We start from the raw sequence: 86,941 nt of genomic DNA, 5'->3' as shown, positions 1-86,941 counted from the left end.
ATCCCCGTTAATGCTGAAGTAATACTTTTCGTCACGGAATGGACTTGATAAAATACGCCATCACCTTCTTGGTAAGGAGCAAAATAGGTGCTAAGTACAAGGAAACCATTACGCACGATAAGTAAGGAGTGAATTTAAGGAACCGATCTCGTTTCGGGAACCGTTTTTTTAACTGGTAACAAGTAAGCGAAAGAGACGAATGAAAGCAAGGCAACAAGAATAATGCCTATGGCAATCCAAAGTTTTTTAACACTAGTTAAACCCTTTAAAATCATATACCCCCCTTTAATTCCATTTTTAGGATAACTATAGCATTATTAGTTTCCCTTCAACAAAAATGCCCGTCAACGTAATGGAGGCTGCCGATCGTGCTGGCAGCCTCGTCCTGGTGTTATTGTGTTAACGTTCTCCTATAGTTTAAAGAATCAATAGAATTGTTATATACATGATTAGCTTCCAAATGAATAAATCTAAGAAATGCTAATAGGTCAGTCAATCTTTGAATTTGTGATTTATAATAACGATTGGTTTGAAGTCGCTTTATAGCTATTGCTTCATGAATAAGTCTGTTCCACTTTTCTGGTAATTCAGTAATGCCATAGTTTCCAGATCCAATTTTGCTTGTTATATCATGCTCTTTTAATGTATACAGTTGTCGCAACATACCGAGAGTACACCACTCAACTGCTTTATCAAGTTGCTCAACATTGATGTCTTGTTCCGATAAATTATCAAACGACAATTTTTTCTCTAATCTATTTATCCAATTAACCCAATAGCTATTTAGGTTACTAATTACATATTCGAGCAGAGAAGCAATTTCTAAATCGTAATTGAACGTTAAGTCGGTGCCATAAATCTTAATACCGTGTTTTTTTAATATCCACCAAGTAATCGGATTTATATCTGCTCCCAAGCCATTTGTATTTATTTGTTTATCATAGTAAGTCAATAAGGAACTAATTTCATTTTGCTTATTCTCTAGGTCATCGAAGAGTATGTAAGCCCCCATAATTCCAGTGTTTGGGATCACAACCTCAACCTCTTCATGTGCCGCCACGATTGCTTGGATATCAGACTAAGTAAGTGGATTTCGAACAATTGCTAAGAAGTCGATATCACTGGAACCCTCAATATAGTCTTTTAACGCAACCGAGCCGTAAAGATAAACTGATTCAATGTTCGAAATGCGAGCGTTTAAAGAACTACACAACAGATACATTGTTTTTTCAACTAAAGAAGGTAACATGGTGATCTCCTCCGATCCAATCTCCATTCTTAAGTCTAATTATAAATGTTGTAAACATTCCTATATAGAGAAAAAACTTTCTTGTCTTTATCCAGTTTTATTAATGATATTCTGTTGAACATTACTGTCAGTTACTTCAACGAAACCAGGGAGCAGCTGCCGCATGGCGATCTGCTCCCTGGTTATTGCGATATCGTTCCTCGTTCGTAAATTTGTAATCAAATTCCTGATCAAAGTATAAGAAACTCTACTTCATTTTCTTTTGACTAATTTTCCATAGCATGATGAATTTTGGATCCGATCCCCTGGTTTCTAAAGACTGGACGAATATAATCATTGGTAACATAGCCGTAATAAGCATCTGGGGATTTCCCTGGTCGTGGAACTTTATCTTTGAATGCGCAAAGAATATTCTGCATAAGCGTAATTTCAGAGCGTTTTAAATTATCGGTCTATGAACGATAATTATTGGAATACCAACTAATACAAATGAGAATACCTCTATCCAAACGGAATTTGAAAACCAACATAAAAATAAGCTAACAAGAGTTGCGGGGTACATAACATAGACCATAATAAACACTGGTGCGAATTTATGACCTTGATCATCGTAAATTAAAGCAGAAGCCACATTGACTCTTTTCATCCAAGCAACTCCTGTTCGAATTATGTTCATTTTCAGATTATATGTCATTCCGCTCTAATTCATGGATAATTCTTTTTGCATCTACGCTTTCCGGATCCAATCCCAGACTCAATTCCATGCAGGCAAGGCATTCCTCGTCTTTCATCAACCGATAATAACAGATGCCCATATTATAATATAAGGGTCCATCTTTTTGCAGACTATTCTGGTAAAATTCTATCGCCTCTTCATAAAAATCCATTTGATATAGCAGAGTTCCTATCAGAAAGGCTAAATCTTCTTGGTCCCCAATATCGTAGTACCAATCCCATACCTGTTCAGTGAGTGTAAACAACGTATGTTTGTCGGCATCTCGAAGTTCGGATGACAATTTTAATAATCTGGGTAAGCATTGGACGTAGAGTCGTGGATCATTGCAGCTAAGACGCAAAAATGACAAGATTTCGTGAAAATCCATATGATCTAGGTGTCGAAAAAAAGCTTTTTTTAATTGGAAATAGTCATCCGGACTAAATCTGTCGACATATCTCGCATATGCTTGCCGAGTCTCCCCAAATGCATCGGCATTTGGTACCATAAGCAAACAAACTGTATTCAAATGGCTCTGTTTATGCGTGGGGAAATGGGCTTTCCCTTGCTGTAGCTCGTAGAGATAACCCATTGCATGATAATTAACGTTCAATGAAAAACTGCCATGAGTGACCAATTTGGGTGTATCCAGTCCGTCCAGCTCTTGCAAATTGCAGGGTCCTTTATCTGCTGATAGCAACATAAACCCTACTTGAGAAAATCGACGAATACGTTCAAGAACGTCGAACCCAACAAAGGGAACTAGAACATGGGAAGTCGCGATTTGTTTTTGATACTCTTCTAATAGTTGATCTTTATAATGATTTCCTGTATCAATAGTTTCTACTCTCAAGTATCCGTACTTTAACTGCAGATTCGTCAAAGATTCTGTTATCGAATCTGTATTCTCCGGTTCTGGTTGTTCCAGCGAAACTTGGCATTCAAAAGCTTGTCCATTCCGAAAGAAAAACAAATCCTGAGGTATGCTATCAAAAAAATAATTGGCAATTACAATAATGGGTTGAGTTAGGCTGGACGTTGTAATCAACTTTTTGGAATGAATAAGGTACAGTTCATTGTCTTGCTCAACATCGAATCTAGCAAAATCGAGTGTTTCATTTTGCACAAATGTTGCAAACCGAGGGTGTGAAGCGTAGAAATCAACATTTTTTTGAGGCAAATCGGTCCATATATAACGAATAGGTGGCAAGGATTCCGTTGTCAGCATATAGAGGGATTCCAACGATTTAAGCATGAAATAGGCGCAGCGTCCGGTCCCGCCACCCACCTCCAGCAAATATATGGGCTCCTTTACATCGTTACCATCTCGGGCCCAATCCTTCAAAAACCCGAATACCATCTCCACATAAGCGTTCGCCAATAACGAATTATTCGTAATATAATACGGAACCTCACTATCTCTCCATGCCTCTATGCCTTGTTCTTCGAAATACCGGCGCTGAAGATCCCAAATCGGGGATTTAGAAAAACTCATATAATTGTTCATTTGTCATCCTGCCGATCAAGCAATTTTAGAAAAAAAGGGGAAAGAAATAAGATGTAGAATATGTATAATAATCTTTATTTAGGAGGTGCGATCTTGTTTCACACTCACGATCCAAAAGGGCGAGAGAATTCAAAGCACTCCCCTTCAGGCAATTCTACCGTGAAGACACCTCAGGCCGATTTATCCCCTTCCTTTATTATGCAACTACAGAATACGATTGGCAATAGAGGAACAATGCAGTATCTGCAATCTTTTGATTCGCTGCCGTCAAAACCGATACAAGCAAAGACTAGAGAAAAGCCAGTTATTCTAAATAGACAGTCTGACAATCAAGCGGTACAACGAGTAGTCATGAACGCATCCAATAAGCCGTATTCGAGAATCGAAACTTCCAGTATCTATAAACTGTACAAAAGGGATACAGACGAAGCTAGATTGATTGATCTGATGACAAAACACGAAGATCTCGACAATTTTTATACCGTAAAAGGAACAGAACTTATCCCACTCTCTAAACCTGTAGAGCCCTCCGCGGATCAGGCAGATGGGGGTGGAGCTTCAAAAGGGGGTAGAACCTCTTATAAAAGAGCTGTCAAAAAAGGGGAATCTCCATCCATCTCTGGAGGCAGGGTACCGCGCAGTGGCAAACCAAAACCAAGAACTGACGTCATGGTGCCTGGTCGAGATCCTCTTCCAGATTTCGTCGCCAAGTACAAAAGAAAAGGAATTCCCAAAAGAGTTGATACGGGTCTTCGTAAAAGAGAAGGTGGAGACACTTCCCGTTCCGATCATTCGGCCACGTTCGGGGGTATCGAACACCTGGAAGCGAAAGTTAACATGAGCAGTTTAGGTTTAAGCCGGAACCATATTATCGCCGATAGTAACATAGCCAGAATTTTTGGGTCAGCAATTGAAACGGCAACTACGCCAGAAGCCCTGGAAAGTTTTAATCGTTTTATTACTTCAACGGCTGGACCTGATCATAAAGAGTCAAAAGAGGCAAAAGCGTCTTTTGACTCCGCCTTAGAATTGAAAGCCAAAAATAAGCGATCCCATGCGATTGCTGCGCTTACCAGAGCCATTGATAAAGTCTCGGTCGGCGCTGGAAATATACGAGCCGACGAAGCCAAAACGAATACAGCAATCCTCCATGGCGCCGATTATCCTTTGTCAGAAGGAAGAATGACGGAGTCGGCAGAAAAGGCCTTTCATAGCACTCATGACCTTGCCCGAAATAAGGTCATTACTCATAAGGAAGCATTTGCGATGACCAGCCCAGCCATGCATGTGACCAAAGACGATAAAGGAATATTACATGGCAATTACCTTTCTTCATCGACATCAAGCAGTCGCTCCGCAACTGGAAGACGCTGGGGAGATACTCAAGATCCGGATACACTACGGGTCCCTCGGAGTAAACCACCTGTTCGGGCTTCAAGATCCGAACCACGGGAGCTTCCAAGTTCAAGGGAGCGAAGACCCGACCTGCCTGAGATAGACACGCCATATAAGGCAAAAGTTAAGAAAAAACGAAAAGGAAAAGGGAAAGTAAAAGGAAAAGGGAAAGGAGGATTTGGCGGGAGAAAAAAGAGAAAAAAGGAGTAATTAAAGATGAATTTTCGAGCTGTTGGGTAATTTCAAACAGATAGAGATACGGGATGCAGAGTGGATGCTTTACAAGTAGGCGCGCAAGGATTTTTTTCATTATCCCTGTGCTTCGATCTTGGCATGGTCAATATAGCCATTATGAAAACACGGATGGAGCGTGAGTTTAAGCACTCATTTATGATCGGATTTGGAGCGTTCTTTGGGGATTTGTTCTATCTTTCCCTCGCTCTGATCGGGGTCAGTCTTTTTGTTGTACCTCGCCTTCAGAACACTGCGAGATACGTGGAAGCCCAAGCCCATGGAGGCTGGACAAGTTTATGGCTCAGTTTAACGATACTATCGGCGAAAAATGCGAAAGGAACTGCTGCTGCGCGGTGATCTGCTTGTTCCGTTCAACTATCGTACCTGTTAGTTGCTCACGCCATATTGAAATGCATGTCGACTTGGGGGTATTTACAGCGGACAACCTTATAGTGGTAAAATATAGATATGAAATATTGGGGGTGAAGTTATGTATGGCTGAGTACAAAGATAACAGGAAGTTAAACTTTCTATTACGGCACCTAGAATATCATAACACCTACAAAAAAACGTTTAATAATGAGGAAGAAAAAGGGAAGAAACTCCTCCATTTTATAGTTGATTGTCCCGGCCGCGTCGCGGGGAATCCCCTTCCGCCGCTCAGGGTGCGAGTATCTTCCTCGGGAGGGCGATGTCGATGAGGGATGCTGCGGAGGGTCAGCAGAAGCACGGGCAGCAAGAACATATCGAGACGCTGCCGCTGTTCTCCACCACGGATAAGAACGGACGAATGACTATGCTCCTGCCGGGACGTCGCGTCGGACGCGCTGCTCCGCTGATACCGTGGCTGATTACAGCCGCTGTACTGTGGGCGCTGACAGGCTCCGTGCCGTTCGGCGCACTGCTCGGCATGGCGCCGACACCGGCGATCAACATGCTCCTCGGTCATCCGGTCACAGTGGGCGTCGCCGTTTTGCTGCTGTTCGTCGCGATCGGTACGACCGGTGCAGTGTACTCGCGATCGATTGAGCAGTTCGGACAGACCAGGGTAGCGGGCCTGTTCGCGACGCTATCGGTAACAGGAGGGCTCGCAGCAGTCGCGGGAGTCCTCCTGCTCTGGACGCTGACAAGCAACCCATCGCGCCCCTTTGACCTCGAGGCCATAGCGACATCGCCGACGATCCCGCTTGAGCTCGGCGCCGTCGTCGGAGCTAGCTTCGCCCTCTGGGCCGCCATCACGCTCCTGCGGTTGCCCGGCTCTATCGCCCACGCCCGGCGGCGTCAGGCGGACATCGAGCGACTCCGCGTAGAGGGTTCGTCATACACCGGGACGTTGACCGCCGTGAATTTTACTAACAGTTGGCTCTTTAATTTGCCGATTTTCACGGTTGAGGTAAATTATATCGTTGACGGTGCTCCACGTGTCGTACCAGCACACATGCGCACCAGCGACGACCGCGTTCCCGTCGTCGGGTCGCGAATGATCGTGCTGACCGACGATCGCGGAACCACCCACGTGGAGCTGAACCTGGCGAGTGGAGCGGCATTCGAGCCGGACGTGGGTAAGTACGCCCCGTCGGACGGTTGATTTTACGGCCCTGATGCAACATGGTTATAAGGAGTTCAAGGCAACACGGAGCTAAAGCTTCGCTTCACCATTTTAAACGCAGGACAAATTGGGCGATCGCTCGGTATTCCTATGCGCAGCAAGTAGCAAGAGAGGCATTGGAAGATCAGTTAACGTTTATGAATTAAAAAATCATCAGCTTCTTAAAAATAAGTTTTAGACTGGGTCCAATAAAGCAGCGACAGAACAAGACTTGATACATAAAGTCTTAGACTGCCGCTGTTGTTGTTCAATTATCGTTTCCCGTTAGTTTAGTCAAGGATGCTACGAAAAAACTATTACTGAACATGTATTTCCGGTTTGATGTCATTTTGACTTAAAAATTTCATTAAATCATTACTCAGCTGCACAATCTCATTGTTAGCATTATTCGCATAATCCGGCAACATCATATCCCTAACCATTTTAGTTCGTAGCCATGTCATAAAGAAAAGATCCAAAAATAAGTTTGGAAATTTAAGCACCATTTTAAGCATTGGTGGATCAATTGAAACGCCAGCTTTTTGTATTGCCCTTAGATACGCTTTTAAAGTGACTGTTATTTTGCGTGCCGTCTTTCTGGCTGTTTTTTTGTCAATTATCTTATTCTCAGAATGCAAAAAGCTCAGCATGGCAATGTCTGATACGGAATGTGTGATTAGATACGCTTGCATATCCTTTTTAATAACGTAGGGAAGCTTTGCTGTTTTAAATAATTTTGCGAGGTTTTCTATGCGTTCTGTCACTACACCATTAATTTCTCCAAATGCAGTTGCCGCTATAATCTTTGGTAGAAATCGAGCATGCAATACTCCATCTTTAATCTGTCCGCCGAAGCCGGGAAAAGCTGGTAAAAGTCTATCCCCTACGATATCCAGCCACGAAGAAAATCCAATTGGATTGTTAGTCATCGTAACTATATTTTTGCTTTGATTATCTTTTAGCGCTAACAACGCTGATTCGGACCGATCATAACGAACGGTAACGAAAATAAAATCGTATACATCGTCATTTTCGAGCGTATCAATGACATTCACTTGTATCGATCTAACTGCACCTTTTTCTTTATATTGCAGGCCATTTTCTCTTAATGATTTAAATCTATTAGAACGTGCAAACAGGGTAACGTCAAACCCTGCTTCAATGAGCTTAATTGCGTACATGCTCCCGATGACACCTGCACCAAAAAATAAAAATCTATCTTGTTTTGCTGACATTAAAACCACCCCTACTTATTAACATTTCCTTTTGATTATCAGACAACATGTTGTATGATGTGATTATAAATCTTTATTATTCCTTGATCAACCATCAGTTTTTTATTATTTGTCGGATGATATTCTTATTCGCTAGTAGGAGGGAAACATGAAAAAGCAACCCCAAATAACGGAGAAAACAAGACAAAAGTTTGTAGAAGTTTTTTGTGAGTTATATAGCCAAAAGCCGATTGAGAAAATTTCGGTTCAGGAAATTGCGAATAAGTCAGGATATAACCGCAGCACCTTTTATCAATACTTTACTGACATTTACGAATTGTTAGACTCTGTTGAAAATGACTTATTGAATGAATTAAAAAAAGAATTGGCGAATAAAGAGCTATTGATGCATACGGTTCAAGATACGCTCTATTGTCTGGACAAAAGAGAACATCTCCTGGTTCTTAATGCCCTTTTGGGTGATTATGGAAGTACCCGTTTTTTAAAACGCTTAAAAAAAGAAATCACTTTGGATCAATTAGAATTAAACGTTCCGCAAAACCATTCCTTAACGCCATACTTAATTGAGTTTTACCTGACAACTTCCCTTTCTTTATTTCGTCTTTGGCTCCAGCGTCAAAAGGATTTATCGTCAGAAGAATTTTTCAAGTTAGTGGAGAACCTATATTCAAGAGGGATTACTCCCTATTTTAAAGAATGAGTCTGTCATTCAAACCAAATCCATATGTTGTATAACAATAAAAAAGCGCGCATAAGCTTGTTTACACAATATACTCCAAAAAGACTGACCTAACCTACTGTAGTAAATCAGTTTTTATATTAGTTTAATTGGGTATTCGGATTTTGTGATGGAATTTCAACCTTTACCTTTAAAATGCAAAATCGGATTTTATGGTAGAATCTCCTGCTCTTCATATGTAAAATTGAAATATTGCAGCAGATCGAACGGGAAGACGGCGGGATGCCCCTACATGAGGTGGTTGTTAAGAGGCTCGAACCGTTAACTGTCGTATCGTTTAGAGAAACAACAAGCAGGGCAAGTATTCCTGGATTGTTCGAAGAGTTCGACGATTATTTAAAATGGAGTGGTGTACCTAATTCGGTACCCCATATGGTGGTGTGGCACAATTGTCTGGAATGCGAAAGTAGCATTGATTTGGAAATTGCCTGCCCCATACCTCGTAAATTTTAAAAAAAGAGGATAGCTCAGATATAAATTCATCAGGCTACCCTCTAGACGTTTTAATAAATTAAGAACAACTCATTTGCGGTTCCATACATTGTTTACTGGTTCCAGACTTTTTTATCATCTGACAAAAATCACAAAGCAATACTTTATTACTCACACTTGTGAGTAACGGCTATAATTGAGACTAAAAAGAGCTAAAATCCCAGAGTATTTTAACGTCTATTTGAGATAAATATCATTAATAACTGAGATAATTCGTTATAATTATGATATTAATTGAGATAATTTGTAATGTACCTGGAAATAAAAGTGATAAAAATGAGATTTCCTATCTGGGAACTTTCCCTTTTTCCATAAAATAGTTCTAAATAATGAACGTATAATAATAACGCGGAGTTTCCCGGTAATTAAACTGATATAATGCAATTTCTGGCCACATTCGCGGTAATGCTTCGACCAATCTCAAGAGAAGTCTCCGCTGAACACACCTGGAATTCTTGAATCCTCCTCTTTATCAAGAACAACTATCGCTTTACATGAGGGACAATAAGCTCCCTCTGGGAGACCAACGAAGACTGAGTCTACAGGTAACCACTCCGAACTTCGGATACCTGTCGGGGTATATTCGAGACTTCGCTACTCCCCTCTTTGAATCGGGTTATTTGTACAGCCTTAAGCATATGATTACAATCGGAGCATTTTAGAAATGCCATCCTAACGCCTCCCAGTAAGTGGATATCTACTAAATCTAAAAGAGACGACTATAGGAAGCCGTCTCTTAGGATTATCGCCATGCTCTAAGCCCCAACAACCTCAGCGTTCGCGTTAATAGCATCAATAACTCCAATAATACTGCGAGCATCATCCATATTGCTGCTGAATAGCTCCGCCATACTACCGACTGAACGGAATGGCTCTTCCTGCAGAACCGATTTCTCGATTAATCCATTACGCACTACAAAATCAATGATCAGCTTTACAAACCGCACCTGGTTCACGTTCAAGCGATTTTCCTGTAGAAATACCATAAAAGCCTCATTGGCCGCCCCAATATCTAGTCCCACAATAGTACGGACGAGCTTCGAAACAGGCATGTTCTTATATTCCCGCTCATAATCGGCCTTTGTACCAAGTTCCTGCCATAGAATCTGCTCAAGCGTCTTCAAGTCTTGCTTCGTAATCGGCTTGTTATTACGAAGCTTGTAGATAGCCATTTGGTCCTTATTCACTTGCAAATACTGACTCACCTTCTTGCGGTAATTTTGCAGGTCATTACTTCCATACAGTCCGCCGCCCTCTTCTATTCCCTTCCATTCATCCTTGAAGTTGGTGAAGTATATTTTCTGCACGTCCCGCTCCAGAAACTTGATCAGCTCTCGGAGTGCTTCACGTACCCTCTCCATCTCGAAGATATCCGCTTCTTCCCAGAACTCCACGGTCATTGCCTTCTCAATCACATCCCGCTTCGCAACTACCTGCGGAATGCTCCCCAGCTTCCACAGCTTCTCTGCCGTCTCCATTACTTTACGGATCGGCTTTATCGCCTGATCGCCCTGCAGCCTAGCCAGCTCTACTAACAGCATCACGTAATCGAAGCGTTTGGCCAATTCATCATTACTGAGCGACACGACCAGAGGCGCCAGATGCTCACGCAAATCACCAACATCTGTATCCGTTAACGACAACCATGATGTAGCCTTTTGAAACTTATGTACATACTCAATATGCTGTCTAATCCGAAAATGTTCCTCATTCAGCACCGCTACTTGCTCTTTCAACGCATCAGCCATTTCCGACCGATGCGCAGCATAAGCTGCCTCCTGATACCGCATATGCTGCAGTTCACGCACGGTTTGCACCCGTACATTAAACAATTGCTCTGATAATGTGTATACGGCATGGCCTTCCGTTCCTTTTGGATTTGCCCGAAAATACTCAAAATTCCTGCACAAATCAAATATTAGGAATTCTTTTTTATCCTCACCAATACCATGGAGGTCTGAACACAAACGTGTACCGCGACCAATCATCTGCCAGAACTTCGATTTTGAACGCACTTTTTTGAATAACACCAAGTTTAAGACCTCTGGAATATCCACACCTGTGTCCAACATATCTACCGATACAGCTATTTGCGGAAGCTTGCTCCACTGAGAGAAATCGTCAATAAGAGATTGAACATATTTCGTTTTAATATCAACCACTCTGGCAAAGTGTCCTTTCAATGCCGGATACAGCACATCAAATCGCTCTACTATTGCTTCAGCATGACGATGATTTTTGGCAAATACGATGGTTTTACCAAGCTTGTCCCCACCTTCAACTTTGAGCCCTCTATCCATAATGAGCTGCAAGGCACGATCGATCGTATCACTGTTAAATAACCACTCGTTTATAGCAGAGCTATCTATATCATGCGGCTCTTCCTCTTCATCCTCCAGCAAAATATCCTCATAGTGTTCCTGCTCTTCCTTAGAAAGCTCGTCGTAGCGGATACCGTCGTCGAGCAGCTTCGTCGTTGTTTCCAACGTGCGGTAGTCCACCAAGTGACCTTCCTTAACCGCTTGTTCCAGTTCATAGGCATAGGTCGGCACACCATTTTCCAAATGAAAAACATCATACGTATTCTTATCTACTTCATCCTTAGGTGTCGCGGTCAATCCCATCAATATGGCGTCAAAATAATCAAATATCGCCTGATACTTCTTATAAATGCTGCGATGCGACTCATCGATAATAATTAAATCAAAATGACCAACCGTGAACAGCTTTTTGCCGTCCTTCCGCTTGGCTTCATCAATGGTATTCATCATCGTTGGATAGGTTGAGAATAAGATTCGCGCTGTCTCCGGGTTGTCCTTGCTATCTAGTAAATTGCATAATGTCATCTCGGGTAAGTGCTGACTGAAGCTGTTCTTGGCTTGTCTCACAAGTGTCGTACGATCGGCGAGGAAAAGAACATTTTTCACCCAATTGTGTCGGCTTAGCACATCTACCAATGCACTGGCCGTTCTTGTCTTACCGCTGCCCGTTGCCATGACGAGCAATGAATTCCGCTGCCCCTTATGCAGCGCATCACACACAGCCAGCACCGCTTCATGCTGATACGTCCGATTAACAATCGTATTATTTATCAGTACCTCTTGCAGTTGCTTACGTATCGAGCGGCGGTTCATAAGCAGTTGCAGCTCGTCCTGACTAGCAAAACCCGAAACAATTCGACTGGGATACTGCTGATCGTCCCAAATATGTGTTTGAAACCCATTTGTATAATAAATGACGGGTCGCTGTCCATAGCGCTGCTCCAGGCAATCCGCATACAGCTTCGCCTGCTGTTTGCCTATATTCCCATCCACACTAGTACGCTTCGCTTCCACAAGTCCAAGGGGCTTGCCATTCTCTCCGAACAGTACATAATCTACATAGCCAGTTCCTTGCTGATTAGGCATACCCTGCACTTTGAACTCTTCTTGTACATTGTTACGAAATGTCCAACCCGCCAGCTTCAAATCCAGATCAATATAACGCTTACGAGTCTCGTATTCGTTAATCTCATCCATTTCGAAATCATACTCTTGAGTATTCTCGACCCGGCGTTGGGTCAATTGCTTGCGCAGTTCTTCATTCTCCTTCATCATATCTGTCAGCTTACGATCCTTCGATCCCAAGCGGTCATACAGATCTTGAAGTTCCTGCGGCCGTACCTGCTCCTGTTCGCTGTTCGCCTCCATCAGAAGCTGCTCATCGAAGCTGCGAGCCACATAGTCACTCGCATAACAATAGTCAATCCAGCTAATAAATTGATACAAGTTACGGAGAGACAATACAGACTCTCCCCGATTGATGGTAGCATTCGAATGTACAGCCACATTGCCAAGTTTGGTCACATACTTGAGCAGCGGCAGCATTTCCTGATCAATGACACTTAGAAATGTCGCATCATGAATCAAGCTCGATAAATTATCCTGATACGGTGCTTCTAAATCGCTATCATAAGTAAAGAGCCACTTTACTGCCAATTCCAGTGCTCGCCGGCTTAGAATCGCACATGTCGCTGGACTCACCACCAACGCTTTCTCCGCCTCTATACATGCACTTGCAAAGCTACTATATGTCGCATTCTCATTTAAAAACCCGAAATTCGTAAGCTCCCGCAGCTCTCCCATTTAAACCGTCACAACCTCCCTGACTGTTAATTCACCTTTAAAAGCCTTTTGCAGCAGCGCATTGAAGTTGGATTCTAGTTGTTGGAGTTGAATTTGCATTTGTTTCTTCTTGAAATCAATCGTCTTAATTATCATTTCAAAGTGATCTTGCAAATCAATAGGAGGAAGAAATACTAAAAACCCTTTGAGTTGCGTCATATTGATAGTTGCAATACCAGTCGTTTGCTTAGCCATCTTCAAAAAATATTTTTTTCCATAATCACTACCTGCACATGAGCTAAAAAAATACGGGTTAAGAATTTTGTCGTTTACACGTACTTTAAAGATATGATTCTGGTGAATACAGTTTTCAATTTTCGAAGTCCAAACAGCTCCTCTTCCAAGCTTATCAGGATCTCCACCTTCCGTTAACAAAACATCCCCATAACATAATTTATATCTTTCTGCGTCACTCAGAGAAACTAATATTTCCTTTATCTCCGATAAATCCACATAACCAGCTTGTACATTTGCAACTCGCATATAGGGTACTGAGATGAGCTCATTATTACTATATTTCTTCCCTTTAGTTACCCCTGAAGCTATCACTGCAACTTCAGAAAGCTGCGAAATATTCCACTTCTTTTCATTTTTATTCAAATCCCCAAACATATCTAAAAACACAGCTTGGACTAATTCATCGAGCTTTGCTATTGCTTTTTTTCGTTTATCGATTAAGGCTTGGGCTTTGTCTAAAATGGTTGCAATTTGTTTTTGTTGTTCAAATGGTGGCAAATAAACCTCAATCTCACTAATATCTGAAGTTCTAATACTCGGGTAAGATTCATCTACAATTAATTTACTCACATTAAACCACTTTAAAAATTTCTGTACATAATCAATAACCGCTAACTTCTCATTTATTTCAATTGTAGCTAAGTGATTAACTATGTATGAATCAGTTACGCATTGATACACTCTATTTTTCAAACAACTCATTCCACTTTTAGCAAGTAAGATTGTCCCTGTTTTAACCAACCTTAGTTTATTTATATTTGCAATTTCCTCGCTAATTTTAGGAATTCGATTTATATCAATACCAGATATTAAATCATCAAGATGACTAACTCTAATAAATGGATGACCTGAATCCCCAAAATACTCATCTTTTGGCGCTGACGTTCCAGCTGAAATCTTAGCAATTTCTCCTAACTTCAACTTTTCTAACCTCACCCCAACAACGCCTCCAGTTCTGCGAGACCTTCTACAATCTCGTCCTCTAGCTGCTTGATAGAGGCTAAAATAACCTTCGGGTCCTCGTAACGAACCTCCTTGCACTCCGTTTCTCTGTATCGATTAATACTAAGATCGTAAGCATTATTACGAATTTCATCCGCCGGAACGAAAAAGGACTTCTCAGTCCGCAGACGACCCGACTCAGCATTCAAATCACTGTAACGCGCGACTATATCTGAAATATCGTTCGCCTCAACTGGATTACGCTTATCATCAAGCGAATAACCATCAGCTTTCATGTCATAGAACCACACGTTATCCGTACCGCCTGCCCCTGTCTTGGTGAAAATAATAATCGCCGTTGATACGCCAGCATATGGCTTGAATACCCCGCTTGGCATCGAAATAATCGCTTCCAGCTTATGATTATCCACAATCTCCTTGCGAATGTACTTATGTGCGGTACTGCTTCCGAATAGAACACCGTCAGGTACAATAGACGCACAACGCCCTCCCACCTTAAGCATTCGTAGGAACAGCGACAGAAATAATAGCTCCGTCTTTTTCGTTCGAGTCACACGCAGCAAATCAGCTGCAATTGCATCCGTGTCCAATGATCCTTTAAAAGGCGGATTGGCTAAAACTAATGTATATTTTTCTTTGTCGGTGTTGTTTTCGTTCAATGAATCGCGGTACTCGATATTCGGATTGTCTACTCCATGCAACAGCATATTCATCGCACCAATACGCAGCATCGTCCGATCCATGTCAAACCCATAGAACATCCCATTGTTAAAATGATCCCTCAATCCTTGGACAAGGAATAAATCCGCATGGTTCTGACGTAAATATCCGCTTGCTGATACCAGAAAACCCGCCGAACCTGCAGCCGGATCAACGATAATGTCCTCAGGCGTTGGCTTCATCAATGCCACCATCATATCGATAATATGCCGCGGCGTGCGGAACTGACCGTTCGTGCCGGCAGTAGCCACCTTGGACAGTAAATACTCGTACAAATCGCCCTTCGTATCGCGATCATTCATATCTATTGTGGCAATGCCCTCCACAATGCGAACAAGCATGCTCGCCGTCGGAATCATGAAGATCGCATCACCCATATATTTCGCGTAGGCCGAATCCTTGTCACCATGAAGACTTTTGATAAATGGAAACACTTCACCAGACACAACATTATACATCTGTTGAGGATCTTGGCTCCTGAATCGCTCCCATCGCAAATGCTGTTTGTCAATCGGAAAGGTCCGAACGAATGGTACTGACAACAACTGAGATTCATTTTCCTTACGTGTCTCGGCATCATCCAGCCCTTTTATAAAAAGCAAATATGTAAACTGCTCGATCACGCTCAGCGGGTTCGTAATGCCTCCGGTCCAAAACGTTTCCCATAGACGATCCACTTTATTTTTCAATTCACCTGTAATCATTGCTTAGCTCCTTTGATCTACTTACTATATAAATAACGTTCGACAGTATGCGACCTTTTTCCTGCCTAGGCCATTGTTTACTTCATTTACAAGCTTACATATTCATTCCTATGAAGGAAATATAATCCTGCTTCCTTGATCAACGAATGACCGCTGCAGTTCATCCGTTTATGCCATGACCTGCGGCCAGTAGAAATCTACAAACAGCCCCTGCTGTGTACCCTCGTAGACATCTCTGCGTCCAATCCGCCGCTCTCCGGTCATCCGACTGTAGCAGCTGCAGCTTTAATTAACGTTCCTGCACGATTCGAGCCGCTATACCGGACTGCCGCAAGCGGAATAAGGCCCAGATCTTCTATCATGAGCATCAGGGCAGACACTGCCGGCAAAATCATGATCTTCTCCCGATACGAAGATAGCCGCTGAAGAGCAATGAAAACCGGCATAGCCGTTACGGACACCTCTGCCGGATTCGGAAGATAGGTATAGTTGAATTGGAAGCCTTCCATTTTATAATGGAATAGTGCATTGTCACTGATGCCGAATAACTCATCTATTGACGAAATGCTTCTCAATTATAACCATAACTCACAACACTTTTGCTGAACGCTGACGTTACAATCCCCTCTGCCTCATAGCCTCAAAAAGCACAACCGTCGCTGCCATTGCTGCATTCAGCGACTCTGCTTTTCCTTGCATCGGTATCCGTATATGCTCTGTTGCAAGACGTGATACCTCGGGCGATACCCCCTGTCCCTCATTGCCAATGACGAACCAGACCGGACGACGGAAGTCGAACTCATAACAGCTTGCTGTAGCTTGAAGGCTGGTAGTCACAATAGCAACGCCTTGCGAAGCGGCTGAAGGCAGCCACTCTACCAAGTCTCCCGAGGCAATCGGTAGATGGAACAGCGATCCCATCGTGGAACGAACGGTTTTCGGATTGTACAAATCAACAGTGCCCTTGCCCAGTAAAATACCGGTAGCACCTACAGCGTCCGCGCTGCGAATAATCGTGCCGAGATTACCAGGGTCCTGCACACCATCGATGACGACGACAAGGCTGGGAGCTGAAGCCGCGGAGGTTTCTTTACTAGAGGTTGAATGTTTTCTATCAATCTCATAGGGCTGAAGCAAATCCTGCGGCTTCCAGCTCAGCTTGGGCAGCACGGCAAATACCGCCTGCGGCGTTAAAGCATCCGTACATTTATTTAATACCGCCTCACTAACGGCGATACATTCAATGTCAGCACTCTCTGCTGACTGAAGCATTCCCGGAGGCAGAGACTGCTGCCGCTCCTCTGCGTAGACGAGCACCTCGATCTTGACACCGGAAGCCAATGCTTCCTGCACGAGATGCACGCCTTCGATCATATATTGCTGCTGCTGGTCCCGCCCTTTTTTGTCCAGCAGCTGTGCCCACGCTTTGACACGCGGATTGTGTACAGATGTAATCAACGCTTCACTACTCCTCTTCATCCTGCTATTCCGCAAACGTTTTTTCAAAATTTTGTAAATCTTCATTGTTCCCAACAACAATTAATATATCCTCAGAATCGATCAGTTCTTCAGCGTTAGGAGCGATATTCATCTTGACACCTGTCTTGATTCCGATGACGTTGCAGCCATATTTGGCACGGATATCCAGCTGTCGCAGGTTTTTGCCAACCATATCCCGAGAGGCTCTGATTTCAACAATACTATGGTCTTCGGACAGCTCGATATATTCAATAATGTTCTTGGAAATCAAATGATGCGCTACCCGTTGGCCCATGTCCCGCTCTGGATAAATAACTTTATCAGCACCGACTTTTTTCAGCACCTTGCCATGAAGCTCATTCTGAGCCTTGACAATAACCTTGGGTACTCCGATTTCTTTTACGATAATGGTCGTGAGAATGCTTGCTTGAATATCGTCACCGATAGCGACAACCACAACGTCAAAATTACGCAGCCCCAATGCTCGGAGCGCTTCTTCATCTGTCGAATCCGCCTGTACAACATGGGTAACTACCGAAGATATTTCCTGGATCCGATGTTCATTGCTATCAATAGCTAATACTTCAAAGTCCAATCCTGACAAGGTTTTGGCAACGCTGGTACCGAAACGACCCAAGCCAATAACGGCAAATTGCTTTTTCACGGACAACTACCACCCTTCTATCCAATCACGGTTTGACTTTTCAGCTGAACGTATTTCCATTGTGCTTTATTATACCATAAAATGATTTCTCCATAACCAAGCATGAACCACAGCAATTTGGCACATATTATATCAAGTAAATTCAGTGAGCAAAGTGAGGAAACTTCTATGAACATTACCCTTAGAGAAGCCATTATTCAACGCGTGACGGATAAAAATGATGACGAGCTGACGGGTATTATCGAGGACTCTGTCGGTGGGGCTGAGCAGGTGCTACCCGGTTTGGGTGTATTGTTCGAAATCATTTGGCAGCACAGCGAAAAAAGTGCTCAATCGCAAATGGTCACGGCTTTGAAGGAGCATTTGGCTTAACATTCGTGGAACGAATGGATCCTGTGTAGACTCAGCGCTTGGTCCCACAGATTGCTTAAGCAAATAGTAAAAAGCCACTGTCTGGATCCGAATGCTGCGATTGCAAGCGGCTCGGTCCACCGTGGCTTTTTTCTTTAACAAATGATGAAAGCTTAATCCAATATGCCTCTAACCAATCCGCTTGGCAATGGCAAAGGTTTATCGCAAGTGCTTTGCATCACATAATGTTTACCCTGCTCGGACGCATCATGGAAACCATGCATCGCTTCCAGAACGTGATACGCAAGTTCTCCATTGGCGCGGTTCAATCTGCCGTTGCGAATGGCAAAAGCCATATCCAACACGCCCAGGCCACGGCTGTTATCCGCATAACCGTGAATTAGCGGTACTTCACTAAATTCCTTCGCATCGTGACGACGTACCAATACAGGCCCACCGAATGTGTTCGGATCTGGTACGCTCAGCGTGCCTTCACTTCCGTAAATTTCAATGCGCGGCACTTGCGAACCGCCAAAGGAATCGAAGCTTGTAATAATCGTTCCAATAGCACCGCTGTGGAAATCGAGCACGCCTGCAACATGTGTAGGTGTCTCCACTTTGATTTTTTGCCCAAATTTGGGTGCGCTGGTGATCGTCCGCTCTGGATAAGAGATTTTGGCTGAGCCCGTCACCCTTTGAATTGGGCCAAGCAAAGCAATGAGAGCAGTCAAATAATAAGGACCCATATCGAACATAGGGCCGCCACCTGGCGCATAATAGAACTCAGGGTCCGGATGCCAATGCTCATGACCGCGACCGATCATAAATGCGCTGGCAGCAATTGGAGTTCCGATCCAACCATCGTTAATTAGCTTGATGCAAGTTTGGATACCGCCACCCAAGAAAGTATCCGGTGCGCTGCCCACCAATCGATCGTTCTTCTTCGCAGCAGCCAAAATCCGTTGACCCTCTTCGCGGGTTACCGCTAGCGGTTTTTCCACATACACGTGTTTACCTGCTTCGAGCGCCTGTATACATACGTCAGCATGAGCTGCCGGAATCGTTAAATTAATGACCAGATCAATGTCTGGATCCGCCAATAGATCGGCAACTGAGCAAGCCTTGGCAATACCAAACTCCTCTGCACTCGCTTCTGCTCTTGCTACGTTCAAATCAGCGCACGCTGTAACTTCTAAAGCCGAAAATGTTTGGCAATTTTTAAAATAAATAGCACTGATTTTGCCGCAGCCGATTATACCTACACGTACCTTTTCCATTTCAATGCTTCCTCTCTGCTTGCCAATTTTAATAAGTTTCACTTTTACTAAATAGTACGTGTTCAAAAAGTCGGCTTTTCAGCACCGAGTAGTTAAAGTTTTCTCTGAAAACTCGCTTCGTAAGCTGTAAAGAAGGAGGAGCGGAGTTTAGGCTATACCTAAATGAGCACCGCACTTCGAGCCTGAATGCAAGATTCGATGCCGAGTCAGCAACGTGTATAACTTCGTGATCAAAAGATGGCTTTTTGAACAACCTCTAATACATATGAATGCTGGTTTAAACCTGACTATCACCCATACCTGAGTAAGCTGCAGTGGCAGATGCCTTGTTACTTGCTTGAGTCTTGCCTTCTGCCGCCCATAGGAAGCCACGACGCATGAGCAGTTTAACCTGCGGGATGTCAATGATGTTGGCTTGATGTCCGAGCGAGTTGTAGTACACGCGTCCGACTCCCCAACGTTTGGTCCAGACCACAGGCATATCGACTGCCTTGTTCAAGGAATGAGGGCCTTCGGCAATAGGAAATCTTGTAGTCGCCAATACCTCTACAGCCGGATCTACATGCAGGTAATACTGCTCGCTGGATACTGTAAAATCTTCAATGCCCTCTACGAGCGGGCTTGTGCTGCCTTTAATATTAACTACGTATTCCACTCCATCATTGCCCGGATGAGCTACCCAGTTGCCGCCCGTCATGAACTGCCAGTCCACATTATTACGGAAGGAATCGCACATACCACCATGGCAGCCAGCTAGTCCAACTCCGCTTTGTACGGCTTCCGATACATTTTTGGCGTACTGCTTATCAATCTCACCCATCGTCCATACAGGTACAATCAGGTCAAGCCCTAGTAGCTTCTCGGCATCGGCAAAAGCTTCCAGTGTATCGGACACCTCAACTTCAAAGCCTTCTTCCTCCAAAACAACACGAAAAATTTCAGATACTTCCTTAGGCTGATGACCTTGCCAACCGCCTTGAACGATCAATGCTTTTTTCATTCTGCACGCTCCCTTTAATTAGTAAGATTGGATGATTGTAAGCTGACTTCTAGACTTCGTCAATTCGCACCCAACGGCGCTCCGCAATGGAACGATCTACCGCTTCCAGTACCTCCTGACACTTCACACCATCAACAAAATTAGGCACAGGCTGACGGTCTTCCTCCAATGCCTGCATCAGCTCGACAACCTCATGAATGAAGGTGTGCTCATATCCAATGGTATGACCGGCTGGCCACCAAGCGTCCATATAGGCATGAGAAGGATCAGTTGCCAACACGCGGCGGAAGCCCTGAACATCCTCAGCATCGTCTGTAAAATAAACCTGCAGCTCATTCATCCGCTCAAAATCGAATTTTACACTGCCCTTGCTGCCGTTAATCTCGAACGAATTCGTGCAGCGATGTCCGGGTGCAAACCGTGTTGCTTCGAAGCTGCCGAGCGCGCCATTGGCAAAACGGCTCATAAACAATGTCGCATCATCGACCGTAACCGGACCCTTTGGCGCATCCTTACTTCCCTTCGCACTCAAGCCTGTCATCGATGTAGGCTCGGGACGTTCTTTAATGAACGTTTCGCTCATCCCGATCACCTCGGTCATGCCGCCGATCAAATAATGCGCCAAATCAATCAGATGTGCGCCCAAATCTCCATGTGAACCAGAGCCGGCAATTTCCTTCTGTAGTCTCCACACCAGCGGGAAATCCGGGTCGACAATCCAATCCTGCAGGAACCAGGCACGGAAATGGTAAATCTCACCCAAACGGCCTTCATCAATCAGCTTCTTGGCCAGCATCACAGCAGGTGCAAAACGATAATTGAAGCCCACCATATGCTTCACGCCTGCATCCTCTGCAGCTTTGAGCATTTCTCTGGAATCCGGCAGTGTCAGCGCCAGCGGCTTCTCGCAGAACAAATGCTTGCCAGCCTTTGCCGCTGCCAAAGCAATTTCCATATGCGCATTACTTGGGGCATTAATATCGATCACATCAATATCTTTGTTATTCAACAAATCCCGCCAATCCGTCACATAACCGTCCCAACCGAATTGTTCAGCTGCCTGAGCGACACCCTCTTCATCACGACCACAGATCAGCTTCATAACCGGCTTGGCAATCTTCGGAAAAAACATATGTAAATCACGGTAAGCATGGCTATGTGCCTTGCCCATAAATTTATAACCGACCATCCCAATATTAATTTGCTTCATACTAGAATCCGCCTCCTTCAAAGTTTCACACTGGATTTTCATCTGTAATGTGGTGTACAACACTCGCTGCTCTGCGTATCAACTATCTGAATACCATGCAGCTTAACTAAAATTTCTGCTGCATGATTGTCGAACGACAAGCTCGGTATCCAGCTTGACCTGAAAGCTACCTTGCTCACCGTTCACCTGAGCCAGCAGACGCTCGGCTGCGAGACTTCCCATATCATAAAAGGGAACAGCTACGCTTGTGAGCGGCGGGTCTGTCACTCGGGCCGCATCAGAGTCATCGTAACCGACAATCGCGACATCCCTACCGGCTTCCCAGCCAAGCTCACGCAAGCCCTGCATAAGACCTATCGCCATTCGATCGTTTGCCGCAAATATCGCATCAATCTCGTGCCTGCGTTCATATAATGCTGCCGCCATCCTGTATCCACTGGTACGGCTGTAATTGCCTTCGTAATACAAATTACGAAGCGCCTCGGCATCCTTACCTGCTTCGCCCATTGCCTTCCTGTAGCCTTCATATCGATCTGCACTATTGGAAAACTGCGAGGAGCCATTCAAAAAGGCGATTTGCTTATAGCCCTTATCCATCAAATGCTTCACTGCACGATAGCTGCCACCGATATGATCCGCGTCTACTTCATTGAAGCTTTCACCGGCAAAATGCTGATTGACCAGACAGAAGTGATGCCCCTCGGACTCCAGCGTCTTCAGCTGTTCCCTTTCCTGCGGGGTATCACTAGCCCCCAGAATAATGCAGGCATCCACCTTTTGCGAACGGAATCGTTCAATGTAATCGCTCTCTTCGTCCAACGAACGAAAGGTAAGCAGTAGATCATAACCCTTATCTTTCACCTTGGCGCCAATACCGCTTAACACTTCGGAAAAATAATACGTTGAGAACAAATGAACCTTCGGCAAATAGGGAAGTACAACGCCCAAATTTCCGCTTTTGCGGCGGGCAAAGCTCTGAGCTATCGCGTTGGGGTGATAGTTAAGTGTTTTGGCAGCTTCCTGAACCCGCAGCTTCGTCTGTGCTTTCATGGGCCCTACACCATTAAAAACACGGGAAACTGTAGCCTCGGATACACCTGCCAGCTCAGCAACTTCCTTCCTGGTTACAATAGGACGATCCCTCCTTCAGGTTTATGAGACAAATTGACTTTTCAAGCAAATGCTTTGAGATACAGTGAATAAGTGCCGCTACGCGACCGAAGTATTCCTCCGATTGCTGTTGTTTCCAGAATTATTCTATAAAAAATATAGCGGTAAAATTCCGGAAACAAAGGCACCGCTCCGCTATCTCCAGAACACCACGGTCGCTCCGCTCATATATTCACCAAACTCTTGAGTTTGTACAACAAACAAACTAACTAACTAGCATATTAACTGACAAACCCATTAACTTCATTAGCCTTCGGCTTACAAGCTTCTCGCGAACTTGATAAAAAGCAACTCGCAAGCATTTTTATAGCTTTATTTCACATAATGTACACGCGTACATTTTCTCACGGGACGCTTCCCATGTCAATACATAATCTAGATAACTTAGCCTCATCCCATTTCGCACTGCACAGCAATACCTATTCAGCAATCTTCCGAACCATCAAGATATTGCTATTCAGGGATCGAGCGACTATGCTTGAAATAACGAATTGCCAAGCCCGGAGGGGATTTTCTATGAAACTGCTCGTAGCTGAGGACGATACATCCGTATGCGAAATGCTGCAGCTTTTTTTTCAAAAAGAACATTATGATACCACCTTCGTCCATGATGGATGGGTCGCCGAGCAGCGTCTGCTTGAGGAAAGCTGGGATTTCGTCATTCTGGACTGGATGCTTCCTGGCAAAGATGGAATCAGCCTCTGCAAACAGCTTCGCACCATAACGCAAACACCGATTATATTACTTACCGCGCGGGATCAGGAGCAGGATCGGATTCTCGGATTGGAAAGCGGCGCAGATGATTATGTCGTCAAGCCCTTCAGCCCGATGGAGCTGATTGCCAGAATCAAAGCGGTCCATCGTCGTTATCATATCAGTACGGCCTCATCCAATTTACAATCAGAGCCTACGCATCATCTATACGATTCTTTGAACATCTTGAAGCACAAGAAGATTCGGATCGAATTGGATACCCGAACCGTTATTATACGTGGAGCTGTGCTGACAAATTTGACTCCCAAGGAATTTGAGCTGCTGTGCCTGTTTGTTCGCCACCCGAAAAAGGTATTTACCCGCGATATGCTTATCGAGAGCATCTGGGGCTACGACTACATAGGTGAGGAACGAACCGTAGACGTCCATATCAAAAGGCTGCGCAACAAAATATCAACTCCTGAGAACCCACTCGTGGTCACCGTATGGGGCATAGGCTACAAGCTGGAGGAATGACAATGGGGAAGAAACGTTTGCATTATCGCTTTACTTTTTTTCAACGCCAATTTATAAGTCATATGCTCGTATCCATTCTGATTCTTGCTCTGACAGGAGCAGGCTTTGTTTATTATTTGAAACAGCAATCATATGTACATGTAACGGAGGAGCTAAGCAGCGCAGGCAAAGTTATTGTCCGAATGCTAACCCGTGAAGAGGAAGAACCGACCGGACCACTCCTGGCTTATCGAGGTTTGCTATCCGAGCGTAAAATATCTTTTATTATTTTAGATAAAACCGGAGAGATTGTGTACCGCGATCCCAAAATGTCGGCCGCTCTGCGCAATAAAGCATTTTTGGATGGCCTTCGTGCCCGCATCATGTCCATCAAAGACAATCAAAGCTTCATCGTTGAGCGCAGCCCCGAGCAGCCGCTTGTCGTCTTAACCAAACCCATTCATCCGAAAAGCAAAACAAACGATATGTACCTGTTCATTTTTTCCCCTGCAGTTGGTTTCAAGGACACCTCATTGTCCCTGGATCGGAATGTAGGATATGCAGCAGCATTTATTTTTGTGATAGCAGCCCTTATAAGCATTTATATATCCCGTAGGATGAGTCAAAGCCTTCAACCACTGCGCCATGCCACACGCAAGATCGCCGCCGGGAATTATGCCGCCCGTATGCCGATCATTCGCTCCGATGAGCTGGGTGACTTGGCGCTCGACTTCAACGCGATGGCAGTACAGCTGGAGGTATCCTCTCAAAAACTCGAGCAATACGAATTACGCCGCCACTCCTTTATGACCGATGTATCCCACGAACTGCGAACACCACTAACCTCCATACGGGGTATTATTGAAGGTTTGAAAAACAATCTCGTCACAGAACCTGAGGATAAGCACAAATACTACGCCATTATCGAAAAAGAAACATTTCGTCTTATTCGTCTGATCAATGAGCTGCTGGATATGGAAAAGATCGAAAATGGCTTGATCACCCTGGTTAAGAAAAATAGTTCACTGCGTGAAATTATGGAGACAGTTGTGGAAACCTTGGAAGTGCTGATCGAAGCCAAAAAGCTGCAAATTGTCATTGAATGCGACTCTGACCTGATCGTCTATTGCGATTACGATCGGCTCACCCAAATTCTGATCAATTTGATCAAAAACAGTATTCAATTTACCGAATACGGTACGATCCGGCTCAAAGCGACAGAAACCGAAGCCTCCACCCTGATCGATATTACCGATACCGGACGGGGGATGACTAGCGCGGAGCTTGCTCTTATCTGGGACCGCTTCTATAAGGCAGACCCATCCCGCGCCAAGAGCAGCAGTGAAACGGGACTCGGTCTGTCCATAGTCAAGCAGCTCGTGGAAGCTCATGGGGGCACGATTGAAGCGAGCAGTACACCAGGGATCGGTTCTAGCTTTGTGATTACGCTTCCCAAGGTGGAATCCTAAATTCTCTCTTGCTATTCTATGGAAAAGAACGTATAATTTCGACTGATAATAATTATCATTATCGTATTTTTGCTCATACATAAGAGGATCCGTACGCTGGAGGTGTCGAAAGCAACACAGCAATCCTATGAGAAAATTCCAAGCCACTTCGAGTATGAAGCTCTTTTCCTTTAGCCTTATTTTTATCATTTCATTGTTCGTTTTAGTAGCGGCGATGTTTCTGGCCATCTCCTACGGAGCCAAAGAAATGACACTTGGTACCGTATGGACAGCCGTGATCGATTATAATCCCAAATTGACCGCACACCAGATCATTCATGAGCTGCGGCTTCCTCGGGTAATAGGAGCAGCGGTTATGGGCGCGGCTTTTGCCGTCGCTGGAGCTTTAATGCAGGGTGTCATACGTAATCCGCTGGCAGATGCGGGGATACTCGGAATCAACTCGGGTGCGACCTTTGCCGTGGCCCTTAGCTTCGCGTTTTTCCCTAACTTGCCTTATTCGGCTTTAATCGTGGTTTCTTTTAGCGGAGCCGTGCTCAGTACGCTAATTATTTTTATGCTGGGCAGATCAGCTCCAGGCGGCCTAACCCCTTTAAGACTCACCCTCGCAGGAGCAGTGGTAGCCGCACTGCTGCATTCACTAAGCTCAGGGATTGCGATTTATTACAATTTGGCTCAGGATTTGGCATTTTGGTACGCCGGAGGTGTTGCCGGGGTCAAATGGGTACAATTGCAGTTGTTAGTTCCAGTTATTCTGATTACTATCGTATGGGCCTTCATGATGGGGCGTTCGGTCTCGCTGGTATCGTTGGGTGATGATGTAGCCATTAATCTTGGGGTAAACACGAAGCGGATTCGACTGCTTGGCATGACCGCATCAGTGATTCTTGCCGGGGTATCGGTTTCAGCTGTAGGTGCGATTGGATTTGTCGGGTTGGTTATCCCACACATCGCACGCAAGCTGGTCGGTGTCGATTACCGATTCATTATCCCCCTCTCTGCTTTGTTGGGTGCCGTACTGCTGGTTGTCGCCGACATGGGCGCCCGAATGGTCAACCCACCCCGAGAGCTTGCGCTTGGCATCATGGTCGCTTTGGTCGGCGTTCCTTTCTTTCTTTATCTGGCTCGTAAAGAAAGGAGGAGCTTATAGATGCAACAGCAAGTATCCAACAGGAACAAAAAAACGATCCAGGTCGGGATCATCCTGCTCATTATCGGCTTGTGCGCCATCCTGATCAGCCTGAACACAGGAACGATCCGGCTCGCTCCCCTTCAAGTCATTCAAACCTTTCTGGGCCATGGCAGTCCCGATGACAAGCTGGTTTTGTTCGAGTATCGCCTGCCGCGGATTTTGATCACGATGCTGGCTGGTATCGGATTAGGTGTTTCCGGTGCTATTTTACAAGGATTGTCCCGCAATCCACTTGCTGATCCCGGTATTCTCGGGCTTCATGCTGGAGCTGCCTTTGGCCTTATTGCCTTCGTCAGTTTTTTTCATTCGATGAAGGACGCCTCTGCTCTGTTGATTCCTTTATTCACTTTAACAGGTGGTGTTTTGTCAGCCTTTCTGATTGTGCTGCTCGCTTATGACCGCCAAAGAGGTCTGCTGCCTATTCGTCTCATATTAATAGGAATTGCAGTAGCTGCGGGCTTCAGTGCGATCACTTTGTTTTTATCGCTACGACTGGACGAAACGACCTATGCATTCACCGCAAGGTGGCTGGTTGGTAACGTCTGGGGACGGGATTGGATTCACGTCTACGCCCTGCTTCCATGGATTCTCATATTTGTTCCTTACAGCTTCCTCCAGACCCAAGCACTAAATGCGTTTTCGCTTGGAGATGAAGTAGCCACAGGTATTGGAACAGCCGTACGTAAGCAGCGATTACTACTGTTGGCAACTGCCGTCGCTTTATCCAGCGCCAGTGTAGCGATGGCCGGAGGAATCGGTTTTATCGGCTTGGTTGCTCCTCATCTTGCACGTCGTTTGGTCGGACCGATGCACCAACACTTTTTACCGATAGCAGGTCTTATAGGGCTCGTCATTCTGGTCGTTGCAGATACGATAGGACGCTCCTTATTTCAGCCGAATGCGATTCCTGCAGGAGTTGTAGTCGCCGCAATCGGTGCTCCGTATTTCTTATATTTACTTACCAGATCCAAATAAAACTCAATCTTAAGGAGACCTTATGAAAAAGACACTCATGATCCTGTTAAGCGCCGTATCGATGATTACCGTTTCCGCATGCGCTCAACCGACCCCTCAGACAGCAGCACCACAGCCAGCACCCGCTGCTGCCCCTGCAGCAGCTAACGACAAGACAGCAGCCAAAGCACCAAGGATCGCTTCGGTTTCCATCCATTTAACGAATGATTTGCTCGCGCTCGGTATTACTCCGGTCGGATCTGTAATCGGTGGCGATTTAAAAGCGTTCCTGCCTCACGTAGCCGACCGTTTGAAAGATACGAAGCCTCTCGGTGTAGTTACAGAGCCGGATATGGAAGCCATTTTGTCATTGAAGCCTGATGTCATTTACCTGGATAAGCAATATGCTGGCAAAGATATTTCCAAATACGAAAAAATCGCTCCGAGCGTAGTATTCGATCTTGATGAAGGCACATGGCGGGATCACCTGAAAAAAATCGGTAAGCTAGTCGATCGTGATAAGGAAGCCGAAACGTTCATTAAAGACTACGAAGCCCAGAAAGAACGTGTAAAAGGACTGATCAATACGAAGCTTGGCAAGGACGCTACCGTAATGGCCGTTCGTGTAACTGCCAAGGAGCTGCGCGTATTCGGAACGAGACGCCCTATGGGTCCTCTCTTGTATGAAGACCTTGGCCTTAAGCCAGCCAAAGGCGTCGAGAAAGTAAGCAAGGACAAAGCGTTTGACGTGATTTCTCAAGAGGTATTACCGGACTATGATGCGGATGCAATCTTCGTGATCGTGAACAGAGAAGATGGAGCCGAGAAATTATACAAACAAATTGAAAGCAATCCAATCTGGCAAGGTCTCAAGGCTGTAAAATCCCAACACGTCTATCTGATTCCTGATCAACCGTGGTTGGATTACTCCGCGCTTGGTACCAAAATGGCACTTGATGATGCCGAGAAGAAGTTTGCCAAGTAACCCGGATTCAATTGTATTCACAGAGCCATGTGGTCAGCAGACTGCATGACTCTTCTGCTCAGTACAAGCTCTTTAAGCTCATGCTCAGTTCCCATTCAGCGAACATTCAGTTTTTAATTGTATACTACTGGAAAGCAGCAGCTCTCCACCAGTAAGCTTGACCCTTGACACTCTGCCGTGTTGCAGTGCTGTTATTTTTTTAAGTAACTACACTACTTTATGTAGTTCTATAATGCAATGATGTCCGTTATGCCACTTCAGGCTGCCGGCTCATATGTAAAAGGAGGCTTCCCCATGAATATAAGAAAAACTGTACTTGCGTTAGGTGTAGCGGCTGTACTAATAGGTGGCGGTTATGCCGCTTATGACTACTATGCCGGAAATCACATTACCATCCAACAGGTTATTCCTGCAGCCGCAACTTCTTCTGCATCCGTCCCCACCAACAGCATGACAGCTGCTGTACCAGCCAAGCTGGACGGGTTATGGACCATCCAGCCGGCTTCTAAAGTGTATCTCTCTGTAACGACCTCCAAGGAAACCGTGAATATTGAAGGCGCCTCTGTCAAGGGAACATGGGTCATCAATACTGCTGAGCCGAACCTCATGAAAGCAGAAGGCATCGTCGATACGACCGTGCTGCAATCAGGTAATCCGCAAAGAGACAACCATGTCAAAGGAAATGATAGCTTAAACACAGCTAAATTTCCGGAAGCCAAGTTCACCGTGAAATCCTTTGATAACTTCCCTAAGGAGTGGAAGGAAGGCAGCAAAGTCTCATTCACCATGACCGGAACTCTTACAATCAAAGACATCGCGAAGGACGTAACCTTTACCAGTGAAGCCTTATACAGCCAAGGTGCTTTGAATGTGGAGGGCAGTACAGTCGTAACCTTTGCCGATTATGGTATGAAAAACCCGCATACGGTTCTATTAGAGGCCCAAAATAATGTGACGGTTCAGCTCAGACTTGTATTGAAGCTATAGTCGTTTCCCATACGCTCTTGCATATCTGCGAATTTTCCCGAAGATGGACTTATCCTTCAAACGTCTGAATATATAAGGATCGGGAGAAGTATTCACCTCGAGCACCCACGGGTGCAGCTTATCATCCAATGCCACGTCCAGGCCGATTTCCTTCAGTCCGCGATAGGTCGTGTGAAGCTGACGTGCTGTAGATAGTCCAAGCTTTCGTAAGCGGTGAATATATTTTTTCTTCGCAGTGCCGGATACATAGGCGGAAAGCAGAGTCCCTATCGGTTTAAGCGTACCTCCATTATGAACATTCGTAACGATTTTCTTCGGGTGAGCTACACGGCCGATGACACCGGTGGCTTCCCAGTTCCTGTTTGGTGTTTGTTGAACCATAACCCGAATATCGAAACGCCGATTCCGGTATTTGGTTAAATGGATGCCCTTCTGTACGAGATATAGTCGTTTTCTTGTGCGTTTTCGGATCGAATTGTAAAGATTATCAAAGTCGGAAAATGATTTTTTCACCACTCCATTCTGATACTTGTAACGCTTCCCATCCGTGACAGAGCTCTTTTCCACACGCATAACACCGTTGCCGTAAGTGCCACTATCCGGTTTGATATAGACCATCCCATATTGATTTAACAGGTCGTGCAGAGAGGTACGCGTCATTTTTCTCGTCACGGGCACATAAGTACGCAGCTTGGCATTACGCAGCATCACGCTTGTTTTTCTCCATTTACTTACAATATGCCTACTATAGTTTACTTTGCGCATTCGGCTCCACCTTTCTTCAAGCTTCCTTCAGCAGTAACAAACATGAAGTGAATATCTCCCACTTTCAACCTATTGTATGCACATACGGCGCTACTTGAAAGGGCGCTTTAAATTTCTCTGATCCTTTCCTCAAGCCACCGCAACGCAAATAAGCAGCCCCTGTGGGACTGCTTATTCTTGCTATTTAAATTTCTATGGAGCTGCCATGCTAGCTTATAAGCCAACGTCATGAAGTCAAATGCGATTCAGGCGCCACCAGCTCCCTCTGCTTACGGAGCAGGTAAGTAAAATAACGGATATAGAACGAAATCAACACAAAGAATATGCCTACGGTCAGCGGATCCTTCGTATAGCTTTCCAGTGTCGGCGCTGCAGCTGCCCCGGTCATTCCCGAGTCACTCTTCAAGTAGTACATGGCCAGCAGTCGATACACAATCCGCCCCAGCAGCAGCACAATTAAAGTTACCTCAACCCACAGATGGGTGCGATAGTACCAAGCATCGTCTCTTTTTTCAAACTGAATATGCTTGATAGCGTAGTAACTAAGGATCAACCCGACAGCCAAGCCTACCGCGTCGGCAATAAAATGAATAGGATGCAGCAGACCTGCATACAGAAACACGCAGCCTAACACACCGAAAATCGTCGTACGAAATATAAGCCGTTTACGGTTCAGCTTCTGAAAACCGATCGTCCGTTTCAACCTACGGTAAATTCCAAAGGCAATCAATGCCATTATAAGCAATGTAGGCCCCAAATGCTCCATGTGGATCATCCCTCCTAACCGTTGTATAGGGTAGATATCGAAGCCTTAGCACATCGAGATCAAGGAGCATTCTCCAAAAATTGCGCAGTCGGATTTTTGTCCATTGCCGAACGCATCGCGTATTCACTCTCAAACAGCACGACGAAATTATTTTTCTTATCCTTCACAAGCTGTGAATTAATCCGGAACTTGGCAGGATCGACATCCTTATCTACAATCCAACGTGCGAACTGGAAGTTCATCCGCTGCAGCTGTACCTCAACCCCATACTCTGCCTTCATCCGGTACTCCAATACCTCAAATTGCAGTTGGCCGACTACACCGAGAATCATATCGTCAAAGCCGATCGTACGGAATACTTGAATAGTGCCTTCCTCTGTCAACTGATCGATACCCTTTTGAAACTGCTTATGTTTGAGTGCATTTTTGACAGTCACCTTGGAAAATAACTCAGGTGAGAAGGTCGGCAGCTCATCAAACTCGTAGTTGCCGCCTTGACACAATGTATCGCCAATTCGAAAAATACCCGGGTCAAACAGCCCGATAATATCGCCGGGATACGCCTCCTCGACAATATCGCGGTCCTGTGCCAGAAACTGCTGCGGTTGAGCCAGCTTGATGTCCTTGCCTGGACGAACGTGTTTCACGGACATCCCACGCTCAAATTTACCGGAGCAAATACGCAGAAAAGCAATCCGGTCCCGATGCGCAGGGTTCATATTCGCCTGAATTTTAAACACATAGCCGGAGAATTGCTCGCTAAGCGGATCAATATCCCCTTGAGTACTTCTACGTGGTGTTGGAATAGGTGCCAGCTCCAGAAAATTTTCCAGAAAGGTTTGTACACCAAAATTATTGATCGCACTGCCGAAGAACACTGGGGTCAATTCGCCACTTTGCACTTTTTCATAGTCGAACGGATCGCCTGCTACATCCAGCAGCTCCAGATCCTGAATCAGCTGATCGTAGAAAAACTCGCCTGCAATTTCTTTGACCAGTGGGTCCTCATAGCCGCTTACTTTGCGCACTTCAATCATTTTATGATCGTCGCCCTGAAACAGCTCGACCTGCGTCTGCTGGCGATCATAGACACCACGGAACTGCTTGCCCGAGCCTATAGGCCAGTTCATAGGGTAGGATCTGATCCCAAGCACCTGCTCCAGCTCCTCCAGCAGCTCAAAAGGGTTTTGTCCCTCGCGGTCCATTTTATTAATGAATGTAAAGATCGGGATTCCCCGTTTACGACACACTTGAAACAGCTTCTTCGTTTGCAGCTCGACCCCTTTGGCAGAATCGATCAGCATCACGGCACTGTCAGCCGCGGTTAATGTCCGGTACGTGTCTTCAGAGAAATCCTGGTGACCCGGTGTATCCAGAATATTGACGCGATGTCCGTCATAATCGAACTGCATAACGCTCGATGTAACAGAAATCCCTCTTTGCTTCTCAATTTCCATCCAGTCCGAGGTGGCGTGCTTGCTTGCCTTGCGGCCTTTGACCGTACCGGCCAAGCGAATCGCTCCTCCAAACAGCAGCAGCTTCTCCGTTAATGTCGTTTTACCCGCATCCGGGTGAGAAATAATCGCAAAGGTGCGGCGTTTCTCAACTTCTTCTTGCATCTTCTGTGGCATGTTCATACTCATGGGTTGTATTGTTCCTTCCTTCATATCACTAAATATTTGTTTACTTAGTCAGCTTTAAATTCCAATCCGCTTCTTTGAGCCAGGTACGATTACTGAACTCACGTCCTCGAACCGTCACATGATCCTTATATACCTGCACATAAAGCCCTTGGGATTTATTCTTACCTTCATTCTGAAAATTGCGGTTTAATACACGACCCACTGAGGAATTGTGAAAAAAGTGGAAAGTCTCCTTCACATAATGCTCGGTGCCGTTCTGAAAATCCTGATGACGATGGCCGCAGAACACAAACACATTCGGATACGGCTTTAAAATTTCGCGAAATAGCTTGGCACGGATTAACGTATGGCTGCCGCCATCAGAGCCGATAGGCGGTAATGGCTGATGGACCATGACAAATACCGGCTTGCCATCTTTGTGCTTGGCCAGCTCCGTCTTCAACCAGTCCAGCTGCTCATCGGAATACCAGGCACCCTCACCAACCTCAGGCTTCTCTTGAACATAAGCTTCCTGTGATAGCATCAGGATCGTTAAACCGTTGATCTCAACGGCATGGTAAGGCTTCTGCAAGCCAAAAAATTTCTGAAACCGCTCGCGTGCCTGCCAGTCTGTTTTGCCATTGGGCACCGTATCTTTATTGAAGGCACCCTTCTTGTCAATCCAAATATCGTAATAATCGTGATTCCCCATATTAGCATTAAGCGGAGGCAGCTTGTAAGCAGATATTACCTTTTGCAGCTCCCTATAGCCATCCGGATCGCCAAAATCTGTCAAGTCTCCCGTCAGCAGCACGGTCTCCACAGGTGACTCGAACTGTTTGATATCATCAAACGCTTCCTTCAAATGTTTAATCGTATCCGGATCGTAGACAGATACGTGAAGATCGCTTAATATCATGAACGACAGCAGCGGTTCTTTATCATTAATCGGCGCTGGCTTCGACTCTGGTGTCTCGGGCTTCGGTGCAGCCAGGGGCTGCTCAGCAGCATGCTTAACGACGCTCTGTGAATTAACGGAGCGCTGAAGCAAATAAATAAGGCCCGTTGTTGCTGCACCAATCATCACAAAAAGCCCGAGCATCCAACGTATAAAAGCCCGACGCGACATATTTATTAACCTCCTGATGGTCTCCAAAATGATGTCTTTATATTATATCTTGAATAACAGGTATCTGTACACTTTTTGAGGGTATGTAAGCAAAAAAAGGCCCGTACCCGATAAAGTACGGACCCTTCTGCAGAAGCGAATGATTCAACCTGTGCTGAGCTTATTTTCTTAAAGCTGTTTCCCAAGCCACTTCGCCTTCATCTTGTCCATTTACTGGCCACCACTTGAAGCCGTCTTCTGAGAGCAGCTGCTGAGCTTGATCCGGGCCCCACGTTCCAGCTGGATACAGCATCAAATTGTCCGTACGCTCCGCCCATGCAGAAGCAATTTTATCGACATACTTCCAGGCCAATGCTACCTCGTCCCAACGGGTGAAATAAGTGGAATCGCCGCGTGCAGCATCGTACAGCAGACGCTCGTAAGCTTCCGGTGTATTCAAGCCTACCTGGCAGCTTTGGCAAAAATCCATCGATATCGGCAGAATGGAGCCTTCCGAGCCCGGTTGTTTGGCATTCATTTTGAAATAGATGCCTTCCATCGGATTGACTCGGAATACGAGCAGGTTAGGTTCAAGCTTATGTTTCTTAGACAAATACACATTATTAGGAACATTTTTGAATTCAACCACGACCTCAGTCGTTTTGACTGGCAGCCTTTTGCCTGTACGAATATAGAACGGTACGCCTGCCCAACGGAAGTTATCAACAAATACTCTTGCCGCGAAGAAGGTTTCCGTCGTCGATTCAGGATTAACCGAATCCTCCTGACGATAGCCGGATACTTGAGAACCCTTCATGGTACCTGCTGAATATTGACCACGGACTGTATTGGAGCGTACCTCTGATGCGGTTTGGAAGCCGCGAAGTGAGCGGAATACCTTTACCTTCTCATCACGGATATCTTCCGGAGACAGCCGGCTAGGCGGTTCCATCGCTATCATAGCCAGCGTCTGCAGCATATGGTTCTGCCCCATGTCACGCAGTGCCCCGGAGTGATCATAATAACCGCCGCGGCTTTCAACACCAACCGTCTCACTTAGCGTAATTTGAATGTTAGCAATATATTTATTGTTCCATAGCGGCTCGAAGAATGCGTTGGCAAACCGCACCACATTAATGTTTTGCACCATTTCCTTGCCGAGGTAATGATCGATCCGATAGACGTCCTTCTCTTCAAACACTTCACGGATCTGGCCATTAAGCTTTTCAGCAGATGGCAGGTCATAACCGAATGGCTTCTCGATAACAAGACGTGCCCAACCGGATGTTTCCAGTAATCCGCCTTCCTTCAAATTGTACGATACGTTGCCAAACAGCTCAGGGGAAAGCGCCAGAAAGAAGAGCCTGTTGCCGCCTATGTCAAACTTGGCATCCAGTCGGTTAGTCATAACGTTCAGTTCTTTAAAAGCCTCGACATTATTCGTATCCAGCGACATATACTCAAAATGCTCGGCAAAGGATTCCCACTGTTCGTCCTTCGTCACATTATAGCGTGCAAATTCCTTGATCGATTCATGTACATCTTCACGGAATTGCTCATTCGTCCGCGGTCTGCGTGCCAAACCGATTACGGCAAAGCGGTCGCCAAGCTTACGTTCACGGTAAAGGCTGTATATCGCAGGATATAGCTTGCGGCGTGCCAAATCTCCAGTTGCTCCAAAAAGCAAAATTACCGTATCGGTCATTTTATCATCATTCTCTCTTATGTATTTTTCGTTGCTATTATTTCATGTCATTCATCTCAACTTACTAAGCATAACCAAATATAACGCAGGATTCAACATCCCAGCTATAACAAATTTTTATAAGCTTCTACATAAAATATGTAAGGGGACATCATAGCTCACCAAAAAGACCCCGCCACGTGATGCGAAGCCTTGGAAAGGCTTGTAAATGTAATGTGCATATGATTTATTTTGTTGTCCAACGGTCATTTTCATTCGTCATCTTGTCGAAAACTTTTCCTGCTACTAGTACCCCATTGACCATTGTCTCTCCTGGGCTTGAGGTACGTGTAATGATTTTCTGAGCATATAACAGCGGATACTTGCATCATAATGAATCGACTCGTAGCCTTTGGCTGTATAAAAACGCTGCGCCTGTGTATTCGTATCATCCACCCACAGGTAAATTTCCTGCTGCCCCTTCTGCTGCCCATATCGTTCTGCATGTTTGAGCAAGGCCGACCCAATCCCGTGCCCTTGGATCGTTCTATCGACAGCCAGCATATCGACATACATCACATTCTTGTCCTGTCGGATAGCAATAAATCCGCACACCTTACGTCCCCCACGGATATAAACGTAGGTTGCACAGCCGCGTAATCGCTTCCGAAGTGCCTTTAGGTCCAATTTTACATCCGGTTGGGTTATTCTGGCATACGGCAGCAGTAAGCTCTTAACCAGCCCCAGGATCGCTTTGTCATGCAGGGGTAGATGTTTGCAGATCAATGACCATCGCCTCCATAGATAATTGTACTTTATCTTATGAAGTGCGCTGATCGTCTGCTATTATTTCAAGTACTTTTTGCCGACAAAGCCCAAAAACAATACGCTGATAACAACTACAATGATAATGACGGCGATCTGAATCCAGTCCATAGCTTGTACCCCTTAATCAAATTTACAATATCCTGTTTCAACTGATGTATCTGGAGTTTATTAAATGATAATAAGTTAAATTAGATTACTCTTGAAGTTAATTTTATATCATAATTGATCTTTCATCCAGCTGTCAATAATAATTTGCGAAAACTCGTCAATATTGTATAATTATACATATAACATCCATGATCGTGAGGTGTGTGAGCAATGATTTCCAAAATTTCCGAAGTCAATCGTATATATCGAACAAATGACATATGGCGTGAGGAAGATCATGCGTGGCAGGAGGGCGGCTGGCAGTATCGTCCCTTGGTCTCATCGAAAGCCAGTGCGGAGGTTGTGTTTCAACGGTATGCCTTTGGACAGCATGCTCGTGCAACCGCAATGGCGGTAGCTGGCTTATTGACCTCAGCAGAGCAGTTGAAGCAAGCCGGGGAAGCCATGCTGGGTTCAGATTCGTCCTTGGATCATCGAACGGTTGCGGTTAGTCATCCCTCTGTTTTAACCGCCGTAGTTCAAAAGGGTGCCCAAATCGGCTCGTACATCATTCAATCCGATCAAATTGCGAAAGCACAGTTGAATGACGGAATCGTTCTACAGCGTACTTCGCCAACGCTCATGACAGCGGGCTCTAATCAGATGAAGCTTGTCACTGAAAATCAAACTACCTCTTTCTCCATATACATTTTATCCACAGATACGAATCAGCAAGCGCTCCAAAAAATTCGCAGCGCTATCAACAGCACCAAATCAGATCTCCAAGCTTCCATTGCCTGGGACGATCTTAAAAATACCGTACAATTGAAAATCAACAGCCTTCACACAGGAGCAGCACATGCTTTTTCGATTATGGATATATATGGGAATGCATCGGCGATCAGCGGAATTGCTAACGTAACGCAGCAGGCGGAAGATGCTGTCTACCGCATTAACAGCGATACTCCAGTGGTGTCAGCCTCCAATCAGATTGTATGGGATCAGGGCAATGTCTCCATTACGTTATTGGCTGCATCGGAAGAACCTGTACAAATCAACATATATCCGGATTTGATAGGAATTAAACGACAGGTTCAAGCTCTCGTTGACCGATACAATTCTCTTCATTTATTGCTTACCCAATCAAGTGGATTGCTCACGAGTGAAGCTTCCGAATCGGTAATGGGCAAGCTGACATCGCTGCCACTTGAGATGATCGGAATCCAGCTGAACGCAGATGGTTCACTGAAAGTGGACTTGTCCGTATTGGAGCAGCAGGCTATATCCAGATTTGATCTGCTGGAATTCAGTTTACGAGGCTTCGGCGGGCTTGCTGCAGCACTGAATGTAGCAGCCAAGACATTACTCGACCCGCCTTCGTTTGAATTGCTGGATCAAGGACAAGCTTTATTTCAATCCTTCAATAATTATCAGTTGAATCAGCGGGATGGAACTCCTGTTAATACTTATCTTCCATTACCCCTGTCCGGTATCTTAATGAATGATTATATCTAGTCTTAAGATATATGGCATTCTGGATGCATACAAAGAAGGCTCGACACCACGATGAATGTGGTGTTAAGCCTTCTTTGTGGTTTTCCGCACACGCTAAACCATATCAGAATCAATTACGTCTTGGGAAGGACGTTACCTATCGCTTTTTTCCGGCATTCCAACGAATAGTTCAACGCCGCATGTTTGACTTCAGCCAGTCGGGCGGCATCCTCCATATAAAACCATTCTTCATGTGTATATAATTTCAATAAAATATGCTTGGCGGCATGGATAGCCTGCTTCTCATCCCGCAGCATAAACCATGTAATTTGATAGCAGCTGCACTCATAGGCACGCAGTATCGTTACCTTTTCATGAGCTGTCAACGGAATTACCGTGTCGAGTATGGAAGGTCTGGAACTAGCGGCCATTGGCTCTGCCTCCTTCATTTATGGTAAAAGACCAACCTGAGACGGGTGGTTCTGGATACTTTCTGTCTATCACCTTGCGTATTAAGGTCAGCTTTTCCGGAATCCGCTGAAGCGCAGGAATTCGAAACGCATAGTCCTTACCAGGAAACTCATTCCCTAATGTCACAACGCCATCAAAAGCTGATGAGCCTCCGCGGTAATGAACCGGATACTCGATACCGTCTGCATCCTTGACCACCCACTCATCGCCAGTAAAATTGTTTTTGAATATGCCTTGAACCCGTAATACCGCTTCTTTTCTGTTCTCCCTTGGATCAGGTGCATCATCCATTTCAAAGCCTGTCAAGCGCAGCTCGTCCCCCTCATGATGGAAAATTGCAGGATGCGCAAACAAATCATCAGGAACAAAGTCTAGTCTTTCCTCCGTTATTTCCGGGAGTATGTAACCGTCCCATACGAACCGTACATAGCTTTCTGCGGGTAAATATTTGAACGAATAAGACCAATGCATGATATGAGCTGTGGGATCCTTTATTTTGGATGCGGTCAATAAACTGTCCTTATGCGGAAATTTCGTGCTCATCACACTGTGAATCTCTTCCCCGCTCTCGTCTTCAAAATGGAACATCAGCTGCTCTCTTTCCCTCAGTCTTGCTGGTGAACGCTCTGCGGCAGCCGCCGATAGCTCGGTATCCAGATCAAGCCTGACCCCGCTTGGAGTTCGTACCAGCCGTTTCATACGAATAGTCATACCGTTCTCCGTTGTATACGATTGGTTCAAAGGCTGTACCGTAGTCAAAGCCTTAGCCTGCTTCAGGTTCACATTAAACGCAAAGCTCCATTTTCCCTGAATATAAGGGATTCGTTGTATGTCACTACCCAACCTGGAAATGGTTGCCTGGATCATCAATTCATCAGCTTGTATTTCCTGCGGAAAATGGGCTACAAGTACATACATTTGTGAGGTCATGCCGATATCATACAGTTCTCCGAGCTTATTCCCATTACGGTCCGTTATCTGTATCTCATTGGGGCCGCTTAGCTCCAGCATATTATGATTGGGCATACCATCGGGTCCTGTCAGCTTTAACGCCATAACGACTCTTGTCGAATCCGCTACCACCTCGTTGATCTCCATCGTGTACCCTTGATCCTTGACCTTAATATTGGGATTATTGACCAAACCAAGCTCCTGAGACTTTAAGAGCCCGTAATCGACAACATCAGGCGCAAATAAGGAACGGACATATTCCGCTAAGGACGGAGACGCCATGACTGCCAGAGTACTGGATATAAGAAGGATCAATGCAGCCGTCGTGAATGCCCATTTCTGATTGCGAATGGAAAGCCAACGGCTCCACCGTGGAAGACGCGCTTGGCTGAACTGCGAGTCCTGACTGTTCCCTACAGATATCGATGGCTGATCGGAGTGTTGCTTTTGCATGCTCAGAGTGGTGCTCGTCATGGATATCGACAGCGGATCGGAATATGACTCCTGATCATCCAGCAACAATTCCGGCTGTGTTGCTGATTCAGCTTCCGTGCGGACAAAAGCGGTTCGTGGCCTACTCTCTGAGTATACCGTCGTCAGTGCCACATCATCTAATTTGGCCATCAGATCTGCTGTAAATGAACCTGGCAGCGCATCCTCTCGGGGAAACAACTGATCTGTCCATTGCGACTGCTCCATCCGACATTCTTCCAACCGCATTCGGCAGGTCGTACAGCTGTTTAGATGCTGCTGAATTTCTTCGAGGAACACGGGTACACCCTTGAATCCACTACCTTGTAAACAAGCTTTATGAGTGCTTTTATGTACATTACAGCTGGCCAGATATAGATCTGCTTCCTCAACGCTCCAACATCTCATGGACGTGCACCTCCTTGTCCTTCAGCAACTGCTTCATTTTTTTCTTGGCACGATGCAGATCGTTCTGCACCTTACTAACGGGTATGTCCAGTATGACCCCAATTTCCTCGTAGCTCAGATCATTTGTGTATCTAAGCAGCAGCACCATTCGGTGTTGTGGGGATAAACCCAGCAGCATATCATGAATTTCCAGTCTTTTCTCCATTTGCAAATACATAGCCTCAGGGCACTCCATATGTTCATGCGCATTCAGGTTGTGTCCGTAGGAAATATCAGCCTGTCTGCGCCTCCATGAATCTCTCAGTAAATTGGCAGCGATCGTATACAACCATGAAGCAAAGCTGCGTTCAATGTGGTGGGAGGATAAGCTGCGATACGCTTTGATGAATGCCTCCTGAGTCAAATCCTGTGCATCCTGCTGCTGCGCACCCATACCTCTAAGCAGCCCATACACTCGGTCTTTATACCGGTTTACAAGGAACGCGAAAGCTTCCTTGCCACCTTGAAGCACTTCTTTGATCAGCGCTTCGTCGTTCAACTGATCATCCATAATCGACCTCCACAACATTCTCTACACTATATAGACGCAGCTCAGGCGTATTTCCTTTCATTTTTTACAAAAAAAATACAGCCCGCCTGCCATTAGGCAAGGAGCTGCGTCCATATCCCTTTCCTTATCCTTTTCATTTAGTGAAAAGCCCGCCAAAACTCGCCGTTGACTGCAATCAAATTCATGATGCTGGAAAAAGGAATTTTGAATGTCGGAAAACCCGCCACATAGGGCGCAATATCGTAGGGATAAAAATACAGATGCAGCGCATGCTCCGAAACATAGAACGGCTGATCCGCCTTGATCCCCTTGTAAGTATCCGGGAATACATACGAATATTGCGGGTCCTGCTTAATTTGCTGTCCTACAATGTCACTAAGCACCGAGACGTAATCACTGTCTGGCTTAAACAGATCCTTCAGCTCATAGATCCGTCCATTCATCAAATTAATAGGTGTATACAGCTTTGTAGGCATCCCATGCGCCGCGCCGAACGGAAAATTGTAACCATTCAGCTGAAGCTGCAACAAATTTTTCTTAAAAAATGAGACGTTAAAATCACCACTATAACTGTAATCAAGCTGAGTATCAGCAGGTACCGGCTTCACTTGTGATAGCTGCTTCAGCTTCTCGTTCACTTGTGTTTGTGCGATCTGGGAACTCATTCCTTCTATCTGTGGATAGTACACCAGATAGTCTTTATTCGGTTTATACTTAAGTTCCCTGACACGATACGGGGAACGCAGCGGGATCACCGTATTTTGCTGCCATACGACATGCCCCCTGCGGTCCACGTACGACAACCTTTGATCGATATTCACTTGAATGAGCGGCTTCATCCAGACCAGGGTGCCACTTCCCTCCAAATGTGGAAAGCCCTCCGCGGGTTTGCCGCTTGGATCGATAAAATAAGTATGGTCACCATCCGTGACGGAAGCAAGCCCGTCCTTGAACTCGGATATATCCGTATACACAAACTCCGTGAGCCGCTTGCCAAACAGATCGGCAATGGCATATTTAGAGCCGATATATGGCCGTTTGGGATCAATGGCTTGCCCGATCGCAACCCTTTGTTCCCCCAGCGTACGAATCATGTTATATTCAGGCTTAATTTCAAAGTTGGCATCACGATCGATTAGGCCGTATTGTGAAGTGTAGTCCTCGGAAATATCCACGATTGCCCTCTTATCCTCAAAAGGCAAGGCAGTTCTATACTGTGGTGAAATAATGATTTTGCCGCGTTCATTGATGTATCCAAATTTACCTGAGGATTCCTTCTGAAAAGGCAGCAGTCCATCTCCCAATGCACCCACATACGCATAAGGATACGATGAGAGGCGTGCTCCATCCCTGTCGATCAAGCTATATGACTTCTTCTTCAGCTTAACAACGGCCTTGCCTTCATGAAAGTCTCCTGCATCCTCATACTGCGGAGCTATGACCTCATGACCCTGCAAATCCAGATAACCATAGCGTTGGCTGTCTGGGTTAACCGTGTTCACATTCGCGAACACAGCTCGCTCATTATGGTAGGGAGCAATATAGCTGTAGGCTTTGTCTGTAACAATTTGACCGTTCTCATCCATGACCTTAAAGCCCTGCTTGTCGATAACAATAGCGCGTCCTTCAGAATAGGAACTGATGGAATCCCATACAGGGGGGACAACCTGCCTGCCCGTAAGGTCAATCATCCCGCTATGGCCGTTTACCTGCACAACCGCATAACCATTGCTCTGAAATTGTGCAGCATACTCATACTGGGGTTTGATGACCCATTCGCCCCTATCGTTGATATAACCCCACTCCGTACCATCGATCGTTTGCAATGAGGCGGGAAACAATGAGGTTGCACGCGTATCATCCGCCTGCTTAGCCTGCTCAAGCTGAATTAGCTTCTGCAGATCCAACAGCATGTCTGGAGTAGGGTAAGAAGGCTTCAAGCTGATTGTTTTATCCAGTGATACAGCCGCGGCTTCAGGCATATCGGCTTTATACTGTGCATCCGCCAAATAGTACCAATAGAACGCATAATCGGGATGCTCGTTAGTTAATGCCTCATAGTAGCGGACTACCCTTTGAAAGTAATAAGGATACACATCCCATGCACTCGTGAACTCGCCATTGTGCCATCTAAGCACCTCAACCTTGTACGCTTCGCCCGTATCGTGGATCCACAGCGCAATTTCACTCAACCCATCCCAGCCATACCGTCCCGGCATATCCTCGATTTCCACATAGCTGTAGTCCATATCAGTTGGAGCTACATCCTTGAAGCCTTGAGCTGTCCATTCATAAACAGACAACTTTGACCAAATCGAGCCGATCTGCCAGCCGACAATCAAATTGCTGCGGTCACGACTGGTCACTGGTGCAGCAGTAAGCAGGCTTACCTCATAGCCAGGGCCTTTCAGATAGGCAATGGGTCTCCATTCATTCCCCAACTGCTTGAATATTGTTACTCCATTCTCACCGTTTATCTTGTAAGCATAGGCTATTTCGGGGATCCCATCCCCATCCAGATCGACCGCAATAGATACGGGACGAGAAGAGTTCGGGTCTACAGTCAGCGATTGCGCAGCTTGGCCGGCATACGCCCGGATCAGCTGATTCGTCTGTGTTTCATTCATCATCATCTCAGCACCTCATATGGTTAGTCGCCTATAGCATATGGGCATCTAGCCAAATCGGTGCATGTCGAACTGATTGTCAATGGCTGCATTCCTGCGACAATCAGCTTGTTCATAGCTCTTGATACAAGAGCAGTCCTACGTTGTTGACCATTCATGGATTCTTGGAGCACGTATGTAGGGGAGCAGAAGCTGTTCCGTATATTCGAGGATTTGAGACAATGCTTATTCAGCCAATCCGTTCTTGAACGCGTAGATGGCTGCTTGTGTACGATCCTCGACACCGAGCTTGGCCAAGATGTTCGTCACATGGAATTTAACCGTTTTGATCCCGATAAACAGCTCGTCTGCAACGTCCTGATTCGACCGCCCGGATGCAATAAGCCGCAGTACCTCCATCTCGCGTTCCGTCAGTTCATCGTGGGCCGGGGCGACAGGCTTCGGTTGCCGGAAGCGGTTCATAATTTTTGAAGCGACCTGAGATTCAAGAATAGATTGTCCCTTGACCGCAGCACGTATCGCCTGCGCCACCTCTGCCGCGCGTGATGTTTTCAATAAATAGCTGAAAGCGCCCGCTTCAATAACAGGATACATCTTCTCATCATCCAGAAAGCTAGTCAGCACAACAACCTTACAATCGGGATACAGCTTGAGCAGTTGCTTCGTTGTTTCAATTCCATCCATACCTTCCATGACAAGATCCATCAGAACCACATCCGGCTTATACTCTTGTGCCAGACGAATCCCTTCCGCACCATTGCTGGCTTCACCAACTACCTCAATGTCGTCCTCCGTGCTCAACACAGCAGCAAGACCGATTCGCACCATCTCGTGATCATCCACCAGCAATACTTTTATTGCCTCTTCCTCATTCTCCAAGCTCTTCCACTCCTTCCGCTATAATTGGAACCCGAATATCAATCCGCGTACCCTTACCCGGTGCCGTAATCAGATTCAAGGAACCACCGATTTCGTTCACACGCTCTTTCATGGTCATAATGCCATAAGAAGCATGCTTCTTCACATCCAGATCAAAGCCGATTCCGTCATCTCGGATAAGCAAACGAATACTTTCTGTTGATGACTGCGTGAGCCGTACCTCCAGACGTGTCGCTTTGGAATGCCGCAGCGCATTCGACATCGCTTCCTGAACAATACGGAACAGGTGATCCTCTATACCCTTAGGCAGATAGATATCGTCCGTCAGCTCTCCCACGATTTCCATTGGCACCTTGGCCGCTAGCTCATCCAGCAGCTCGACCAAGCCCTCTGCCAGCCGTTTGCCTTCCAAATGAACGGGCCGCAGATGCAGCAGCAGCGCACGCATTTCCGATTGTGCGACTGATGCCATTTCCTCAATCAAATATATTTGTCGCTGAGCTTTGTCAAAATCCTTATCCAGTGTGCGTCCAACGGCCGTTGCCGTCATCGAGATTGCGAACAGCTGTTGACTGACCGCATCATGCAGCTCTCTCGCCAACCGCTGTCGCTCTTCAACAATTGCCGAATATTTGGCCTTTTGCGCAAGCTGCGCATTGTTATTGGAAAGCCGCTGCAGCGAGCTGACCTGTTCTTCCCATTTTTTCGTTATCTCGTTAAGCTGCTCTCCGAGCCGTCCAATTTCATCCTCACCAAGCGGGGGAACGGTGCGTGTCAGATTTCCCTTTTCCAGTGCGAGCATGACCTCGCCAAGCTGCTCCAGTCGGGATTTCATCTTGCCACTGTACCAGATGCCATATACACCGCCGATGGTAACAACGATGAGAATCAGGGTCAGGCTCATCTGAATCCCTTCACTCCAAGAAGTGAACTCTTTGAGATATCCATAATGAATCAGGAAATACACAATAACGCCAAACAAAACAAGGCTGAGCCCAATCGACTCACCCATGCTTCGCCACATCATATTGGTCAGCCGTTTATTGTGCCTTTCCATTAATCATGTCCTCCCAGCATTCGGACAATTCCTCTATACAATCTTGATATCAATATCAGCGATAATATAGGAAATCATCAGCTTCACCTGCGTATCCGCCGTTTCAAAGTTGGCTGTTTGCCATACGGTTTTATTTAAAATGCCTGATTCTTTATTAGGTCCAATCACAGCTTCCCCGAAAATAACGGACGAGGTGACTGACAGCCCCATATCCTCCGGCACGATAATGTCCAGATCTGCGATGACTCCCTGTAGAACAAGCGTGACTTCTTTTTGTTCAGGGATCGCATAGGTCAAATCAATCTTCGCTTCACCAATGACATGCCAGATGGAGCTGTTGCGCAATACCCATGGCTCTTTCCCCCAACGCACACTCTCGATCAAGCTTTTCTTCACATAACTTTCGGCACGATGCAGCTGCCTCGAACGAATATAGAAAAATCCCAAGGATATTAATATAATGGCAAGCAGCAATGAGAAATTACCGCCTAATAAAATAACGAGCCCGATCCCCATCAAAATGTAGCCCTTGCGGGGTGATGACTTTCTCACCTTATGAATACCGACAAAGATCAGCACAATGGCAAGCACGGTGAAAAAGCCCCAATGATTATTGGAAAGCAAAAATATGCCGACGCCGATCAATACCAGCGCTACATTGCGGTCGTTGCGGTTGCCCTTCCGGTCATGACCGGTGCCGTCTCCGCGGTCGCTTCCCTTCCATTTACGGTCAAATTTCTTCATCCTATGCTGCCTCCTTTCTTATGCTGATTCTGGGTGGTAGTATATGACACCTATGCACATGCATTTACTCTGATCCTCATATAGGCGGAAAAGCCATAGCGGCTTTGAAATGGCCCTATGGCTTTTTGCCTTACCAAGCATATCATAATTCGGTATCCACTCAAAGAGGATAATGAGAAGAAATTACTGAGACTTTTCAGTACCCATTTTTTCCTTTAACAGCTGCAACTGATCATCGACTTTCTTTTGCTTAGCCGCATCTACGCTGCTCGCAGGTGTGTAGCCAACTCCACCGGAGTATGCACTACTGCCCACGTAAGGCTTGCGAGCAATTTCAGCTTCCACTTCAAGGGTTACAATCTTGTCTTCCATACGTCTGAAGCCTTTGGCTGCATGACCGCCTTCAATGACATTGTGCGCTGTGACTTGAGCCATCTGCCGCTGTGCTCTCGCGAGTTGGGCACGGGATACAAGCTCACTGCGCTTGTTGCGCATTTGATAGAACGCATCCTTCATCTCATGAAGCTGTTGAACGAGCTCCGCAGCCTGTAGCTTGGCCTGCTCATGCGAGTCGGCATACTCGGTAATTTTGCCTTCGTAGTACAGCTTTTGCTCCAGAGCCTGACGAGCAGCCAATTCCTGACCATTCTTCAAGGCTTCCTTAGCTTGCTCTTCACGCTGATCAGTCAAGCGAATCGCTTCTTCATAACGTTCCTTCAGCTTACGCTCGTTGGCAATCTGGCGGGCTACCGTTACTTCCGCTTGTGCAATTTCTTCCTCCATATCACGCAAATACTGGTTTAACATAATAATCGGATCTTCAACTTTATCCAAAATTTCATGCAGCGATGCTTTCGTCATGTCCTTAATTCTTGAAAATACTCCCATGGTTTACACGTCCCCTTTAGTTTGTTGGTTTTTTTCGTATTGCGCTACTTTGGCACGAAGCTCTTCGATTTCTTTCCACATTGCTTTTTTCTCAATATCCTTCATCAAGTCATCCAGATTGTCACCGGCTTGACCTTGTCCATTCGCTTGGGAGCCTTGATAGCCAGCTCCATTTGCACCGAATTGGTTGTTGTACTGACGATATTCATTGCGTTTATGCTTGCGATAGCCACAGCCATGTTTTTTTCCATTCCATTCCTGACCCCATGGCTGTTGTCCCCATCCAGGTCCAGCTTGCCCATTCCAATTCGGTGCCCCTGCACCTTCGAATCCGTATCCCGGACCAAACGGTCCATGGTCACGCGGCTCCTTCGGAATGACCAGTGCAGCAAGGAAATACAAGACGATTACGACTCCACCGGAAAAGAATGTGGTGAACACCAGAATCAAACGAATCCAGGTTGAATCGATTCCTAAAGTTTCTGCCAATCCACCGGACAGACCGGTTACATATCGGTCCGAACGTGAACGAAATAATCTACTCATGATCGCATCCAGCCCTCCTCCTGCAATTTAACCTTGAGTTTAGCCATCTCCTGATCCAGCGCTTGTGAGGCTGCCGTTCCTACGGCTTGCAGCACCTCACGTCCATGGCTTCTCACTTCACGCAATGCACGCGCTGCCGATTCCATATCGGAGACCCGCTCTTCTAACCGATCGAACATCTGCGGCTGCTCAGCGCCAATTCCGCCACCCATACCGCGCAGCCGTTCGTTCATCCGCTGCTGCAGGCGCAGGCTCTCCAATCGTGCAATGTAATAGCTGCGTTTGGAAGCAATCTCCTCGTAATCTGCTTTGAACTGCTGAAGCTGGCTTTCCAGCTCGACAATACCAAGTTTGCTTTGATCATACAGCGTCTTGTACTGCACACTGCGTTCCTCCTGCTGCAGCTTTTCCTGAAGAGCTATGCGGGCCACTTCATCCTCACCAGCCTTCAATGCCATCAGCGCTTGCTGCTCGCGGCGCTCCATTAATTGCGCAGCCGTCATATACTGCTGTCTCAGCCCGGAGGCGTGTGACAAGCACTGCTGCAGGAGGCGCTCCGAGTCTCGAATTTGCTCGGCCTGTGAGTTCAAATATTTATCAATCAGGCGAACCGGATCTTCTGAATTTTCAAGCATTTCATTGAACGTAGCAACCGTAATATCTCTGAATCGTTTGCCTAAACCCATACTCTTAACCACCTTCATCTTGGAATCTGACTATAAGTCTTAATAAGCGCGTGATTTTCTTTTCAAGCTAGATATTCCATATACGATTAACCCTATGGCAACTATTATGGCAATCACACCGGACAGCTTAACGATCAGCACTAGCGAACCGATGGCAATCAGGATCAGACCGATAATCGTACGATCATTCCGAAGTCCCAGATAACCTAGTCCAATCAACGCAACCGGGAATAAGTAACTCATGATGTGCCCCATGTGCAATCCCATTTTGCTAAGCAGAATCATGACACCAAATGCTATAAGCGCTAACGCCAAACCGCTGTTTCGATTCAACCTCATTTATGTATTCACCGCCTTTCGTTGTGATGTCCCTTGCTCATGTCTTTATTCTAGACCACACAACCCCTTTTCAAAACGGACCTACGGCGGTTTTTCATACTGGACCAAAGTCGGGGCACCTATGCGACCTCAGGCGACATCTATGGATATACGCTTAAAGGACCATAAGAAAAGCTCCTAATCGGAGCTTATTCAACGAAGATACATCCGTATTTTAAATGTAGCTTTTCTTGCGAGATAAGAATCGTTCAGCTTTGCTGAAACATATAAATTATCTATTAAGAAAAAGCGCAATCCGCCATTCCCGGCAGCTTGCGCTTTTTGCTTGCTTTAGCATTCAGATCAAATCCAATTAGCATTACGATGAGACAGATTCAATCACCGAACGGTGCACCAAGCGGCCAATCGCATTGCCGATATCCGTTGCTGTCCCAGCATGCTGGTGAACGCCACCTTGAAAGTAACGAGAATCACAGGCAATTACAATAGCATCAGAGGTCGTTCCCGTAGCGATCAGCTCTGTCTCCGGGTCCATAATCGACATATTTTGAAGTGCTGCCGCTTTGGCTTCCGTAGCCGCCATAATGCCCTCAATCATAGCCGAAGCAGTCATTGAGCCTTGGATAAACATCAAGATGTTGATCGTTCCCGGTCGATAAGATGAATAAACCGTCCGTTGCACGCCCGCCCTGGCCGCATTCCCCACACCGCTGGTTGTACACACAACGAGGCCATACTGGTCACCAATCTCCTCTTGAACAGATGTGCGGTGTAAATGAGCCGCTGTCATCAGTCCTACTGTTTTATTTAATGGATAACCAAATTCAAGGATGAGACTTTCCAGAGTTTTTTCGGGCATACTACAATCAAAATCTTTGGAGACGTGTAAATTAACAAAATGAGATGAGTCTCCCAAACCGCCACCCCATAAGGCACTTCCCAGCGTGATAAATCCCGATTGCGAATGAACAACGATATGTTGCTCTTTTAATTGAATGGAAAGCCCAGGCCAGATTGCCGAATGATATGAGGCTGTCGTTCCTTCAAAGGGTCGTGCCATAGGAAAATCACTCCGATTCGTAACCAGCTCCAGTTTAAAAGAAATCAGGCAAATAAGTCTGACGGCGCGGTATCAAGGCTTCGAGTCTCCTTATCGACTCCTCAGAGCCCTGCAACCGGTTAATGCTATGCAGAAACTCGGGACGCTGATAGCCCATGAACATCGCAGAAAGCGTCGAGATATCACATTCCACAGCCAGCTCGTTCAAGTCGTTTTGCCCTGCTTGAAGCTTCTCCACCTTGGCTGTGCCAAAGGCATCTATCTTGATTGTAAAGCTGCCGTCATTCCATTCAGCATGGCGATCACGGATGTGCAGCGTCAGCTCACTTTCTCTCATTCCCGTTCCCAACAGATCATCTGCCACCGCAAACGGAAACTGCTCCAGAAAGCTAACGACATCAACAATTCGTGCCATAAAATAAGGCACCAGCTCCTGCTTGATCCGTGGATTGTCCAGTAAAAACGATAGACGATTATCGGCAGGTGCCTGCAGCGTAACCTTATCCATCATGGAATCATGATCTGCTATGAACTTCCACAATGCCTGCTCCGCTTCATAATTCAAAGCGATCATCTCATGAATTTTGCAAATGTTATCCTTAACATCATAAAATACATACCCACCCGGTACGCCAGCAACGTCTCGATAAACGGCTGCTGTTCCTTTTTTGGATGCAAAAATGCGTCGCTTCCACCACTGCTCATCCCGATCCAGCGTACCGTTGTAACGAACTGCATAACTGCGATAAATCCCGTTTAATAAAGGGATCTGCTCATCCACACGCACAATGCTACCCGTCTGCAGAGGAAGCTTCGGCAGCATGGCAGTAGGGATCTCATACTTCATATAATCCGTGTAGGTTTCCCAACCAAATTTACGATAAAAGGCGAATTGAAAAGGATGCAGGAACGACAAGGTCTGACCTTGCTCCTTCATGACACGCAGTGCGTTATGCAGCAGCCCCGTAACCAGGCCGCCGCGGCGATATTCAGGCCATGTTGCTACTCCAGCAATTCCCCCCATTTCAAAGCGCTTGCCATGAAGCCACGTATGCAGCTCAAGAATCGACAAGCGGGCTGCCAGCTTGCCATCCACATAAGCACCCCATGATTCCTGTTCATTGAAGAACGCAAATCGTTCCTCCCGTTGCTGCGGTGTTAGCACCATCTGAAAAGCGAACTCGGATAAAGCGATACTATCCGCAGCATACTCCTTATGGATTTGACGAATGTCCAATGTACTCATCCTTATTTCCTCCCATTCCATAACCTTACATTTATTATACTAGTGAAGACTAGCTTTTTAAACCACCTGCAAGCACGATAGATCCTCTCGGCTTTTCACCGTTGGCATCCGGTTCGAGAGTAATCGCGACCGTATCGTAGTCCTTCGGTTCAAAAGTAAAATATACGACGCCTTTGCCCTCTTGAGGGGAGAACGTGCCTGCGCTCACGGGCTGATTATCTTTAATGAGCCAGACCTGAAAAGCCTCCTGCTGCTTCACTTCAGGTAAATCATCGGCCTGTACGATCAGGTGTGTTCCTTTACTATCGATGACAATGGAGGCTAGACCTTTGGATACAATATTTTCCGCTGCTGGATTCAAAGTGACGATTTTATTAACCTGCATACCCGCTGCAGGCTTACTCGCAACAGCCAGCTTGCTGTTCAGTCCAACCAGTTCGGTTTGCAGCCCGTTGACCGTCTCTTGTATGGCAACCAAATCCGCCTGCAGCCCACCCATACTGCCTTTAAGTGAATAGGCATACAGCCCGAGTCCGATTACAACTGCTGAGAGCCCGAGGCTGGCCAGCCTCCAGTAACGAAGCCTTTGGTCTGCTTTGCCCTGACTGGATATGCGGCTGAGCTCCGTAACCCTGGACGAATCGTCCATCGCTTGCTGTTCTTCAGCGGCCTGAGTTGAACGGCTTGCCCGTATGGTTTTCAAAGCGGTTCCCGAACCAGATATCGCGTCCAGCTCAGAGACAGACCGAATCACCACATCCCGAGCCGGATGGCTAGCTGCCGTACTATTAAATACATGATCCAGAACTCGTTCGCGCATCCCTTGCGGCACTTCTACCGGTTCTGAAGCAGTTGGCAGTAAATCAACAACTAGCTGCTGCTCAATTAATTGATTGCGACATACGGCACAAGTTTTCAGATGTTTCTTGAACTGTGCTGCTTCCTCTTTCGTTAAGCCATCCAAAGCGTACAGCTCTACCAGCTCACACATCAGATCTGTTCGTTGGTTACTCATTGCTGAACTCCCTCCTTCCCCCATCGGATAGACGCCGCTGAAGCTGTTTCATGGCTAACCGAACACGACTTTTAACGGTCCCCAAAGGGATGGCGTACATGTCCGATACCTCCTGATGCGTATATCCCTGATAGTAAATCCATTCGACGACTTTTTTCTGATCCTCGTTCAAATCATCCAAAGCGGCCTTCACCTGCTCACCGACCCACTTCTTTTCTACATTCAACTCTGTATTCATCCGTTCATCCGCAACAAATTGCAGCTGATCAGGCTCAGCCATAGAATGCGGTGTACGGCTTCTTTTTTTCCTCAATAGATCAATCGTAATATTGCGTGTCAACGTGAACATCCAGCTCGTCAGCTTGCCCTGTGCGCCATCAAAGCGCTCGGCTGTTTGCCAGATCCGCAGAAACAGCTCCTGTACAATTTCCTCGGACATCATAGCATCTCTTACCATACGATAGGCGAATGAATAGATTGGTTTTTCATAATGATCATACAGCTGCTTTAAAGCCTCTTCATCTTTAGCTGAAATTCGCTTCATTAGCTCTTGGTCGGGCATTAAACCGTTCATGAAGGATCTCCTTTCAGGCGACTCTCCCTCTTATACTTCTATTCGCAAATAAACTCTCTCTGGATTCACATGACCAAATTTTTCTGCACGCAGAAGAAATCCCCATGAGCCTTAGCAGGTATGCAACAGGTATAAGGAAAAATCGACGATGTTCTCTCTCGTGCCATTGTAACCCAGTTCAAGGATGAATTCCATGATATGTCAGCTATAATGACGAACATTTCGCATCCATTCCGCAACGCAATACCTTATGGGTAACCGAAATAATCATACGCCAAAAGGGTGCTTTCCACTAATTCGAAAGACACCCTGACGCATTGTTAGAATTCTGTTCAAGAACCATCGTAAACAGCAAAGACAACACCAATCATAAGACTATGATATAGCACCTAGCCATTCGTACACAGATAAGTATCATCTGCCTGCGAAGTAATAAACGGGCTGGGCTGACCTAAGGAATATATATACAGCAGATGCATCGCACGGGTGCATGCCGTATAGAACAGCTTGCGCTCATTCTCACGACTGTACCGCACACGGGAGCCATTATAAATAATAACCGCATCAAACTCCACACCCTTGGCTAAATAAGAAGGAATAATGAGCACACCTTTTTCAAAAGACGGCGTTTGCTTCGTGATCAGACGCAGCGGGAGATGTTCACGCAGCGCTTCATATACTTCTGCACTCTCGTTCGCTGTTTTGCAAATCACGGCTATCGATTCATACTGGTCTGCAATAAGCGCCTGCAAATCAGCTTTCATACGGTCATGCAGCACTTCCAGCTCCGAAGCCACAATAACCTTCGGTTTCTCTCCGCTACGATTAAAGGGCACGATATCTTCACCGCCGGGCACCATCCCTCTTGTGAATTCAACAATCTCACGTGTAGAACGGTAGCTGCGCATTAACCGAATCAATTCGGTTTGTTCGGCACCGTATAACCGGGCAATCGGATCATGCTCGCCCAAAGAAGAAGCATGGGCATAAATCCCCTGATTCACATCACCTAAAGCGGTCATACGGCAGCGAGGGAACAATCGTTTGAGAAAATGAAGCTGGAACGGCGAATAGTCTTGAGCTTCATCGATAATGACATGGCGGATACTCGTATTCGTCTGAAAGCCCTGAACGAGCTCCAGCAAATACAGATATGGTGTTACATCCTCATAAGCAAGCTCTGACTGCTCCAGCCGCTGAATCGTCTGACGACTGATTTCAGGCCAATACTCAGGTACACCGGCTTCTCCCGACAAGCTCGCCAGCAGTCCTTCCTTATCAAATAACTGCCGATACAGCGCTCGTACATTAACAAAGCGCAGCTGCTTAACACGTCGCCGCAGCGGCTTTAACCGCTCATGGACAACCATGCGTGCCAGATAGCTTTTTTCCACATCAAAGTCATCGAACGTCGTGCCTTTGTCCTTTTGAATGCGCTGCTGCTCTTTATAGGCGCGCCGGTAATCATCGACATCGAGCAGCTCAATCTCTTCTTCCACCCAAGGCATACTCCGCTCCAGCTTCTCAAATGCACTGATTTCCTTCAGCAGCCAATCGCGCAGCAGCACTACCCGGTTAGCCAAACGAATGGAGGAATCAAAGCTGTAAAATCGTTCCTTGATTCGGCGCGAAGACACAACCTCACGACCTTTAAAACGAATGGAAATAAAGTTCATCCCCTGCTGCTCCAGCCAGGTTTTATACGCATCCATGACCATCAAATAGTCTACGGACGACTTGTAGCGGATACCGCTGTTTCTGGCCGCATACTCCACATCCTCTGGCGCACTTAATACGTATTCGATCTGGATAAAAGGATCCTCGAGCTGAAAGTCACGGCCAATTCGGCTTTCCAAATATTGCTGGAATGTCGTTTGCAGCATATTTTCCTCGCCAAGCTCAGGTAGCACGGTCGATACGTAGCTGTTGAACATCGGGTTCGGTGAGAACAGCAGCATCTGATCAGCCTGCAGGGTTTCGCGATTTTTGTATAACAGATAAGCCACCCGTTGAAGCGCCGATGACGTTTTGCCACTTCCTGCTGCCCCTTGGACAATCAGCATACGGCTGCGGTCATTACGGATGATCTGATTCTGCTCCTTTTGGATCGTGGCGACAATACTCTTCATTTGCGCATCCGAGCTGCGGCTCAGCACCTGCTGAAGAAGCTCATCACCGATTGTAACACCAGTATCGAACATCAGCCGAATATCGCCTTCGCGTATTACATACTGCCTCTTGAGCTGCATCTCTCCTTCAATGGAGCCTCCGGGAGTTTCATAGGCGGACGGACCCGGCGGGTAATCGTAATAAAGGCTGGACACAGGCGCGCGCCAATCATAGACGAGAAAGGTATCGTCCCTCTCGTCCATGAAGGACGCAATACCGAGATAAATCATCTCTGCTTGTTGCGTGCCCTTTTCCTTAAAATCAATTCGGCCAAAGTACGGCGACTTGACCATACGATTCAGCTTCTTCAGCGCAGAATAAGCCAGACGGTGGGTGCGTTCCCGTTCCGACAGCATCTCAACCTGCTGTTTAAGGTTGGATAAGGTCTCGGCTGCATCCTCCGCCGTACCCATATTGACCGTGACATCATCCCAGAAATGGGCACGGATATCTACAACCTCGCCCCTAACCTCACCGACATCTCCTTCCAGCTGCCCGATTTGCTGTTCCATCAAGCCTACAACGTTATTAACACGCTGCTGCTCCTCATTCCATTGCTGTTCTGTCATGCTCATTCAAGCCGCCCTCTTTCAAAAATAGTGAGTTAGGTAAGGTTATTCAGGAATATCATTGACAATGCATTCGTATTAATGTTATACTTGGATAAAGATATTCATGTTCGGATTACGTTAATTTCAGACTATTTCTTATTCTAACATTTACTGCCTCCAAAATCAATATAGGAGGCTGTTTGCCGTTTCTGTCTACATGTCTACAACTGAATCTATGTAATGATGAGCTTGGAAGGTCATTTCTATCCCCATGCATGACACTAAAGGCTTCGCCGTCCCCTTGGGATTGCGAAGTCTTTAGTGTCGCTTATAATCACTAACGTTTCTATCATTTACCTCATCCCTTATTAATCCAAATGAAGGCAGGTATTTAATCATGTCCCTTCGGATCGTCATCCTTATCGCACTCAGCTTTCAAATCATGCTGTTCAGTACCCGGCCTATCATGTCCCTGTACGCCTTGCAGTTAGGAGCCAGCACCTGGGAGATCGGCATGCTGACAGCGGCATTCGCTTTTTTTCCATTCGTATTGGCGATTCATATCGGAAAAATAACGGACTTCATCGGAGATCGTCTGCCCGTCATATTTGGCATGATCGGCCTGACCGTCGGTGTCGCTTTACCTTTCCTGTTTCCTCACCTATGGTCGCTTTATGTATCTCAGGCGATTATCGGAGTATCTCAAATTTTTGGCGTTATTTCTCTGCAAAATGTAATCGGAAACATATCCACCAAAGAAAACCGCGACCATCAATTCGGCTTATACAGCACGGCTATCGCCTCAGGGGGCTTGATCGGCCCTGTTCTGGGCGGATATTTGGCCGAACTGATATCCTATCCTTTCGCTTACTTCGTTGCGGCCTGCATCGGGGTCTTACCTATTTGCTTATCTTTCCTGATTCCTCATGTAGAACGCAAGAAAAAAGCCGGTACAGAGAAAACAGGCTCCTCGTTTCAATTACTCAAAATTCCCCTACTGCGTAAGGCGCTCGCTTCCAGTGCTCTCGTGCTGTATTCAAGAGATATATTTGTCGCCTACTTTCCACTGTTCGCCAGTCAAATGGGCTTGTCAGCCACAGATATTGGCTGGATTATTACGATACAAGGATTAAGCATGGTTATCGTCCGCTTCTCGTTAACCAGATTGAGCGGCAAGTTCGGGCGAGGTCGTGTGCTGCTCGGCTCTATATTGGTCGCAGGATTGTCCTTCCTGTTAGTACCCTTATCCAGTAATGCAATCTTGTTTGGGGTGCTCAGCGCCTTTATGGGGGCCGGACTCGGATGTGGGCAGCCTCTATCCATGACGACCACCTACAATGCTTCGCCAAAGGATCGAACCGGAGAGGTGCTTGGTCTACGGCTTGCCATTAATCGCCTGTCGCAGCTGGTGGCACCCATGATGTTCGGGCTGCTGGGTACATGGGCAGGTGTCGTTTCCGTCTTTTACGTCAGCGGCGCTTTTCTGATCGGCGGTGCTTTTTTGACCAAGCAGACAAAGGAGGAAGACTTTGAAGAGCAGAAACCAGCAAGCCCATGAGCCACACTCCCGCGATTCAATGGCAGCTCTACATCCACCCTTGCGGCCCCTGTCCAATCAGCTCACATCCCTCTGGCATATGATGGAGTATGCCTGCTGAAAGGGGGATTTCGAATGAGCGCTATTGGCGGATTACACACCAGTACAGGTGTGATTCTTGTATTGTTTATCCTTCTTGTAATTATTTCCCGTACTTTTTTGTAAGCCGTAATAACGGACAACCGATTCAATTGTCCGATAATATTGCACTCAAATAGTCGTTTCCATTAGTAGAATACGAATAAAACAACACCAAAACCCCCATGCACAGCGGTTTCGCTCTGCATGGGGGTTTGACTGTATTCAATAACACAAATGATTTCATTTGGAATATATTCACATTATATTTCACCAAACTCTTACTTATATATGGGTTTCGTTAAGTAAAAGCACCCTAACCAGCTCTTCCCGTTCGGCTCCACGCCCGCCTGCAGGTATATGAATCAGACAGTCGGCGTCCTTGATTGATCTCATAATACTCGATTTATCCTTACCGGCAGGCTCGACACATACCCGACCTTCCTGCAGCTTCATCGTACCTCGTACATATCGTGGATAGGCGGAGCCTTTGGCGTAGTCGTCTTGCAAGTATCCTTTTGTCTCTGCATGCGTCCGTTCTGAGCACCCAAGAATTCCTTTTATGTAAGGGCGGACGAACAATTCAAAGCCTACAAAGCTGGCGCCGGGATTTCCCGATAAAGCGAACAGCAACTTACCTCTCCAAAATCCGACTGAGGTCGGACTCCCCGGACGCATGGCTATTTTGTTAAAGAGCAGCTGACCATCCCAACGCTCGAATACATCTACCAGGACATCCTTATCTCCTACGGATACGCCACCTGTCGTGATGATCAGATCCACATCCTCCAATGCCTCCAGCAGCGCCCTTTCCACCTCTGCCGGCTCATCTGGTAAAACACTCATTATGACGGGCTCCCCGCCAGTCTCCGTCACCTGGGCAGCCAGCATATAGCTGTTGCTGTTGCGAATTTTCCCCGGCTCCAGAGGCAGCCCCACCTCCAGCAGCTCCGAGCCTGTAGAAAATATCGCCACACGCGGCTTCCGAAACACACGTACCCGATCAAACCCAAAAGTAGCCAGCACTGCCGCCTCACCCGAACGAATGATTCTGCCCGGCTGTAGTAGTACCTCACCTGGCACTACTTCTTGTCCAATCGGTGTTATATTATCACCTTCGGCCATTTGCTTATGAATACATACCTCTTGATCAGCAAGCGTGTCCGTCATTTCTATCATAATGACCGCATCCGCACCTTCAGGAACGACAGCACCTGTCATGATTCGCGCAGCTTGTCCTTTCCCTACGGGAAGAGACGGCATCGTTCCGCAAGGGATCATTTCGGTAACAGCTAATTTAACGGGCTGACCCGGGGTCGACCCGATACTATCCGCCGCGCGCAGCGCATAGCCATCTACACCGGATCGGCGAAAATGCGGAACCGGATGGTTGGCCGTCACCGTAACTGCTAACCGCCGTCCAAAACTCTCGGCAAGCCCTACTTCCTCCGTCTCCTGCAGACGCACGTAATGGAGAACCGCTTGCTGCGCATCCTCCACCTGGACCAGCTTACGCTGAAATCGATATCCTGTCACCGTGTCAATTACCCTCCGATCTGCGACATTCTGCGTAAAGTAGGACTATGGCTTTGCTGTTCACTTAACAGAGCTTTTGCCATTTCGTGACTCTCCGGCTTCACATCAAGCGCCTTCAGAAACAGCTCTGCCAATGCCAGATCGTCGCCGATGCGGGAGCGTACATTAAACTCATCGGACCAGTAGAGACAGGGCTTAATGTTACCATCCGCCGTCAACCGCAGTCGGTTGCACGTTTCGCAAAAGTGGTCACTGATCGGATGAATTAAACCAAACGACCCGAGCGCACCGTCAATTCGATAATTTTGCGAAGGCCCGTTGCCATACACTTCACCAGAGGGTAAAGCCGTCCATCCTCTTTCCACACATCTATCCATCACAGTCGTTAAAGGAACATACTTGCTTTTCCAATTCGAATCATCATGTCCTATCGGCATATATTCAATAAACCGCACCTGTACATCACGGGTCATAGTCATCATCAGGAAATCATCAATTTCATCATCATTCAAGCCCTTCATCAGGACTACATTCAGCTTGATCGGATACAGACCTACACGATAAGCGGCTTCAATACTAGCCAAGACGCGGTGAATATCACCTCCTCTTGTAATTAAGGAGAATCGGTCAGCACGCAGTGAATCCAGGCTAATATTAATACGCGTTAATCCTGCTGCACGCAGTTTATCCGCTCTTTGTGCGAAATATATACCATTCGTTGTCAAAGCAATATCTTCAATTCCGGGAATCGCGGATAGGCGAGCGATTAGCTGCTCCAGATTTTTCCGGACCATGGGTTCTCCACCCGTAATTCTAAGCTTGCGCACACCAAGACCAGCGAGAACCCGCACAACCTCATAAATTTCATCAAAGCTGAGCATTTTGTCCTCAGGCTCAAATTCCATGCCCTCCTCAGGCATACAATAGACACAGCGCAGATTACAGCGGTCCGTAACGGAAATGCGCAAATAATCATGAACACGGCCAAAACGATCCTGGAGTATATCCGCCAATTCATTCACCCCATTTCCTTAGATTGTAGAATGGACTTGATATATATGGAAGGGTTTAATTTCAGAAGAATACTTACTCGTTATTATCGCACATTTTACAATCAAAAAGTAAATCATGCATAAGTTCCCGCAATCTATCTTGCTTATAGCTGCAGTTTTTCCAAGTCTGCGGGTTCATTGACATTGACAATAAAATTCAACGGGATCTCTTGCTGCACGAACAAGGACTCTTCACCAACCGCACTGCTCGCAAGCTCAATTAATGCCATCATCCGGTAGCACTCTTCATCCAGCAGCTGATCGATTATCGGCTTACAGGACCTAAGATAAATCGCGTGCAGCGGCTGCAGTCTGCCCGCAATCAGCGGCAGCGCAATCTCGCACTCCGCCCGATTTCTGTCACGTCTCAGTTCCAGCAGCAGCTGAGCAGCCGCCGCCGAAGCAAAGGGCATATCACAAGCAACTACCCATAACTCATCATACCTTGCCTTAGCCATTGCAGCCTGCAGACCCGCAAGCGGACCTTTTCCCGGGTTCAGATCCCTTATGATCTGTACATTCACTTGCTGATTGGACAAATACGGCTCGAATAGTTCCGGTTGATTGGCTACTATAATAATCTCACTGCACAGCTTGCTCAGCTCTTCCAGCTGCCGCTCGATGAATCGCTTGCCATCCAGCTGCAGGAGCGCTTTCATGCTGCCGCCCATCCGACGGTTGCTGCCACCGGCTAAAATGACTCCAGAGATCAAGTGCGATGACCCTCCCCAACCCTCCCTGGAAGGGGGGGACCCAAAGGGCGTTGCCCTCTGGACTCCCTCTCCGGGGGCGCATACTTTTTAGTTCTTATACTCGCTTTTCGTCCCTTATGGGACACGCTTACTTTGGTGCGGTTGGCTCGTTTGTTGATTGACTGTGTGTGTTCGGGGCGCTTTTCGTCCCTTACGGGACACGCTTAGTTTCGATTATTAAATTCATTAATCAACCAACCCTATTCGGGGTTCTCTAAGCGTTTTTCGAAAGAAGCTCGCCAGCTGTCGGACAGGGCACCGACAGATAGTAATTGGCGAATAGCGGTGGTATCGGATTTATCGACATATTTGAGACGATTGGCATTAGTAACCGTGATAGCAAGCGGCTGTCTCTCAACCAAACGGAATGTTCGCCCTGCTGAGACACGTCCCTCTTGCAGGACGCGAAAGTAATAACCGGTATAGCCTGTTTCCTGAACCTGCAAAGGGAGATCCTTGATTCCATGCTTAACAGCAAGCTTAAAGCACGGCTGCCGGGGCTGGCTAAGCTGGACGACAGCTGTACCAATTTCATACGTATCCCCGATATGGATATCAGATTCAAGCAATCCCTCGATTGTAAAATTTTCTCCAAATGCTCCATATGGAAGCTTCCGTTGTAGCTTTTCCTGCCAATAAATATAATGCTCGGCGCAATATACGCAGACCGCTTTATCGGCCCCACCGTGGTTCACCAGATCTGCCTGCCCATCTCCCTCCAGCTGGGTCGTGGAGAGCAGCAGCTCCTGATCTACGGGATTTTTGAAAATTCCGGTTTGTACAGGCTTTCCCTGATAATCGACCGTAACCGGCATACTGATATTTAATGAAACCAGCTTCATGTCCATAAGCCTCCCGCTCGCCTGTCAGCTGTCCTGCGCGAGTTCTTTTCCTTCTACTATAAAATAAAAAGTCAGAGGAGGCTATACGAAATTACCGAAATGGTTAGATACAACGTCTATCCCACATCGCAACTCATACGGCAAAAGGAGCCGAACTGTCTAAGACAGCTTGCTCCCTGGTACCCAAGCATCATTATCGTAGCCGCGAACCTCCCAATAACCGATATGCTCTTCTTCGATCAATTCGACAGCCTGCAGCCATTTGACCGATTTGTAAGCATACATTTTCGGGACGATCAGCCGGACAGGACCTCCCAATTGATTCGGAATCGGTTTACCGTCCATTAACACCGCAACCATGACATCTTCCATTTTAACCTGCTCCAATGACAAACAATCCGTATATACCTTGTCGCCCGAATACATTTTGGCAAAACGTGCTGCGCCCTTCACTCCAGCCATCTGAAGCAGCTCCGACAGCGGAATCCCTTCCCAGGTTACTTTATACACCGACCAGCCGGTCACACAATGAAAATCACTCACCTGTACCTTGCGCTTGAGCTGCATAAACTGTTCCCAGTTCCAGGTTATTGGTTTATCCACCAGACCCGATATCGAAAACTGCCAGCTATCGCTCGAAAAGGCCGGGATATCCGTAACCGTATATACTCGAAACTCGCCTTTCAGACCTCCTCCGATAGGAGGACTTGATTCGGCAAGTGCAATAGGCTTTGGCTGCATTTGATTGGCATCGGCCGCGTAAATCTGGTCCAGTTCAGCGCCCCCGGTATCCGAAATACTCTTCATCCAACGGTAAAAATAAGGACCTACACCGAATACTAGCAGGAACCCAATAACGGTACGCAAAAAAGTCGCCCGCGAGATCGGTGCATTTTTCAAAAATTCCACAAATTTTTGTGGACTCATAGCACTTGCTGCCACAATCTCACCAGAACCAGATCCCGTTTCTGCTGCCGCCACACCCACCGTTTCCCGTTTATCCTTCAGCAATTGTCTGGCTGCCTTCTGTTCCTCAGACCGCATCGTTTTGAGCCAACGGCTCCGTGAAATAGAATGATACAAGGCGTATGGGATTCCGACCCATGTGAACAAGTCATGCAGCACCAGCGAAACATTACTCCACACTGGAGGCAGGTTGTGGAACTGCCACAGAATAAGTCCTGTAACCCCCCAACCTATGAGTAAAAACAGCACAACCGCTAAATTCCACCGCTGCTTTAATCTCGTTTTGAGCTGCTTCCAATGCTTGGGAATCAACGGCAGGTACAAGGCAATGAGAACAATGGACGCGATACCGAGCACGATATGAGCCTGCTTCAGAACTACACGAAGTGCGCCCAAATCACCACGAATCGTCGGGACATAGAGCACCACACCCGTAACAGCCAGCAAAAGTACGACCCAAGCGTTCCATGCGTGCAGCCTTGATAATTTTTTGCCGTAAGATTCCTTTAGCCAATCTCTCCATCTATCCATTTCCGCACCGCCTTCCTGTTTACATCCATTCATTTGGCAACCTTCTGATTCGTCGTCTTTACTTAGGAATACGTAAAGAGCAGGGCTCTTGGTTGTATGCAATCTTCTAAATTACGAAAATATATGCTCACAAAACCAATCTACTTATCGTTGGACCACAGGTACCGTAAACCAGAATTGACTGCCTTTCCCAAGCTGACTGCTTACTCCAACCTGGCCGCCGTGAATTTCCACGATCGATTTGGTAATCGCCAGACCAAGCCCGGAGCCTCCGCTCGCCCGGCTGCGTGAATGATCCGTCCGATAAAAGCGCTCAAACAGCCGAACCTGCTCCTCTTCGGCAATGCCCTCACCTTGATCCTCCACTGTAACCAATACGAACCCATCCTTCGGCATTTGCGCGTAAATTCGAATCTTTCCCCCTTCAGGAGAATGACGCAGCGCATTGTGGAGCAAATTGGAAACGACCCGTTTAATTTCATTGGGCATAATCGAAACGGGCGGCAGCCCCTCAGGAATGTGTCCTTCCACTTCGATTCCTTTATCCTCAATTTGCAGCAGATGGCTTTGCAAGGTTTCGACAATCAGATTATCCAGATGATACGCCTCAGGCTCAAAGCTTTCCGCACCTGCCTCCCTGCGCGACAGATCAAATAAATCATTGATTAAACCACTCAGACGTTGGGTTTCCAGACGAATCGTACTCAGATAACGTTTATACGTATCAGGGTCCTCTATTAAATCATCCTGCAGAGCCTCAACAAACGATTGAATCGAAGCCAGCGGCGTACGCAAATCATGGGACACGTTGGCCACAAGCTCTCGCCGCGAAGCCTCCGAGGACCGCAGCTGCTGGAAGCTTTCATTCAATTGACGGCTCATTTCATTAAAATGAACGGCCATCGCCTGAAACTCCACAGGTCCAATCAGCGGCAGCTCCCCACGAAAATCTCCCTGCGCGATCTGCTGAGATTCCTTGCTGATCATATCAATGGCCCTCTCAATTGGTCGCGTCATGATCAGATGTACAATCAAGGAAAGGATTCCTGCGCCAACAGTTACAAGAGTAAGCCATATCAACTCATCCAGCGTCAAGAACATCTTCCTGTAGCTGACAAACAAGCTGATCAAGATGGCAGCAATACTGACCAGACTCGTTAACAGCAAATAGGTGCGCAGGCCCACCGAGCCCATAAACCGGTTCATACCGGTTCGCCCCCTTTTCCGTCAAACTTATAACCGATACCCCAAACGGTTTTGATGTATTTAGGTGTAGAAGGGTTCTGTTCAATCTTCTCCCGCAGCCTTCGGATATGAACCGTTACTGTCGTCGTATCTCCAAAATAATCAATGTCCCAAATCGTATTCAATAATTGATTGCGAGAAAACACCTGATCGGGATGGTTGGCAAACAACCAAAGCAGCTCGAATTCCTTAACAGTTAGCTCCGCTTCCTTACCGCCTACCCTGACTGTCCTTCGCAAACTATCGATTTCCAGACCCATTCGATGAATGATCGAGCCTGATTTGCCAGCCGGAGAAGAGACTGCTGTGATGTTGGCTGGTTCTATCGGCCTCAGACGCCTTAGAATCGCTTTCACACGCAGCACCAGCTCCCGGGGGCTGAACGGCTTTGTCATATAATCATCCGCGCCCATCGTAAGTCCCATGAGCCGGTCCAGCTCTTCACCTCTGGCTGTAAGCATCAGAATCGGCACATCGCTCCTGCTACGGATTTCCTCACATACTTGCCAGCCCGTTTTCTTCGGCATCATCACGTCCAGCACGATAAAATCCGGTGACTCGCTTTCCCATATATGTAGCGCTTCATCGCCATCCTTGGCGCATACGACGTCAAACCCCTCACGCTGCAGGTATCGGGCGCACACATCAGTTATATTTTCCTCATCATCAGCGACCAATATTTTCACCATAGACTCGTACGCCCTCCTTTTTGGGTGACAGCAATGAGACACAAGCCAGTTCCAGCTAAACATACTATGACTGTATTTTAACATAACCTTCACCTGCAAATATTACGTATTCCTTAACAATCTCCTGATCACCTCTCATTTCTTTCATAACCTGTAAAGACGACAAAAGCCCCGCCGACTTTGTGAGCTCGACAGGGCTTTATTCATGTTATCTAAATTAAAATCGTATATGAGTGCAGAGCTTGATTGGTGATCTGATCTATCTTCATCATTTCAGCTAAATTACTGATTAATATAACGCTCGAAAATATGACCATAATCCTTGACTTTGTACTGCTTGTGGGTTTCCACCATCCAGAAGAAAGCAGACTCCGTAATTTCCTTAAATTGCTCGACGATATTACCGCCCTCTTTGACCGAACGATTTAATGTCGCTGATGCGAGATGAACGCTTTCTTTTGCATACTGCAGCGTCGTTTCGTTATCATAGGAGATTTCCGCAATTTTGAGCAGTGATTTATACAAATCCTTGACTTCGGCAATATGCTTCTTGTGAACATCAATGGAATAAACCGCTGCGCCAATCGTGAATTTAATTTCCACATCGAGATCAACAGTTCCCGCTGTTTCAAGAGCTACGTTCGTAATGGGATGATGGCTGTAATTAAAGCGACGAAGCGTCCGTTTTTTGCTTAGTGCACTTGTACCATCCAGATGGATAAGCCCCAAATTGGTGAAGCAGTACTCATCAGCCTTGGATTTGATCAGAAAATAAATTTTTTCGTTGTCCTCATTCATGACGTAATCGTCAGCATCTACCTTATCGTAATCCGCTGGTTTAATTACGCTTCCAATATCGCTTAACCCTAACGCATCAGCAGCAATTTTTTTGAACATAAAAGTATCATTCCTCTCCAAACTGATTATTCGATATTTATTGCAGTCCTAAGACATATACCCCAGAATAATGCCTGCCGTTTCCTCAATCGCCTTGTCGGTTACATTAATGACTGGACAGCCAAGCTGCTTCATGATGACTTGGGCATACTCCAGTTCCTCAACAATACGATCGAGCGCAGCATATTTGGCACCATCAGGCAGCCCTACAGCCTTTAGTCGCTCGGTACGAATCTTGAGCAGCTTATCCGGATCCATGATTAATCCGATAATTCGCCTGCCGTGCAGCATGAACAGTTCCTTCGGCGGCTTGACCTCAGGAACCAGCGGTAAATTGGTCACCTTATGGCCCTTATGTGCCAAAAAAATACTGAGTGGTGTCTTGGAGGTTCGTGATACGCCAATCAATATAATATCTGCCTTTAGCAATGAGCTCGTATCTCGTCCATCATCGCATTTAACAGTAAATTCTATAGCCTCGACACGGCGAAAGTAATCATCATCCATCTCATGCTGCAGCCCAGGCTTGCGCTTCGGCGAATCATTGAATGTGTCGATGAACGCCTCCATCATCGGTCCCATAATATCTATGGCTCTGACTCCCAGACGGATGGCTTCTTCCTTCATCATTTCACGCAGCTCCGGCTGCACAAGCGTATAAGCTACAAAGCCTCCCCGTTTGGCGGCAGCCTCCATGATTACACGTATTTCATCCTCATGCTTGATATGTCCAATCCGTTTTGTTGTGACCTGATGGGCATCGAATTGGCGCATAGTCGCTTTTACAACCGCCTCGGCCGTTTCACCTACCGAATCCGAGCAAATGGTTATCTCATAATGCCGATCGTCCGTCATCCACTGTTCTCCTTTGCTCACATCATACTGTACCGGCTACTTCTAGATATTCGGTGAATTCACCGTACTATCAAGACTCCGAGGCAAGCTCTACCAGCAGCTGTGTCATCATCGTATTGGTAATGCGGCCAACGACCTCCCAGCGATTACGACCCTGAGCGTTATCCTGCTTGATGGGTACAACTACCGGCAAACCGTCCACCTGATGATGGATCATCCTACGCGCCGCTTCAAGTACATTGTCTTCAGGCTGTACATGAATCACATTGGGCTCCCTGGTCATAACCATACTGACAGGCATCGTGGAGGCCGAAGGATTGCCAAGTGTGAATTTCAACAAGTCCTTACGTGAAATAATACCAGATAAACAGCTTTCTTCATCAACTACAATCAGACTGCCGACATTTTCCATGAAAAGCGCAACAACCGCATCATGAATCAATGCCGACTCTCTGACTACGACAGGTACGGCCTGGATATCTTTTATTTTCAAGGATTGCAATCTTCGAGACACTTGATTCTCAGCGGAAATGGATGAACCCGGCGTATAGCCAACCTTCGGCTTGGCATCGACCAACCCAAGCATCACCAGCAGGGCCAAATCTGAACGAAGCGTCGGACGGCTTAACCCGAGCATCTCTGCAATCTGCTCTCCGGTAATAGGCGAATGCTGCTTGACCAGTTCAACAATATGTAATTGACGGGCTGACAATTCGATAATCGTGACCTCCCTGTCCCGGAACTTTATACTTCTGGAACCTTCTATATGATATAAAGTATACCAAAAATCAGAAATGATTTACACAAATACGTCCTATAAACAATATTTATCTGCTAATAACAAATATTTTATCAAAAAAATTGGTTTTTTTCACATTTATCAGTTACATTATGTATATATAATGTGTAATAATTGATCTGAAACCACGATATATTGCAACTTATTTATTCAAATATGAGTTTGGGGGAATATGTATGGAACGAGAGCTAGCGATGGAAATAGTAAGGGTCACCGAATTGGCCGCATTATCCGCCGCACAATGGATGGGACGTGGCAACAAAAATGAAGCTGACGGGGCTGCAACTACGGCCATGAGGGCGATGTTCGACTCTGTTTCTGTACAAGGTACCGTTGTTATTGGTGAAGGTGAAATGGATGAGGCTCCTATGCTCTACATTGGCGAGAAGGTAGGAAACGGACAAGGTCCCGAAGTCGATATCGCCGTGGATCCCTTGGAAGGAACTGAATCCGTGGCCAAGGGCTTGAATAATGCGTTGTCTGTTATTGCAATGGCCAATAAAGGCTGCCTCCTGCACGCCCCTGATATGTATATGGATAAGCTGGCTGTAGGCCCATTATTGGCGGGCAAGCTGCATCTGGATGATCCGTTGGAAACAACTCTGTTGAAAGCTGCTCAATACCTGGATAAGCCGCTCAGTAATCTGACGGTAATGATATTGGATCGCGAACGCCATCAAGACAAAATCCAAACGCTCCGCCGCGTCGGTGTGCGCATTAAATTGTTAAGTGATGGAGATGTAGCGGGTGCAATGGCTCCTTGCTTAAGTGAATCCGGTATCGATTTATATGTTGGTTCCGGTGGTGCACCCGAGGGTGTATTAGCTGCCGCCGCGCTGCGCTGCCTTGACGGTGAGCTTCAGGGACGTTTGATGCCTGCCAATGATGAGGAGTTGGAACGCTGCCGACGTATGGGAATTGGCGATCCTTTCAAGCTGCTGAGCATGGACGATATGGTTGGAAGCGAAGATGTATTCTTTGCGGCCACCGGGATCACACCCGGAGAATTCCTTGGCGGTGTGCAGTATATGGGTAATCAACGCGCAGAGACACACTCGATCGTCATGAGAGCCAAAACCAAAACAGTCCGTTTTATCCGTACTGTTCATTATTTGCCCAATAAACCGCTGATCGGTGGACTTTATTTGAAATAACGGCTGCGCTGATGCATTGACCTTCATTATAGGTATGATACTATGATAAATACCGATCATACATGGCTATTTTATGAAGGAAGGTACAAGCATGAGCTTTTTATTTTATACGGTTGTGGGGCTGCTAGCTGCAACGCTTGGCAGTCTCGTCGGTCTGGGGGGCGGCATCGTCATTGTTCCCGCTCTCATTTACCTCGGTCCTTATTTCGTTGGACAGGAAATATCAGTATCAACAGCAGTCGGGACGTCCTTGGCTGTGCTGATTTTTACGGCATTTTCCTCTACGTGGGCTTTCCATAAGCAACGTAAAGTGGACTTTCGCAGTGGCTGGCTCTATTTCTTGACGTGCGGACCGGGCGCGATGCTGGGCTCTTATATGACTCAATTTGTCGATGCCAAGTCATTTCAGCTTGCCTTTGGGATTTTCATGCTGGTGATGGCGATCCTGCTGATCATTAAAGACCGTTTGAAGCCGCTAAGTCTGAAATGGCCCATCCAAAGAACGTACACAGATGCACAAGGACTCGTGCACTCGTATGGATACGGAGTGCTGCCCGCACTTGCGATCGGACTGCTTGTTGGCATCATTTCCGGCTTGTTCGGCATTGGCGGTGGTTCCTTGTTCGTACCGGCTATGATGATTTTATTTCGTTATCCGCCGCATGTGGCAACGGCTACCTCGATGTTTGTAATCTTTTTGTCGTCAATTATGGGTACCGTCACCCATCTAAGCTTGGGAGAAGTCGACGGCTGGATGGTCCTGGGACTTGCGCCGAGTGCTCTGGTTGGTGGATGGCTTGGTGCCAAAATCGCCAACGCGTTGAGCAGCAAGAAGCTGATGTGGGTGCTTCGTATCACTTTTTTTGTTGTTGCTATCCGCATGATTAACGAGGCCTGGAAGTAGCTGACTGTGATTGATGAGGATAAAATAAGAAAAGCAGTATCTTCTGAATGCTGTTCTCAGAGGTACTGCTTTTTCTATGTCATCATTATTTAGGCAGAAAGGTCTTGATCCATGAAGCAAAGCCTGCCGGATTCCGGGTCTGAATCAGCACTACACCTTCACCCCGAAAGCGGCACACAGCAGCCTCACCACTCGTTATACTGGATATCCAGCCCTTGGATGCCTTTTCAATCGTATAATTCATATAATCAGGCCAAGCAACCAAATGTCCGTTATCGATAATCCTTTCTTCTCCAGGTCCAAGATTAACCGCATGGATAGCGCCGTAGGACGATAAGAATACGGTGCCGCTGCCGCTAATCTCAACAATGAAAAAGCCTTCCCCGGATAAAAATCCCTTCATCAGGTTCTGCATCTTCGTGTTAACCTGAATGCCATTGGTCCCGGCCAGAAAGCCATCCTTCTGTACGTACAGCTTATAGGATCCATCAAGCTCAATAGCTTGTACATCACCAACCGCCGCGGGTGCCAGGAGCACCTCACCTCTGCCCTGTGTAGCTGATAATTCCTGGAAAAAGAATTTTTCACCGCTCAGCATTCTGCCAAGTCCTCGCATCAATCCACCGTCCACCGTACCTTTAAGTTCAATATTAGGTGTCATGGATACCATGGCCCCCGATTCTGCTTTTACATTTTCTCCTTTTTCCAATTCAATTTTGACCAACGGAAACGCACCCTGATACAGAATTTCGTACTTCATAGCTTATATATTCCTCCCATTCTATGAGCTAATGTAAAAATCTTCTTCTATTATAATACATTTCGCCCTTGCAATAACAACTTATGCCGAATGGTGTCGGATTATACAATCCAAATAACCCGAAGCCACGGCTCGGGTCATCCATGATTAAGTCATTTATAAAAGCCCTGTTCCTCGGCATATCGTCCCCAATGAGGACGTGATCCATCCCTATCCATAAAGCCATATATATCCGAAAGCTCCCAGGAAGTCAGAATCTGTCCTGACTTTTCAAGTACATTCGAATCTGCTGCCAATGCTGCAACTGCTCTTCCTACATAATAGGGTGTTTCCGATATCAGAAAATGTGGATCTGTCTTCGCCGCATCACGCCAATTCGCTTCCGTCACACCAAAATAATCCAGCATCGCCTCCGAACGTAAAAAACCGGGTGTTAATGAAACTGCAGCTACACGGTGCTCACGAAGCTCCGCCGCCATGGACTGTGCGAGATGGATCGCCGATATCTTCGCCAGACTGTAATACAAATTTCCACGATATCTATAATCAAAGCCATCGGTTATTTCAATGATCAGCCCCTTGTTCCTGGCAACCATTAAAGGAGCAGCATAATAGCTTGTCACCATATGGGCATGAACCGCAGGAATTTGCATTTGCAGTCCCTTATTTAATGAATGCTCCCAGAATGGCTTCCCCCATTCCGTCAGTTGCTCGCCGCCCCATATATCATTAACAAGGATATCGAGTACTCCATTCTGCTCCGAATGCACCTGCTCAAAAAGCGCCTTTACGTCGGCCTCAACCGTGTGGTCTACCCTTACTGCAATCCCGACACCACCATGTGCCGTAACTAATTCTGCTGTTTCCTCGATGGTCTCCTGCCTTCCCATATCGGATAGATTCCCTATTGTACTGCGTCCTGTCACATAAACAGTAGCGCCTGCTTCCCCCAGCATCTCAGCAATCCCGCGACCTGCGCCTCGTGTACCACCTGCCACTACAGCTACCTTTCCCTTTAAAGCCTTCATTGTAAACACAGCCTCCTATTGAATTCATCTTCATAACTTCCCAGACTACCCAGTCAGTATAACAAAGCATATATGTCAGATTTCGTCTTAATTAGGTTTACTATTTATTTCATTCATTATTAACGATGTCAAGCCAACTTTATTGAAACGGACCCCAACTTATGTCCAATTATTGATCGAATTGCGAATAATGTTTGAACAAATACCAAAAAGTGTAGTATACTATATGTAGGAAAGCACTTACACGATTAGGGGTGTTCATTATGACAACCAAAACAGCTTCAGTACATCATGCGGATCTTGACAAGACCCATTCGAATAACGAAATCCCTCGTCTGGTCACCTTAATGACCTGGATCGCTTGGGTTGCACTAGGCGTCGGCGTTCTTCTTTGTCTCATGAATTTGAACCAATTCAATGACCGTAATACCGGGCTTATGGTCGGACTTGGCTTTATTGTAGGCAGTGTGCATATTTACGTTATCGGAACCGCGATGGGACTTGTTCACAAACGTCATCTCGATAACAATAAGCAGCCATTCTAAGGTAACGAACTTCGTTTTCTGGATTGATTGCGTAGGTTGCGTTTTGTTGGGTACACATAAGCTGTAGCGACCGCTTCGAAATCACATCGTGATGACGAGGCGGTTTTTTTGTACTTATTTTGTACTTATTTTCTGCTTATTTCATTGCATAATGAGGGTCAAATCGCCACAGATGTCGAACAGGTGACATTTGTATTACGAAGAAAAGACAAATTATTGACGGTATTGTTAAGTCTGCAGTTATCTGCTTTCATTTCTGCTAAGTTATAGATAGTGATTTAATGAATTGAGATTCAGAGTTGAAAAAGGAGATGAAAAGCTTGAGGCCGAACCTACGCATTCTAATGCCACTGTTGTTTATTTTGTCGATCGTCCTGCTCACAGGATGCAGCGAACAATTTATTGTGCTCGATCCTAAAGGCCCTGTCGGCGCGGCACAAAAGGATTTGATCTGGATTTCAACTCTGCTGTGCTCTGTCGTTATCGTTCCTGTATTGCTGTTGAGCGGATTCATCTTATGGCGATACCGGGAAAAGGCGGGCAGTAAAGCAACCTACGCACCCGATTGGGCGCACAGTACCAAACTGGAAGTCATTTGGTGGGGTATACCGATTATTATTATCATTATATTGGGTTTAGTTACCGCTAAATACACGTATGCCCTTGAACCCTCCAAACCGCTGGTTTCCGATAAAAAGCCGATCACCGTTCAGGTTACCTCAATGGACTGGAAATGGCTGTTTCAATATCCGGAGCAAGGTATAGCTACTGTGAATTATTTGCAAATACCGCAAGGCGTCCCGGTCAAGTTTGAATTGACCTCGGCAACGGCGATGAATTCATTCTGGATTCCTCAGCTTGGCGGTCAAATCTACACGATGTCCGGTATGGCCATGACACTATTCCTGCAAGCAGACGAGCCTGGTCAATATTTTGGCAGCGGCGCTAACTTTAACGGTCGTGATTTTGCCCAAATGACGTTCAAGGTTGATGCTACCTCCCAGGAAGCTTTTGACGCATGGGTGAAAAAAACGAAAACCGCTTCACCTGCCCTGACAATGGACGGCTATACCAAGCTTGCTGAACCTGGGCCTGCTAACGTGCAATATTTTTCTTCCTTCCCTACCGGCTTGTTTGAGCGGATCGTAACGCAGTATGCGGTTGGCGGAAGTGCCCATCATCATGGCAGCTCACCACAGCCAAAGGCTATTGATACCAGCACTACACAAGGCAAGACAGCTCCTGCAGCTGCAACTACCCCTAATGGACATTCGGGTCATTAACGACAAAACGAAAGGAGACCTACCATGCTGGATTCAATCAAACAATTTTCATCCACATTTTTCGTCACGGGCGATCCGCTGATTCTTGGAGCTCAAGTCTCCATCGCCATCTCCATGGTGGCTATCGTATTGGCCTTGACGATTTTCAAAAAATGGAAGTGGCTTTGGACCGAATGGCTAACTACAGTTGACCATAAAAAAGTAGGGATTATGTATATCATCGCCTCCCTGCTGATGCTGTTCCGCGGCGGTGTTGATGCACTGCTCATGCGTACACAGCTTGCACTTCCGCAGCTTGAGTTTCTGCAGGCTGAGCATTATAACCAGATTTTCACTACGCACGGCGTCATTATGATTTTATTTATGGCAATGCCACTCATGTTCGGTCTATTCAATATTGCGATACCGCTGCAAATCGGTGCTCGCGATGTCGCTTTTCCGTTCCTGAACTCGCTTAGCTTTTGGCTGTTCTTCTTTGGCGCGATGCTGTTCAACCTGTCCTTCATTATAGGCGGTTCTCCCGATGCAGGCTGGCTGGCTTATCCGCCGCTCTCGGAGCTATCGGGAAGTCCGAGTGTTGGTCAAGACTTTTATATATGGGGTATACAAATCTCTGGGATCGGGAGCTTGGCGACAGGCATTAACTTTATCGTAACGATCCTGAGAATGCGTGCTCCCGGCATGACGTTAATGAAAATGCCAATGTACACATGGTCTGTTTTTACAACCTGCATCATTATCATTTTTGCCTTTCCGATCTTGACCGTTACGCTTGCCCTGTTGTTCTTGGACCGCTTCCTCGGCGCTCACTTCTTTACGCTAGATGGCGGTGGTAATCCGATGATGTACATCAACTTAATCTGGATGTGGGGTCACCCTGAGGTTTACATTGTTATTCTGCCCGCATTCGGTATATTCTCGGAAATTGTTTCGACGTTTGCCAAGAAAAAGCTGTTCGGCTATAAATCAATGGTATTTGCGATGTTTTCCATTAGTATTATGTCCTTCTTTACTTGGGCGCATCACTTCTTCACGATGGGCTCCGGTGCCAATGTGAATATATTCTTTGCCATAACGACCATGATTATCGCCATACCAACCGGTGTCAAAGTGTTCAATTGGCTGTTCACGCTGTTCCGAGGGAAAATTACATTCTCCACGCCGATGATGTGGACCGCAGCATTCATCCCTTGCTTCATTGTAGGTGGGATGACAGGCGTGCTGCTCTCTGTTGCACCAGCCGATTTTCAATTTCATAACAGCTACTTCCTGATTGCGCATTTCCACCAGGTGCTGATCGGTGGTGTCGTATTCGGATATTTTGCCGGGTTATACTACTGGTGGCCGAAGATGTTCGGCTTCAAGCTGCATGAGGGTCTCGGTAAATGGGCCTTCTGGTTCTGGAATATCGGCTTCTACGTCTGCTTTATGCCGCAATATGCACTTGGTTTGATGGGCATGACGCGCCGCTTTAATGCCTATGACTTTGATATGGGCTGGCAGCCGCTTAATGTCATTTCCACCGTCGGCGGCTTCTTGATGGGGATTGCGTTCATTTTCCAGGTGTGGCAAATTGCCCACAGTATCAAGTTTATGCAAAAGGATACAACAGGCGATCCATGGGGCGGACGTACGCTGGAATGGTCCATTCCGTCACCAGCACCGCTATATAACTTTGCAACCATTCCACGGGCAGATACGCTGGATCCATGGCTGGAAGAGAAAAATAAACGTGCAGCCGGTATTGCCACTCCTGCACCGGAGATCGAGCCGATTCATATGCCAAGAAACTCTGCGATCCCATTCATCATGTCAGTCTGCTGGTTCGTTGCAGGCTTCGGGTTTGTCTGGAGCTGGATGTGGATGGCTATTCCTGGACTTATCGGCGTCGTTGTCTGCTTGCTGGTTCGCTCCTTCACTTACAACACCGACTACTATATTCCAGTCGATGAGGTTAAACGTACAGAAGCTGCATTAAGGGGGTCCCATTAATGGCACAGACAATTACCAACAAGTCCTCCGCACACAGCGGCGGACATGGGCACGCTCAAGAGCATGACCATCATCACGATGGCCATGCCGATCAAGAATCCATGAAGACCTTCGGCTTCTGGCTGTTTCTGATAACGGATTGTATTTTATTTGGTACCTTATTTGCCACCTATGTGGTGTTAAGATTGAATACGAACGGCGGTCCCACAGCTCATGAGCTATTCGAAATGCCTGGTGTCATCGCTGAGACCTTCATCCTGCTAACGAGCAGCTTTACCAGCGGCTTGGCCGTTCTCGCCATGAATCAGGGCAATAAAAAGGCTTTGATCGGTTGGCTGGCTGTCACTGTACTGCTTGGTGCATCCTTTATTACACTCGAAGTATCCGAGTTTATTACTATGGTGCACGAGGGCGCGACGATCTCCACCAGCGCATTCCTGTCTGCCTTCTTCACGCTCGTCGGTACGCATGGCCTTCACGTATCGCTTGGACTCGTATGGATGATAGGCATCATGATCCAGCTCAGCCGCCGCGGTATCACCGATGTGACAAAGCGCAAGGTTACGATCATCAGCTTATATTGGCATTTCCTTGATATTGTGTGGATCTTCGTGTTCACAGTCGTCTATTTAATGGGGGTGATGTAAATGGATAATCACAATGCTGAGCCGCATCAAGCACATGGCGGATCCTTGAAATCCTATACAATCGGATTTATTTTATCCATTGTGCTGACCATCATTCCGCTTGTGCTTGTTATGAACCATATGCTGAACACTACCGCAACGCTTGTCATTATTCTTTTAATCGCTGTTCTGCAGTTCGCGATACAGATGATCTTCTTCATGCACATCAAGGAAGAGCAGAAACCGCGCTACAACTTGATGGCTTTGATACTTGGTCTTGTTATTCTGGTGACGATTGTATCCGGCTCGATATGGATTATGACGTATAATGCGGTTGCACATTAAAAGCTGCCATAGAACGTGAAAGCAACCCAAGCAACATCAACAAACCCGTAAGGGACAGCTCAAGAAATCGGCTGTCTCTCACGGGTTTTCATTTTCTTGCACATATTCCTATTCCGATAAACTGCCTCCACGATACCTCAACGCGTTGACAATCGATACTGCTTAGGCGTCATCGCCACATGCCTCTGAAATGCTCTATTCAAGTTCCTTTCGGAATAACCGACCATTGAGGCAATTTCCGTTATACTATAGTCCGTTACCTCTAGCAGCTTTCGAGCCTTTTCCACCTTGTATTTCATCAGGTATTCGATAAAGGAAATACCTGCTTCCTGCTTGAACAGACGGCTTAAATATGAAGGACTCATGTTGACCAGCTCCGCACACTCAATCAACGAAGGCAAGCCCTCGTTAGCCTCAATATGTGCGCATACCTTTTGTACGGCAAGCTTCGTCGTATTATTCCTGATTTCTTCCGTAATTTGTCGGTGCATCGGAAACAAGATCTCCACAAACCATTCATGGACCTCTTGGTACGTTTGTCTGGCTTTGAGCTGCTCGAATAAGTTGTCACCGAGACTATCCAATACACCGTAGCCCATTTCCTCCAGTGACTGAATAATTGAAGATAACAATACCAGGTAGCATTGCATCGCTGTGTTATAGGAATCTGATGCCCTTACCCGCTGCGAAAATTGCACCAAGATCTCCTCGGCTGCCAACAGCTCCCCCTGAAGCAAGAATTCAACCATATCCAGCTCAAAGCTTTTCGGATAATTAAAAATTTTCAGCTTATCGTTAGGAACGGCTAATCGGTTGTAATAAAGCACATGCTGACTTTCGCTAATTAACCGGTATTGCAGAGCAAGCTTAGCTTCATTATAGGATTCTGACAGCAGGGCGACGCTCTCACGCAGCTCTCCAACCCCAATTGAAACCTTGAATGACAAGTACGTCTGCAAAGCCTCGCAGATTTTATCCGCATACCCTTGAATCGTACGTGCAATTTCATCCTCGTCAGTACTGCTGTTAAAGTGCACAATGCCAACTGCTTCCTTCTCATCCTTCTCTACTACAAATCCTTGTGCCGGGGCGCAATGCTCCAGCAATTCGAGCATCACATTTTTGATAGCAAACACAATGATCGCGCCTTCATTAGGCAAAAATCTTTTTTCCTTGAACAAATTTTCCGCCATCACAACCAGTACCACATAGATACCTTCCTGTGGAATCCCATACGTATGACAGGACGAATCTAAAGCTTCTTTGCGGATTGCCAATGTATTGCCTAACACATTCAGTAGAAATTGATCGCGTAAATCCGGCTGGATCTTTTTCACGTAGCTGTCCAACGATTCCGCCTGATCTCTCAAATAAGTCAAACAGGAGCGAATAAATTCGATTTCATTGCCCTTGATGCCGGGAGTCCTCGTTGTACCTACATTCCGCAGCTGTTCGCCATATTTAAGGAGCTTGTCGATGGGGCTGTATGCCATCTTGGAGAATACAATCGTCAATACTACACCGAGAAGCAAAAAAATCAACACGGATAGGGCGATAAACAAACGAAGCCACGTCAGTTGGCTTGTCATTTCGCGCTCCGGCATCAGTGAAACATAAGTTCTTCCGAGAGCCGTTCGATAAAATACGGTCAACAGACGCTCACCTTGATCATCGGTTTGAATAAAACGGTCGGTATCGCTATCATCTGATAAGACACGGTTTAGCAGTGGCTGTGTATTTGCAGGCTTACCCAGCAAGAAATCATTGGATGAGTGCAGCATAATATGATTTTTGCCATCCATAACTAATAGATCCTGGGTACGCAGGCTAGAGCCGGAATTGAACAACAGCTTGCGTATTTCCGCCTCTCTGACCTGGAAAATCATAATACCCTGCGGTTTGCCGTAATTCGTTACTGGAAGCCGACGTACGTATGAAATACAGCCATCCTGAGCGGAAGAAGGCAGATATACCCATTCCGATTTATTTTCCATAGACAGAACCTTTAAGATATTGTCACGCTGCGGGGAGTTCTCCAAAGTGGCTGCTCCGTACCCGCTGGATATGGCAATATCGCTCGCGCTTTGATAGAAAACAACCTCACGAATCAAGCTGCCGGAATTCTTTTGCACCGACAGTGTCTCCAGTATCTCTGACTGCTCAACATAATGTTCGGCAAAGTCGGGCTGACCGAGAACAGCTTTGATCGAGGGCTGGATCGATAGCTGTAGCGATTGATATTCGATTTGAGTCAATACATTTTCCATACGTTCCTTCAGCTGCAATAACGAGGCGTAGCTGTCCTCCTGAAACTGCTGGGTCAGCTTGTTCTCAGACACGTGCAAATAAGCGCTGCCCAGCAGGAAAATGGGCAGCGAAACCGAAATACATCCCAACCAGACTAGACGGCTTAAATAGTTTGTTCCGGGGAGCATGGTGCCAAGCAGCGCAAGCCCCCTTTGTATCCAGTATTTCATAGACGCCTCCCCGGCAAACAGAGGTTGTTACTTGCCTAAATAGTTTTTATAATTTTTGGCGAATTCCTGATAAGCTTGCTTCGTTTCTGGAAGATTATTAATTTTATCGACATACTGCTTGTATTCATCCATACTAATCTGGCCGACAATCACCTTGGTTACCATCGATTTCCACTCGCTCTCATATTTGGACCACACATTGATCCAAGAATCGGACACCAGGAATCGGAACGGGTCCACCTGACCAATTTCATCAAAGTTGGCTACTTCCTTGATCTTGGCGTCATTGTAGGCTTTGCTTCCGGATGCGCTGATGACCTTACCCCATTTTTGATAGGTAAGCACTCCGACTCCTTTACTTGTTGTATTGACTTCCTTAATCCCCTTCTCGTTCAATACCTTTTGTCCATCGACTACCGTATAATGTACACCCTCTGTACCGTAATAGGCAAAATCGGTGATACTTTCTGATGCCGTCTTCTCAAAATAATCAAGAAGCTGCCATACCTTGGCTTCCGGTACCTGCTTGGATATCAAGAAGCCTCCACCGCCACCTATAGATAGATCAACCGCCATACCTTTAGGACCTTTAAGCGCCAAATTCAGAATCTGCGGATTTTTTTGTCCGGCTTTTTCCATTGCGGTTTCCCACTGCTTATCCCACCAAATACTTCTTGGATAGGAAGCGGCGCGGCCCGTCTGGAATAGTTCCTCAGCTTGGGTCGTTTTCATGACGGCAAATTCCTTGGACAATATGCCCTCCTTGTAGAGCTTCTGAAACCAGGCAATCATCTCTGTGTACTGCGGATTCAAGCTGGTATAGATCAAGCCTCCTGCAGCATCGTAGGTAGGCTGCGATGCGCCAAATCCAGCAGCAAACGAGGCATCCCCATCACTCACGATCACTCCATGGCCGATCAGGCCAAGCGTGTCCTTCTTGCCGTTGCCGTCAATGTCGGCATCGATGATTTTTTTCAATGCGTCCGCATATTCATCCAGTGTAGTAGGTACCGGAATTTTCAACTGATCGAGCCAGTCCTTACGGATTTTGATTCCTGGGTCTACTCTTGAACGTGATCCCGGCAGCGAGTAAATTTTGCCATCTATTGTTCTGTATTTAAAAGCATCCTTAACCAGATTGTTTTTCATATTCGGGTATTTACTTAAATCACCGAGAAACGGGGTGAGGTCCCAAAACGCGCCATTTTTGATCGCACTGAGCAGGGTTGCCTTCTTGAAATCGGGAACAGCAACGACCTCGGGCAGATCACCAGAAGCGAGCAGCAAATCGAGCTTTGTGTTCAAATCACCAGAGGGTACCCATTCCACGTTGAGCTTGGAGTTGGTCCTTTTTTGCCATTCCGACCAATAATCATCATTCATATTCGGTACTTCATTATACAATCCAGCAAACATTTTGATAGATAACGGTTTATCTGCATCCTTGCTTTGTCCTGATGGCGCTGAACCTTTGTCCGTCCCGGCTACCTTATTCGTCTCCGTCTGACCCGAACAACCCGCAGCTGTCGCAAGCGCTAACATCAGCGCCAACGTCATATACATCCTTTTATTCTTGTGCTTCATCCGTTAAAATCCTCCCCATTGTGATTATCGATGCGCAGCTCCTACATGCTACCAGAGCGCTCAAGTCGAATTATATACGGCTTCGGAAAGGCAGAATACGGACAATACTTTTACATCGCATCTCAAAAAGAAATGTCCTGCTCTACCGCCGTACTTAATAAGGAAAAGCGGGGATCGTGGCCGCTAACGAAAGAAAAGTCCGGTATATTCCATCCACTTCAACACTGCTTTCGAGCAGAATCAGACTCATTCATGGGATTGCTCTAGCTCCCGACTGTCTTACCACTCATTCGTGCCTTGAATTCGCCAGGTGAGCAATGATTGTGCCGTTTGAATAGTTTATAAAATTGAGCAGTGCTCGGGATCCCTACCTCACAGGCAATTTCCGTAATGCTCAGATCACGGGTCGCCAGCAGCCGTTCGGCTTTTTTGACGCGTTTGTAGTTAACGAATTCGATAAAAGACAGTCCCATCGTTGTGCGAAAATAGCGGATAAAATAGGCGTAGCTCAAATTAAGCAGGCTGCAAACCTCTTCGACTGTAATTTTCTCACCTAAATTCCGCTCCACATAATCAAGTGCAGGCCGCAGACGGGTTACCTCCAGATCCGTATCGCCGCCTTGAAGCATCATCCTGGAGTCATAGCGCAGCAAAAGCAGCAGCAGCTTTTTGATCGCAGCACCAATGGCCAGCTCGTAGCCGCGCTGCTGCGACTGGGATTCCCTATATATCTCGTTCACAAGTGAGAAAGCCTCTTCGCAAGCCTCAGGGTGCTCCCTGAATATATAATTCAATGTGCTCAGCGGCTGGGTCAGCTCGGAAAAGCAGTGCAAATAAGGCAGCGAGCTTTGATCAAAATGCTGCAGCAAGTCGACCTGAAGCACAATGAACCGCAGCGGGGTTGGCAGTGCTTTATGAATTCGATGCAGCTGTGAGGAGCCGAACAGCATAATATCCCCATAGTCCTGGATACGATAATCATCCTTCGTTTGTATGCCGGCACGACCTTCTGTTATGGCTAGAAATTCAACCTCTTTGTGATAATGCCAGGGCCATACCTCGGGAATCCCCGCTGTCTGTTTGTCGGATTGTACCTCCCATACCTTCAAAAAAAGGGATGGGTTCTGATATATAACGAGTTCCTCCCTGACGGGATCATGCCGCGTATCCATTGCAATGGTCATAAACGAATGCACCTCATCGGTTTCACTTAAGAAGATTGTTTCCTCTTATAGATTGAAATCTATATATGTCGAGTATAGCACAGGATCTTTCGATAAAATCAAAAAGGTCATTTTTGGAGAAGGAACGGGCAGTTTTCAGTCTATCTTTTGTGTAAGCGGTTGCCTATAATCTGAGAAGAAAGCACATATCCGAACATATAATGGAGGTATTCAATATGAGTGCAAGACTGCGCGTTACCGTCTGGAATGAATTCCGTCATGAACAAAATAACGAAAAGGTGCGGGCCGTCTATCCCCAAGGCATCCATCACGCTATCGGTGAAGGCCTCGGCGATGCTTTTGAGATCAGCTATGCTACCTTGGATGAAGAAGAGCATGGATTAACCGAAGAGAAGCTGAACGGTACCGACGTTCTGATCTGGTGGGGGCATAAAGCGCACCGTGAAGTGGCTGACGTCATCGTCGACCGCGTTCATAAACGTGTACGTGAGGGCATGGGTTTAATCGTGCTGCACTCCGGACATTTCTCCAAAATTTTCATGAAGCTGATGGGTACCTCATGCAATTTGAAGTGGCGTGAGGCTGACGAGAAGGAACGGCTGTGGGTCGTATCCCCCGGACATCCGATTGTTGAAGGCATTGGTGAATACATTGAGCTTGAGCAGGAGGAAATGTACGGCGAGCACTTTGACATTCCACAGCCGGACGAATTGATCTTTACAAGCTGGTTCGAGGGCGGGGAAGTATTCCGCAGCGGCTGCACGTTCCATCGTGGACAAGGGAAAATCTTTTATTTCCGTCCCGGTCATGAAACCTATCCTACTTATTATAATGAACAGATTCGCCGCGTTATCCGCAACGCCGTATCGTGGGCAGCGCCAACAACTCGTCCAGTGCCTGTCTATGGCAACAGCAAGCCGCTGGAGACGATCCAAGGAGGTAAGTAATATGTCGGAAGCTGTCCAAGCAAATAAGCCCTTCAGGGCCGTCCAGGTCGGCTGTGGCAACATGGGCAAACGTTGGGTCAAATATGCGCTCTCGAGAGAAGACGTTGAAATTGTCGCTTTGGTCGATATTTATCCAGCTGCCGCGGAATCGATGGCGAATGAGCTCGGTCTTACCTGCGGAAGATTTACCAGTCTTGAGGAAGCCATTCGCTCCACCGGAGCCAACCTGGTGATGGACGTTACGATACCCGAGGTTCACAAAAGCGTCGTTATGACAGCAACAGCGCTCGGCTGCAATGTGATCGGGGAGAAGCCGATGGCCGCCTCCATGCAGGATGCAGTTGAGATGAAGAACTTCGTGAATCAACATAATAAAAACTACATCGTTATGCAGAACCGCAGGTACAATAAACAAATCCGCGAGGCGCGTGGAATGATCGAGCAGGACGTCATCGGACAACCTGGCTTTATGAAAGCCGACTTTTTCCTTGGACCGCACTTTGGCGGCTTTCGCGAAGCGATGGACAACCCGCTCATTCTCGATATGGCAATCCATACCTTTGACCAGGCTCGCTTTCTGCTCGGTGCCAACCCGGTATCCGTGTACTGCCATGAATTTAATCCGCCTTATTCCTGGTACAAAGGCAATGCTTCGGCAGTCTGCATATTTGAAATGTCGGACGGCACTGTGTTTTCCTATAATGGCTCATGGAGTGCTGAAGGCGCCCCAACCTCCTGGGAAAGTGCGTGGCGAATTGTCGGCTCCAAAGGAACCTTGATATGGGATGGTACAAATAGGCCCTATGCCGAAGTCGTACCCGTAGAACCGGCTCAAGGAGCCTTTATGAACGAACACATGCAAGTTCACCCTTCCGCAGTCTGGGAAGGCCGTGAGGGGCATGAGGGCTGCTTCGAGGAAATGTTCACCTCGCTTATTGAAGGTCGCAAGGCAGAGACGGATTGCTCGGATAACCTGAACAGTATGGCAATGGTGTTCGGTGCGATCGAAAGCGCGAAGCGTGGGGAAAAAGTACAGATCAGCTCCATAATTGAAAAAATGTAGGTTTATGAAATCGAACATAGCCAATCAAGACCATTACTCGTATGGTCTTGATTGATGCTTGATTACGATGTCCTATGCCTATATGTCGGTGAACAGAGAAGAAGCTAAGAATCAATTGAAATTGATTCTTAGCTTCTTTGTGATGCCGGTGAAGGGACTCGAACCCCCACTCCCTCTCAAGAAACGGATTTTGAGTCCGTCGCGTCTGCCATTCCGCCACACCGGCAAGTGTGTGGCGCGCCCTGAGAGATTCGAACTCCCGGCCTTTTGATTCGTAGTCAAACGCTCTATCCAGCTGAGCTAAGGGCGCGCGGTATATAATTATATTCTGCATTCCAGCAGTTATTTCTGCGCTGCTTCATGTGCGCAAGAAGTATAATATCACGAATAAAATACGAATGCAAGCAAAATATTAAAATATTATTTTTTTTCCAAAATATCATCCATTATCCCCTGTTCTAAAGCACATAAAAAGAACATGTCTATTCCCTTTTACTCATCACATACCAGCTATCCGTTTGCTCCGGGTAATACTTGTGATCGATTATTTCATATTTCAGCTTCTGATACAATTCAATATTCCCTGGTATCGATAAACGTACCTCCACCCTGGTTTCCAATATTCCTTTGGCTCTAGCCTGTTCCTCAATAAAGCTCAGCAGCTTTCTACAAATCCCATTCCCTCTGTAGGCAGGTGAGACTGACACTCTTCCTATGTACATGTGTGAATCTTTAAATTTATAACGGGCCGTTCCAACAGCGGTCTGACCCGACCAAGCTATCACCGCACCGCCACCCTGCTGTATGATTTTAATAATATCGTCCGCTGTTTCGGAAAGCGCCCCTGATGGCGGATTCAACTTACCTGCGTACTCCTGAAAAGCTTGCTGCATCGTGCTCAGGATCAGATCAGCTTGATCGATATCCGCTTCTTTTACCTCAATGTTCATGAATGATCACTCCGTCATATAAGTTCACTTACAGCTACAACCGTTTTTCAAGACAGATCGGGATCATCCTGTTCTGGCGAACTGTCCTCACGATTAAATTCTTGCTCCAATATGGAGTGAAGTAAGGAATCGTGCCATTTACCTTTATGCTGCATATGTTCTCGCAGACGCCCTTCATAAGTCATTCCGATTTTCTGCATGACCTTGGCTGAACCGATGTTGTCAGGACGACAAGTCGCGTAGATTCGGTGTAACCCATGAACTTGAAATCCAAAGCCTAGCATAGCCGTAGCAGCTTCAGCTGCGAAGCCTTGTCGCCAAAATTCCGGATTGAAGCAATAGCCAATCTCCCCCTTCTTCGGTTCAGATAGGTGAATACCGCATCCACCAATAATCTGATTCGTCGCCTTCAGGACGACAGCCATTTCAAAATCTTTTCTCAGCTGCACCTGCTGCTGCTCAATGACTCTGCTCACAAAATCCTTGGTATCCTCCTCTGTATTGGGCCCCCAGATCATATGTGTGGCAACCAGAGGACTTGAGGCGTACAAATGCACGGCCACCCAGTCTTCTTGCTTAAATTCTCTTATTATCAATCGCTCCGTAACTAGCTGCATGCACATATCTCCCTTCGCGTTCAAAGTGTTTATAGCGCAAAAAGGAATGCGTCTCATCAAGCAGCATTCCAATACACTCTTAATACGATTATAGGATATTATTATTAAATTTGGAATTAAAACTATGTTAAGGCTAGCAACAACTTATAACAATCCAACCGGGCTGCAGCTAGCCTCGTGCTCTTGTAACCACCACGTACTGCGCGTAGTACTCAAAGCTTGCCTCTGGCGCCCGTATCCACCTCTCAGCGCTTCCAGTCAGCCTCCACGCTTGTATCCACCCTCCGAGTGCATAACCTGCCCGGTAATCCATTCTGCTTCATTACTTGCCAAGAAGGCGATAAGCCGTGCAACATCCACAGGTGTTCCTATTCGTCCTCTCGGGAATCGAGGCAGCTGTTCAGCTTTGATAGAGTCTGTCATCCAGCCGGTATCGGTTGGCCCAGGGTTGACTGCATTAACTGTGATTCCTTTATCCGCTACTTCAGCGGCTAGCGTCTTGGTTAGTACCTCTATTGCACCTTTTGTCATCGCGTAGGCAAGCTCCTGTTCCATAGCTCCAAGAGATTGTCCTGAGGTCAGGTTTATGATTCTCCCGCCTGTACCTTTGTCAAATCTGCGTGCGAACTCCACACTTAATAAGGAGGCTGTTCGCATATTCACAAAATAGTGTGCATCCAGTATCGAGGAAGTCAGCTGCTCGTAGCCATCACGAGTCGAATATGCTGCATTATTAACAAGAATCGATGGCGCTCCAAACTCCTGCTCCACCGTATTCAGAACTTGGTTGAACGAGTCTGCTTCAGATAGATCAATTTCTATAAATTTGCAGCGAACTCCATAGCTCTCTACTTGCTGCTGGATTTGAAATGCTTCATTTTCATGGACTCCCCAAGGCATTGTACGATCATAGCCTGGCCACGTTGTAAAAAAGATATCTATTCCCGCCTGCGCCAGTGCGTTGCAAATTGCAGCACCGATTCCTTGCAAACGTGTCGCTCCTGTAACGACAGCTATTGTATCAAGTGAACTGTTCAATTGATTCATATTGGCCATAGAAACCTCCATCCTTCACATCCGTATACATTATTCTTTAAGCAGCCTCAAACTTCGTTCCACCTATTTGATTTAAAGGTTTGCAAAGGACCTTCGCCATCATCACGCCTGCCTTCTTCGTAATTATGATCTGTATACTCGGAAATAACCTTTCGCCAAAACAGCTGCGATGAAGCATTATTTTCTATTTGCCCCACCCTCCATATCCCCGGAAACATGTCAAACAAGCTGATCGCCACCTTGCTTCCTATTCCCATTCTTCTAAATCTCTTCATCACAAAAAACTCTGCTATCGAATAGATCGTATCCCCTTCTGTATCCACTTCAAGCGCTCTCACCAAAGCGAAGCCAGCCAGCTTCTCATCTACTCGTATAAAAAAAGCATACCTGCCGTCCTCAGTCCAGTAATGATCCAAATATGCATAATCATAGTATCCCTGCTCGTTCACATCATCAAGCTCATACTCACTAAAATCATATTTGTACAGCTCCATTAGCTGTCTCAGTACCGATTTTTGTCCATAAGCCACTTTTTCTAATATCATGTTCATAACTCCTCTCTCCACTATTTCTTCCTATTATTATCCGTATTGGAAGGGTACTTGAACATGGATTTTTTGTATGTAATTAAGATTTCCGATCCATGTTTCTACTATTTAAATGGATTACTTATTTAAGAGCTTTTCCGAAAAAGCAAAAAAACCTTGATATACAAGGTTTATCGGTTATCACTATATATAATTAGCATTTAATTTAAAATGGTCGGGACGACACGATTTGAACATGCGACCCCCTGGTCCCAAACCAGGTGCTCTACCAAGCTGAGCTACGTCCCGACAATATATACAATTAGAAATGATTAAGTTGCGGGGGCAGGATTTGAACCTGCGGCCTTCGGGTTATGAGCCCGACGAGCTACCGGGCTGCTCCACCCCGCGTCAATCAATATAAATATGGTGGGCGCTGACGGGATCGAACCGCCGACCCTCTGCTTGTAAGGCAGATGCTCTCCCAGCTGAGCTAAGCGCCCTTGCTTTGGTGACCCGTAGGGGACTCGAACCCCTGTTACCTCCGTGAAAGGGAGGTGTCTTAACCACTTGACCAACGGGCCGA

At 46.4% G+C, this 86,941-nt stretch carries 78 protein-coding genes and 6 tRNA genes; 23 read left to right on the top strand and 61 right to left on the bottom strand.

The genetic code is table 11. The annotated features are described in order from the left end of the window. Nucleotides 1-391: 391 nt before the first annotated feature. The 3 genes from BK127_RS32830 to BK127_RS32810 form a co-directional block, all read right to left on the bottom strand. Entirely contained in the window at nt 392-1,060 is a 669-nt protein-coding gene (locus BK127_RS32830; protein WP_179097687.1) for an aminoglycoside adenylyltransferase domain-containing protein, read from the bottom strand. An 18-nt stretch (nt 1,061-1,078) separates the two neighbouring features. Further along, nucleotides 1,079-1,222 (bottom strand): nucleotidyltransferase domain-containing protein, encoded by a 144-nt coding sequence (locus BK127_RS45865; protein ID WP_372237397.1) that lies wholly within the window; start codon nt 1,220-1,222, stop codon nt 1,079-1,081. A gap of 710 nt (nt 1,223-1,932) precedes the next feature. Further along, the gene (locus tag BK127_RS32810; RefSeq protein WP_144026636.1) at nt 1,933-3,261 is read right to left on the bottom strand and encodes a tetratricopeptide repeat protein; all 1,329 of its coding nucleotides are present in this window, start codon (nt 3,259-3,261) and stop codon (nt 1,933-1,935) included. A 303-nt stretch (nt 3,262-3,564) separates the two neighbouring features. Here BK127_RS32810 and BK127_RS32805 point away from each other — a divergent pair, with 303 nt between their 5' ends. From BK127_RS32805 to BK127_RS32790, 3 genes are all read left to right on the top strand, one after another. Further along, on the top strand, nt 3,565-5,076 hold the full coding sequence (locus BK127_RS32805) for a hypothetical protein (protein WP_076236310.1): 1,512 nt from the start codon (nt 3,565-3,567) through the stop codon (nt 5,074-5,076). A 60-nt stretch (nt 5,077-5,136) separates the two neighbouring features. Next, entirely contained in the window at nt 5,137-5,457 is a 321-nt protein-coding gene (locus tag BK127_RS42710) for a LysE family transporter (protein WP_256711550.1), read from the top strand. A gap of 340 nt (nt 5,458-5,797) precedes the next feature. Then, complete coding sequence (locus BK127_RS32790; RefSeq protein WP_076236308.1) at nt 5,798-6,688, top strand: hypothetical protein; 891 nt, start codon at nt 5,798-5,800, stop codon at nt 6,686-6,688. Between the two features lie 317 nt (nt 6,689-7,005). Here BK127_RS32790 and BK127_RS32785 read toward each other — a convergent pair whose 3' ends face one another. Continuing rightward, on the bottom strand, nt 7,006-7,923 hold the full coding sequence (locus BK127_RS32785) for a ketopantoate reductase family protein (RefSeq protein ID WP_076236307.1): 918 nt from the start codon (nt 7,921-7,923) through the stop codon (nt 7,006-7,008). Nucleotides 7,924-8,071: 148 nt separating this feature from the next. On the opposite strand from BK127_RS32785, the gene BK127_RS32780 reads away from it, so the two are divergent. Continuing rightward, a complete protein-coding gene (locus tag BK127_RS32780; protein ID WP_076236306.1) occupies nt 8,072-8,623 on the top strand; it encodes a TetR/AcrR family transcriptional regulator in 552 nt (183 codons plus the stop codon). 231 nt (nt 8,624-8,854) lie between these two features. Further along, entirely contained in the window at nt 8,855-9,115 is a 261-nt protein-coding gene (locus tag BK127_RS44100; RefSeq protein WP_179097685.1) for a GyrI-like domain-containing protein, read from the top strand. A gap of 794 nt (nt 9,116-9,909) precedes the next feature. Here BK127_RS44100 and BK127_RS32775 read toward each other — a convergent pair. The 6 genes from BK127_RS32775 to BK127_RS32750 all read right to left on the bottom strand — a co-directional run bounded on the left by BK127_RS32775 (nt 9,910) and on the right by BK127_RS32750 (nt 18,084). Continuing rightward, a complete protein-coding gene (locus tag BK127_RS32775; protein ID WP_076236305.1) occupies nt 9,910-13,278 on the bottom strand; it encodes a DEAD/DEAH box helicase family protein in 3,369 nt (1,122 codons plus the stop codon). After that, nucleotides 13,279-14,490 (bottom strand): restriction endonuclease subunit S, encoded by a 1,212-nt coding sequence (locus BK127_RS32770; RefSeq protein ID WP_076236304.1) that lies wholly within the window; start codon nt 14,488-14,490, stop codon nt 13,279-13,281. Continuing rightward, complete coding sequence (locus BK127_RS32765; RefSeq protein ID WP_076236303.1) at nt 14,487-15,941, bottom strand: class I SAM-dependent DNA methyltransferase; 1,455 nt, start codon at nt 15,939-15,941, stop codon at nt 14,487-14,489. Before BK127_RS32765 ends, BK127_RS32770 begins: the two co-directional genes overlap by 4 nt. A 260-nt stretch (nt 15,942-16,201) precedes the next feature. Continuing rightward, a complete protein-coding gene (locus BK127_RS32760; RefSeq protein ID WP_076236302.1) occupies nt 16,202-16,516 on the bottom strand; it encodes a hypothetical protein in 315 nt (104 codons plus the stop codon). Between the two features lie 40 nt (nt 16,517-16,556). Further along, a complete protein-coding gene (locus BK127_RS32755; protein ID WP_076236301.1) occupies nt 16,557-17,420 on the bottom strand; it encodes a TrmH family RNA methyltransferase in 864 nt (287 codons plus the stop codon). Nucleotides 17,421-17,424: 4 nt separating this feature from the next. Then, nucleotides 17,425-18,084 carry a potassium channel family protein gene (locus BK127_RS32750; protein WP_076236318.1) on the bottom strand — a complete coding sequence of 220 codons (660 nt, stop codon included), beginning with the start codon at nt 18,082-18,084 and terminating at the stop codon, nt 17,425-17,427. Nucleotides 18,085-18,252: 168 nt separating this feature from the next. Between BK127_RS32750 and sspI the strand changes: the two genes are divergently transcribed. Then, nucleotides 18,253-18,456, top strand: coding sequence for a small acid-soluble spore protein SspI (gene sspI / locus BK127_RS32745; protein WP_076236300.1), 204 nt, complete (start codon nt 18,253-18,255; stop codon nt 18,454-18,456). Between the two features lie 152 nt (nt 18,457-18,608). On the opposite strand, the gene BK127_RS32740 is transcribed toward sspI, so the two are convergent. From BK127_RS32740 to BK127_RS32725, 4 genes are all read right to left on the bottom strand, one after another. Then, nucleotides 18,609-19,712 carry a Gfo/Idh/MocA family protein gene (locus BK127_RS32740; protein ID WP_076236299.1) on the bottom strand — a complete coding sequence of 368 codons (1,104 nt, stop codon included), beginning with the start codon at nt 19,710-19,712 and terminating at the stop codon, nt 18,609-18,611. A 277-nt stretch (nt 19,713-19,989) separates the two neighbouring features. Then, entirely contained in the window at nt 19,990-20,712 is a 723-nt protein-coding gene (locus tag BK127_RS32735) for a ThuA domain-containing protein (RefSeq protein WP_076236298.1), read from the bottom strand. A gap of 49 nt (nt 20,713-20,761) precedes the next feature. Then, entirely contained in the window at nt 20,762-21,922 is a 1,161-nt protein-coding gene (locus tag BK127_RS32730) for a Gfo/Idh/MocA family protein (protein WP_076236297.1), read from the bottom strand. Between the two features lie 102 nt (nt 21,923-22,024). Further along, on the bottom strand, nt 22,025-23,053 hold the full coding sequence (locus tag BK127_RS32725) for a LacI family DNA-binding transcriptional regulator (protein ID WP_076236296.1): 1,029 nt from the start codon (nt 23,051-23,053) through the stop codon (nt 22,025-22,027). A gap of 555 nt (nt 23,054-23,608) precedes the next feature. Here BK127_RS32725 and BK127_RS32720 point away from each other — a divergent pair. The 6 genes from BK127_RS32720 (at nt 23,609) to BK127_RS32695 (ending at nt 29,888) form a co-directional block, all read left to right on the top strand. Continuing rightward, entirely contained in the window at nt 23,609-24,322 is a 714-nt protein-coding gene (locus BK127_RS32720) for a response regulator transcription factor (protein ID WP_076236295.1), read from the top strand. Nucleotides 24,323-24,324: 2 nt separating this feature from the next. Continuing rightward, on the top strand, nt 24,325-25,770 hold the full coding sequence (locus tag BK127_RS32715) for a sensor histidine kinase (RefSeq protein WP_256711549.1): 1,446 nt from the start codon (nt 24,325-24,327) through the stop codon (nt 25,768-25,770). Nucleotides 25,771-25,924: 154 nt separating this feature from the next. Next, entirely contained in the window at nt 25,925-26,920 is a 996-nt protein-coding gene (locus BK127_RS32710) for a FecCD family ABC transporter permease (protein WP_372237396.1), read from the top strand. Next, nucleotides 26,921-27,937: a FecCD family ABC transporter permease gene (locus BK127_RS32705; protein ID WP_076236292.1), complete on the top strand. Its 1,017-nt coding sequence runs from the start codon at nt 26,921-26,923 to the stop codon at nt 27,935-27,937. A gap of 22 nt (nt 27,938-27,959) precedes the next feature. Beyond that, complete coding sequence (locus BK127_RS32700) at nt 27,960-28,901, top strand: iron-hydroxamate ABC transporter substrate-binding protein (protein WP_076236291.1); 942 nt, start codon at nt 27,960-27,962, stop codon at nt 28,899-28,901. Between the two features lie 294 nt (nt 28,902-29,195). After that, entirely contained in the window at nt 29,196-29,888 is a 693-nt protein-coding gene (locus tag BK127_RS32695; protein WP_076236290.1) for a YceI family protein, read from the top strand. On the opposite strand, the gene BK127_RS32690 is transcribed toward BK127_RS32695, so the two are convergent. The 6 genes from BK127_RS32690 to BK127_RS32665 all read right to left on the bottom strand — a co-directional run bounded on the left by BK127_RS32690 (nt 29,883) and on the right by BK127_RS32665 (nt 36,619). Next, nucleotides 29,883-30,653 (bottom strand): YheC/YheD family protein, encoded by a 771-nt coding sequence (locus BK127_RS32690; protein WP_076236289.1) that lies wholly within the window; start codon nt 30,651-30,653, stop codon nt 29,883-29,885. The genes BK127_RS32695 and BK127_RS32690 overlap by 6 nt on opposite strands. A 226-nt stretch (nt 30,654-30,879) precedes the next feature. Beyond that, nucleotides 30,880-31,419: a CcdC protein domain-containing protein gene (locus BK127_RS32685; protein WP_076236288.1), complete on the bottom strand. Its 540-nt coding sequence runs from the start codon at nt 31,417-31,419 to the stop codon at nt 30,880-30,882. Between the two features lie 59 nt (nt 31,420-31,478). Further along, nucleotides 31,479-33,050 (bottom strand): peptide chain release factor 3, encoded by a 1,572-nt coding sequence (locus tag BK127_RS32680; RefSeq protein WP_372237395.1) that lies wholly within the window; start codon nt 33,048-33,050, stop codon nt 31,479-31,481. 52 nt (nt 33,051-33,102) lie between these two features. Next, on the bottom strand, nt 33,103-34,170 hold the full coding sequence (locus tag BK127_RS32675) for a metallophosphoesterase family protein (protein WP_076236286.1): 1,068 nt from the start codon (nt 34,168-34,170) through the stop codon (nt 33,103-33,105). Between the two features lie 160 nt (nt 34,171-34,330). Next, on the bottom strand, nt 34,331-35,854 hold the full coding sequence (zwf, locus tag BK127_RS32670; protein ID WP_076236285.1) for a glucose-6-phosphate dehydrogenase: 1,524 nt from the start codon (nt 35,852-35,854) through the stop codon (nt 34,331-34,333). Nucleotides 35,855-36,139: 285 nt separating this feature from the next. Continuing rightward, nucleotides 36,140-36,619 (bottom strand): GNAT family N-acetyltransferase, encoded by a 480-nt coding sequence (locus BK127_RS32665; RefSeq protein WP_076236284.1) that lies wholly within the window; start codon nt 36,617-36,619, stop codon nt 36,140-36,142. Nucleotides 36,620-36,979: 360 nt separating this feature from the next. Between BK127_RS32665 and fliD the strand changes: the two genes are divergently transcribed. Continuing rightward, complete coding sequence (fliD, locus tag BK127_RS32660; protein ID WP_076236283.1) at nt 36,980-38,263, top strand: flagellar filament capping protein FliD; 1,284 nt, start codon at nt 36,980-36,982, stop codon at nt 38,261-38,263. 113 nt (nt 38,264-38,376) lie between these two features. Here fliD and BK127_RS32655 read toward each other — a convergent pair whose 3' ends face one another. The 16 genes from BK127_RS32655 to helD all read right to left on the bottom strand — a co-directional run bounded on the left by BK127_RS32655 (nt 38,377) and on the right by helD (nt 55,498). After that, nucleotides 38,377-38,673 carry a hypothetical protein gene (locus BK127_RS32655; RefSeq protein WP_076236282.1) on the bottom strand — a complete coding sequence of 99 codons (297 nt, stop codon included), beginning with the start codon at nt 38,671-38,673 and terminating at the stop codon, nt 38,377-38,379. Beyond that, entirely contained in the window at nt 38,663-40,543 is a 1,881-nt protein-coding gene (locus BK127_RS32650) for a DUF4179 domain-containing protein (RefSeq protein WP_076236281.1), read from the bottom strand. Before BK127_RS32650 ends, BK127_RS32655 begins: the two co-directional genes overlap by 11 nt. After that, on the bottom strand, nt 40,524-41,093 hold the full coding sequence (locus tag BK127_RS32645) for an RNA polymerase sigma factor (protein ID WP_076236280.1): 570 nt from the start codon (nt 41,091-41,093) through the stop codon (nt 40,524-40,526). The genes BK127_RS32650 and BK127_RS32645 overlap by 20 nt, the downstream gene beginning before the upstream one ends. Nucleotides 41,094-41,230: 137 nt before the next feature. Continuing rightward, nucleotides 41,231-43,723, bottom strand: coding sequence for a WG repeat-containing protein (locus BK127_RS32640; RefSeq protein ID WP_256711548.1), 2,493 nt, complete (start codon nt 43,721-43,723; stop codon nt 41,231-41,233). Between the two features lie 222 nt (nt 43,724-43,945). Next, complete coding sequence (locus BK127_RS32635; protein ID WP_076236278.1) at nt 43,946-44,599, bottom strand: response regulator transcription factor; 654 nt, start codon at nt 44,597-44,599, stop codon at nt 43,946-43,948. Next, nucleotides 44,589-45,656: a sensor histidine kinase gene (locus tag BK127_RS32630; protein ID WP_076236277.1), complete on the bottom strand. Its 1,068-nt coding sequence runs from the start codon at nt 45,654-45,656 to the stop codon at nt 44,589-44,591. Before BK127_RS32630 ends, BK127_RS32635 begins: the two co-directional genes overlap by 11 nt. A gap of 33 nt (nt 45,657-45,689) precedes the next feature. Next, the gene (gene liaF, locus BK127_RS32625) at nt 45,690-46,400 is read right to left on the bottom strand and encodes a cell wall-active antibiotics response protein LiaF (RefSeq protein ID WP_083689777.1); all 711 of its coding nucleotides are present in this window, start codon (nt 46,398-46,400) and stop codon (nt 45,690-45,692) included. 183 nt (nt 46,401-46,583) lie between these two features. Then, nucleotides 46,584-47,288, bottom strand: coding sequence for a PspA/IM30 family protein (locus tag BK127_RS32620; protein ID WP_076236276.1), 705 nt, complete (start codon nt 47,286-47,288; stop codon nt 46,584-46,586). A gap of 3 nt (nt 47,289-47,291) precedes the next feature. Continuing rightward, complete coding sequence (locus BK127_RS32615) at nt 47,292-47,834, bottom strand: PspC domain-containing protein (protein ID WP_076236275.1); 543 nt, start codon at nt 47,832-47,834, stop codon at nt 47,292-47,294. Next, entirely contained in the window at nt 47,831-48,520 is a 690-nt protein-coding gene (locus tag BK127_RS32610) for a PspA/IM30 family protein (RefSeq protein ID WP_076236274.1), read from the bottom strand. The genes BK127_RS32615 and BK127_RS32610 overlap by 4 nt, the downstream gene beginning before the upstream one ends. Nucleotides 48,521-48,559: 39 nt before the next feature. Beyond that, nucleotides 48,560-48,859, bottom strand: a complete 300-nt coding sequence (locus tag BK127_RS32605; RefSeq protein ID WP_076236273.1) for a LiaF transmembrane domain-containing protein — start codon at nt 48,857-48,859, stop codon at nt 48,560-48,562. Between the two features lie 358 nt (nt 48,860-49,217). Further along, the gene (locus BK127_RS32600) at nt 49,218-49,919 is read right to left on the bottom strand and encodes an adenosylcobinamide amidohydrolase (protein WP_076236272.1); all 702 of its coding nucleotides are present in this window, start codon (nt 49,917-49,919) and stop codon (nt 49,218-49,220) included. A gap of 34 nt (nt 49,920-49,953) precedes the next feature. Continuing rightward, the gene (locus BK127_RS32595; RefSeq protein ID WP_076236271.1) at nt 49,954-51,165 is read right to left on the bottom strand and encodes a GNAT family N-acetyltransferase; all 1,212 of its coding nucleotides are present in this window, start codon (nt 51,163-51,165) and stop codon (nt 49,954-49,956) included. A 49-nt stretch (nt 51,166-51,214) separates the two neighbouring features. Further along, nucleotides 51,215-52,180 (bottom strand): anti-sigma factor, encoded by a 966-nt coding sequence (locus tag BK127_RS32590; RefSeq protein WP_076236270.1) that lies wholly within the window; start codon nt 52,178-52,180, stop codon nt 51,215-51,217. Then, complete coding sequence (locus BK127_RS32585; RefSeq protein ID WP_076236269.1) at nt 52,173-52,754, bottom strand: RNA polymerase sigma factor; 582 nt, start codon at nt 52,752-52,754, stop codon at nt 52,173-52,175. Before BK127_RS32585 ends, BK127_RS32590 begins: the two co-directional genes overlap by 8 nt. A 389-nt stretch (nt 52,755-53,143) precedes the next feature. After that, nucleotides 53,144-55,498, bottom strand: coding sequence for an RNA polymerase recycling motor HelD (gene helD, locus BK127_RS32580; protein ID WP_076236268.1), 2,355 nt, complete (start codon nt 55,496-55,498; stop codon nt 53,144-53,146). 373 nt (nt 55,499-55,871) lie between these two features. On the opposite strand from helD, the gene BK127_RS32575 reads away from it, so the two are divergent. Then, on the top strand, nt 55,872-57,032 hold the full coding sequence (locus BK127_RS32575) for an MFS transporter (RefSeq protein WP_076236267.1): 1,161 nt from the start codon (nt 55,872-55,874) through the stop codon (nt 57,030-57,032). Between the two features lie 402 nt (nt 57,033-57,434). Here BK127_RS32575 and BK127_RS32570 read toward each other — a convergent pair whose 3' ends face one another. The 10 genes from BK127_RS32570 to BK127_RS32525 form a co-directional block, all read right to left on the bottom strand. After that, nucleotides 57,435-58,685, bottom strand: coding sequence for a molybdopterin molybdotransferase MoeA (locus tag BK127_RS32570; RefSeq protein ID WP_076236266.1), 1,251 nt, complete (start codon nt 58,683-58,685; stop codon nt 57,435-57,437). 8 nt (nt 58,686-58,693) lie between these two features. Continuing rightward, complete coding sequence (moaA, locus tag BK127_RS32565) at nt 58,694-59,698, bottom strand: GTP 3',8-cyclase MoaA (RefSeq protein WP_076236265.1); 1,005 nt, start codon at nt 59,696-59,698, stop codon at nt 58,694-58,696. Nucleotides 59,699-59,841: 143 nt separating this feature from the next. Next, the gene (gene mobA, locus BK127_RS32560; RefSeq protein WP_076236264.1) at nt 59,842-60,450 is read right to left on the bottom strand and encodes a molybdenum cofactor guanylyltransferase; all 609 of its coding nucleotides are present in this window, start codon (nt 60,448-60,450) and stop codon (nt 59,842-59,844) included. A 239-nt stretch (nt 60,451-60,689) separates the two neighbouring features. Further along, the gene (locus tag BK127_RS32555) at nt 60,690-61,331 is read right to left on the bottom strand and encodes an MOSC domain-containing protein (protein WP_076236263.1); all 642 of its coding nucleotides are present in this window, start codon (nt 61,329-61,331) and stop codon (nt 60,690-60,692) included. Nucleotides 61,332-61,490: 159 nt separating this feature from the next. Continuing rightward, nucleotides 61,491-62,861 carry a molybdopterin-dependent oxidoreductase gene (locus tag BK127_RS32550; protein ID WP_372237394.1) on the bottom strand — a complete coding sequence of 457 codons (1,371 nt, stop codon included), beginning with the start codon at nt 62,859-62,861 and terminating at the stop codon, nt 61,491-61,493. Between the two features lie 111 nt (nt 62,862-62,972). Beyond that, the gene (locus tag BK127_RS32545; RefSeq protein ID WP_256711547.1) at nt 62,973-64,034 is read right to left on the bottom strand and encodes a sensor histidine kinase; all 1,062 of its coding nucleotides are present in this window, start codon (nt 64,032-64,034) and stop codon (nt 62,973-62,975) included. Beyond that, nucleotides 64,031-64,762 carry a response regulator transcription factor gene (locus tag BK127_RS32540; RefSeq protein WP_076236262.1) on the bottom strand — a complete coding sequence of 244 codons (732 nt, stop codon included), beginning with the start codon at nt 64,760-64,762 and terminating at the stop codon, nt 64,031-64,033. The genes BK127_RS32545 and BK127_RS32540 overlap by 4 nt, the downstream gene beginning before the upstream one ends. A gap of 282 nt (nt 64,763-65,044) precedes the next feature. After that, nucleotides 65,045-65,659, bottom strand: coding sequence for a PH domain-containing protein (locus BK127_RS32535; RefSeq protein ID WP_076236261.1), 615 nt, complete (start codon nt 65,657-65,659; stop codon nt 65,045-65,047). Between the two features lie 48 nt (nt 65,660-65,707). Further along, complete coding sequence (locus tag BK127_RS32530) at nt 65,708-66,514, bottom strand: pyruvate, water dikinase regulatory protein (RefSeq protein ID WP_076236260.1); 807 nt, start codon at nt 66,512-66,514, stop codon at nt 65,708-65,710. A gap of 70 nt (nt 66,515-66,584) precedes the next feature. Next, nucleotides 66,585-67,235 carry a helix-turn-helix transcriptional regulator gene (locus BK127_RS32525; protein ID WP_083689775.1) on the bottom strand — a complete coding sequence of 217 codons (651 nt, stop codon included), beginning with the start codon at nt 67,233-67,235 and terminating at the stop codon, nt 66,585-66,587. Nucleotides 67,236-67,489: 254 nt separating this feature from the next. On the opposite strand from BK127_RS32525, the gene glpX reads away from it, so the two are divergent. Both glpX and BK127_RS32515 read left to right on the top strand, forming a co-directional pair. Further along, complete coding sequence (gene glpX, locus BK127_RS32520) at nt 67,490-68,467, top strand: class II fructose-bisphosphatase (RefSeq protein ID WP_076236258.1); 978 nt, start codon at nt 67,490-67,492, stop codon at nt 68,465-68,467. Between the two features lie 91 nt (nt 68,468-68,558). After that, nucleotides 68,559-69,371 (top strand): sulfite exporter TauE/SafE family protein, encoded by an 813-nt coding sequence (locus BK127_RS32515; protein ID WP_076236257.1) that lies wholly within the window; start codon nt 68,559-68,561, stop codon nt 69,369-69,371. 85 nt (nt 69,372-69,456) lie between these two features. On the opposite strand, the gene BK127_RS32510 is transcribed toward BK127_RS32515, so the two are convergent. Continuing rightward, entirely contained in the window at nt 69,457-70,131 is a 675-nt protein-coding gene (locus BK127_RS32510; RefSeq protein ID WP_076236256.1) for a TIGR00266 family protein, read from the bottom strand. Between the two features lie 152 nt (nt 70,132-70,283). Next, nucleotides 70,284-71,159 (bottom strand): SDR family oxidoreductase, encoded by an 876-nt coding sequence (locus tag BK127_RS32505; protein WP_076236255.1) that lies wholly within the window; start codon nt 71,157-71,159, stop codon nt 70,284-70,286. A 263-nt stretch (nt 71,160-71,422) separates the two neighbouring features. Between BK127_RS32505 and BK127_RS32500 the strand changes: the two genes are divergently transcribed. The 5 genes from BK127_RS32500 (at nt 71,423) to cyoD (ending at nt 75,950) form a co-directional block, all read left to right on the top strand. Beyond that, a complete protein-coding gene (locus BK127_RS32500) occupies nt 71,423-71,704 on the top strand; it encodes a hypothetical protein (protein ID WP_076236254.1) in 282 nt (93 codons plus the stop codon). 344 nt (nt 71,705-72,048) lie between these two features. Then, nucleotides 72,049-72,987, top strand: a complete 939-nt coding sequence (cyoA, locus tag BK127_RS32495) for a ubiquinol oxidase subunit II (RefSeq protein WP_076236253.1) — start codon at nt 72,049-72,051, stop codon at nt 72,985-72,987. A gap of 24 nt (nt 72,988-73,011) precedes the next feature. Continuing rightward, nucleotides 73,012-74,979 (top strand): cbb3-type cytochrome c oxidase subunit I, encoded by a 1,968-nt coding sequence (locus BK127_RS32490; RefSeq protein WP_076236252.1) that lies wholly within the window; start codon nt 73,012-73,014, stop codon nt 74,977-74,979. Then, entirely contained in the window at nt 74,979-75,626 is a 648-nt protein-coding gene (cyoC, locus tag BK127_RS42700) for a cytochrome o ubiquinol oxidase subunit III (RefSeq protein WP_083689774.1), read from the top strand. Before BK127_RS32490 ends, cyoC begins: the two co-directional genes overlap by 1 nt. Continuing rightward, entirely contained in the window at nt 75,627-75,950 is a 324-nt protein-coding gene (cyoD, locus tag BK127_RS42695; RefSeq protein ID WP_083689773.1) for a cytochrome o ubiquinol oxidase subunit IV, read from the top strand. Nucleotides 75,951-76,087: 137 nt separating this feature from the next. Here cyoD and BK127_RS32480 read toward each other — a convergent pair whose 3' ends face one another. From BK127_RS32480 to BK127_RS32470, 3 genes are all read right to left on the bottom strand, one after another. Next, nucleotides 76,088-78,427: a helix-turn-helix domain-containing protein gene (locus BK127_RS32480; RefSeq protein WP_076236251.1), complete on the bottom strand. Its 2,340-nt coding sequence runs from the start codon at nt 78,425-78,427 to the stop codon at nt 76,088-76,090. Nucleotides 78,428-78,454: 27 nt separating this feature from the next. After that, entirely contained in the window at nt 78,455-80,011 is a 1,557-nt protein-coding gene (locus BK127_RS32475; RefSeq protein ID WP_076236250.1) for an extracellular solute-binding protein, read from the bottom strand. A gap of 263 nt (nt 80,012-80,274) precedes the next feature. Beyond that, nucleotides 80,275-81,195, bottom strand: coding sequence for a helix-turn-helix domain-containing protein (locus BK127_RS32470; RefSeq protein ID WP_076236249.1), 921 nt, complete (start codon nt 81,193-81,195; stop codon nt 80,275-80,277). Nucleotides 81,196-81,410: 215 nt separating this feature from the next. Here BK127_RS32470 and BK127_RS32465 point away from each other — a divergent pair, with 215 nt between their 5' ends. Then, the gene (locus tag BK127_RS32465) at nt 81,411-82,142 is read left to right on the top strand and encodes a ThuA domain-containing protein (protein ID WP_076236248.1); all 732 of its coding nucleotides are present in this window, start codon (nt 81,411-81,413) and stop codon (nt 82,140-82,142) included. A 1-nt stretch (nt 82,143) separates the two neighbouring features. Continuing rightward, entirely contained in the window at nt 82,144-83,205 is a 1,062-nt protein-coding gene (locus tag BK127_RS32460) for a Gfo/Idh/MocA family protein (protein WP_076236247.1), read from the top strand. Between the two features lie 143 nt (nt 83,206-83,348). Here BK127_RS32460 and BK127_RS32455 read toward each other — a convergent pair. From BK127_RS32455 to BK127_RS32410, 10 genes are all read right to left on the bottom strand, one after another. Further along, nucleotides 83,349-83,431: transfer RNA gene (locus BK127_RS32455), tRNA-Leu, on the bottom strand. Between the two features lie 7 nt (nt 83,432-83,438). Further along, nucleotides 83,439-83,515 (bottom strand) — tRNA-Arg (locus BK127_RS32450). A 172-nt stretch (nt 83,516-83,687) separates the two neighbouring features. Continuing rightward, a complete protein-coding gene (locus tag BK127_RS32445) occupies nt 83,688-84,155 on the bottom strand; it encodes a GNAT family N-acetyltransferase (protein WP_083689772.1) in 468 nt (155 codons plus the stop codon). 47 nt (nt 84,156-84,202) lie between these two features. Next, complete coding sequence (locus BK127_RS32440; RefSeq protein WP_076236246.1) at nt 84,203-84,772, bottom strand: GNAT family N-acetyltransferase; 570 nt, start codon at nt 84,770-84,772, stop codon at nt 84,203-84,205. 258 nt (nt 84,773-85,030) lie between these two features. Further along, nucleotides 85,031-85,819 (bottom strand): SDR family oxidoreductase, encoded by a 789-nt coding sequence (locus tag BK127_RS32435; protein WP_144026637.1) that lies wholly within the window; start codon nt 85,817-85,819, stop codon nt 85,031-85,033. A 56-nt stretch (nt 85,820-85,875) separates the two neighbouring features. Further along, nucleotides 85,876-86,373 carry a GNAT family N-acetyltransferase gene (locus tag BK127_RS32430; protein WP_305954341.1) on the bottom strand — a complete coding sequence of 166 codons (498 nt, stop codon included), beginning with the start codon at nt 86,371-86,373 and terminating at the stop codon, nt 85,876-85,878. 214 nt (nt 86,374-86,587) lie between these two features. Then, nucleotides 86,588-86,664: transfer RNA gene (locus BK127_RS32425), tRNA-Pro, on the bottom strand. 28 nt (nt 86,665-86,692) lie between these two features. Beyond that, nucleotides 86,693-86,766: transfer RNA gene (locus BK127_RS32420), tRNA-Met, on the bottom strand. A gap of 16 nt (nt 86,767-86,782) precedes the next feature. Then, nucleotides 86,783-86,858, bottom strand: a tRNA-Val gene (locus BK127_RS32415). Nucleotides 86,859-86,864: 6 nt separating this feature from the next. Continuing rightward, nucleotides 86,865-86,939, bottom strand: a tRNA-Glu gene (locus BK127_RS32410). Between the last annotated feature and the right edge of the window lie 2 nt (nt 86,940-86,941).

Source organism: Paenibacillus sp. FSL H7-0331 (genome assembly GCF_001956045.1).
Note: the sequence above shows the minus strand (reverse complement) of the source record. Positions and strands in the feature narration are given on the sequence as shown.

What these genes read in the sequence shown, in the direction of transcription:
- BK127_RS32775 (WP_076236305.1), bottom strand. Translation starts at nt 13,278, where the DNA reads ATGGGAGAGCTGCGGGAGCTTACGAATTTCGGGTTTTTAAATGAGAAT.
- BK127_RS32590 (WP_076236270.1), bottom strand. Translation starts at nt 52,180, where the DNA reads ATGAGTAACCAACGAACAGATCTGATGTGTGAGCTGGTAGAGCTGTAC.
- BK127_RS32780 (WP_076236306.1), top strand. Translation starts at nt 8,072, where the DNA reads ATGAAAAAGCAACCCCAAATAACGGAGAAAACAAGACAAAAGTTTGTA.
- BK127_RS32705 (WP_076236292.1), top strand. Translation starts at nt 26,921, where the DNA reads ATGCAACAGCAAGTATCCAACAGGAACAAAAAAACGATCCAGGTCGGG.
- BK127_RS32600 (WP_076236272.1), bottom strand. Translation starts at nt 49,919, where the DNA reads ATGGCACGACCCTTTGAAGGAACGACAGCCTCATATCATTCGGCAATC.
- BK127_RS32575 (WP_076236267.1), top strand. Translation starts at nt 55,872, where the DNA reads ATGTCCCTTCGGATCGTCATCCTTATCGCACTCAGCTTTCAAATCATG.
- BK127_RS32440 (WP_076236246.1), bottom strand. Translation starts at nt 84,772, where the DNA reads ATGCAGCTAGTTACGGAGCGATTGATAATAAGAGAATTTAAGCAAGAA.
- BK127_RS32460 (WP_076236247.1), top strand. Translation starts at nt 82,144, where the DNA reads ATGTCGGAAGCTGTCCAAGCAAATAAGCCCTTCAGGGCCGTCCAGGTC.
- BK127_RS32640 (WP_256711548.1), bottom strand. Translation starts at nt 43,723, where the DNA reads ATGATGAATGAAACACAGACGAATCAGCTGATCCGGGCGTATGCCGGC.
- BK127_RS32585 (WP_076236269.1), bottom strand. Translation starts at nt 52,754, where the DNA reads ATGAACGGTTTAATGCCCGACCAAGAGCTAATGAAGCGAATTTCAGCT.
- BK127_RS32545 (WP_256711547.1), bottom strand. Translation starts at nt 64,034, where the DNA reads ATGAACCGGTTTATGGGCTCGGTGGGCCTGCGCACCTATTTGCTGTTA.
- BK127_RS32620 (WP_076236276.1), bottom strand. Translation starts at nt 47,288, where the DNA reads ATGGGAGTATTTTCAAGAATTAAGGACATGACGAAAGCATCGCTGCAT.
- BK127_RS32690 (WP_076236289.1), bottom strand. Translation starts at nt 30,653, where the DNA reads ATGCGCAAAGTAAACTATAGTAGGCATATTGTAAGTAAATGGAGAAAA.
- BK127_RS32540 (WP_076236262.1), bottom strand. Translation starts at nt 64,762, where the DNA reads ATGGTGAAAATATTGGTCGCTGATGATGAGGAAAATATAACTGATGTG.
- BK127_RS32555 (WP_076236263.1), bottom strand. Translation starts at nt 61,331, where the DNA reads ATGAAGCTGGTTTCATTAAATATCAGTATGCCGGTTACGGTCGATTAT.
- BK127_RS32595 (WP_076236271.1), bottom strand. Translation starts at nt 51,165, where the DNA reads ATGAGTACATTGGACATTCGTCAAATCCATAAGGAGTATGCTGCGGAT.
- BK127_RS32790 (WP_076236308.1), top strand. Translation starts at nt 5,798, where the DNA reads ATGAGGGATGCTGCGGAGGGTCAGCAGAAGCACGGGCAGCAAGAACAT.
- BK127_RS32785 (WP_076236307.1), bottom strand. Translation starts at nt 7,923, where the DNA reads ATGTCAGCAAAACAAGATAGATTTTTATTTTTTGGTGCAGGTGTCATC.
- BK127_RS32490 (WP_076236252.1), top strand. Translation starts at nt 73,012, where the DNA reads ATGCTGGATTCAATCAAACAATTTTCATCCACATTTTTCGTCACGGGC.
- sspI (WP_076236300.1), top strand. Translation starts at nt 18,253, where the DNA reads ATGAACATTACCCTTAGAGAAGCCATTATTCAACGCGTGACGGATAAA.
- BK127_RS32515 (WP_076236257.1), top strand. Translation starts at nt 68,559, where the DNA reads ATGAGCTTTTTATTTTATACGGTTGTGGGGCTGCTAGCTGCAACGCTT.
- BK127_RS32700 (WP_076236291.1), top strand. Translation starts at nt 27,960, where the DNA reads ATGAAAAAGACACTCATGATCCTGTTAAGCGCCGTATCGATGATTACC.
- BK127_RS32735 (WP_076236298.1), bottom strand. Translation starts at nt 20,712, where the DNA reads ATGAAAAAAGCATTGATCGTTCAAGGCGGTTGGCAAGGTCATCAGCCT.
- BK127_RS32500 (WP_076236254.1), top strand. Translation starts at nt 71,423, where the DNA reads ATGACAACCAAAACAGCTTCAGTACATCATGCGGATCTTGACAAGACC.
- fliD (WP_076236283.1), top strand. Translation starts at nt 36,980, where the DNA reads ATGATTTCCAAAATTTCCGAAGTCAATCGTATATATCGAACAAATGAC.
- BK127_RS32530 (WP_076236260.1), bottom strand. Translation starts at nt 66,514, where the DNA reads ATGACGGACGATCGGCATTATGAGATAACCATTTGCTCGGATTCGGTA.
- cyoA (WP_076236253.1), top strand. Translation starts at nt 72,049, where the DNA reads ATGCCACTGTTGTTTATTTTGTCGATCGTCCTGCTCACAGGATGCAGC.
- BK127_RS32430 (WP_305954341.1), bottom strand. Translation starts at nt 86,373, where the DNA reads ATGATATTAGAAAAAGTGGCTTATGGACAAAAATCGGTACTGAGACAG.
- BK127_RS32480 (WP_076236251.1), bottom strand. Translation starts at nt 78,427, where the DNA reads ATGAAATACTGGATACAAAGGGGGCTTGCGCTGCTTGGCACCATGCTC.
- BK127_RS32730 (WP_076236297.1), bottom strand. Translation starts at nt 21,922, where the DNA reads ATGAAGCAAATTAATATTGGGATGGTCGGTTATAAATTTATGGGCAAG.
- BK127_RS32435 (WP_144026637.1), bottom strand. Translation starts at nt 85,819, where the DNA reads ATGAATCAATTGAACAGTTCACTTGATACAATAGCTGTCGTTACAGGA.
- cyoD (WP_083689773.1), top strand. Translation starts at nt 75,627, where the DNA reads ATGGATAATCACAATGCTGAGCCGCATCAAGCACATGGCGGATCCTTG.
- BK127_RS32645 (WP_076236280.1), bottom strand. Translation starts at nt 41,093, where the DNA reads ATGGATGATCAGTTGAACGACGAAGCGCTGATCAAAGAAGTGCTTCAA.
- BK127_RS32475 (WP_076236250.1), bottom strand. Translation starts at nt 80,011, where the DNA reads ATGAAGCACAAGAATAAAAGGATGTATATGACGTTGGCGCTGATGTTA.
- cyoC (WP_083689774.1), top strand. Translation starts at nt 74,979, where the DNA reads ATGGCACAGACAATTACCAACAAGTCCTCCGCACACAGCGGCGGACAT.
- BK127_RS32720 (WP_076236295.1), top strand. Translation starts at nt 23,609, where the DNA reads ATGAAACTGCTCGTAGCTGAGGACGATACATCCGTATGCGAAATGCTG.
- BK127_RS32630 (WP_076236277.1), bottom strand. Translation starts at nt 45,656, where the DNA reads ATGGAAAGGCACAATAAACGGCTGACCAATATGATGTGGCGAAGCATG.
- BK127_RS32615 (WP_076236275.1), bottom strand. Translation starts at nt 47,834, where the DNA reads ATGAGTAGATTATTTCGTTCACGTTCGGACCGATATGTAACCGGTCTG.
- BK127_RS32550 (WP_372237394.1), bottom strand. Translation starts at nt 62,861, where the DNA reads ATGAATGGATGTAAACAGGAAGGCGGTGCGGAAATGGATAGATGGAGA.
- BK127_RS32755 (WP_076236301.1), bottom strand. Translation starts at nt 17,420, where the DNA reads ATGAAGAGGAGTAGTGAAGCGTTGATTACATCTGTACACAATCCGCGT.
- BK127_RS32675 (WP_076236286.1), bottom strand. Translation starts at nt 34,170, where the DNA reads ATGTCGCGTCGGGCTTTTATACGTTGGATGCTCGGGCTTTTTGTGATG.
- helD (WP_076236268.1), bottom strand. Translation starts at nt 55,498, where the DNA reads ATGAGCATGACAGAACAGCAATGGAATGAGGAGCAGCAGCGTGTTAAT.
- liaF (WP_083689777.1), bottom strand. Translation starts at nt 46,400, where the DNA reads ATGAAGAAATTTGACCGTAAATGGAAGGGAAGCGACCGCGGAGACGGC.
- BK127_RS32655 (WP_076236282.1), bottom strand. Translation starts at nt 38,673, where the DNA reads ATGGCCGCTAGTTCCAGACCTTCCATACTCGACACGGTAATTCCGTTG.
- BK127_RS32680 (WP_372237395.1), bottom strand. Translation starts at nt 33,050, where the DNA reads ATGCCACAGAAGATGCAAGAAGAAGTTGAGAAACGCCGCACCTTTGCG.
- BK127_RS32710 (WP_372237396.1), top strand. Translation starts at nt 25,925, where the DNA reads ATGAAGCTCTTTTCCTTTAGCCTTATTTTTATCATTTCATTGTTCGTT.
- BK127_RS32465 (WP_076236248.1), top strand. Translation starts at nt 81,411, where the DNA reads ATGAGTGCAAGACTGCGCGTTACCGTCTGGAATGAATTCCGTCATGAA.
- BK127_RS32535 (WP_076236261.1), bottom strand. Translation starts at nt 65,659, where the DNA reads ATGTTCAAAAAAATTGCTGCTGATGCGTTAGGGTTAAGCGATATTGGA.
- BK127_RS32470 (WP_076236249.1), bottom strand. Translation starts at nt 81,195, where the DNA reads ATGACCATTGCAATGGATACGCGGCATGATCCCGTCAGGGAGGAACTC.
- zwf (WP_076236285.1), bottom strand. Translation starts at nt 35,854, where the DNA reads ATGACCGATACGGTAATTTTGCTTTTTGGAGCAACTGGAGATTTGGCA.
- BK127_RS32510 (WP_076236256.1), bottom strand. Translation starts at nt 70,131, where the DNA reads ATGAAGTACGAAATTCTGTATCAGGGTGCGTTTCCGTTGGTCAAAATT.
- BK127_RS32715 (WP_256711549.1), top strand. Translation starts at nt 24,325, where the DNA reads ATGGGGAAGAAACGTTTGCATTATCGCTTTACTTTTTTTCAACGCCAA.
- BK127_RS32605 (WP_076236273.1), bottom strand. Translation starts at nt 48,859, where the DNA reads ATGAGGTTGAATCGAAACAGCGGTTTGGCGTTAGCGCTTATAGCATTT.
- BK127_RS32695 (WP_076236290.1), top strand. Translation starts at nt 29,196, where the DNA reads ATGAATATAAGAAAAACTGTACTTGCGTTAGGTGTAGCGGCTGTACTA.
- glpX (WP_076236258.1), top strand. Translation starts at nt 67,490, where the DNA reads ATGGAACGAGAGCTAGCGATGGAAATAGTAAGGGTCACCGAATTGGCC.
- BK127_RS32610 (WP_076236274.1), bottom strand. Translation starts at nt 48,520, where the DNA reads ATGGGTTTAGGCAAACGATTCAGAGATATTACGGTTGCTACGTTCAAT.
- BK127_RS32765 (WP_076236303.1), bottom strand. Translation starts at nt 15,941, where the DNA reads ATGATTACAGGTGAATTGAAAAATAAAGTGGATCGTCTATGGGAAACG.
- BK127_RS32740 (WP_076236299.1), bottom strand. Translation starts at nt 19,712, where the DNA reads ATGGAAAAGGTACGTGTAGGTATAATCGGCTGCGGCAAAATCAGTGCT.
- BK127_RS32505 (WP_076236255.1), bottom strand. Translation starts at nt 71,159, where the DNA reads ATGAAGGCTTTAAAGGGAAAGGTAGCTGTAGTGGCAGGTGGTACACGA.
- BK127_RS32650 (WP_076236281.1), bottom strand. Translation starts at nt 40,543, where the DNA reads ATGAGATGTTGGAGCGTTGAGGAAGCAGATCTATATCTGGCCAGCTGT.
- BK127_RS32685 (WP_076236288.1), bottom strand. Translation starts at nt 31,419, where the DNA reads ATGGAGCATTTGGGGCCTACATTGCTTATAATGGCATTGATTGCCTTT.
- BK127_RS32445 (WP_083689772.1), bottom strand. Translation starts at nt 84,155, where the DNA reads ATGAACATTGAGGTAAAAGAAGCGGATATCGATCAAGCTGATCTGATC.
- BK127_RS45865 (WP_372237397.1), bottom strand. Translation starts at nt 1,222, where the DNA reads ATGTATCTGTTGTGTAGTTCTTTAAACGCTCGCATTTCGAACATTGAA.